Below are 115,343 nucleotides of genomic sequence, written 5' to 3'. Positions count from 1 at the left end.
TAATCTTCTTTTCGGAAGACGGATTGCAAATGTTTCTTCTGCAAAAATTAAGAAGATTTATCTTGTTGCGGGTATTTTTACTAATCTGACAGTTCTTTTTTATTTCAAATATTTATTTTGGGTTCTTAGTCAATTTTTAGTGTTATTTGACTTACTTGGTTTAGGTTGGGGCTCGGCATTTCCCAATCTAGACAGTCCACACTTACCTCTAGGGATTAGTTTTTTTGTATTTCATGGCATCAGCTATCTTATTGATCTGTATAACAGGAAGGTTGGCGACTACAAAACAACGGATTTCTTAACGTATTTCTTTATGTTCCCTCATCTTGTTGCAGGTCCTATTGTTCGTTTTGAGTCAGTTAGACAGGATATTCAGAACAGAAAACGCGATTGGGATCTGTTTACATGGGGAGTCTTTCGATTTATTTTAGGAATCAATAAAAAAGTATTGATTGCAAATTCAGTAGCGCCGATTGCCGATATTTGTTTTTATTCAAATGGTCAGTTGTCAATGGCCGACGCTTGGTTGGGAGCTCTTGCCTATACAGTTCAAATTTATTTCGATTTTTCTGGATATTCTGACATGGCTATTGGTTTGGCTGCGATGATGGGTATTCGTTTTCAGGAAAACTTTCTTGCACCCTACAGAAGTCAAAGCATTAAAGAATTTTGGAGACGTTGGCACGTTTCGCTTTCAACGTGGTTTAGAGACTACTTGTATTTCCCACTTGGGGGTAGTCGCTGCTCGAAGTTATTGACCTATAGAAATTTAGTCATTGTATTTGTCTTATGCGGACTTTGGCATGGAGCCCAGTGGACGTTTTTGATCTGGGGTCTTTTTCATGGCTGTCTTTTAATCTTGGAAAGAACTTCGTTTGCAACTTTTTTAACTTCACTGCCTGTGTTAGCCCAAAGATGCTACTGCATGTTAATGGTTGTGTTCGGATGGGTATTTTTTAGAGCCAATGATTTGTCTCAGGCAACCAGTTATTTCCAATCTATGTTTGGCTTCAATGGATTTGAATATCAAAATTCTTTCGGTACAGTGAACCTTGCTGTTTTATTTGTTGGATTGGCTATTTCATTGTGCTCAAAACAGTTATTTAATAACAGTGAGACTGAGGTTAAATCGTTTAATGTTTGCCTTTTTGGTGTAAATGTCGCTTTGGTAATGTTGTCTATGGCTATCCTCTATACAGGAGCGAGGAATCCGTTTATTTATTTCAATTTCTAAGACATCATGAAAAGAATTCTTGCTATTTTTACTGTCATTCTTTTTGCAGTACCGTTTTTTGGTAGCCTGCTCATTTTTGGAGAACAAAGCGGGGTATTTTTGCCTTCAGAGAATAGACAAGTAGTATCAATGACTGGAATAGATCGTTTTACATCTCATGGACTAAAGCGCTTTTTTGGTAATAAAAATCAATATATAGATGATCGTCTGATGGGCAAGGAAGAGTTAGTTCCCGTGTTAAACGAGCTACTTTTAGATCCTGAAAAGGTCTCTCGATTCGATTTAAGCAAGGGGCTTATCGGCAAGAATGAATGGATCTTTTTGGGAAATGACTATTCAAGAGTGATTGATAAACATTGCCAGGAAAACTTTCCCTTAGATAATTATGAATTCCAATCTTCAATTAATAAAATTGACTTACTAAAAAACACAACAGAGGGGTTGGGAGGCACTTATGTACTATTCATCGCTCCCGATAAGCACAATATCTATTGCGATGAATTGCCGCAGTGGCTTGGAGCTACTTGTAAGAATTCAGAAATTTATACAAGAAAATTAATTCACAAAATTGAAGATGAAACCTCGGTGGATGTTGTATACCCAGCGTTGGAATTAAAGTCACAGATTTCAAAAGGTCAATTATTTTATAAGTCGGATACGCACTGGAATTTGTTGGGTGGAAAAGTTGGTTTTGTTGCTCTCATGAGAAACATGGAACGTCTCGGACTTATTCGAGATTTTCAAGAAATACCATTAATGGATTTAAAACAGATCCGGAATGAGAAGCTCGGAGATTTGGCACATATACTCGCTTTACCGAGTGGTTACAAGATCTCAAAAGATTTTGATTACCTTTTCCAACGTCCCGATCAGTTATTGGTTAGATGGAAAGAAGTGAATAAGAAAGAGGAACTGAAGCCTTTTACAGTTTCTTCAGGAAGTGCTCCCTCTAAGTTTTATGCTTACATGAAAAATGAATCGGCAATGTATAGAACAAAACTCTTGGTACTTTGTGATTCATTCAATAATGCCATGAGTCCGTATTTCAACCTATATTTTTCTGATGTTATGTACGTATCTAGACGTAGCTCAATGGATGAAAAGATCCGAGCGATTCAGAAATTTAAACCAACGATTGTGATTAATGAAATTGTTGAGAGAGATCTAGATAACTTTTAGGTTTATTTTACTTTTTAACAAAAAAATCATTAGTGGAATTTATTGAAAAATGAGCATTACAACCTCCCCCCAATCCTTTTCTCGTCCCAGGTATCGCCCTGATATAGATGGTATGAGAGCCTTGGCAATTTTGTCAGTTCTTATTTTTCACGCTTATCCAAACACTCTTCTAGGTGGTTTTGTAGGTGTTGATATTTTCTTCGTAATTTCAGGATATTTAATTTCAAACATTATTTTTCGTGGGTTGGCGTTAGGGTCATTTAGTTTTTTTGATTTTTATGCTAGGCGTGTTAGAAGAATTTTTCCTGCCGTAACCATCGTTTTATTAGGTAGCTTTCTACTTGGTTTTTTCTTTTTGAGACCAGAAGAATTTAAGGATTTAATTGCAGAGTCTCCCTATGCTGCTTTTTTTGTTGAAAATTGGCGATTGTATGTTACAACAGGGGGTTATTGGGAAGTTGCAACTGAACTTCAGCCTTTTATGCACTTTTGGTCCTTAGGTGTTGAGGAACAGTATTACATCTTTTACCCATTAATTTGCTTTTTGTTATGGAGAGTTAGTGCTAGAAAATTTTTAGCTAGTTTGGTTTTAATGTTTGTAATCTCTTGGGGGCTATGTCTTTACGATACCTCTTATGAGTCAGTTAGAGCCTTTTATTCTTTACACACGAGATTTTGGGAGTTACTTATTGGGGGAATTTTGGCCTATGTTGAGTTGATATGGCCGGACTATAAAAATTATTTATTGATGCCTACCAATGAAGGGGGCTCATACATAATCGACAATTTTTTGTCTTGTATTGGCTTTAGTCTTATCGTTTTTTCAATTTTTTTTATCGAGGAGGTGGACAGTTTCCCTGGTTGGAAAGCCTGTCTGCCAACCATTGGTGCAGTTCTGATTATTGCAGCAGGTTCAGAAGCTTTTCTTAATAAATATATTTTTGCCAATAAACTAGCTGTTTTCATAGGTTTAATAAGTTATCCACTATATTTGTGGCACTGGCCAATCATTTGTATTTTTAGAAATAATCTTGCAGGAGAAATTCCGAGCGGTTGGCTGATGTGCTTGTTGATTCTGTCTAGTTTTCTCCTAGCATACTTAACATACAATTTCGTCGAACGGCCCATGAGAAGTAAAAAAGCAACATGGAGTTTAGTGTTGGTACTTTTTGTTGTACTTCTTATCGTTTCACTGGGGTCAAAACAATTAATTCGACACAGCCAATCAATTGAAAAGGTTATTGATAACGGTATCCCCGACTCATTGCTTCAATTAAGAGAAGACTTAGATGAAAAGGAAAAGTCGGACGCTGTTTGTAAAGCTAAATTTGGAGAGGGTTTTGATGTTTGCCGTGCCACATCCCATAATCCATCAGTACTAATTTTGGGTGATTCCCACACTCATGTAATGTGGAAATATCTGAAAACGGTGAATGAGTTACCCGACTTTTATCTTCTAGGTAAAGATGCTTTTTTTACGTTTAAGGATGCCTATCTTATTAAAAGACAGGGCAAGAATAATGATTTAGCACGTCATTTTTGGAGTGTAATTGAAAATAGTCCAGAAATCGATAGTATCGTTTTACGTAGCTATTGGGGAAATTATCTGGCTCAATCACTTCATTCTGATCTTAACTCCGCCTGGAATTCTGAAGAGATTTTCCAATATCATTGGCGTGAAACTTTTAAGACATTGAAAGCCTTGAATAAAAAAGTTTTTGTGGTACTAGATAACCCTGTCTTACCGCCTACTTTGTTAAAGCGTTGCATTAGAACACAAAGGGTGAGCTTGTTGCCAGATAATGTGGAATGCAACGTAAACATCAATGAGATGAGATACACCTATAAATTTACACGGGAATTCTTAATTAAAGAAGCTGCCCATTGGGATAACGTTACTTTAATTGATCTGGAGAAAGAACTGTGTCAAAACGGAAAATGCCCAGTCTGGTTAAATGGTGAACTTTTATATGTTGATGATAACCATCTGTCGTTTTATGGCAACAAAAAAATATGGCCCTTAATTCAGAAGGCCGTTTGGGGTAAGTAAATAAAAAACCTCTAGTGGCACAGAGATTTTAAGTATTTGCCATATCTTGTTTTAATCAGCTCACTTGCTAACCGATCAAGCTCGTTTGAGGAAATCCATTGATTTTCAAATGCGATTTCCTCAGGGCTTCCGATTAAGATGCCTTGACGATTTTGAATTGTTGCAATGTAGCCTCCTGCATCCATTAAACTATCGTGTGTCCCGGTATCGAGCCAAGTGAAACCCCTGTGCATAATCTCAACCGTTAATTTTCCTTGTTTTAAGTAAGTTTCATTAACTGTTGTGATTTCAAGTTCTCCTCGGGCACTTGGTTTCACTTCCTTCGCAATATCGCAGACCGTGTTGTCATAAAAATAAAGGCCGGTCACAGCATATTGGGACTTGGGTTTTTGAGGTTTTTCTTCAATGGATATTGCTTTGAAATTCTTATCAAATTCAACAACACCATAGCGCTCAGGATCATTGACTTGATAGGCAAACACCGTTGCTCCGTCTTGTCGTTGATTGGCCCGAGATAGTAATTGATTTAAATACGCTCCGTGGAAAATATTGTCTCCAAGAATAAGAGCAGATGGATCATTTCCGATAAAGTCTTTCCCTAAAATAAAAGCTTGAGCAAGACCATCTGGACTGGGCTGAACGCAATATGAAATATTGATACCCCATTGGGAACCGTCTTTTAATAATTCTTCAAATCGGCCGATATCCCTCGGAGTGCTGATCACTAAAATATCTCGAATCTTGGCTTGCATTAAAGTGCTCAGCGGATAATAGATCATCGGTTTATCATAAATTGGCAACAACTGCTTACTGACCGTCAACGTAACCGGATAAAGTCTCGTTCCCGATCCACCGGCCAAAATAATGCCCTTACGACTCATTGTGTTACTCCTTTAAACTCCCGCTAGTTCTGTCAACACTCGTTTAGCATAAGTATCCCATGAATGAATACTTTGTTTTGGGAAAAGCCCCTTCAGTTTATTGTTATCTAAACGAGAGTTAAGCGGTCTTTTAGCAGGTGTCGGGTATTCTTCGCTAGGAATACCTTTAATATTTTGCACTGACAGAGTCAGTGGATAATTAAGTGCTCTAGCGTTAGAAATAATCCATTTGGCAAAATCGCACCAATTCGTTTCTCCATTGGGGACTAAATGATAGGTTCCCAATAGTGATTTTTCTCCACTTAAAACTCGCATGGCCAAAGCTGTGGAAACGTCAGCAATGAATTCAGCTGAGGTTGGCGTTCCAACCTGATCATTAACAACATTGAGTGATTCTTTTGTTTGACCTAATCTTAAAATGGTCTTTATGAAATTTTTCCCGTGAACCCCGTACACCCAACTTGTCCGAAAAATTAGAGAAGAGCAACCGGAATCCCGAATAACCTTTTCTCCTGCCAGTTTAGAGGCTCCGTAAACATTAACTGGAGATGGTATCGCATCTTCTGTTCGAGGAGTTAGCCCCGATCCATCAAATACGTAATCAGTACTGTAATGAATCAACAGAGCACCGACTTTTTTACAAGCACACGCCACAGGTTGGAGTGCTTGGGCATTAATTAAGTACGCTTCTTCGTTGTCCGTTTCAGCTTTGTCGACAGCCGTATAAGCAGCTGCATTGAAAACAGCATCGGGAGAGAAGTTTGATATAGCGATGGCTACTTTCTCTGGGCATGACAGATCTCCTCCCTCATCATGGCGTCCAAGGCAGAGAACCTCACCGTGAAGAGCGAGTGCTCTTTGCAATTCCCAACCTACTTGTCCGTTTTTTCCTAAGATGAGAAATCTTGCCATCGTATCTCTACCAGTTACCGTATTGTTTAGCTGTCCACTCGCGATATGCACCGCTTTGGACATTTTTGACCCAGTCTTGATGATCCAAGTACCACTGCACCGTTTTGTGAATGCCTGTCTCAAAACACTCTTTAGGTTTCCAACCCAACTGTGTTTGAAGTTTGGTTGAGTCAATTGCATAACGTCTGTCATGCCCCGGGCGGTCTTTCACATAAGTGATCAAGTTTGCGTAAGAACCATCCCGATGCGGTCTCATTTCATCCAAAATAGCGCAAATGGTCTTAACGATCGTGATGTTGTTTCTTTCGTTATGGCCACCTACATTATAGGTTTCGCCTATCTTTCCATTTTCAAGTACACAGCGAATAGCGGAACAATGGTCGCCAACGTATAGCCAGTCTCTAATATTAAGACCATCTCCGTAGATCGGCAGCGGTTTACGAGCTAAGGCATTTGAAATAACTAAGGGGATTAACTTTTCCGGGAATTGGTATGGTCCGTAATTATTGGAACAATTGGTAGTTAAAACCGGAAAGCCGTAGGTATGAAACCAGGCGCGTACCGCATGATCACTGGAAGCTTTAGACGCAGAGTAGGGAGAATTTGGACGATAGGGAGTCTCTTCAGTAAAGGCCGGCTCGTCAAATGTAAGGCTTCCATAAACTTCGTCCGTACTAACATGTAAAAATCTGAAAGCTGAGCGCTCATTTTCAGAAAGCTCTTGATCGTAATAGGCCTTGGCACATTCTAAAAGGTTTAGCGTCCCCATCACATTCGTTTCAAAGAAAAGATCGGGGCCACAGATTGAGCGATCCACGTGGCTTTCAGCTGCAAAGTGAACGATTGCACGAGGTTTATATTTCGTAAGCAATGACGAAACCAATTCCTTATCACAGATATTGCCTTTCACAAAGATATGACGGGGATCATCTGTTAAGGATTGAAGATTTTCGAGGTTGCCAGCGTAAGTCAAGGCATCTAAATTAACAACAGGTTCATTGCTTTCTTTGAGCCAATCTAATACAAAGTTAGAACCAATAAATCCAGCTCCACCGGTAACAAGAATCATCTTAGTGTCCCCAATTAATCGAAAAGAATAGCATCCTTAAAGAAAGGAGCGGCTGCATCTTTTTCAGAAAGGCAAGGATTAACATCTAATGGCCATTGGATATTGAGCGTCGGATCGTCCCAACGAATAGAACCTTCAGACTCTTTATGCCAGTACTCGTTGGTTTTGTAGAAAACTTCTGCATAATCCGTCAGGGCTACAAAACCATGGGCAAAGCCCTCGGGTATCCAAAGTTGTTTTTTATTTTCTGCGCTTAGTTCAACTCCAACCCATTGACCAAATGTTGGAGAGGAGCGTCGAATGTCAACAGCGACGTCGAAAATGCTACCAACGACACAACGAACGAGTTTTGCTTGTGCATGGGGAGGAAGCTGAAAATGAAGTCCTCTCACCACTCCTTTTTTGCTTCTTGATTGATTGTCTTGAACAAAGATGATATCCGTTATTCGAGAGAAATCTCTTTTATTCCAAGACTCCATGAAAAAACCTCGAGCATCACCAAAGACTTTCGGTTCAATAATTTTTATCTCGTTTAATTTTGTCTCAGAGATTGAAATTGCCATAAAACTAATCCTTTAAACAAGGGCTATATGTAATCTTTTCGATTGTACCCTGATCAACCTTTTCGAAATTATCCCACAAACTGTATTTATCGCTATTTACAATCCGAGGGAGTTCATTCCAAGAGATAATTTGCGTGTATGCTATATTTGGTATAAAAGCTATGCCAGAGCATAGAATAGGATGATCAATATGTTGGCTAAGAAAGTATTTGGATAGCTGCTTCAAATACTCTTTTGAGCACTTTCCGTCAAAATCCACTGTTAGATAAGGTAAATCATTTTGTTTTGCTAGTAGACAAAGAAATTTTGTATTCAACTCGTTTTCTATCCACTTTGAGTGGTGACGCAATGTGCAGAAGGTAAAGTTTTCAGTAAAGTTAATTTGTTTCTCATTTCGTATCGATACATAACCTTCTTTGGGAGGGGGCAGGCATTTGGTTATCCATGTTTTACAGAAAGTATCAAACGAAATATATCCCAATGCGAGAAGCATTCTTGAGAAACCGAACCCAAAACGATCAAATTGTTTTTCTAGTTGGTCCCGGATAAAGATTCTTTGAGTTTTGTAGTTGTCATTGCTCAACCTTTCAGAAATCTTTGACCTTAGTTGGTCGTAATTGTTGGATTTCACAAAATCCACGAAGTCCGATAAATAATCGTATTCATTTTGATCATTCCCGTCCTCAGAAACGATGACAGCTCCAGCAGACAAACATTCAAAAATGCGAGTAGACTCCAACAAGGCGTTGTCGTAATTGTGCAAATTAACAATAACTTTAGAGTTGTGAATAGCCTCAATTGTTTGTTCTCCAGAAATACTTTTAGCAATGTGGATGTTGAAGTCCTTTTTTAATTTGTTCAGAAACTCTTGTCGGTGTTCACTACTTGTAGAACCGTAAAACAAAACATCATGAAGTGGTTCTTGATTAGGCAAATGGTGTACTTTTGAAAAAATCGGAACGTAGAAGCAATTCTTTATTCCATAAGATTGAAGATACTCAAAATTTTTTTGTGAGTATTCCATAACAGCAATGGCATTTTTTAATAGTGATAGATAAGACTCTCTTCTAAAACGGTCACTGATTGCCAGTTGTTCCAGTTGAAAGACAAGGTAATATGGAGGTAACACTTTAAAATGCTGAGGAAAAAGAACAATATAGACTTGGTTATTTGAAAAGCCAGTTTTGGGCTCACTGCCAATGATATTCGAGAGAATTCCCAGCTCAGATAAATGATTTTGAATAAGTTTGCCAAGGAACTGGAGGTACTTGGGACAAAGAATAGTAAATCTCTGAACGTAAAAATTGTTTGTTGTCTGGGCTTTTCCTGTTTTAAAAAAAACGTTTATCATGAGCCTGATTAGCTCAGCACTATACTTTCGGCTAAAAATATAATTAGACAAATTTTCAAATGTTGATGAACTGATGAGAGCTCGAGAATGCAAATTCTTTCTTATGTATCTCAAAGAAAAACTATTCATTTCTGTTCCCTACTGATTAAATAAAATCAGACTTTACTAATTTTTACAGATATGGATTTTAGCTAATGAATTGATTTATAACATTGAGGTATTTATGGGGTTTCTACACAAGTTTAAAAAAATTTATTTTTGGGTTTACCTTGTATGGCCGATTATCAAAAATTTCTTCCCAAAAATTAAAGTGTTAAGTTCTATTGAAACGCTTGAAAAAATAAGAAAAACAAATTGTTCCTGTGTCAGATTGGGTGATGGTGAGTTCGGTATTCTCAAAGGAGTTGGGGGGCCAGGATATCAAAAAATGTCTGTTCACCTGAGAAAGGCATTGTTGGAAGTTCTGACAAATACAGACCAAAATGTTTTGTTATGTGTACCAGAGCCTTTCGACATAGAAAAAATGACAGCGTATACGAAACGCGCGCGTTATCACTGGATAGCCATCATCTGTAAGTTTTTTCCGTATCTAAGGCAGAACTTACGTCAGGACTATGAGTATGGGAACACGCAAATGACGCGCCCTTATATTGATCAACATGAAAAGTCTATCGCTGGTCAAATTTTCAACGACTTTAAAAAGATTTTTTTCGCAAGAGATATTGTCATTGTCGAAGGAGAAAAAACAAGATTCGGTGTTGGGAATGATTTATTGAGCGGAGCTAAAACAATTAGAAGAATTGAAGCCCCTGCAAAGAATGCCTTTGAAAAATATGATCTTATTCTTCAAGCGTCAAACAAAATACCCAAAGATGCGTTGATTTTGGTTGCGTTAGGGCCCGCAGCGAAACCTTTGATCCTAGATTTAAGTAGAAAAGGGTATCAGGCTTTAGATGTAGGCCATCTTGATATTGAATATGAGTGGTTTTTACGCGGTGCTACCAAAAAAATTCCTATACCAGGTAAGTATGTTAATGAACTAAAGAAGGGTAGGGAAGTAAGAGATGAAATAAATTTGTCTCAGTACAATGTCGAGATCATGGAAAGAATTGAATAATTTTTAAGAGTTTTAAATTGACACAGCCTCAATTTGTCCATCTCCGTATGCACTCTGAGTATTCCGTTACTGATAGTACGGTGAGACTCGATTCAGCCATTAAAAAAGTAAAAGAACAGGGCGTAGGCGCCTTAGGCTTAACTGATTTAAATAATATCTTTGGTGGCCTTATTTTTTATACCCATGCGCGCAAGGCAGGTGTGAAAGCGCTGATGGGTTGCGATTTGGTTATCCAAAATGAGACAGATCGAGATAAGCCGTTCAGGATGGCAGTCCTTTGTCAAAATCATGAAGGTTACAAAAATCTCTGCGAAATCCTTACCCATGCATGGCTAAAAAATCAGTACATGGGGCATGGAGAAACAAAACTAGAGTGGCTTTTTAAGCATCATGAAGGTCTGATTTTTCTCTCTGGCGGCCCGGAAGGACAAATTGCTCAACTGTGTTTGTCTGGAAAGAAAGCTGAGGCTATTGTTTTAGCAAAGAAAATGAAGTCTCTTTGGGGAGATCGGTTTTTTCTGGAATTGCAAAGAGCAGGGCGTCCTTCTGATGAGGCTGTTGTTCGCTATCACTTAAGTATTGCTGACGAGTGCGACATTCCGGTCGTGGCTACGCATCCTATCCAATTTTTGGAGCCTGAAGATTTTGATGCCCATGATATTCGTGTTTGTATTGCCAGAGGCGATGTTCTAGCCGATAAATCTCGTCCAAAACTCTACTCCAAGGAGCAGTACTTAAAGAGCCCGGAAGAGATGATCAGTCTTTTTGCTGATGTACCTTCCGCTATAGCCAATACTGTAGAAATAGCCAAGCGTTGTAACTTAGAAGGAGTTTTAAGTAAACCGCAATTGCCGCTTTTCCCAACGCCGGATGGCATGAGTTTGGATGACTACATCGATCAGCTTTCTCATGAGGGGTTGGAGCAACGTTTGGAGTTTTTGTACCCTGATAAGGAAAAGCGGGAAAAAGAACGTCCCCGTTACGAAGAACGCTTGCAGTTTGAATTGGGAATCATCAAGAAAATGGGGTTCCCAGGCTACTTCCTTATTGTGCAGGACTTCATTAACTGGTCTAAACAAAATGGGGTGGCTGTAGGTCCGGGGCGTGGATCGGGTGCCGGTTCGCTGGTGGCTTATTCTTTGCGAATTACCGACATGGATCCGTTGCGGTACGACTTGCTCTTTGAACGTTTCTTAAATCCGGAACGTGTGTCCATGCCTGACTTTGACGTGGACTTCTGTCAGTATAACCGTCAACGCACGATTAATTACGTTAAATCCCGCTACGGTGAAGATGCCGTGAGCCAAATTGCCACGTTTGGCACGATGGGTGCAAAGGGCGTGATTCGTGATGTCGGCCGGGTGTTGGGTATCAGCTACAGCCTTTGTGACAAGGTCTCGCGCCTTATTCCGGCTCAACCGGGAAAAAACGTGACGTTGGCAGAAGCCATCAAGACGGTACCGGATTTAAAAGACCTGATAGAAAAAGATGAATCTGTTGCGCAGCTTGTTGATAAGGCGCTCCCTTTAGAAGGCTTGGTGCGTAACTTAGGTATGCACGCAGGGGGCGTGCTGATTGCACCGGGTAAACTAACCGATTTCTGTCCGTTGTATTCGCAGGATGAAAACCCGGATAACGTGATCAGTCAATTTGACAAAAAAGACGTTGAAAACGTTGGGTTGGTGAAGTTCGACTTTTTGGGATTAACAACGCTGACGATTTTGGAATTTGCCATGCGCTTTATCCGTCAGTTGGATCCTAATACAACGTTGCGTTTGGAAGCGATCCCGATTGACGATCCGGAAACTTATCACCTTTTCCAAGTGGGCAATACAAGTGCCGTGTTTCAATTTGAAAGTGACGGCATGAGAAAGCTTTTGCGTGATGCAAGGCCCGATTGCCTAGAAGATTTGATTGCTTTAAATGCCCTTTATCGTCCAGGGCCGATGGATCTTATTCCTGAATATATCGCTTGTAAGCACGGTGAAAAAGAAGTTCATTATCCGGATCCGCGCTTAGAGCCTGTTTTGAAAGAAACCTACGGCATCATGGTGTATCAGGAACAGGTGATGCGTGTGGCGCAGATAATCGGTGGCTACTCACTGGGCGGCGCAGACCTTTTGCGTCGTGCCATGGGTAAAAAGCAAGTCGATGAAATGAAGCGTCAACGCGCGGTGTTCGTAAAAGGTGCAGTTGAGCGCGGAATGGCCGAGGATAAAGCGGGCGACCTCTTTGATTTGATGGAAAAGTTTGCTGGATACGGTTTTAATAAATCCCACGCCTGTGCTTACTCTTACGTTGCTTACCAAACGGCTTACCTGAAAGTACATTATCCTGCTCCCTTTATGGCAGCCAATATGTGCTTGGTGATGGATTCGGGTGAAAAGTTAAAGCACCTTATCGATGACTGCTTCTTAAACGATATCTCTGTATTGCCGCCCGACATCAATAAGAGTGAATGGGAATTTGTGCCGACTTCAATGCATGAAATTCGTTACGGCTTAGGCGGCATTAAGGGCATTCCCAAAGATGCGGCAGAGGCAATTGTTAGGGAGCGTGAGCAAAACGGCCCCTATAAAGACCTTTTTGACTTAGTGAGCCGCGTTGATCGGACGAATTTCTCTAAACGAACACTGTTGTCCTTTGTTCAGGCCGGCGTATTTGACAGTTTAGAGCCTAATCGTGCAAAGCTTGCGGCCAATATTGATAACGCGATCGCATTAAGTGAAAGTGAATCATCCAACGCCGGACAGGAAAGTTTATTTGCCGATGTGATGGATGAAGTGCAACCTGAATACATTGATGCAAAACCCTGGAGCGCGTACAAAGAGCTGATTGGAGAGCGCGATGTGATGGGATGTGTTTTCCGTGGGCATTTCTATGGGGCTGTTCAAGAAGAGGCTGCCCAATTGCACCCGACACCAATCATCAATGTCAAACCTGCTCAACGAAGTGCTAATCGTCGGTCACCTTCTGTGCAAGTGGCTGGCATTGCTTCCAACATTAAGCAGAGCTTTAACAAAGAAGGTCGTTTAATGGGTAGTTTTGTTCTGGATGATGGAACATCGACGATTTCTGTGACCTGCTTTGGTGATGATTGGATGATTTATCGAAATATTGTTAAAAGCGATGAGTTGGTGTTTGTGCGAGGTAATGCTAGGGAGGATAAATTCTCAGCAACAGGGGTCAGTATCACGGCGCGTTCTGTTGAGGTACCGGCAACGCTTCGAGCCAAAAACAGTACGGTTTTACAAATCGAATTAAAGGATCCTAATTTTGACTTTGATCTCTTAAAGACATTTTTAGAGGATCATCGACCCGATGTAGATGATGCGGGTTGCAGAGTTTCCGTCAAAGTAATGGATCATGGAAAAGAGGCTTCTTTTGTTTTTTCAAAAGACTGGGAAGTTTATCTAAACCAAACTTTGCTAGACGAGTTGGAAGAAATTCCGGGACTTGACTATCATCTCGCCTCCAAAGGTGACGCTTAGTTAAAAAAGAGCTTAAAAATGATTGAATTACCCAAAGATCATTCGAATCCATTGGTTGTCGGTGTTGGCAGACATAGAGCCTGCTACATCCATCCGGAAGATGCCGGTAAGTGTATTAAAGTTGTTCACAATCCCGGAGAACACGCTTTCCAGGAAATTAAGCGCGAGCTTGCCTATTACAAACATCTTGAAAGTTACCTAAAGGACTGGGGTGGATTACCGAGATTTTACGGTGAAGTTGAAACAAGCCTTGGGAGAGGCTTTGTATACGACCGTATCGTTGACTTTGATGGAAGACCCTCACAAAGTATTGAACAACGTTATAACCAGAATAATTTAAATCAATTGCACGAAGAACTTTCGAGGCTCATTGATAGACTTCGGCGTTATCTATGGGATAACCGCATTGTTACTATGTCTATCAAACCCTATAACGTACTCTGTCATCGAATTAGTGAATCGGAAATTATCCCTGTTGTATGTGACAATATTGGTAGTGCCTCTTTTTTGCCCGTTGAGTATTATTGCCCTTGGCTTTGTCATCAAAAACAAAAGCGATTATTTAGTAGATTTATGCAGTTACCGTTATTAAAACAATTAAGAGAATATAAGAATTAACGTTCCAATATTTAATTTGAGTTAAAGTAGAGAAAATTATTACAATTAGGAAATCGTTACTTTTGTTGAAAAGTCTCGATTTCACTCAAAGATTCATTAAGACGTTAGGATTTTTAAAATGATTCAACTATCAAAAGATCATTCCGATATTTCAGTGATTGGTGTTGGAGCACACAGGGCTTGTTATATTCATCCCGATGATCCTCAGAAATGTATCAAAATTATTTATAACCCTTCAGATATTGCATTAAAAGAAATAAAAAGAGAATTATCTTATTACAGACACCTAAACACGTACTTGAAAGATTGGCGTGGCATATCTAGATTTTATGGTGTTGTGCAAACAAACTTAGGTAACGGTTACGTGTATGACCGCATCATGGACTTCGATGGTCAGAGTTCAAAGACTTTAGGGGACTATTATAAAAACGGTGAGTTAAGCGACCAAGAGTTATCGCTTCTGATTGAGAAACTCAAAAAGTATCTATGGGATAACCTCATCGTGACTATGGCGCTGAAGCCTCACAACATACTCTGTCACCGAGTAAGCCAAACAGAAATTTTTCCGGTTGTTTGTGACAACATTGGTTTCGCTCAACGTGTTCCGTTGGTTCTCTATTGGCCTTGGTTTTGCCATCAGAAACAAAAGCGTTTATTTCAACGCTTTGACCGTTATATGGAAAAATATTTGGCTAATTTAAAGTAACTACATCCAGGAACGCTTCGTTTGTTCAGTAAACGCCAAATGTGGCGTTGGATTATTCAAAAGCTCTGCGTTTCTTCGTATGAGATCATAAGTGTAGTCACGCGCCTTTTCTGGCAAGTAATGTCTAAGAGCTTCCAAGACAGTTCCATTATTTGCCAGTAAGGAGTTATCTGGATTGATAGCTTCATATTCGATAGTTCTGACAGTAACTTTATCGGAAAGCTTAATTTGTTTGCCGATGACTTCATAGAATGAGTCGAAAGAAATGATATCGAGCGCTAATAACGCTCGGCAAAAATATAGGGTGAACCAATCAAGTTGTCTATCAAGACCCTGTTTGATATTTTTGATCTGTTGTTCCAGCTTATCGTTATTGAGTAGGTTATTTAATAGTTGTTTTAATTCTGGATAGTTTCCAGCCGGGAAAAATTCAACAATCCCATTTAAATGTTGGTATGTCACTTGATCCAAAGATTCTTCGGAAACAACGACCTTTCCCATTTCTAAGCATTCAAACAGTCGTGTGGACTCTAGTAATGCGTCCTCATAAAAATGTAGATTGACAATTACCTTCGCTTTTTTTAATTCTTCAATTTTTTGTTCTCCCCAAACTTTAAAGGCGATTTTCAAATTAAAGTCTTTTTTAAGCTTATTTAATAAGTTTTGTCTTCTCTCGCTATGGATATCGCCATAGAACAATACGTCATAGACAAGATTTTGATTGAAATCGTTACGAACCTTAGAAAAAATAGGTAAGTAAAAAATGCGTTCTTTGGGAACACCGTGTTTGATCATATACTCAATATTCATTAAAGAATAATCAAACACGGCTAATGCATTGCATAAAATATCCAAGTATCTTTTATTGCGATAACGATCAGAAATAGCCAGCTGTTCCATTTGAAAAGCAATATAGTTCCTTGGCAAAGCTCGGAATGCTTGAGGGCAAAGGACAATGTGGACAGCATCACTGAAGCCACCTTCTGGCGGCTTATCAATGACTTCTGAACTGATACCGACAAGTTTTAACTTTTCCTGGATTAAACGTATAACGATAGCCACGTGCTCATGCCCCATAATGACAATATGTCGCTGATGAAGGTTGAGCATCCTTTGAACATATTCCTCATGATTTTGATTCAAAGGCAAGCGATTTTTAGCCTGAAGAGAAAAAAGGACGTTGCAGATAGTTCTGAAAAATGAAGCCCCAAATGCATAACTACGAAGGTAATTCTCCACTTGCTGTGTGGCTTGTGGGTGCTGATAAGACAGGAGCTTTAGTTTTTTTCTTGTTTTCTTAAACATGATGAAAAATATACTGAACGACAATGAAACTAACCGTGTTGTTTTTCATTGTAGTAATAACGACAAAATTTTTTCCACTGTCTTTCAATCTTCTTTTTTCCAAAATAAGGGCAGTAGATTGGTAAAGGGATAAATTCCGGGGATCCGAAACCGTCTAAAAAAACAATTCTTTTAAGACCCTCATTAGATTTTTCCAAAACCATCATATTGGCAGGACGAATATCCGAAATGATGATGTTTTTTTGAATCATTTCGTTTTTGATTTCTTTTAGTTTTAGCTCAAGTTGAGCAATTTCTGCCTCAGAAGCTTGTTTTACATAATCTCCTAATAGCATCGCACGCGTTGAGTCATCAGAGACAAAAAGTTCTTGTTCAATAATCAAGAATTCATTTGTTTTTTTGAAGCCATAATAGGTAGGTAAGAAATCGGCAGAAATGTTTCTTTTTTTCAGAAAATTAAAATAATGAATCTCTCTTCTGCTTTGAACATCATGCCCTAATCGGCTCACTTTAAAGCAAGTTTTAGGATTATTAGGGTTGGCATAACATATCCGTTCCATACCTCTACCGATAACTTTCCCAAACAAGACATCAGACATGTTTACAACCCTTTTCTAGTGGAGCGCTCTTTAATTTTTTCAGCTCGTGTTCGAGCTTGCGAGATAAGACTGGCCTCTTCTTTAAAAATACTTTTTAAGGGTTTTTGAAAATATATTTTGAGAAACCGTAAGTAATCTCTGTTGCTTAATCCAATACCCATGCAAGAATAGTAAAGACCAATTAAATCTTTGTTCCTCCAGCGAATTGGAACTGCCTTCCTAAATTGAGCCCGATGGAGATCAATAATCGAAATTTTCAATTCATCACTGTTTCCGTTAAACGGTAAATGCAGGAGAAAATGGCATATATAGCAGTCACGATGATTAATGCCGATAGAGTGCATTTTCCTAACCATCTCTGCCACTCTGGTAATCAGCATTCTCTTTATTGAATAGGGAGGAGGCTCATTAATCCAGTTTTTACAATAATCTTCCAAACTAATTGTAGGGGCTAAATCTTCCGTAATAATGAAAGATGTTCTTTTAACAGGATTCCATCCCTTTTGACCAAACGCGACTCCCTTCATGGTATCTACACCAATTGCCGATAATTCGTGTATGGCTCTCCATTCACGATCTGCTCCAAGGACAGGGAGACGAGCAGTCAAGAGGTTTTTTAAAACTTCGCCATAAGTTGTTCCATGGTGTAATTTAAGGTAGTAACTCTTACCTGCGAAGTCAAAACGCAGAGTTCTTCTGGTTTTTACTCTGCGGGAGATATCTCCTGAAATTTTTTCGACCTCTTCAAAAGGATCTTTTCCTTTCCAAGCTTCAAGAAAGGGCGGTTTTAGAATGAACATAGTTATTGCAAAATAATATCGGCAGCGCGTTTGGCTAAACCGTAAAGATCGTGTGTATCGGCGAAGCGTTTAGCATTTGCATGCCATGTTTGTCGTAGTGAGCTATTTTCAAGCACTGTTTCAATAGTTTGATTGTAGCTATTTTGATCAAAAGGTTCTGCTAAAACAACTCCGGCACCAGCCGTATTCACATATGACGAATAACCACAATTACCACTGACGATAATGGGTAAGCAGGATACGATGGACTCGAGAATAACTATACCTGCAGCTTCTTGTCGCGCGGGGTGCAGCATGAGGTCTGCTCCAAGCATGAAACGGCTGATGTCATTTCTTCCCCGGAAAAAACGCACATGATTTGAGATATTTAAATTTTGTGCCAAAGCCGACATTTTTTCTGGATTATCTTCGCCAACAACGAAAAGGAAGGTGTTTTCTCTCGTAGTTGTGGGAAGAGAGGCTAAGGCTTTAATACTTCGATCAACTCCTTTTAGCTCGTAATTTGAACAGACTTGCAATAAAAGTTTTTGTTCATTCTTTAAAGCAAATTCTTCGCGGAATTTTTCTCGACAATCTTGAGGTTGCCTATCGTATTTTCGATCAATATCAATACCTGGAGGCAATAAATAAAAGCGATCATCTTCCGTGTGGTAGTGTTTTTGGATTTCTGATTTACGGTTTTCCGTAAGAACTAAAATCTTGGTCGCAAGTCCTTTGTTAAAAACAGCCTGTTCAAAACTGATGAAATGACGATAACGGGAGGTTAGCTTGTATAAGAAATTCTTATTTTTTGTTTTTTCTGCGTAACATACGTCACCGGTGAAATACACGTCCAAACCCGGCATCCGATTAAAACCAACGACCCTATCTACAGGATTACTATTTAAGTGATTACTTACCCAATTGAAGTACTCAGAATTTTTACCGTGATTGCTAATTGAATGAGTGGGAACTTCAATAATTTCAAAATCGGTAGGTTTTTCGCCAACCCACTCCCTGACATAAACTCGAACTGTGTGTCCTCGGAGGACAATTTCTTTAGCTACACGGAAAAAGTCTCGTTGTAGTCCTCCAAAAGGAAAATATTTATATAAACAAAAAGCAATTTTCACAATAACATTCCCTTTTATCTTAAGCCCAATACTTCAAGTTTTTATTTTTTTCTGAGGCCTTTTTTAATCGGCGTTTCGAATAAAATGTCGCGAACACTGGGCCTGTTAAATATGGTAGCAAAGTACGTAATGGAATATCTTTTCTGGATAATAGAATTTTCCTGAATAGAGAAAAAGCACCACTGTAGCCAGATAACAAGGATATTTGCATTAATTTGATTAAACAAACTAAACGAGCGTGATCGATAGTACGATACTCTTCAGTATTTGGGTTATGTTGTCTCAGAATGCTTTTGCGGCAAGAATATTGTGCAAAAAGTCTTCTTATTCGATTAGCTCTTATTGCGCTAGAGGCTCTTTGGCGGTAAAAGTAAAGGGGATAATCTAAATATACAGTTCTGAAATTTGAATCTAATTTGTTGTAAATCTGATTGCTATACACTTCATCTTCGTAGTAAGAAAGTTTATCATCAAAAAAACAATCAGTTAGCAGTTCTTTCTTATATAACTTTGTGTAAACATACCCCCCTTTGCAATATTTTGAATGATGCTGTTCATTAAACATTAAAGAAAAGAAATCGATTTTCCCAATGTCACGGAAGGCACTTTGATCTAGTTCAACTTTCGATTGTGCAACTTTCGTATTACGATAAAACTTCTGGGCTCCGAAAACGATTAATGGAGTGTTGTGTTTTTTTAGGTTCGATAAGGCGATCTCTATTAATTGTGGATGAATAAAATCATCTGGATCCAAAAAGAGAACATAATCTCCGGTTAATTTCCTTAAAGCTGTATTCCTAGCGCTTGAAACACCGGAATTTTCCTGACGTATAACGACTATTCGCTGATCTTGATTAGCGTACTCAGACAAAATTTTTGGAGAAGAATCTGTAGAGCCATCATCGACCACTATGGCTTCCCAGTTACTGTAAGTTTGGTTTAATAAACTATCCAAAGATTCACGGATATAGTTCTCAACGTTAAAAACCGGAATGATTACACTAATTTTTTCAGACATTTTTTATCCTATTCTCTTCACTATCCCCTGACAGATAGAGTAAAACCCAAAGAGAAACAAAAGGGTAAAACGTAATCCAATGAGACCAATACCTATCGGTTAGTCCCATGGCTAAAATGCTGGCTAGTAGAGCTAATTTTGTAAAATCTTTCCAAGATTGCCTTACTAGTAAGATAAGGGTGCTGATCCATCCTATAACACCGATTAATCCTCCACCTACAAGTGTTTGGAAAAAATCGCTGTGAAAATGAGTCCTGAAGTAATCCTGCACTCCAAAGACATATCCATTGTCTACAAGGGCATCAAACGCTTTACTTCCCCATCCGTATACAGGGGAGTCGCAGAAACCGATTAGAGCAAATTTCCATAATTCCAAGCGAATGCCCCAAGATGTACGATTATTTCCATCTTGGAAGTTTTGCAAATCAGAAATACCCTGTTGAATTCTGCCTGTAGCAGAAAAAAGTGCCACCATAATGCAGCTAATTATCAACACTACCAAGGCGACTTTAAATTTTTTCCCTAAACAAACGACTAAGACTAAAGCAAAATAAGCTAATAATGCTGTTCTAGCTTCCAAAAGAACAATACACAATAAAGAGGTTAGGACACTTAAAGCGATAAAAATTTGTTCTTTAAAGGCAAAAATATCTTTCTCAAAGATCAAGCTACTAAAACAACAAATAGATAAAAAAGTGACAACCCCTGCGACTTTGTTCTTATTAACAGAGTAAACACCATTATCGATGAAGCCTATCGTTAAAACATGAATAATAATTGCGATAGACATAAAAAATAGGAATAAAGCGATCACTCTAATAAGTAAATTCCTCGAAAGAGAAATTGACTGTAGGGATAGAAACACCAATACCATTATTAGCAAGGCATTGTATCCATATGAGTATCCATCAGCCCCGTGAATCGCACTAAGTACAAGTAAACTGAGTAACCAAAATAACCAGGGAGTCAAAAATATTGAAATTTGTTTGATAGACTCTTTGAAAGTTTCTTTGTCGAAAATCAATACAATGCTGAGAATTGAAAAAGCAAAAATCAAATACTTTGCAAAATGAATACCTAATAAAAATAACAAACAAGCACTAGATATAGTGACAAAAAAAACTACCCAGGGAAGAAAGGATTTAATCCGTTGGGTATCGTTAAGCATATAGCCTGGCATAGTAATTTTCGTTTCAGTCAGGTTAAGAGTTAAGGTGAAAATTCATTTTTAATGAACTAGTTCTTTAATTTTGGTAATGACCTCATCTTCTGTAGGCCAACAGTTTTCTTTACCCAACACAACGGCATTGGGATTCCACGGACCAGTACGCTTCGGATCAGTAACGCCAATTAAAGTAATTTGTCGAGCACCAACGGCAGCAGCAACGTGGCTAATACCGGAATCATTAGCGATAACCAATTGAGCTTCCTTACATAAAGCAGCATAGGTTCCCAAGTTGGTGGGCGGCAAGTGCGTGGCATCAGGACATGCCACCTTAGCGTCCGCAGCTTCGTCAGGCGAAGGTAAAACGATCGGTTCAATTCCCAGTTCACGTAAGGGCTTAACAACGCAATTAATGTGCGTCCAATGCTTAATTTTCCCGTGATGAACGCCTCGGGCAATCGGGGCGATCAAAGCAAACTTTTCGGGAATATGGAATTTTTCAATGAGGTTCTTGGCACCCGCGGTGTGGCGAGTTATCAATTTGAGACCAAGGTCTTTTGTGGGTTCAGTCCACGCGGGTTCCTTCCCCCAAGCTTTAATTGCACCAAGCGTTGCGGCAAAGAAGCGCTCCACTTCGTGGATATTTTTTTCAGGTTCCGGCACTTTTTGATCCAAAAGTAGGAATCGACCGTCAGTGGGGAAACCCGCGGCTCTGATGCCGGCTAAGCGGAATTGAAGGGCAGAGCCAAAAGAATTCGGGAACAGTAGTCCCAAAGGCTTGTTTAATTGTTCCGAGAGGTAATGAAGTCTTTGCAAGTCTTCGCTTACATGACCTTCGATCGGGTCAAAGCGCCATCCCATTCCCAACATCAAGTCTTCGGCAAAGCGTTTGCCGACCAAATAGGGGGTAAAGCCACTGGCTTCTAATAAACGCAATGAGGGAAGGGTCATACAGCAGTCGCCGACATGGTTCGGTAAGCGGCAAACAACAATCGGATTCATAACAGTCTCGTTTTAAAAAGCTGATACAGAAAAGAAAATAATGTCACATTTTACTCGAGTTAAACTCCTAAAATAAGACTAACCGATCAATTTTATTTATGGAGATAAATAGATGAATAAAATCCTCCAAGTGGCTGCTGCGGGTGCTTTAATGGCGACAATAGGTGTAGCTATAGCTTCAAACTCTATGAATGGTATTCAGTTGTCAGAAAAAGGGCTGACCTTAAGTATTAATGGGACTGCCTCTTTAACCGTTCCTAATGATGAAGCGTTGATGAATTGGTCGGCTATGGCTCAGGCCTCCACCCTTCAGGAAGCAACGTCTCAGGCCGTCAAAGCGATGAATAAAGGCTTATCTCAAATTAAGGCAGTAAGCGATCAATTACAGCTTAAAACGCAATACATCAATTCTTATCCGGTTTACGGCGAGACAAAAGGCAATCAAACACCAAAAATTGTTGCTTGGCGTGTGACGCAGTCTTTGCAAGTGATTGCCCCTGATGTGACATTAGTGCCTAAGGTTATTGAAAGCGTCAATGGTGAGTTGGCTTTAGATGGTTTGAATTTCAGAGTATCAGATACAGCTAAAGCAAAATACGATGAATCACTTCATAAATTGGCTGTAGCCGATGCTACGCAGAGAGCTGTTTGGATTGCTCAATCTGTCGGAAGTGAAGCCTCTAAGGTGCAGTTGCAGTCTTTGCGGTTTAGCGGCAGCGCTAATCCAAGGCCTTTAAATGTGATGATGTCAGCCTCGGCAAAGTCAGCACGAGACGCAGCAGTGATTGCTCCGCAATTGGAGGCCGGAACCAGCGACTTGAATTTAACGGTCAGTGCGGAGGTTCTCATTAAGCGCTAGGCTAAGTGGGTTTTTGGTAATGAGGCTCGTTTGTATTAGACAGACGGGCCATTTTTTCAGACAACGGAAAAGTGTTACATTCCTTTAACAACGTGCCAATAAAAATCATTTGCGGTTAACATGAGCAAAAAGCAGAAACTCTTTGCCAATAGCGTACAATTGGCAGTTTGAATTTAGTCACGGAGATCAGACTCATGAATCAAAAGTACCCACACCCCATTTTGGCCCGTGAAGGTTGGCCTTACATCGGTGGTACTTTTCTTTTAGCTCTTTTGTGGACGGCACTGGCCGGATTTGGTTTTGTAGCCGCGCTGTTGTGGATATTTTTCATTATTGTCACGCAGTTTTTCCGTGATCCGCCCCGCACCGTTCCTGCTATGCCCGAAGCTGTTTTGTCTCCCGCAGACGGGCAAATTGTGAAGGTTGAAAAAACGATCGATCCCTTTACCAATGAAGAAGCGATTTTGATCAGCGTCTTCATGAATATCTTTAATGTTCACTGCCAACGTTTCCCCGTTAATGGAACGGTGGAAGATGTCCAGTACTATCCTGGCAAATTCTTAAATGCCGATTTAGATAAGGCCAGTACTGAAAATGAACGCAACGCGGTGATCGTTCGTGTTAATGACGGCAACCGTATCACAGTGGTTCAAGTGGCTGGCCTTGTGGCACGCCGTATCCTTTGTTATATCCAAAAGGGCGATCAATTATCTAAGGGTGAACGTTACGGCTTTATCCGTTTTGGCAGTCGCCTGGATGTGTATCTGCCCACGGATGCAACGCCTTGCGTCACCATCGGTGAAAAGGTACTTGGAACCGAAACTATTTTGGCCAAATTGGCTCCTAAGGCTTAATTGAGCGAGTAAAGAGAGAAAGGTTTTATCATGCGAAAAATTCGTCGTTCTCCTCGAGCAAATATTAAGGAACGTATTAAAGAGGCCCGTGCCCGCAGTATTTATCTTTTGCCTAACTCCTTTACGATGGCATCGATGATTTGTGCTTTCTGGGGGGTTACTCAGGCAATGGCAGGGAAATTTGGCATTGCGGCGGCCACCATTTTCCTTTCCATGCTTTTAGACGGAATGGACGGACGCGTGGCTCGCTTAACGCACACGCAAAGCAGTTTCGGCGAACAGTTTGACTCCATCGCGGACATGACCGCTTTCGGTGTTTGCCCGGCTTTGATTGCATTTGAGTTCGCACTCAAAGATTTTGGCGGATTGGGTTGGGCCGCGGCCTTTATCTTCTGTGCTGGCGCCGGTGTCCGTTTGGCTCGTTTCAATGCCAATATTGGTTTCATTGACAAGGGCTTTTTCCAAGGATTGGCAAGCCCCGCAGGCGCCGCTTTAGTGATGGGTTTTGTCTGGCTAGCGGTTTCCGGTCACCTGACACCCACCTTGACCCAATATATCCCCCATATCACCGCTGTTCTCTGTATCTACGCCGGCGTGACGATGGTTTCCAACGCTCCGTTTTTCAGCGGCAAAAACATGGGTTTTGTTCGTACGATTCCTTTCTGGGTTGTGCTTGTGGCAGCGCTTGCTTTTATTTGCTTCTCCAGCAACCCGTCGTTATCGGCCTTTATCGTTTTCTGCTGCTATGCGGTAAGCGGTTACGTCTATCAGTTCTATCTCTGGGTTCGTGGGTTACCCAATCCGGTGCGTCCGGTCAGAGACGAAAACTAATCGTTTTGTGCTAAACAGGGGATGGCTTTTATTAATGAGCTGTCCCCTTTTTCAATAGGGTATTGAAAATGTCTTTTTTATTTGCTCCTACTCCCATGCCGGTTTTGCCAATTGACGGCGAAACAAACCTCTACTTCCCTATTCATCGTATCTACGGTGTGGCTCGTAACTATGCAGCAGTTAATGCCGCGCTCGGAGAAAAAACACCTCCCAGTATTTTTCTAAAGCCGGCTGATGCGGCCGTTTATGCAGCGGCTGATAAAACACTGGAATTGGATTTCCCTGTGGCTACAGAAGATCTTCAGCACGAAATTGAATTAGTGGTTGCGATCGGTAAAGCCGGCCGCAATATCCCTGTTGAAAATGCGATGGACTACGTTTGGGGCTATGCGGCCGGTCTTGATATGACGCGCCGAGACCTCCAGAGAAAAAGTAGCGCCAAAGGGCAACCGTGGGATACCGCAAAGGCCTTTGATGAATCGGCTCCGATGACGGCTGTAAAGCCTGCTTCCCGAACCCCCGATAATGAACCGATGAAAGTATGGCTTTATGTCAATAACGAAAAGCGCCAAGAGGGAACGACCGCAGAGATGATTTTGACAGTCCCTGAAATCATTAGCTATTTGTCTACTCTTTATGAATTAAAACCCGGCGACTTGATCATGACGGGGACGCCTGCCGGCATTGGTACGGTTCATCCCGGTGATGTTTTAGAGGGCGGCGTGCAGGGCGTCGGCGTTTTGAAAGTGAAATTTAAAGGGGAGTAACCGGTATGGCCATCACGGCTCAAGAAGGCAAAAAGATGATGCAAGAATTGGGCGATAAGCTCCTCATTCTTGATGTCAGACACGCTCACGAATACGAGTGGGGGCATATCCCTGGAGCGGTATTGCTTGATAACGATGATATTGAAGAAGGAGTGAGACCGGAATCTTTACCGGAGGATTTGGATCACCCGATTATCATCTATTGTCGATCCGGCGTTCGCAGTCACTATGCCATGCTGAAACTTCAGGCGGCTGGCTACACCCACGTTTATGATATGGGCGGCATCATTGACTGGCCCTACGAAATTGAAAAGTGATCGGTAAGAGAAGATCGTTTTCGAATAATTCTTGAAGATACAAAAACGGGGTTGTCTAAGAAGTCAACCCCGTTGGTGTTTTAAGCTTTCAAACTTAAAGAATTAAGCCATTGCCTTGATAGCAGCGGCCAAGCGGCTCTTATGACGAGCAGCGGCGTTCTTGTGCAAAACGTTCTTACCGGCCATCGTGTCGATGATCTTTTGAGCCTTCACGAAAGCTTCAGAAGCGGCGGCCTTGTCGCCAGCCACAACCAATTTACGCACGGCCTTGATGGCGGTGCGGTATTGAGAACGTTGAGCAGAAAGGTGCTGGTTGCGCGCAACAGCTTGACGGGCGCGCTTACGAGCTTGTTTGGTATTAGCCATTGTTAGTTCCTTGCCTTATATAAAAAGTTACGGCTGTTAATTACAGCCGCTTTCAAAGGCATTGAGCATTGAAATACGCTTGCAGCACAGAGTCGGAAGCGGCTGGTGAATCAGTTCATTTCCAACGGATTTTTACGGTTCTTTCGGGCATGCGCACACGTCCACGAAGAACACTCCCTTGGAAAAGTCCCAAAGTTTAGCAAAAACTTTTAAACCTCTCAAGCGGTTAATGAAGTTTTTGCTCAAGATCGAATACAATGCACAGGATATTTGGGGAATTTGAACAATGAGTTTAATCAAAGCAGCCGCCACCGTCTCCTCCTTGACGCTTTTATCTCGTATAACAGGTGTTGTACGCGATATGCTGATTGCACGTTATTTTGGTTCAAGTGCCGCTACTGACGCTTTCTATGTGGCTTTCCGCCTGCCCAATATGCTTAGGCGTTTGTTTGCTGAAGGCGCGTTTCAGCAAGCCTTCGTCCCAATGCTCTCCGATGTTAAGGCAACAAAAACAGAGACGGAAGTCCGAAGTTTTATCGATAAGGTTTTTAGTCTTCTTGCGAGTGTCCTTGTTCTCACCAGTATCCTTGGTGTCCTAATCGCTCCGGTTTTGGTTTGGTTAATTGCGGGCGGCTTGGCAGAAAATCCCCAAGGCTTTGATCTTGCCACCCAAATGACCCGGTGGATGTTCCCGTATATCTTCTTTATGAGCTTGGTGGCGATGAGCGCGGGTGTACTCAATACCTGGAAGCACTTTGCCATTCCTGCTTTTACCCCGGTTTTGTTGAACCTTTCTTTCATCGCGTTTACCTTGCTTTTGACGCCGCACCTGGATGAGCCGATTTTTGCACTAGCCGCGGCAGTGATTGTCGGGGGAGTACTGCAGTTGGGAATTCAGATTCCGTCTTTAATGAAACTGGGAGTTTTGCCTCGCCCCGTCAATCCGTTTAAGGCAGCAAAGGACGCCTCCGTCATCCGGGTGATGAAGTTAATGATTCCTGCGCTTTTTGGCGTTGGCGTTGCCCAGCTTTCTCTTTTGATTAACACCAATATTGCTTCTCGCTTGGGGACGGGTTCTGTGACATGGCTTTCCTTTGCAGACCGTCTGATGGAATTTCCGACGGCTCTTCTCGGAGTCGCGTTAGGATCAGTGTTGCTGCCGAGTCTTTCGGCTGCGTTTGCCAAAAATGATCTCACTCGTTACAACGCCTTGCTTGATAACGGCTTAAGACTCGTTGTCCTTTTGGCCATTCCCGCTGCGGTGGGTTTAGGTTTGATGGCCGAAGCATTGGTTGCCTTTTTGTATCAAGGGAAAAATTTTTTGGTCTTTGACGTACACCAGACAAGCCTTGCCGTGATGGGTTACTCGTTTGGTTTATTGGGGCTTATTGCTATCAAAATTTTGGCTCCTGCCTTTTATGCTCGAAAAGACATTCGCACGCCCGTTAAGGTGGCGGCGGTGAGTCTTGTGTGTGTGCAGCTTTGCAACATCGCGTTTGTTCCCGTTTTCGCTCATGCGGGACTGGCGCTTTCTGTCGGTGTGGGCAGCTGCATCAACGCGTTGACTCTTTTGGTTATTCTGATTTGCCGAGGACAATACCAGCCGATTTCTGGTTGGCTGATGTGGAGCGTGAGAATCGTTGTGGCAACCGTGGCAATGGGAGCCACTATTGCGTTTTTGCAACAGGGAGTGGATTGGGCCGGTATGCAAAGTGAATGGGTAAAACGTGCCGGTCTCGTCTTTCTGTACATAGCCGCGGCCCTTGTCGTTTATTTCGGATTACTTATTGTGATGGGCTTGCGCCCTCGTCACTTAAAACCCCGTTATGACATTTGAGGAGAATCTTCATCTCTATCAAAGGGCATACATTCGGGCCACTGAATAAGCTCATCGTGGTCCGTTGTATCGATGGCGGCGGGGCCGGTTTCTGCGGTGTTGACGGCAAAATTGAGTTTAGCGTAGACATTGGCTAAATCATCAAGGAGTATCTCCTCAGGATCGAGTCTCTCATCTTCTAAGCGTTCTACCGTTTCAGACAACGCTTCGAGCGCGTCACTTAAGGCATCAATGAGCCATTGGCGATCAACAGACATTTTTTTGTTCCTAGTCGTTAAAAATCCCCAAAAAACAATGGGATCTCTTTAAAATGCGACAAGTATACGTGAATCATTATTGACAATGATTCCAGATAGTGATGGTTTTATATATCAGGCCCATTGTGATTGACTCAAAAGACTTCAAACAATGGGTTTAGGAGCCGGCAAATGAAGAGTTTTTCTAAAAAAGCATTGGTGTTAGGTGTGATGCTTGCGGTAGGTGCCACAGCTCAGGCAGCCTATTTGGGACAATTGCAAGTAACAAGCCAAGCCAGTCAGAATTTTCAGGCTACTTTTTTAGTTCATGATGTATCGCCTACAGGATCGTCGCTTACGGCTCGATTGGCTCCCGCGGAAACTTATTCTAAATACGGTATTACGATGCCTGAAACGGCCAAGGGTCTTAACTTGGCTTTAATCAATAAGTCTCCTTTAACGCTTCGAATTTCTTCTAATCGCCCGGCAGTTGAGCGCGCGTTCCCGTTATTAGTTGAATTAAACGAAGGCGGGCATGTTACGGTTCGTCAATACAATATTCATATTGGCGCGACAGGCAGTGTTGAACCGGTTGAAGTGGTGTCGATGGCGGCTGCGCCCATTACCACTGCCGCCCCTGTGGCAAAGAGAGATCCTGAGTCTAAACCCGCAGTAAAGACTGCTTCTTCGGCTAAGGCTTCTGTTCCGGCTCCTGCAACCAAGACTGAAATGACACCACTAGAGCGCATGCAGGCGAAAAATTATGACTTAAGTAAACCTGTTCTTGTCGAAGCCGGTTACACCCCGTGGTCGTTGGGAGTCCTCTATCAAAAGCGTTACCCCAACGCCAGCGTCAATCAAGTGTTGGTTGCTTTGGCCATTCACAATCCGGAAGCCTTCCCTGCCGGCAATGTCAGACAATTAAAAGCGGGCGCCAAAGTGACGGCACCGTCAGCGTCTTTGGTTGAATCCATTAATGCTCAGACGGCTCGAGAAATCGTTCAAAAGGGTTTGAGTATTGAAGAAGTCGCCCAACGTCCGGCTCCCATTAAAGAGGTCAAACAAGAGGCTCCAAAACACAAGAAACCGTTGCCCTCTATCCAAACAGCACCGGTTAAGCATTTGCCGGTGACCAAAGAAGAGATTCAAAGTGATGTGAAGGCGGCCGAACCCGCACCGGCAACGCCTGCTCCTCAAAATGGTGATTTGACGGCTACGGATAAGGCTCAGCAGCCGGCGGAAAATGTCTCTGCTACTTCTGAGGCTCCTGTAGAGGCTATCCCTGAAAATCCGCCTTCCGTTTCAGAATCGGTTGAAGCTCAAGAAAGCACTTCGCCTCAAGAAGCCATGCCGACATTAGAAATCATGACTGAAGAAGAGGAGCCTGTTGAGGAAGAGTCGACCTCTTGGTTCTGGTACCTGTTGATTGTCTTGATGTTGGGCGCCGCGGGCTTTATCTATTGGCGCACGAAGCAAGGCCGCTATGTGGATTTCCAATCCTTCAAGCGAGTGATGAATAAGGGTAAGGCTCCTGTTCATGAAGAGCCGACGATCCGTCAGGCTCCCCAGGCACCGCGTGCCGCTAAGCCGTCCGCGCCCACCAGTTCCTTTGAAAGTGTGAGCCATGCGCCTGTGCGTGAAGAGCCCCGTGTTGAAGCGCGTCCAGCAGTGCAGTCAGCTCCTGTAGCGCCGACTGCAACAGTTGCCACGGCACAAAAACCGGCAAGCCAACAAGCGGCAAGCGCCAATGTGTTTGATTTGGTTGCTGATGACGAACCGGTGCAAGTCCAGCCGGCGCCGACTCAAGCAGAGCACAAAGCTGCCGCTGCTGACGATCACGGCATGAAGGATTCGCTTGACATGGCTCGTTCATTTATCTCCATTGGAGCGAAGAATGAAGCCATTGCCTTGTTGCAAGAAGTGCTTCAAAAAGGCAGTCCTGCCGATAAGGCACAAGCTGAGGCCCTTTTAAAGCAAGTTCATGAGCGCGTCTGATGCGAATTGCTTTAGGCGTTCAATATAACGGTTCGGCATTTTGCGGTTGGCAAACCCAACCCGATATGCCGAACGTTCAAGACACATTGGAATCGGCACTGAAAGCTTTTGCGACAGTGCCGATTTCTACTATCTGCGCGGGGCGCACCGATACTGGAGTGCATGCTACGCATCAAGTGGTGGATTTTGAAGCTCCTGTCGCAAGACCCCTTAATGCATGGGTGCGGGGCGTAAACACCTTTTTGCCTCCGACCGTAGCTGTGCGCTGGGCTTGCGAAGTGCCTGATGACTTTTCGGCTCGCTTTAGTGCAACCGAGCGCACCTATGAATATTGGCTTTTAAATGATCCAGTGAGATCCCCTTTGATGGAGGGGGCCGTCGGTTGGGTTTTTAGACCTTGTGACGAAACGAAAATGCAGGAGGCGGCTCAGTGTCTTTTGGGTGAGCACGATTTCACGAGTTTTAGAGCATCAGAGTGTCAGGCAAAAAGCCCCATCAGAACAATCCACGAAGTAACAGTTAAGCGTTGCGGCAACATGATCGGCATTCGACTGCGAGCCAATGCTTTTTTGCACCATATGGTTCGAAATATCGTTGGCAGTTTGGTTTATGTTGGTACGGGAAAGCAAAGCGTACAGTGGTTCAACGATGTTTTAGAAGCCTGTGACCGTACGGTCGCCGCCCCTACGTTTGCCGCAGGAGGCCTTTATCTTGTTGGGGTGAAATATCCTAATGCCCCTCAGCTGCCCAGTTATAGTCCGACACTTTGGTCACAGCTGATGAAATAATAAAAATCATTTAAAATCAATGTGATAATATAGATAATAGACAAAAAATAGATAATTAAATAAGCCAAATATTCATAGTGCAATAGACAAAATCAAATTGCTCCTGAAATAGATCTGCATTGAGGATGGCCTTTGTATCATTGGCGTAATCAGGAAAATCAAAAAATTGACTTTTTAATTGAAAATGAAAAAGAGAGACTTGTCGTGAAATCGGTTGACAGTTCTGAACGATTTCCTGGTTTAGTTGACAGTTTTTAGATTCTTGCCTAATTCTCTTGACAGCTAAAGCTGTGTGGAGTTAATTGATAGACAGGGGCAAGGTGCACGTTGTTGGTCTTGAGAAAATAACCAAAATATGGCATTCGTTAACAGCTTTAGATTTGATAAAATCCCAAATCGTATTATTTGTACAGAATTGTATTGAAGGACTTCTTCTATGAGTTGGATTGATCGGCTATTGCCTCGCATTCATAAGTCGGATTCAGAACACCCCGAAAAGAAGGAAAGTGTTATTCCTGAAGGGCTTTGGACAAAATGCCCGAGTTGCGAGCAAGTGCTTTATACCGAAGAGTTGAGAGATTCTTTGATGGTTTGCCCGAAGTGTGGCCATCATATGCGCATTAGAGCTCGTGAGCGCGTAGAAAACTTTTTGGATGCGCAAAATCAGGTGGAAATCACTCAAGAAGTGCAACCGACAGACCCGTTGAAGTTTGTGGACAGCAAACCCTATCCTGCACGTTTAGCGCAAGCTCAGCAAAAAACAGGTGAAACGGACGCTTTGGTTGTCAAGCGTGGTACGCTTCGCGGTTTGCCCGTCGTTGTGGCCGCCTTTGAATTTAACTTTATGGGTGGCTCAATGGGTTCGGTTGTCGGTGAACGTTTCGTGCGCGGTGTGGCAGAAGCCACGCGCATGAAGTGCCCCTTCATCTGTTTTGCGGCTTCGGGCGGCGCTCGTATGCAAGAAGGTTTGATGTCCTTGATGCAAATGGCTAAAACCACGGCTGCCATTGCCGGTCTTGCCCGTGAAAAATTGCCCTTTATTTCGGTTTTAACCGATCCGACAATGGGTGGCGTTTCCGCAAGCTTTGCCTTTATGGGCGATGTGGTGATTGCAGAACCCCGAGCTTTGATTGGTTTTGCTGGTCCCCGTGTGATTGAGCAAACGGTTCGTGAAAAGTTGCCCGATGGCTTCCAACGCTCGGAATTCTTGCTCAAGAAGGGCGCTATTGATATGATCGTGGATCGTCGTGAAATGCGTGCTAACATTGCAGAAATCATGGCGATGCTCATGAGAAAGCGTATTACGGACGCCGAATGATTTGTTTGAGAACGATCTAAAATTTAAAGACGCACTAGAGACCACGCTTGCGGCGTGGTCGCGTTGTTTTTGGACACAGAAATGTCTCAAGGTAAAGATACTTTAAATGGATGGTTGGACTACATTCTTTCGTCACATCCTGAAAATGTGATTGAGTTGGGTCTTACGCGCATGAAAAAGATGCTCGATCGCCTGGATATCCATTTTGATTGTCCGGTGATCACTGTTGCCGGAACCAATGGTAAAGGCAGCACTTGCGCCATGCTTGAGGCTATTTATCGTGCGGCTGGCTACAAAACCGCCATGCATACCTCTCCGCATATGCTTTCTTTTAACGAACGTGCTCAAATTAACGGAGAAATTGTTGAAGATGCTCCGTTGGTGGAAGCTTTTCGAGAGGTAGAAGAAGCTCGAGCGGGGATGCCTCTGACTTATTTTGAATTCACGGCCTTGGGTATCCTGAGAGTCTTTCAAAAAGCCAAACCCGATGTGGTGATTTTGGAAATCGGTTTGGGCGGAAGGCTTGACGCGATTAATGCTCTTCAATCAACGGCAAGCATTGTCACGAGCATCGGCATTGATCATGAGGCCTATTTGGGTAATACGCGAGATGCCATTGGTTGGGAAAAGGCTCATGTTTATCGTCAAGGACACCCGGCTGTTTGCGCGGATAAAAATCCCCCGGTCAAACTTTTACAGTACGCAAAGGCGCTAAAGACAAATCTTGAGGTCGCGGGTAAAGATTTTTCCGTTACCGAAGAAGACGGCGGTCGTATGCGTTTTAGGATGGGTGTCAATGACTGGGTTTTGCCCCGACCGGCCCTTCGCGGTCGAAATCAAATGGACAATGCGGCTGGTGTCCTTGCTCTAGTTGTTTCCTTGATGGATAAGTTGCCGGTTACGCTTGCTGATATTGAAAAGGGGTTGACAACAGTTCGCATAACCGCACGATTTGAAAAGGTGCAATCGGATCCGACCGTTATTTTGGATGTCGGTCATAATCCCCATGCGGCTAGCGTTTTGGCTCAGAATATTCGAGACGTGAAAACGCAAGGCAAGGTCATTGCTGTTTTTGGAATGCTTGCGGATAAGGACATGATTGACGTGGTGAAAATCATGTCTGAAGTGATTGACGAGTGGTTTATCACTGGTTTGCCGGGACCCCGTGGGGCAAGCGTGGATGTGTTGCATAAGGTCATGCTTGAGGCGGGTGTTGAAGATGGCAAAATCACGCAATGCGAAGGTGTTGAAGAGGCTTTTAAGCAGGCAAAGCGTCAGGCATCGATCATTGATACAATCATTATCTTCGGTTCCTTTGTGACAGTAACCGCGGCCCTGCCGCTTGTTCGAACAAATGCAAGAGTCCAATAAACCAACCAACGAAGAAGCGTTCTGGAAGTCACCTCAAGAAAGCGTTGAGGTGGGTCTTGAGCACCTTGCCGAAGATAAGGAGCTTGAGGTGAGCCAAGTGAAGGCAAAGTTTCGCCATCGCTTGGTGGGAGCTGTCGTGTTGGTTGCCGCTTTGGCAACGGTGTTGCCGATTTTCTTTGAAGAGCCTGCTATTCAAAGTGACCGGCACGCTGAGACGAAGATTCCTCCCATCACTAAAGAGCCTTTCTACAAAATGGAACTTCCGGTTAATAATCGGCCGGCAGTGTCCATGCCGGCTGACCAAAGCGCATTGAAGGATCTTTCAAAACCCAATGTTGTCAAGGACGCTCCGGAGGCTCGTCCCACGCCGGAATTGGATCAAAAACAAAATGAGGCGCAAACTTACGCCCCCTCAACGGAAGGCTCACTTTACATTCAAGTGCTTGCCACCTCAAGTGAAGCCGGAGCGATGCGTGAGATGGCGCGCTATCAAGCAATGGGCTTACCGGTCTATTCTGTGAAAGTTCAAAAGAAGTCGGCAACACTTTGGCGAGTGCGCTTGGGTCTTTTTAAAACAAAAGAGGAAGCCGAACGGGTGGCCAAGGTTTTGGATAGCCGAAAAATTTCACACATGCCTGTTCAGGTGGAAGAAAGCGCCAAGCGTGATATGAACCGAATTGCGCCCACGAGAACGTTAAAGAGTGCGGCTCAGGAAGCCCACAGTCGTTCTCAAGAGCAAAAGGCGAAGACGCCTGCGGCGCAGCCTGCGAAGGCTAAATCGCAGCCGATAAAAAACGCCACGCCGGCTCAGCCAAAGGCTGTCAAACCGGCCACGGCAGCAAAAACAAGCCAGCCGGTAAAGAAAGAAACTGCACCGAAGGCTACTCAAAAGGTTTCATCTAAGAAGAGTGCCAGTGACGATCCCTTGGCGGATTTGTTGAAATCAACCCGTGAAGACGTGATAGCGCAAAAGCTTCGCGAAAGCGGACACAAGTGATAAGGACTGTTAATCGTGAATGAATTGGATTGGGCAATCATTATCGTGTTAGTTCTCTCCACGGTGGTTGGGGTGACACGGGGTGTTGTGCGTGAAATTTTATCGATTGTGGGCTGGGTGATCGGGATTGTTTTTGCGATCCGATTCTCGCCTGAGTTGGCGGGGCTCATTCCGCTTGAAAGCTTAGGCCCTGCTATTCGGACAATTATTGCGGCGGTCTTAATCTGCGTGGCCTGCGTCTTTGCTATCGGACTCTTAGGAACGATTTTGCGCAAGATGCTTGAAGTGGCTCGTATTAGCGCCGAGGATCGCGTACTGGGAAGTGTGTTCGGATTTTTGCGCGGTGTGGTTTTTGTCTGTGCGGTGGTGTTTTTGGCCGGCATGACGAGCGCAACCTCCACTCAAATGTGGAGACACTCTGTTTGTATTCCTTTGGCTGAAAATGTGATTGACTGGATGATGCCGATGATGCCGGATTCCATCGCCAAGCTTCGCAAGTAAAGCTATTGAGAAGGGACAATTTTTAAATTTTTAACCGATGAGGCTATCAAATGTGTGGGATTGTAGGTCTTTTTTCTCATGAGCCGGTCAACCAACGGCTTTATGACTCGTTGCTTTTGTTGCAACACCGCGGTCAGGATGCGGCTGGTATTGCCACGCTTGACGGATTGACCTTTCACATTCATAAAGCAATGGGCTTGGTGCGGGATGTCTTCAGAACGCGCAACATGCGAGATTTGTTAGGCAATAGCGGCTTGGGTCAAGTTCGCTATCCCACACAGGGTAATGCTGACAGCAATGAAGAAAGCCAACCGTTTTATGTCAACGCCCCTTACGGCATCATGTTTGTGCATAACGGCAACCTCACCAATGCCGAAGCCCTCAAGCAAGAGCTCTACGACTCTGACCGCCGCCATATCAATACGACGAGTGACTCGGAAGTGCTGCTTAATGTTTTGGCGGATGAATTATCCCGCCTGACGCTCAATAGCAAGATTTCCCCAGAAATCGTTTTTGAAGCCGTTAAAGGTGTTCATAAACGCGTCAAAGGTTCATACGCTTGTATCGCTTTAATTGCCGGTAAAGGCATGCTTGCCTTCCGTGATCCCTTCGGTATCCGTCCGTTATGTTACGGTACAAAAGAAACGTCAACGGGAAGAGATGTTATTTTTGCTTCCGAGTCTGATGTTCTTGAGGCTCAAGAATACGAAACGCTTCAAAACGTTGCACCGGGCGAAGCCATTTGGGTTGACATGAAGGGTGACATCCATCAGGCCCAATGCGCAGAACACGCCCAACTTGTTCCCTGTGCATTTGAATACGTTTATCTCGCCCGTCCCGATAGCGTCATTGATGGTATCTCGGTTTACGGTGCCCGTTTGCGTTTGGGTGAATACTTGGCTCACGAAGTGGCCCGCAGGATTCCTGTGGATGAAATTGATGTTGTGATGCCGATTCCCGATAGCTCGCGCCCCGCGGCTCAGCAGCTTGCCCAACGGTTGCGCTTACCTTATCGCGAAGGTTTCATTAAAAACCGCTATGTGGGTCGTACCTTCATCATGCCGGGCCAGGCCATTCGTAAAAAGACCGTTCGTCAGAAATTAAATGCCATGGCTGTGGAATTTAAAGACAAGAACGTGCTCTTGGTGGATGACTCCATCGTTCGTGGCACAACGATGCATGAAATTGTTCGCATGACAAAACAAGCCGGTGCGAAGAAAGTGTTTGTGGCGAGCGCTGCTCCTCGCGTGTGCTTCCCGAATGTTTACGGTATCGATATGCCGACTCGCTCGGAACTCATTTGCGGAGACGGCAAGACCGATGATGAAGTCTGCAAGATTCTTGAAGCTGACGCCGTGGTTTACCAACGTTTGGAAGACTTAAAGTCTGCCCTTCATGATATGAATCCTGCCATCGAGCGTTTTGAATGCTCGTGCTTTGACGGTGAGTACATTACGGGTGACATTACGGAAGAGTACTTGGCTAAACTTGAAGCACAAGCAAAAGCTGCTAAAGCTCAACCGAAAAAAGTTGACGAAGACTGATCGATTAGACGATTAGGTCTTTAATTGGGGAGTTCTTTGAATGAGGAACTCTCCATTTTTTGTTTATAAGGAGTCAAAAATTCTAAAAACGTAGCATTTTAATTCTTAAAAAATCTAAAAAACGTTACAAAATCCCATTAAAAATATTTAAAAAACGTTACAATACTCATTATTAGATGACCAGATTAGCGTTGGGAGATGAGATGTTAGAGCGAAAACTTTATGCAAGGTTGCTTCAATGGAAATCACAAAAAAGAAGAAAGGCACTTTGTATATCGGGGGCAAGACAAGTCGGGAAGACAACACTCATTCGGCAATTCGGTAAAGAGCAGTACAAGCATTTCGTTGAGATAAATTTTCTAAATGACCCTTTGTCTAAAACGATATTTTCCGGTTCATTGCGCCCTCAGGAGTTACTGGCCAACTTAACAGCCTATGTCAGACAACCGCTTGAAATTGGCAATACATTAATTTTTTTGGATGAAATTCAAGAGTGTCCACAAGCTCGGGTGGCTATTAAGTTTTTAGTCGAAGACGGTCGTTTTGACTACATTGAATCCGGTTCTTTATTGGGTGTTAGTACAAAATCCGTTCCCTCTTTGCCGGTTGGGTTTGAAGAACCGGTCACCATGTATCCTTTGGATTTTGAGGAATTTTGTTGGGCCAATGGCGTTCAGAAAAAGACAATTGAATTGTTACATGACGCGTACTTGAATAAACGTCCTGTCAGCGAATTGATTCACGAGACGATGAAAAAATTATTTTATTCATATCTCGTGGTCGGGGGAATGCCGGAAGCGGTGAATATTTTCGTGTCTACGAACGATATCGTGCAAGTGATCTCTTTTCAGCGAGAGATTCTGGCTCTTTATCGACAGGACATAGTCAAATACTCTACTCAAAATAGCAATAAGATTCATCGTATTTTTGATGCCATCCCCGGGCAGTTGGATGAAAAGAACAGGCGCTTTACTTTGTCGTCTTTGGAAAAAAATGCCAGACAAAATCGGTATGAAAGCTCTTTTTTATGGCTCAATGATGCGGGCGTCGCGCTTGCCTGCTACAACGTCACGCAGCCAACCATTCCGCTTAAATTAAACGAAAAACACAATTTATTTAAACTTTATCTCTGTGATACCGGTTTATTGACTGCTGCCTGCGCGCAAAACATTCAATTCGCATTGCTTAATGGTGATGTTTCTGTCAATTGGGGCAGTATTCTTGAAAACGCGGTGGCTCAACAACTTCTGGCGAATGGTTTCCCATTAAGGTATTTCAATTCAATTCGACACGGAGAGGTTGACTTTGTTGTGGAGAAGAATGGAAAAGTTTTGCCGGTTGAGGTGAAGTCCGGGAAAAGTTTTAAGTTACATGCGGCATTAAATAATGTTTTGGATGTAAAAGATTGGGGAATATCCGAGGCCGTTGTTTTGTGTCAAGGTAATGTGGACAGCGATGAACGCATTCTTTATTTACCTTGGTACATGGTGATGTTTTTGAAGGCAGACCAATTGCCTAGACAATGGCTCCACCGAGTAGACATTGGAGCTCTGGCTGTTTAGTGAATGGAGAAAAAGCGATCAACTAATGAACAATGTCATCCTGCTTGATGACTTTCCAGATCGTCAACAGAATGATTTTGATATCAAATAAGAGAGAGCGCTTTTTCATATATTCGATGTCTAAGCTAGCCTTGTCATCGCCGCTTATGCATGTGCGCCCGTTAATCTGAGCCCAACCGGAAATTCCGGGTAAAAGCTTATCAACGCCCGCCGCTTTTCTCAGTTCCAAAACATGGGTTTCAATCGGCAAAAGCGGTCTGGGGCCAATAAGACTCATGTCACCTTTTAAAACCGACCAGAACTGAGGAATTTCGTCTAGGCTGGTTTTTCTAATAAATTCTCCAACCTTGGTGATGTAGCTGCCGGCATTGGTGAATTTTTCAGCTTCTACAATGGGTGCACCAACACTCATGGAACGAAATTTCGGCATGATAAATGGCCTTCCATTTCGACCAATACGTTCAGACCAGTATAAGACAGGGCCGGGAGAATCAAGCTTAATAGCAATGGCAACGATTAACGCTACAGGTAACATGATTGGTAGCGAAAGCAAAATCAACACAATGTCAAGTAAGCGTTTCATCAATGAGCGAGAAAAGAGTAGAACAATTCAGTTCTGAATTCTAAAACAAAATACGACTTTTTTAGAGTGTTCTACCATTCCGATAAAAGCCATTGCCGAAGATCTTGGTGTTCAATGCCTTTTTGCGGTCTCAAGATCGGGTCCAAGCTAAGTACAACCTTCGGGAAGTTATCCGGTATTGATAAAAGTGCCCCGAATTCACGTTCTTCGGTTTCCTTATTGGCTAGTAAATAGGCCACTTGAACATAGAGGGTTTGATTGTTTTTTCTCGCTATGAAGTCAACCTCAAGTTCTTTCGACGGTTTTTGAGCGCAAGCAATTCTTCCAATGCTTACTTTCCAACCACGTCTGCGTAACTCAATCGCGACAATGTTTTCTAATATCTGATCAATATTTATTTGGTTAGATAAAAACAAAGCCTGACGCAAGCCATGATCATTGATGTAAAACTTATGGTTGAAGGCTAGCATACGTTTACCTTCGGCCGTTTCAAAATTCATTTTTTCGAAAATAAAAGCTTCGCAGGCAGCCTCAATAAAATTGGCCAAGGTTTCCTTGCTGGGTGCTCGCCCTTCAGATTTCAAATATCTGGCCAGGGAAGCGATTGATATTGGATGCCCGGTTTGGTCAAAGAGGTAACGGAGAACTTTTTTGAATAGTTCAACATCACGGATTTGACGTCGCGAGATGATGTCCTTAATAAAAATGGTGTCAAAAAGGTCGCTTAAGTACTGTTGCCAAGCTTCAAAGGGGCGCTTGGAAAATCCATGAGCCCAGGCGGGCATTCCTCCGACTGTGAGGTAGGTATTAAAAATTTCATTTATTGATAAATCAGAGTTTCCTTTATTACAAAGGACGAATTCTTTAAATGAAAAAGGGAAAACTTCAAAAGAAACGTAACGACCGCTTAAATGAGTGGCGAGTTCTCCGGATAATAATTTTGAATTGGAACCGGTTATGAAAATACTGGCAATGGCGTGCTGACGAAGGGAATTCACCATGATTTCCCAGCGATCAACATTCTGTACTTCATCTAAAAAAACAAAAGATGGGGTTTGTTGTTGAGCAAAGTGCAATATTTTTTCATGAATCTCTTCAAGGGGAAGCGAGCGCCAACGGATATCTTCAAAATTAATACTCAAGAAATGGTTGTCTTTAAGGTGTAAAGAATTGGAAATATCTGCCTTGATAAGTTCAAAAAGGGTGGATTTGCCGGTACGTCGCATACCGGTTAAAACTTTGATCAAATCTAAATCGTTGTAAAACGGTTTGATCTTTTCCAATAGATCAGATCGAGGTACTAAGAGTTCGCTCATTTTTGTTCCCCTTTTTTTATTATTAGCTATTATATCGAACAATTTTGATTAATTTTAAATTTTTGTTCGATATGTCGAACAGAATGACAAGAAAGTAAAATTTTGTTCGATATAGATTGACGAATTAATTGTGGGTAACGGTTAAAATCAAAGAAAAAACAAGGATTATTTGTGTCAACAGGTCTATTTACCCACGAATCGTGTTATCGCCACATCACAGGATTCTCGAGTCCGGATTCGCCTGAGCGAATTCGAGCGATAGAGGAGCGATTGGTTGCTTCGGGTTTGGAAAGTGCTTTTTGTCGGAAACAGACCGAGCGCCAGGCTTCTTTAGAGGATCTTTTACGTGCCCATGATCAACAATACGTCGACCACGTTCGCTCTTTGATTCCCCAAAAAGAAGGTGAATTGATTTATATCAGTGAGGATACGATTGTGAGCCGTGATTCGTGGACGGCCGCATTAGAAAGCGCGGGTTGTGTACTTGAAGCGCTTGATGAAGTCCACTCTGGCAAACTCACCAATGCGTTTTGTTGTGTGCGCCCACCGGGTCATCATGCTCATCGAGATAAAGCGGAAGGTTTTTGTATTTTCAACAATGTGGCGATTGCGGCGCTTTACGCAAGAGATGTTTTGGGCATTGAGCGAATGGCAGTCTTAGATATTGACGCGCACCATGGTGATGGGACCGAGGATATTCTGGCTGGGCTTGAGGGTATTCATTTCTTCTCTTTTTTTGAAAAAGAGATTTTCCCGTATCCGAAGCTTGAGAGTTTAGCATCTAATATTCACAAGTTCGCGCTTGCGGCCGGTGACAGAGGAGAGGCGGCCTGTGAAGTGATTCGTTCCAAGTGGGAGCCTTTAATTCGCGACTGTCATCCACAGCTTATCTTAATTTCGGCTGGTTTTGACGCTCATATGGCCGATATTATGTCGGGGCTGGATTTCTCTGATTTGGACTATGCCCATATCACACGAATCATTGATGATATCGCGCGTAGCGTTTGTGATGAAAAAATCGTCAGCGTGCTCGAAGGCGGCTATGAGCCTCGGAGTCTTTCAAGAGCGGTTGTTGCCCACATCAGAACATTAGCCCATGTGTAAAGGATCCAAGAGTGTCGCTATTTTCACTTAAGCATTTAAAAGAAGGCGTTTCAGGCCGTGAGGTGCTCTCTTGGGCGGCCTTTGATTTTGCGAATTCCGGCTATACGACCGTTGTCCTCACAACGGTTTTTAATGCTTATTTTGTCAGCGTGATTTGTGAAGAAGCTTCTTGGGCGACACTTCTTTGGACAACGGTTATCGCGGCAAGCAATATTTTGGCTATTGTTTCCATGCCCCTCATTGGTGCGGCCAGTGACCTTAAAGCCAATAAAAAATTTTGGACGGTGTTGATGAGTTTGATTTGTATCGGGGGCACCGTCGGTTTGGCTTTTACCGGCACCGGTACGATTGTCTGGGCCGTTCTCATGGTCATTGTCAGCAATTTCGCCTATAACGTTGGAGAGACGCTTAATTCTGCTTTCTTGCCCGAAATCGCCGACGACCGCTCCATTGGGAAAGTCTCCGGTTGGGGATGGAGTTTTGGGTATTGCGGTGGTCTTTTGACTTTGGGGTTAAGCTTGGCTGTCGTTTTGGCTATGCAGTCAAAGGGATTTACTGCTGAGGATTATGTCCCCTACACTATGCTCATCACGGCGGTTATCTTTTTTATCGCAGCCCTACCTCTTGCTTTATGGCTAAAAGAAAGAGCCGTGCCTAGAACCCAATCATCATTTTGGTCTTTGGTTAAAGAATCCCAAACCAGCCTTATTAAAACATTCAAAAGTCTGCCCGCTCACCGAAATTTTGCCTGGTTGGTTGCTAGCGGTCTCTTCTTCCAAGGTGGAATCGCCGTTGTGGTGACACTGGCCGCGGTTTACGCCGATCAAGCCATGGGATTTTCGCCGGACGAAACGATTCTCCTTGTGTTGCTCGTCAACATCACCGCGGCAATCGGAGCCTTTGCTTTTGGCTATGTGGAGGATCGTATTGGTCACAAAAATGCCTTAATCGTGACGCTTTTTATTTGGATAGCCATGGTGGGCGTGGCTTATTTTGCTCAAACCAAAGCGTTTTTTTGGGTGGCTGCGAACTTGGCTGGTATTGCAATGGGATCAAGCCAGTCAGCAGGTCGTGCTTTGGTTGGTGTTCTGGCTCCTGAAAAAGACCGCGCGGCATTTTATTCATTTTGGAATATGGCGCTGTGGGTAGCCAATATCATTGGTCCGATGACTTATGGACTGATCACTTGGGTGACAGGCAACGATCAACGCTTGGCTCTTTTGTGTACGGGGATGTTCTTTGTTGTGGGTTTGATTTTTCTGCTTCCGATGAAATTATCAAAAACGAAAGAAAATTTTCAGAAAATCTAAAAAATATTTTTAGAAAATATGTACTCCATTTCGATAAAAAATACTTTATGCTTTTTTCACTTTCGGGTTTTTCTCCAGAAATGAAACGGCTCGTGCAAGACCCGCAGGAAAGACTCTGTTTGGTTGAAGCTAGCGAACTTGTTCCTATACATAAGGAATCAAACGATGAATAAAGAATATTTCTCTCAAGAATTTGAAAACTGTGTCAACGCCATGGACGAAGATGAGCTTCGAGCGGCCATTTTTGAAAAAGCTCGCACGACCGACAGTGGCAAAAAGATATTGTGCGGCAGTACACGCAAAACTGGTTGAGTGAAAGTGTGGACGCGGAATATCTTAAAAATCGCATCCAATCAATGATTGATCAGACACCGTGGATAGAACGCGATGTCGAATGGTCTTTCGGTTTGATTAATTTTGTGGACGAGGGCGTGCAAGACGCTCTGGAGTGCGATGAGTGTCAGAAAGCGTTCGAGTGGGTGGAGTATCTTTATCGGCTTTGTCGGGGCGTAGCGTTAATGGAGAAAGCGTTAGCCTACAAGGTCGAGGAGTATTGTTGGGATCGCTTTGAGAGTCTCGCAGAAGATGCCGATTGGGAATGGGTTGATGGACGTTTTTTAAAATTATTGAAGAAAGACTTGCTTAGTTCTGAAGATATCATCGGACGACCGGCACTGCTTGAATATTTAGTGGATCAGTCTGTGGGTGAAGAATTGACAAGGCGACTTCAGAATAAATGGCAGAACCATGTGAGGCGTTCTAAAGAGGGCAAGGCAGACTTGGAACTTTTTGAAGATCTTGAAAATCTTTTGTCATTACTCTCAATGTACCGGATGAGTGGGGAAGAAATACGGCTTAACGAATTGGTTGATGAGTTCTCTGATTCCTACAACGTTTTGGATTGGGCCATTGAAGATGCGATTGAAGCCAGAAATTTTGATCGGGTGGATGAGCTGGTAAGAAGAGGACTTTCTCGATTTAGTGGCGACAATAAAGCGTTCTTGTTCGCAAGGCGTTTTCGTTCGCTAAAAAGACGCAATGAAGGATTGCATTTGGCTCGAAAAGCATTTGATGGCGTCGAGCCTTCGTACGTCTTTTCAAAAAAGGACCATTCCCATTTGTTAAAGCAGATGGGAGCAGACGATTTAGTCTATGCTCAGCATCTGGCTAAAGAATTTTGTTTTGATAAACAATGAGTTGAGTATCTTAATTGTTAAAAACGCTAGGTAAAAATTTGTAGTTTCGCTTAAAAATTGTCATTAGATTTGACACAAGTTCGCAGAGAGACAGTCGCTTTCGGAAAAAAACGATCAATGGAAAGCGGCGCCGATTAAGCGACTTGTGGAAAAATCGCACGAGCAGCTCAATATAAGCTTAATAGAAGAGTTTATTAATCGATCGGTATGCCCTTGTGCTTGGGCATACCGATTAAAGTACTAGCTATTGGGCAACATCCGTGTTAAAGCAATGGATGTTAAAACAGCCGCTCCGGTCGCAATGGCTTTATCGTTGAAATTGAAGCGCTCATTGTGAACAGGCGCTGTGTGATCTGCGTCTTTCATGCCAAGACGAAAAAGACAGCCGGGGCGCTTTTGTAGCATGAACGAGAAATCCTCACCGCCAGTCGTCCTGGAGATTTCTTTGACATTGTTTTCTCCTAACACTTGTGTGGCAATTGCACGAGCCACCGCAACATTTTCTGGCGTGTTGTACATAGCGGGATAAAGCCGAGTGTATTTAACTTCTGCTTCAATATCATAGGTTTTTGCGATGCCGTGAGCGACTTCATTAATACGTCTTTCAATCGTGTCTTGGACTTCAGGCTCATATGACCGGGTTGTGCCGCTGAGCATTGCTTTTTGGGGAATGACGCTTACACCATTGGGATCACCGGCTTGTGCGCAGCAAACAGAAACCACTGCGGCTAATTGGGGAGAAATGTTGCGCGAAACAAGCGTTTGTAAAGCCAAAATAGCCTCGCCCATTGCAATTACCGGATCTTTAGCAAACTGAGGGCGAGAACCGTGTCCGCCTTTTCCCTCAAAAGTCACCTCAAAGACATCCGCATTGGCAGTGGCGTATCCGGAAATAAAACCGACGGTCCCCACATCAAGCGAAGGCTCGGCATGAAGCGCATAAAATTCATCGATGCCGAATCGCTCCACGAGACCGTCTTTAATCATGTATTTAGCGCCGGCAAAACCCTCTTCGCCCGGCTGGAAAATAGCCACTAGTGTTCCGGCAAAATGCGGATGTTTCATAAAATAGTTCACAACGGCCAAAAGAGTGGCCACGTGACCGTCGTGACCGCAGGCATGCATATGTTTTGGGCGTTCACTTGAATAGGGCGCTCCCGTGTTTTCATTGAGAGGTAGTGCATCGCTGTCGGCTCGAATACCGATTGTTCGTCCCGGGCATTCTCCCTTGACAACACAGACTACGCCGGCAACGTCTGATCCGCCGACACGAGTGTGAATATCCTCACACCCAAAGCTTTTCAGTGCTTCAACGATTGTTTGCTCAGTGCGTGTTAAATTGAGTCCAATTTCCGGATATTGGTGAATAGCGTGGCGAATTTGCGCTGCCACGGCGGCGCAATCAATCAGATCTTCCGGTTTAACCATTAAAGAGTCACTCATGATAATTTCCTTTTCAATTTGTTCGTTCGACCGTGTTAAGCCTGTATTAAATAAGAACGCTCATGACCGCTAATGTCGCGAAAGCCAAAACAATGGGGATGAGCATGATGACATAGAGCATATGATCCTTAATGCCGATAACGCCCAGGCATCGTCCCATATACTGGAGTTGTCCGCCCATGATGAAAATGGAGGGCAAAATGATCGCGGCTTGTTCACCATTCATGACACCGTCGCTTAAAAAGGCCAAAAGCACACCGATAGCACCGCCGCTTGACATCCAGGCACTCACGAGGATCATGGCGCTTTCTCCCGGTAAACCGAAGATAGACATGATCGGTTCAAACGCCATGCCGATGTAGTTTAGAAGGCCTGAAACAGTCAATACTTTGATGAGTACGAAAGCCATAACCAAGTTTGGCAACATGGACTTTGTAGCCAAGTCCCAACCGCGCCTTGCGCCATCGATGAACACTTCCGTAATCAGAGGTTTTTGAGTGCTGAGTTCAGTCATGATTAATTCCTTTCAATGGTTAAAGCAACAGGACTTGTCTGCAAAGAAGTTGTGGAGATCTTTTCACGCTGAGCGATCCTCAATTGAATCAAACGCATGATGTTGGCGCCGATTACCTTGGCGATTAACAAAACGGCTAAACCGGTGCCCATGGAAAGGGGAACAGTGCCTGAGCCATCGGCGTTGCTGAAAGCCAAGACGGCAGCGCTAAATGTCACGAAGTTGGTGATGGGCGCGCAGGCAACCATTTGGAAAGCTGAGAAATTATTGATTTCGGTATAGCTTAAGGCGCCCGAGTCTTTAAGTTGACGAGTAAGCGCGGCACCGCCATCAGTTGATTGAAGGCAAGCAATTAAAGCTAAAGTAGCCGTGCCGGGAACACCGATCAAAAATTGAAGAATCGGGGTCAAGAGCTTTCGGGCGGCTTTGAGAGCGCCATAGTGTTCAAAAACGGTAATCATGCCCATGGCCAACATGACGCCCGGAATGATGAGGGAGATGGCGAGCATGAACCCATCAATGGCTCCGGATCCGCCAAGACCTCTTAGGGTTGTCATGGTGGTGCTGACACCATCGGCAGTCTCTGTCACCTTCCCCACCACTTTGCCGGCGCTACCCATGAGGGTTGTGAAGTCTAAGAAACTCCAAAAATAACTGCTGCCGGCAGCAATTCCAGAGAAAAATACAATGGCCAATGCCAATGAGATGTAACAGCCTATGGTGACGTTTTCTTTATCAATTTGAGTTTGCTTATCAGACATTTTGTTTTCCTAAAAGTTATGAAAGCACTGAAAAAGAGTTGGTTTCAAACCTAAATCGATAAATAGGGGGACCAATCTGACGCATGGAGCGCATCAGTCGAGCGCAACCGAAGATGACAGAGAGAGTTCGTTTATTGAGACGAATATTGATATTTGCATTAGCCTTGCCACGGATAGACGGATACATAGCAACTTCCGAATTTTCAAAATTTTGAAAATGTCCGAATACACGTGGTGAGTTTTAGGCTTTTCAGTAACGGTATTCAGACCGTTTGGGGTGGCTCCCGAAGGAACCTGTCATTTAGCAGCGCCAGCTGAAAACGACAAACGATGGAAGCGGGAAACGACTAAATCGTTCCCCGATGCTAAAGCTGAAAAAAACAGCCTTACGAGATGTGCTCGAAAGGCCGATGGGTTTGACTGATGAGATCGCACAGCAAGACTTACAGGAATTGTCCTGCAAGACTTTCTGTAATGTGTCTAAACGGTTGCTCGAAAGCATTTTAGAGACGATCTCATAAGTTATGAAAAGGATGAGAACATTTTGATTTAAATTTAGAAATGGAACAATCAGGAGAATTACGTATTTTTGAGGAAATCTACATTTTATTACCTATGCTGTTTCGGTGGATTCGTGGGTTGCATCACAAGAATTAGATACAAAAAAACAGACCATACATATTTGGCTATCCGAATTTTGATGGCTCAACGTTAAGATATTCTCGGCGGTACGCCAAGCAACCAATCAGCCGCGTTCAGTTGAATGATTCCATTGAAATTTCTTCCAGCACCGATTCTGTAAGTGGTGATAAGGTATCCTGGGTAAGCGTCTCGTATTGGATTAAAAGCAGAAAGTTCTCGCTCTAGAGTGTTTGGATCCATGACAGACATCACGAGCTGAAAATAAGTGAAGCCTTCTGATGATTCCGCAACGAAGTCAATCTCACGTTCGCCGATCCGTCCAACGGAGACCTTTTTGTAACGACGTTGGAGCTCTAAATAAACGATGTTTTCTAAAATGTGACCATAATCCCTAACAGGAGAAGACGTCATCGCATAGCAAAATCCCACATCGGACAAATAAAATTTCTCTTCACTTTTTAAGGCTCTTTTTCCTCGAATATCAAATCAAGGTACTCTGTGGAAAAAATAGTTGCCTTCTAAAGCTTGCAAGTACCCATACACCGCAGGTAATGAGACGTCAAAGCCTTCGTGTTTAAAAACATTCATAATGTTTTTGGTGGAAACAACACTTCCAATGCTTGTCGATGACAAGTTGCCAACCGATCCAACAACGTAGCATCCCGAATTTTGAGTCTGTAACAAATATCCTTAAGAATAATAGAAGACACAAGACCTTCATAATAGGATTGAATCAATCGGTCATCGTTTCGGTAGGGGATAATCACCGGAAATCCTCCAATACGCATATATCGAAAAAGCTCATCGACTGAGTTTAGGCTGTCTTCTGCTCATGCGGAATGGGATAGTATGGATAAGTGAATTTCTGAATAATGACCGGTAAAAGTGTCGCCAGCTCACCGGAAAGCAAAAAGGCATTTGAGCCTGTAACGTAGATATCTAAATTTTTGTGCCTTAAAAAACTGGTCAACACTTCGTAGAAGTTCTTGCACATTTGAACTTCATCGATGAAGATATAGTATGTATCGGTGTCATTGCATCGATTCAGTACAAATTGATGAAGTGTTTCAGGATTTCTTAATGCTTTATTTTCAAAGTCATCTAGATTAACAGTAACTATTCTTTCTTTGGAAACGCCTTATTGTCTTAATAGGTCTTGAAACATTTCCAATAAGAAAGATTTCCCACAAGGTCTAGGGCCTAAAATAACCTTAATAAGACCATTATTTTGGTAATCGTGCAATAAGTTCAAATTTGAGAATTTCAGTGGGAGGGACATTGATGACGTTTGAGACTTCATCGATAAAAAGGCTGATTCTTTGCGAGTTCAGCGCAGAAAGTCCAAGGTTGTAGCGCCGACCGGCAATGTTGGCCAGGTCCGCGAGCCAAATACCGGCAAGGGTTGAGGTCACTGTTGGGTTAGGCATGGAATCTAAGTCAATGTACGAAACATGACCGCCATTGATCACTTTTTCAAGACTCATCACAGGACGCGTGTCATGAGGGTCTGTGATGGAAGGTGAGAGACTGTTGGCTAACTTACCCGTTGTCAACATTGAAAGAATTGGTAAAAGAGAGGCCGTGATTTTTGAGTAGTGTTCCCGATTGTGGCGAAACACTTCAATGAGTCCGTCAATAGCGGGGTCAGGTGCAAGGTGATGAAGCTCTGTTTCATAAAGTGCCACAAGCACCATGAGCTTATCGGAAACGGAGGGCATCGGCGGTCGATCGGCCTTTTCACGTAATTCGGAGTAGTTTTTTTGCCAATCGTGAGCAGCATGGTTTCTCGCATGTCGTTCCAATAAAGGCTCAAGCAAGTCGTGGATGCCGAGTTTTACGTATTTGGCAATTAAGGGCAAAGTTGGACGAATTTCCAATGCAATTAACCCTTGAGCAATGGCGTTTACCGCCATCCAGGCAAAATTGGCGATGCTTTCATCCATGTTGGGCGGAAAGGCTTGACGGATGCGCGAAGCAATTTCAGTGGCATTGGTGAAACTGTGCATGGGATCAAGTCTTACTCCGGTGTCAGGAAAAGCCGGGTGAAAAGTGAGGGGATCATCGCGTCCGCAAGCCCTGCAAGCATGCAAGATGTTGTCTTTTAAGTGTGAGGAATGTTTGGGATCAATCACAATGACAACATCGCCTCGGGCAATCGCTTGAGCAACCAGGTGACTCAAATAAACCCCCTTGCCCGCCTGAGTGGTTCCGCAAAGACAAAGTCCCCCTTCAAAGTTTTTCAAAGGCCGAAAGAGCGAGTCATCTATGTCGCTCACACCATGAATGATGGGTAATCCCGCTGCTTCATCAGGCAAAATTTGGTTGGGTAAAAGAAGGCTGCTAAGCCACTTGGGTAATAAGAGCTTGGTCCAGGCCAGTTTCATCAACTCATAGAGCTTTTGCGAGTGCTCAGGCCACCACCGAAAACCAATCCCAAGCCATAGATCATGCGGATGACCTTTCATGATTTTGTCCAGTTCTTTAAATGTCATAAAGGTGACTTTGGAACCGGATAAAGATGCCCTTGCCGTGAGCACTTTAAGTGCTTCATAGGAACGCTTCATCAGAAAAGCCACGGTAAGTGTCCACAAAATCGAGCACCAAGACAAAGGCAAACGGTGCGTAAAATAAAGCCATGTGACATAACCAAAGCCAATCGTCCAAGCGGCCACGGCATAACCTTCAAAAGCAAAGTGCCAGCAGTCATAGCGCTCGAAGGTTTGAGAGGTTCTTTCGCTATGAGTCATGAATTTTCCTCCTCGCAAAAGTTAAAGCTCAGTTGATCAGACGATTGGACTTCATGACGGAAAAAAGCGAAATGGGGGGATGGTTTTCTATGGTGAAGCGCCGTAAAAATTTCCTTAAACGATAAATCGTTACCTTCGAGCCTAGCTCCAAGACAGTCAGCTTTTAAAATTACTCCGCGCTGAAGCGATCCGTGAATATCGGTATGAGTCACCCAGAGCGGTTCACCTCGATCATTTTCATAGATGAGGTTATTGCTCAATAATGATGTCACCAATCGTTCGAATGTAAGGTCTGCACTGAGGAAGTTAAGATGGTCGGAGAGAAAAAGCCCTTCATCAATTAATCGTTCAGAAACTTTTTGGGGTTCTCTATTTAATAAATCAAAAATCGCGGAAAGTGCGGGATTTGAACTTTCATATTTTTCATTTATATGCCAAGTAATAGTGTTTTGTTGAGTAACCATCTGTTCAGAAGGAATGTATTGTGTAAAGACTTTATCCGTGGACTCTAAAATTTCACGGGTGAGCTGAGAAAGCGCGCAGGATTGCTCTTCATTAAGTTCAGTCTCAAAATTTCTCTTGATCGTTTTGGCGTATAAGTTCTTGTTACCGGTAAAGAAATGAGCATCAGATAGTTTGATCGCTTCTCGGGGCTTGGCGTTAGGGGTAACCGTAATCCAGCAGGTTGCAAGTCCCTTCTTTGAAGGAATTGTTAAACCGCTTTCCAGAAGGCAGCCAGCCCAAATATCCGGATCCGAGGGTAAGTCGGTTAAGCCGAAATTTTTGAAGTCATCAATGAGAATCGGGCAAATGTCAGGCCAATATAAAAAGAGGCCGTCAGCTCCTTTTCTTAACGGACTGTCTTTAGCATTAATTGCCCAATCATTCAGAATCCTTGCTCGAAGAATTCGAATAAGCGTGTTTTGCCAACCGTGTGGCGCTAAAACCTTTCCAAGTTTAGCTCCCATTTGTTCACGTTCAAGTTGACAGGCTCTGAATACACCAAGATCCCGCGCTTTGATAACGGACGATGGCACCTCTTCAAGATCAGAATCAGTGGTCAGGCATTTCATCAGTTCAATGAGGGGTAAAGAGCCGGCTTCTCCCAACCAAGCCATCGTTTCAGAAGCCAAAATGTGTCTGGCGTAGAAAAGACGTAAGTTTTGCCTGGATTGAGTAACGGGAGGAGCGCTCTTCCAATGAAGCACTAACTTGATTGAAGTGTTCTTTTCAAGTTTCTCTCTGACCCAAGTGTCATAAGGCATCGCCAAAGGATTAAAAGCCAAATGGCTTACATGATTGTTTTCACTGATATGAAAAAAGGCGTTTTCATGGATGATTGCACTTTCTGTGATCAAAATTTTCTCAAACGTATCCAGAAAAGAACATAATCCTGCTAAAAGTGACCTTGCCTGAAATTGGTTGACAGTTTTTAAAACTATGACTGACTTGGTTGACAGGTTTTTGATTCTTGCCTAATTTTCTTTACAGCTAAAAAACTAAAACCTGAACATGTTGACACCTTGGAGATATTTCCCATGGTGTCTTTTTATTTTAATCCTTTTTAAATCTCCTCCTTATTGTTGGCCCAAACATGGCTTGATAGGCCGTCGGCCTATCAAACGTGGCGGGAGCCCTTTATAACGTTTGTTCTTGGTTTGCCTGTTTTCTTTCACTGTACGTTTTCCAATGGCGTACAGGGACAGCTCCAAAATCATGCACCTCCGTCGGGGTTTGATAATCCAAACTCATATGAGGTCGGAGGTTGTTGTATGTCTCAATCGCCTGTGATACTCGCTCATAGCAGTCGGCATAATCTTTGATTTCCACCCCGTAAAGCCATTCACTTTTGATGATCCCGTTAACTCTCTCAGCGACCGCGTTTTCCAAAGGATCGCCACTTTCAGTCATCGAAATTTGTATCCCTCGTGACTTTAACCTGTCGACGTAACTGTAACTACAGTACTGACACCCGCGATCCGAGTGATGAATCAAGCCTTTTGAGTCTTCCGGATATCGTAGTGTTTCCAGGGCCATTTCTAAGGCTCTTTGGCAATGAACAGTTTGTAGTGTTTCTCCTAGAGCCCAACCAACAATTTTCCTGGAATAAAGATCTGTTATTAACGAAAGGTAGCAAACACCATCGGCTGTCTCTACATAGGTTATGTCACTAGCCCATGCCTGATTGGGAGCTCCGAAAACCTTATCACGGATAAGATTGGGATAACGCTTAAAGGGATGATTGGAGTCGGTGGTTTTGTAATGCTTGCGGCGTTTAATTCTCAGCAGTAATCCTTGACCTGAGAGCAGGTCAAGGAACTTATCTCTGCCAGGAAATCCCTGTTGAGAACCGAATTCACGTTTAACGAGAATGTAAAGCTTACGTGAACCAATGCGAGGCATCTGTTGCCTGTATGTGCGGACAGACTGAACAATCAACTCGTTAAGAGCCTGTCCTGCAAAGCCGTTTTCCTCAACGTGCTTGTAATAAGACTGTCGGCTATAACCAAACAGCGCACAGCATTTACCCAGACCAAAATGGGGATAAACGCTATGCAGCCAGCTTACTGTTTGGTGCCAGATTTTTTTCGGATCGGGATGTTGAATTGTTGCTCGGCCAACTCAATCATATGGTTGTAGGCCTCGCTGCGAATCTTTTCCAGCTCAAGAGCTTTTTTCAAGCGTTTAAGCTCTTGGAGCTGCTCTTGGGGAGTCATCGCCTTGAACTCTTCATCCGTAAGCTCTTTCGTTTTACGCATGATTTGAGTCTCCTCGATGTAGCGCCCAACCCATTGATACAAAACTTGCGCACCACTGAGACCATAGTGATGGGCAACTTCTTTGGCGTTGAGCCCTTCAGAGAGGAATTCTCTCACAATTCGATCACGGTCATGCTGAGAAAATCGATTTTGAAGACCAACAATTTTTGCACAATACTCTCGATAGGCCGGATCTGTCGAGTCTCTGAAATATGTCATTTGGCACTCCTTTTCTAATCAAAAGGTGTCAACTTTTTTCAGGACAAGTCAAAGTGCGGCGGCCTTTAATCGTCCTTGCAAAAGGTGCTGCGCCATGATGTTCTTTTCAAGCTGTACCGTGCTTTCCATAATTTCCACAGCGTAGGTAGCTGCTTGAATACTTCCTTTGAATAGCCCATCTTGACCGCTAAAAACACCGTTGGCGCTATAAGGTAAGTGTCCGCACAAAAGAGCTAATTGGCGAATGCAAGGTAAAATTTTTGAGTCCCAACTCCCGGTGTCCGAATAAGCTAATTTGAGTCTTTTGATCAGAGTATCGTGTTTGGTTAAAAATTCATTTATTTCAATGGGTTGCAAAAATGGGAGGAGGTGTTTCCCCTTTTTGTTTTTAGGGTGACGCTTATTAAAAAAGAGAAAAGACATTATGCGTACACTCCATGAAAGTAGTTGTACACGACAGTCTTTAAGCACGTACGGTTTGTAATCCCATTGTTAATGGCTTCGAGCATTCGTCGATGTTCATCATCTAACATGGGACTAACTGGAAATATCCCCATTTGTCGGATGGTGGGTAAGGGAGCTTGGGTTCCATTTCCAAAATAATCCAAAAAGCTATCAGGGAAGTGATTCTCTTTGACAGGGTGGGTGAATTGTGGGGCAGGGAGTTGGCCTTTAAGACTGAGCCAATAAAAAAGATTGACGCCTAAGTGAAAATCATCAGACTTGTTGGCGATAAAGGTCGGGGCGCAGCCGACAATATCGATTGCTTTGATGAAGGCATGGATGGGATTTAACCCAAAACGTAGCTGTAGATTAAAAAAACGGTCTGCTAAAAAAAGGGTAAACCGGTGAATGCAGTTTCGCTCAAGACTTCGTTTCTGAACAAAAGTATTGGGTATAAATTCACCCTCGGGGACAAATTGTTCACGGATATTTTTGATTAAATAAGGAGTTTTTCCGGTTAGTTCCGCAACAATCTTATGTGGAAGTTTAGAAGTAATAAGCTTTTCAAGTGGCACTTCAAGAGTGTTTAAATTCCAGCTCGGGGGAGGGGTAATTTGTTGATTTCTAATAAATTTCTTTTCATTCGGGTATCGATGAAAGATAGAAATGTCAGATCTAGACTTTGCTTTTAAAATATCCCAGTGAGTATGCGTTAATACTAGTTGATCGTGCAAAAACTGACCAACAGGAACCTTAGCCGTTGCCGTCAATGTGCGATGCACATCATGCAGTTGGTGTGAAAAGTGAAGACTTTGCCACAGACTCTTAATCCATTTGGATGTCTTATGGTTTGTGGGTCGCTGCGCGATTTTGAGAGAAAAGAAAGGAATAGGGTAGAGCCCCACTCTTTTGATGACGTCTTCTATTTTAAGTTCCTCTAATTCTTCAAAAGGGACATCGTAAAAATGGGTATCCTCCATGAGTGAGTAGCGGTGCGCTTTAATTTTGGCGCAGTTTAAAAGTGTTATGAAGTTGTAGGCGTAGATATTTTGCATTTTCCTAATACAAGCAAAAGTGTAAAAACTACGTGGGAGCTTCGTAAGGGAGCGCAGAATTGTAATGATTCACTTAAAAATTTAAAGAGTAAATGTAGAAAAAAGAGCCTTTATAACCGCTTTGCCTTACAATGGAGACTGTCGTCTTGTGGATCAAACAAAGGAAATCAAGTGTCGGTTAACAGTATGACGGGCTTTGCCCATTTTCAGATTGAAACGCTTTTAGGGGTGCTCGCCATTGATGTGAAAAGCGTTAATTCTCGCTATCAGGAAATTGCAATGCGTTTACCTGAAGAATTGCGTTTTTTAGAAGGTGACGTTCGTACCCTGTTAGCGAAAAGTGTTGCTCGCGGCAAGATTGAATGCCGGATGCAGTGGGTTGGGGAAGCGGTTTGTGAGCAGACTTTAAATCAAACAGCAGTGACTAATCTTCTATCTCTACAAAAAGAAGTTGAGGCGATTCAACCTGATGTCCGACCTTTGACTGTTTCTCAAATTTTGAGTTTCCCGGGAATTCTAGAACCTAAAAGCGTTGACTTTGATGTGTTAAAGACTCAGGTTTTAGAGGGACTAAATAAGACATTGGAAGTTTTCTTGGAAGCGAGAAGACGAGAAGGTGAGGCGTTGGCCGTTGTCTTAAATGGCTATTGTGATCGAATAGAAGAGACGGTCAATGAATTAGCACCTAAGATTTCTGAGATTATTACCAGCATCCAAAAGAAGCTTGAAGAACGTTTGGAAGATGCTTTATCTAAGACGTTGGTTGATCGCTCAACATTGACTCGTGAAGAGGTTAGTGACCGCATTCGTCAGGAAGTGATTCTCTACGCTATTAAATTAGATGTTGATGAAGAGATGAAGCGGTTGTTAACGCATGTTAAGGAAGTAAGACGCTTACTGAGTCATGGAGGTGAAGTAGGTAAAAGATTGGATTTCATGATGCAGGAGCTAAATCGTGAAGCCAATACGCTGGGTAGTAAAGCGGCTGCTATCGAAATGACTCAAACGTCTTTGACTTTGAAAGTCAATATTGAAAAAATGCGTGAGCAGGTTCAGAACTTGGAATAATTAAAAAGAGAATATAAATGAAAATTGCAGTTGTTGGTATCGGTTATGTTGGCTTGAGTAATGCCATTCTTTTGGCTCAACATAATGAAGTTGTACTAGTTGATGTTATAAAAGAAAAAGTTGAATTAATTAATAATAAGAAGAGTCCAATTGTTGATGCATTAATCTCAAATTATCTTAAAAATAAGCCTCTTAATTTAAGAGCAACCCTTAATTTAGATGAAGCTTGTAAAGGTGCAGAATTTATCTTAATTGCGACACCTACTGATTACGATGATAAAACCAATCGATTTAATACTTTGTCAGTTGAAAGTGTTTTGCAACAGGCTAGTGTAGTGAATCCTTCTGCAACAATCATTATCAAATCAACAATTCCGGTTGGCTTTACCGAGGGAATACGGTTGAAAGGGTTTAAAAATGTAATTTTTGTCCCTGAGTTCTTAAGGGAGGGACAAGCGCTCTACGATAATTTATATCCATCGAGGATTGTTATCGGGGATAAATCAGAAAAGGCAAAGCATTTTGGAGAATTAATGCTTCAAGGAGCGATTAAAAAAGACACTCCAGTGCTTTACACAAACTCTACCGAGGCGGAAGCGATTAAGTTGTTTGCCAATACTTATTTGGCAATGAGGGTGGCTTTTTTTAATGAATTAGACAGCTATGCCTGGAAAAAAGGTTTGAATAGTCAAGAAATAATTGAAGGCATTGGCTTGGATCCCAGAATTGGAAGTCATTATTGCAATCCGTCTTTTGGGTACGGAGGGTACTGTTTACCCAAAGACACTAAACAATTGTTAGCTAACTATAAAGATGTCCCTCAAGAACTCATTTCCGCCATTGTTCGCTCTAACAAAACGAGAAAACATTTGGTAGCGTCCCAAGTATTAGCAAAGTCACCAAAGGTGGTTGGTGTTTATAAGCTTGCTATGAAAACCGGATCTGACAATTGCAGGGCTTCTGCGATTTTTGACATCATTAATGAAATTAAATCAAAAGGAATCCAGGTTATTGTTTACGATCCCGCTTACAGTCAGAACAACTCATTAAGTTTTCTGCAATTTGAAGATGATCTTGCAAAATTCAAAGAAATTAGTGATGTGATTATTACTAATCGTTATTCCCAAGATCTTAAGGATGTCGAGACAAAGGTTTTTTCGCGAGACCTTTTTAGGAACAATTAGGATATGTTATGAGGCCGGAACTTGTTTCTATTGTGATGCCAGCATACAACTGTGCCCTATATATTGGAGAAACTATTGAGTCTGTTTTAAAGCAATCTTATCCGTACTGGGAACTTATTGTTGTTGATGACTGTTCGTCTGATAATACTAGAGATATCGTTGCACAGTATATGAAAAAGGATTCGCGCATTCGATATTTTTTACTGGAAAAGAGATCGGGTGTGGTTGCTGCCCGCACTAAAGCAACAGATGAGGCACGCGGAAAATATATAGCCTTTTTGGATTCAGATGATCTTTGGTATCCGGAAAAGTTAAAGAAACAAATCAGTTTCATGCAGGAGAATGGTTACGCTTTCACTTGCACTTCATATGAAAAAGTGAATGAAAAGGGTGAACCATTGAGAAAAATAATTCGTAGCGTTCCTAGAGCTGATTACGATAGAGTCCTTCTAGATTGTCCTATCGGAAATTCAACGGTCATCTATGACACAGAAAAGTTAGGAAAATGTAGAGGGCCTAACATAAAGCGCCGCAATGACTATGCATTGTGGTTGCGTATATTACACCGTGAGCCTTTTGTTTATGGCTTGCCTAATATTCTTATGCAGTACCGTGTTAGAGCAGGTTCTATATCTTCCAATAAAATACCATTGATTCGATATCATTGGATTTTATATAGGGATATTGAAAAATTAAGTGTATTTAGAAGTATTTTTCATATAGCTTATTGGTGTTTAATCAAAATTTTAAAAATAAAATAAGGATGATCGTGATGCGACGTGATAGTTTGCTCTATATGATTAGGCGAAAGCTGCAGGTTGTGGCTTCTTATGTTTTTCCTGATTGGTTTTTGTCAAAAGTATATTCAAAAGTCATTTTGGGGAGGGGGGTGGATTTGAATAATCCCCAAACTTTTAATGAAAAAATCCAATGGCTTAAAATTTACAAGTTCCCGAAGAATCCTCTAGTTATTCAGTGTGCCGACAAGTATAGAGTGAAGGAATATCTAGATGAAAAATCTTTACGAGATAGGGAGGTACCATTATTAGGTGTTTGGGAGAAAACTGAAGATATTCCTTGGGAGGCACTACCAAATTCTTTTGTTTTGAAGTGTAATCATGGGTGTGCTTATAACATTGTGGTAAGAAATAAAAAACTAGTTAATAGAGCAGAAATTTATACACAGTTGGAAGAATGGTTAGAAGAAGACTTTGGACGTTATAACGTTGAACCGCATTATTCTCAGATAAAAAAACATCTCATTCTTTGTGAAGAATTTCTTGGAGACAAGATTACAGACTACAAATTTTTCTGTTTTAATGGTTCGCCTAAATTTATGTATGTGTCGATCGACTTGATTCATGATAGAGAGGCAGAAATTGGCTTTTTTAACTTAGATGGATCAAAAATGCCAATGAAGAGAGATGACTACAAAGATTTGGAATCGATAAGACTACCACCTCTTTATGATCGAATGTTGTCCGATGCAAAAAGGTTGTGCGAGGGTTTCGAGTTTGTGAGAGTAGACTTTTTCGTTTTACCGCGAGGTTATTATTTTGCCGAAATGACATTTACTCCGGGGGGGGGCATGATTCCTTTTAATCCTCCGGAATATGATTATAAAGTGGGTCATTTACTCGAAATTTTGAAATAACTGTACTTATAGTCTTTTGCTATTACACGATGAGAGCTCGAATTATGATGTCAATAAACAGTAAGAATGGCATATAGGTATGGCTGTTGTTTCACGTACCGCAAGAGTTATACAAAATGCAAAGATAGCATTGATTTTCTATTGCATTAACCTGATTTTGCAATTTTTCTCCCGAAAGATTTTTTTGGATTATTTGGGAGCTGAATTACTTGGGCTAAATACGACCGCCCAAAATCTCCTACAGTTTTTAAATCTCGCTGAATCAGGTATCGGTGCGGCAGTGGCTTTCGCGCTATATAAACCTTTAAGTCAAAATAATAGGCAAGAAATTATTGATATTGTTTCGTTGCAAGGGTGGTTTTATCGCTGGGTTGGATTGTTTGTTATTGCAGGTTCGATCGTTTTAATGGCATTTTTCCCTTGGATTTTTGATAAGACGGAAGTGCCTTTGATTTATGCCTATGGGACGTTTATAGCCTTTTTATTTAGCGCGATATTAGGCTATTTTGTCAATTACAAGATGATTGTTTTGTCGGCAGATCAGAAAGAGTACAAGATTACTATTGAAACTCAGAGAGTAAAAGTTATAAAAGTTTTTATTCAGATGTGGGCTATATGGCAACTTCCTGATGGATATTTGTGGTGGATGGTTTTAGAGGTTTTTGCTTCTATATTAACTTCTATTAACCTAAATCGTTGCATTAAAAACGAGTATCCTTGGCTAACCTCACGTATAAATGAGGGTAGAAGTTTAAATTGCCAATATCCCTTTATTTTGAACAAAACGAAGCAGCTATTTTTTCATAAATTAGGTGGATTTGTTCTAAATCAAACAACGCCATTGGTTATTTATTTTTTTTATTCATTAACAGTAGTCGCAATTTATGGGAATTATCTATTTGTTATGAGTGCTTGTCTACTATTTGTTGATGCTTTAGCTCGAGGTTTTTATGCTGGGGTTGGAAATTTAGTTTCCAAATCCGATTGTAGTACCATAAAGAAAGTTTTTTGGGAATTGTATACGTTTAAATTGTGTGTAGCGGGAGTTATTACTCATGGGATTTGGTATTTATCAGATTCTTTTATAACACTTTGGATTGGAAAAGAGTATGTTATGCCGCCAGTCCCATTGCTCTTATTAACAATGACTTGCTTTATCCAAATGAGCCGAACATGTGATGTTTTCTTGGGAGCAATGGGTTTGTATAGAGATGTATGGGCTCCTATCATTGAGTCGGCTCTAAATTTAACTCTTTCAATCCTGTTGGGTTACTACTGGGGACTATCTGGAGTTTTTCTGGGCGTTCTCCTTAGCCAGATAGTAGTAGTAGTTGGTTGGAAGGGATATTTCTTATATATGTCAGGTTTTAAGAAAAGTGCGCGTGAATATTTTGAGAGTTATTTGAAAAAGATAGTGTTACTAACGATCGCTAGTATCTTAACAACTTTTTTTGTTGATAAAGTCATATTATTCAACATTACTAGCTTTATAGATTGGGTAGTTGTTGCTTTTCTTACTGTAGTTACAAATTGGATTCTTACAGGAGTTTTGTTCCTTTTGTTTGATGACTCCTTTAAATTACTGATACTAAGGGTTAAACAAATTCTCAGAAAGCGTTAGTATTTGGAGTAAAACTTTTTACTTAGATAATCAAGAACTCTTCTGAAAGTTGTTGTTACGCCATCATGTTTCAAAAAAACATAAAACGAAGATAGCATTAGTGGAATGCGCAATTTTCTGGAAAGTTCTTTAGCTTTTCTTTTTTTGTCCCTATTGAGCAATATCTTTGCTCGTTGAGATTCATCAAGCCAAGAGCCCAAATAATGGTGGATGGAATATGTATTTGAAGTCAAAATCAATTCATTAGATGAGTTGTCGAATGGACAAAAAAAATCAGAGGGATAAATATAAGTATTACAAATGATTTGAAATTTATTATTTGGAACTAATCCATATTTGCATAAAATTCTAGTTTCTCTTAAACAAACTGTTTCTAAATTTAAATTCCCACTAGGTAAAATGAATGAATCGCTATGAAAAGACTCAAGAAGCTCTTTACAAATCTTGTCGTTTTTAGGAGCAGCCCTAATCAGGCCACTAGCAACGTATCGACCTCCAGTTTCAAAACCCACAAACGCCTCAGGTAAATCATTCAAGGATTTAATTAGCTCTACATCCGTATCCAAGTAAATGCCACCAAAATGATACAATACATAATATCGGTAGTAGTCTGAAACGAATGCATACTTTTTCTTAGAATATGCTTCTTGGACATAGTTGCATATGGATAAATCTAAATTATTTTCATTCCATTCTATAATCTCAGCTTCAGGATGAAACCTTTTCCAACTTTGAATGCATGAAATAATCTTTGAATTTTTAGGTGAATTACCAAACCAACAATAATGAATTTTCATAAAAATTATATCCTGTCCTTATCTTTGCCCCTCCACTGGTTCTTTATATACCGACCTGGATTTCTATAGTTCAGAACCCTGGCGTAATTTCCAGCAGCCGTAGCATTTGAAGGGATATCTTTGGTAACAACAGAACCTGCACCAATCGTAACGTTATTCCCAATTTTCACGTCTTCAACAATACAAACTCCAGGCCCAATATAAACGTTATCACCAATTTGGGCAGAGTGTTCTTCGTTAGAACCGATTGTAACCCATTGGGACAAGTTGCAATTAGACCCAATAATAGCAGTTGGATTACAGACAACCCCGCATGTTCCATGTCCAATATACAGACCATAGCCTACTTTTGTTCGACGAGGGATCTGAATTGTGTCTTTAGACAAGTTGAATCTCCAAAGAAGTATTCCCAAATACTTTTCTATCCCCATACTATTGACTAGTCTGAACGCCACCTGCCACCTGAAAACACTACTAGAAATGTATAGTTTAAGAAAAGATAACATATCAGTTTTGCCAGTATATCGGTATAAATCTGATTTTACGAATTCATTCATTGTTGGTACCCTCATATTAACTTTAATAATTCCACGTTTTAACAAAGGAAATGTACCGTACAACCTACACTTTTTTTTGTTTAAATTTTTTTAATATCTGATGCGGTAAAATTCTTTTCAAGACTTTACGTCTAAAGCTACCCATTGGGCAGGTAAAAAGTGAAAGTCTACGAATAAATAATACAGATCTATCTTTTATCGGAAAAGATTTTACATAGTGCCATTTACTACCAAAGCAAGCTTCGTAGTAGGAAATCCACTCAGCTTTTAATGGACAGGAGTTCCCCTTTACCCACGGCTTATGAAAAGCAATAAAATGAACTAGGGTTGAAGCCATGGCATCACTTTTGGAGTTATAGTTTTCACCTAGAAGTTGATAGTTATAAGAATATGGCAGGATCAATATCTTATCTTTAAAGCAGAGGTTTAGAACATCCTGATCATGCAACTTTATTATAAGGCGATTTTCTCTTATAAAATTCAAAAATAAATGTGTTGCATTGATCTCACGCCAGTATGACAAATTTATCAACAACACACCTGAATTAATGTATTGTTTTAAATTTAGGCGCAATTTATTTACTTCTGATGAAATGTCTTCAACTGCAGCGAGCGCATAATTAGTTATATCCGTTTCCCATAATTTCTCCAGGGAATTTAGGCAAATAACATCAGCATCAAGATACAAAATTTTGAAGACGTCACTAGGCAGGTACTCAAGTATGAACAATCTTATGTAAGTTGCAAAAGTTAATCTCCCGTTTCCTTCATGTTCTAAAGACCACACTAAAAATCTCTTTATGTCTGATTCAAATGAATCAGTTGTATCAATCACTCTTACAGTTAGATTCGCCGATTTCTTTTCAAGACGTCTTAGAATTTCTTTATCTGAATCAGTCAAGCCAATACCTAAGACGTAATAAAAAATATTGCTGTTGATATTATTGCTAGCAACAGAATGGATTGTAACGCATAAAGGTAATAAAAAATTTGAATCAATACAACTGACAACAGATATTTGACGCATCATTACAAGGAATTGGAGTTTTACACGGCGGGATTTTACCTTAAATTTCCACGGGAAGGTATCAGAAAATGTTAGGGCAAAATAGAAATGTCCTATTGCCCAGCAAAATGGAAATGTCCGCTTTTAGATTTTTTTACAGGAATCGGCTAAAGAGGTGATCTTTAACCGATTATTCCAATCTCTTCGTTATTTCTTTTCAAAAGTATTCTTCAAGCCAATTCTTTTTGATAAAGCTTTAGCATTACGAATATCTTCGTCGCGTTCATGGGAAAAACTGAAGTACTGAAGTACTGACCGAATTGCTTCTGATTAATCACGACATTGCGAGACAGTTGATGGAAGAAATTGTTTAGATCCTTTCCACTCAACTGAGTTGATGTCGTTCTTTGGTCATTGAAAACTTTAAAAGGCAATGGCTCACCGGTTTTGCTCAGTAATACCGAGATCTTTCCTCTGTGATCGACCACAGTGACTTCTTGGTTAACCAAACCGCGACGAAGACTGGCTTTTCGAGTTTCTGTTTGAATGATGTAAAGCTGAGAGCGATAGCTAAAGGTTAAATTTTTACTCAAAAGTCTTTTCTGCCATTCACTACAAACCATTCTCAGCCATTGTTCCCCACCTTTGTAAGGGACATGGGCATTTTCCGGATGACTGGGAATAACGCCGAATTTTCGGTTATGAGCTTTAATCAACTGAGGAACTAAAGCATTGGCCTGCTCCAAACAATGGACTTTATGAAACTCAAAGGCCTTTACCCAACGATTCTGTAGCGTTTTATTCAGTCTTTCGACTCGCCCTTTTGCTTGAGGAGTACTAGCCAAGATTCCTTGTATGCCCAATATTTCCAGAGCTCTTTGAAATTGTGTGGGCACGTAATCCTCTTTGTCGTGTTTGGTGAATATTGAGTGCCGATCACTGTACATGGCCATGGGTAAACCATGCTCCAAAACATAATCGTGAATCATGTCTAAATAGTTTTGAGTTGTCTCAGCCTCGTAGAAGCGAGCCATCATAATTTGACTGGTCGCATCATCTATGAAAACGATTAAACAGTGTCTTCTGTTACGACTAAACCAATGATGAGGACTGCCATCAATTTGAATCAGTTCACCATATTGGTTCCGTCTTGGTCGAGGCGGGTGAACTTTTTGAGATTTATTCTTTTTCGTTTTCCTTTGACCCATTTCAAATTGAAGCCGACGAATGGTTTCTTTTGAAACCTTAATCGAATAGTGCTCTTTGAGATATTCAGTGATAAGTGATGGCCCCCAATTAAGAAAGCGCTCGGACAACAGCTCTATTATCTTGGCTTTTAAGTCCGGTTTTAAAGCCGCAATGGAAGGTCTGTTTTTTGAACGATGCAACAGTCCGCAAGCGCCTTGCTGTTGGTAGTGCTGAAGTAATCGGCGGATTTTTCTTTCCGATACTTCTAAAGTTTCGGCCGCTTTTTTTGGGAGCACACGCTACAGAACTTTTACACGTGTTTCTACGTCTTTGATCTTTTGGGGTGGAGATTGCATTGTTGCTCCTTACTTGAAAGGAGCAACAGTATGCACAGAATATTTTTTACTTAATTTTTCGCTTATCCTAATAGGACATTTCTATTTTGCTAAAAGCGGGCATTTTCACGTTGCTCTAACACGGGAAGGTATTCGAAAGGGTTCTTTTTGTTACGCCACGGCGATTATGTCACGGGATTGACACGGCGAAAATGTCACATCGCGGTTGCTCATACGTGTCAGGATGTTTAACATTTTCCGTTAAAGAGAATTAGTAACCAGTTTTGGTCCGTAAACAAATCCTTGGCAGGATCCCCAGGAGAGCCGCCTTGATCTTCAAGAAGAAATACTCCATATCCTTATAACCGAAGGCCACTCGTTTAATCACTTTGATCTTGTTGTTGGCTCCTTCCAATCACGCTGTATTAAACCCTAACCGTCCAGCGTGCATAATCCCCTCCATTCGCCTGGCTAGCATCATGGCAAAGCTCTTGGCAGACTTAAAGCGGTGCGCACGAGCAATTTGCAACAACAGCAAACGAGTGGTTTTGATCAAGTGCTTGCTGTCTTCTAGCATTCTCCTGTTCCAGATCTTTCTAATCATGTCTGCGATAGGGTATAGATCGGCCAATAATTGGTTGTCCTCCCGGAGCATCTGCAAGCGCCGCTTGGAATTGTCTCTCAGGCTACTTTGTTGACGCACCATCAACCACTCAGCCCCATTAAGGTGTTTGGCTTTGCTATTTAATCCATCCAACTGTCTTTGTAAATCCTCACATTCCCTTTGAGCTTGATCGCTTAGAACGCCTTTTTTCTTAGTCTTGAGTTCCTTTTGCCGTTTAGAAATTCGATCTTTACAGTCCTGCAGACTCTTGGTTTTAGCCGCTTTGAGCACATCCTGAGTAAAGTTTTTCATGACATGCACAAGGTCGTAAACAGTGGCGGCGTTGGGCAAATACTTTCTCACCATGGATGGGTAGGCGGCGTTCATGTCACAGCTCAGCGACTTGATCTGTGTGGCTCTGTTCTAGACCAGCAGTAAATCAAAAAATGGTCGAACAATTCTTTGTGTTTTCCCCATGCCAATCCAAAGAACCTTTCGTTCGACGGCATCCATGATGACAGTAGCATATCGATGGCCTTTGTGCACAGCGAATTCGTCAATCATGAGATGCTCAACACCACTTTAATCGAATTGACCGAACAGAGCTTGAAGTTGAATTTTGTCGTCAGTTTTAGCGGTATCCCAGGATACATTGCAATAGCGAACAACATCGGCAATGGGAAGTCGCAGTCGTAGTAAGGCTTGTATCCATTCCACCATGGCATTGGTTAATCGAGCTTTGGTTCCAACCAGGAGAGTTTCTCACATTGGTGACAACCACAATCACAGCGAACACGACGAATACGAAACCTCAGAAAAAGTTGCTCTCCAGCGTGACTCATCGGCATATCGCGGACTTCTCTGAGTGTACGGTCATGAATTTTGAGACAGGGTTTACCACAACGAGGGCAAATGGCTTGTCCTAAAGGTTCTAGATGAAAAATGGTTTTACCGAAGCTATGCTCGAAGCGAGCTAATTGATAACCGGGATAACGAGAAGCGAAAAAATCTTTTGCGGCGTCAACGACTGTGTGTACGATTCGTGCCATGGCTTGTTTTTCAATTGTTTAGGTCGGATTAAACAATCCTAAGGAAGGCACGCCATTTTTGTTGCCCGTGCCAAGGAGCCCAACGGGGCAAGCTCATGCGGCTTGACGCGCCGAAAATCGTATAATCCGCGGTACAGCTGAGGCAGAGAATCTAACCCGGCCTGCCTAGCGGCGAGCATTCAAAAACTTTTCCCCCTTACTTCTAAGTAGCCTGACCACCATATTTATTGAATTTTCCCTACTTTCCCGTGAAAACTTGAAGAACCTGATTGAAGGAATCTTTTTGTTTAATTTTAATCTCGTTTAAAATGTTCAATTGAGTTTTCCATCAAAATTCATAGAAGCCACCTAAAAGTAACGGACAAAAAATGCAATTAAATTCCGAAATTCAATCTTTAGCTATTCAACCAGAAATATGGAGCAAATTTTCTTACAAAGATCGTTTGGTAATATCTAAAAGAATAGTTGATTTAGAATTAGATGATGTTGCAACATTGATAATAAAGGCAATGCCTGCAAAACTTTCAAAGGTTCAGAGTATAACATTTGTCATAAACAGTTTATCTTCGGGAGGGGCTGAGAGAAATGGTATCAATGTTGCCAATCTTTTGGCGTCGGAGGGATATCAGGTTCAAATCATTTATTTTAAGAAATCGAAAGCGTCCTTCAATATTTCACCGACAATTCCGTTACTCTATGTTAGTAGTGTAGATAGTTCAAGATACGAAAAAATATACAATTTTTGCTCTAAACATAAAACAGATACAGTAGTGCTACTTAATCACTGGATATATCAGAATTTTAAAGATATTTTTTGGTTTAAGCTTCATAATTACCGGGTAATAGCACAAGAACACAGTAACTTTTACTACCCAATTTATAACGGCTTTAATTTGTCTTTGATAAATAAAAGATTAAGAGCCTATAAAGTCGTGGATTGTTTAACGTGCTTATCTACTATGGATGTTTATCTGTGGAAACTCTCTGGGATAAACAAAGTTTGTTACGTCCCTAATTTAACACAAACTCAACTAGAAGATATTGATTTTAATACTCGTGAAGCAGCAATTTTAATCCTATCAAGAATGACTAAAGTTAAAGGCCTTGATAGACTTCCTTCGATTATCTTTGGTATTTTATCAAAGCATCCCGAAATTAAGTTTTATTTAGTTGGGGGATTTGAGTCAATACGTTCGAAGTTGCTTTTTAAACTGGTATTAAGACTGAAATTAGGAAGGTTGTACAAATCTGTTATTTTTTTTGATTTTTCAAATAACCCAGAGGTCTATTTGAAAAAATCAAGATGTTTGCTTATTCCAAGCCATATTGAAGGTTCGCCAATGGTGATTTGTGAAGCAAGGTCAAAAGGGACCCCAATTGTTCTTTATGGAATGAACTATATTGACAATGCTCAAAATGGTGTAATTCATATAAAAAAAGATTGTGTAAAGAACTGGGTGGATGCCCTTTCTCGTCTTACATTAGATGAAAAAATATGGAAGATATATTCAAAAGATTGTTTCAATGGTATTGACCGTTGGTTTAGTGATTCAGTAAAAAAACATTGGAATGAAATATTTAACCGTATTTCTATGAGATCTTGTGAATCTGGACTTTATTCTATACCTACTCAAGATGCGAGAAATGCGATAGATGAGTTCTATTCAATGCTAAATTTCCTAAACACCCGCAAATTAGATATTTGGATAAGACTGAGTCGGAATTTTTTTAAAACTTTTTGAATGAAAAAATTAATTAGTGATTTAATGTAGTGGCAATAATTTTATGATGAAAGAGAATATTGAAATTATAATGTCATGCTTATTTTTTGAAGAAGATAAATTATTATCGGATTTATTATTAAAAAATATCCAGACTGATATTTTAATAATAAATCAGTGTAATGAAACTTTTTACAAGGAAACGCCGTTCCGAGATAAAAAAGGACTTCAACATAAGGCTCGCATTCTTTCCATCAAGCAAAGAGGCCTTTCTCAAAGTCGAAATTTAGCTATAGATTATGCTGAGGGGGACATTTTATTATTGGCTGATGATGATGAGGTTTTCGAAGATTCTTATCCGGAAACTATCTCAAAAGCATATGAACGTGACACAAAGGCTGATGTAATTTTATTTGATGTCAAGTCGAATCGTTCCGAACGACATTTATCTGATAAAGAGATGACATTAGGTTACATTGATGCAATGAGGGCGAGCAGCCACCAAATATCATTTCGACGTCTTTCGATTAAAAGGAAGGGCCTGCGTTTTGATGTAACGATGGGTGCAGGGACTGGAATGGGTGGGGGAGAAGAAAATAAATTTCTGTTTGACTGTTTGAGAAAAAAATTAAGAGTTGAATATTTTCCAAAACTTATTGCTTTTGTTGAACATTCTAGTTCCACTTGGTTCAAAGGATATACTAAAGAGTATTTTATAAATCGCGGATACTCGTCAAAAAAATTATTGGGAACATTTTTGGGGATGTTTTACATCGTTGAATGGTCAATAGCGAAGTATCATTTCTACAAAAATGATATGACCTTAATAAGATCCATCATTTACCAAATGAAAGGCTTATTATTTAAACACTGATTTTTTAGGTGTCAATTGAACTTTAAATTGATTCTGGTCATTATAAAGTTCGATTGACAGACTTGACTAAAGCAAGTGTTGTAAAACTGTCAAATAAACTTAATTTTCAATAAAGGGGCTCTCTCTAATCTCCCAATTTTCTTTTTTAAATAAACTACCTTGAATGCAAATTTTTTTTGTTCCTAAAAAATAGTTTGATGCATGTTTAGATCTCATCCACGAATTGGCCAAGACGGAGCAACGAGGTTTCATTTCATTCGATGCAATGGCATTTGTTACACCAATATTATTTTTAATAAGTTTTTGTACATCGTAGTTTGCAATAGGAGAATCATCTATTACTAACTTGGCGCGTTGCTTAAATCCTTTAAAAAGCATCAGCGCATGAAAACTAACTTTGGGAGGATTTCCATGCCAAGTTTTATAAATTTGTTCAGTCCTGTCCAAAATAATTTGAATTTTTAAAGTCCCATTAGTCATTTCAACGTTCAGCTGTCCAAAAGGGCTGAGTTTCACTTTCAACCCCCTCAGTTCAAAATAACCATGCCTGAGGGGGACTTTCCGGAGGTTTTATAGGAACAATGTCCGGTTCGTCAAGCCAGTCATTAAGGTCTTTGTAGGTCATTAGATCCAGTCTTATGTAATTTCTTAAGCGACTAAACGACCAAGGGTATTTTGATCGTCTTTTCAGTATCTCCAGTAGCAAAGTCACCACCAAAGCTGTCCATCTGTACCATTACAGCATTGAGTGTCGTTCCGACAAAAGTCTTGATTTTCAGGTTCTGTTTGAGCTTTTAAAAAAAAACAGATTTTCCATTAGCCGGATTGGACAATAATTTTGTTAGGATCAAAGAGCTCAGAAAGCCATTTTCGCTTTCTACCTTTGACGTAGAGAATCAACCTATCCGGCTCTTCATTTTTATTCGATAAGTATCTTGAAGGCACCACCAAAACATGCTGCAAAATGTATTGCATGCGTGTTTTTTCCTCAAATGTAAACAGCTTCTGCGAAACAAGCTTGCCAGGTTTGCTGTCAACATCGCCAAGGTTAATGCCACTTCCGTGGCCCAATAATCCTTCATCACAAAGCTGTTTAATCCGAAATCTTCCTTTAGTGCCTTAATCTGATTTTCGCAATTGGCTCTTAATCGATAGACGCGCCAAATCGTTGCCGCATCGTATTTCATGTTGGTGACTAAAGCGCTATAACGATAATGCTCAAAATCCCAGTCATCTTCAAACAGGCTCAAACTTTTTCCGATGGCTTGTTCTCGGATATCTTTGTCTTGACGAATAAAAATCACCCGATAACTTTTATCCCAAGACGACGCCTTGTAGCTCGCTTCTGAAATCGCAATGCCATCGGTCACGTCACACCAGTCATGAACTTGACCAATCGTGCGTTGTATCACCTGAGTCATTTTGGCGGCAATGATGAAATCGGCTTGCTGTTTCTCACACCAGTCAATGACTTTAGGTGAGAGAAAACCACTATCAGCACGCAATAGGCCAATACGTCTGGCACCCAAATGTGACTTTGTTTGCTCCAGGAAGCCTTCGATATTATTGGCTGTGTGAGAGTTTCCCGGACGTAGCCAAAAGTTGACGATCAAATTAGGTTCGGTGAGAAAGGCCAATAAGGGATGGTGGCTTTTTCGACCGTGATAACGTGGGTTATAACCGACCTCTGCGCCTTGCTGATGGCCAAAGCGGGTTATGGCTGTGGAGTCCACATCCAGCGTGACACAGTCTGAGACTCGGGCTTGGTCAGCACACCAACTGTAAACCTCAGTCATCAATACGGCACTTTGATTGGATGTAGTAAACCGTTGAAAAAAACGACTGAAAGCCTTTTGCTCCGGCATCTTAGACCAATCGCAAATCTGAGGGATCGCCTTATCAGTGCGTAAAGTATTCATGTGACAGAATCGATTGGCACCACAAAGAACGTTGGTGACAAATTGTTCGACAAGCAAACAGGGATCGTAGCCGCGATTGGATTGAGGGTGAGGCAAGGACCATCGAGCCAGCTGACTTCTAAAGCGAAGCGCTTTCAAAAATTGTGCCCAAAGAGCCAAACCACCCCATGCCGAAACGTTGTCGGCGTTGGAAAAGCTAATTTGGTAGCCCGGCTTGGTCATACTTGGTCATAGTCAGCCTCCGTAGGCACTTTTAACAAAAATTTCTATCGTAATATCAATGAATTACAACTTTTATTTCTAATGGAATCCCATTAGAAAAATGATACTTTAAAAGTCCCCTTCAGGTCTAATGGAAAATTCGGGTTTATTAACCGGGAGACTGGGTTGAAAATGAGGAAGGTTTGGCAGGCGGTTTGTGCGGCAGGAGTTTTTAATAGCATTTCTTCCTTGTGAATAATTTAGGGCTATTGTGGCAGGCGCTAGATATTCATTCATAGCGGAAATCTCAAGCGCCAGAGTCACAACAGTTCTTATTCATAACGCAAAGAAGATGCGATGATCTCAATCAGGTAGCTTACTTTGTAAGGACTGATTGAGGGTATTCAAATCAAAATTTTCAACCCTAACCCAAAGCTCGTTTAAGTAGCTATCAACGTTTTCAACACTTAATGAATATTTCTTTGCCTTCATCAAATGTAAAAGTTGGCTATTAATATCTTCTCGGTAGTGAGTTGTATCTTTGTAATAGGAAATATCGTTCGTAAAGGTCAAATTATCAAAACCGAACAGATGTACGTTTGAAAAAGTGTCTGACTTTTTTACAGCTTGTTGTACGAAATAAGAATATTGGGAAACAGATAAAAGGTTTCTAAAAGTCAGAGCCTTACCCAATATAGAGTCTGGATTGAAGTAAAGCAAAAATTCAGTATCGGGGTATTGTCTAGCGAAATCAAACACAGTCTGATCTAGAGATTGGCTAATTTCATCCATTTCCTTGTCGGATAACGGAGTACCAATAGATAGTGCTTTATTAGTAGCATCTGGTATCTCGTGAGTAATTAAATTTTCCAATTGAGGATTCTTATAAAAACGTGCCCAATTTTGTAATCCTCCAAAGCGACTAGCGTGATCAGGAACTTCAAACCAAGCGTATGGCCTATCTAAGCTTTTCTTTTTGCCTAAGCAAGATGATTTCTTAGAAAGTGTCCACATGCAAACCATGTCATGTGTATTTAAGTAGTATTTGAAATCATTGAAACGATTGGAGTCATACAGAATTTCCCAAGTTTCAATGGGGTAACTACCGTGTCCCTGAGTGGAATAAGATGGAGTTAGCAATAAGATTACCCGTTTAATATCGTGGGTTTCAAGTGCTCGCTTTAATACAATGGAGCGTTCGTAGTTGTTGCTACCGCTCATACTGAGATTGAAAAATTTGCCTCCAAAAATTTCTGACGCTTCTTTTGCCGAGGTATTTTCCATATGACTATTACCTAAAATGATGGAGTCAAAATTGAGATGATTAATGAAAGCCGCATTTTGAATTCGTACATTGGAACTATATCTGGCATTCAGAGGATCATTTAAAGACCAAAAATGATAAGCGTCGTATGTATAAATACGAATAACAAAAGGAGTAAACAAAACCAATAAGGTCGCGAAAAAGACTTTCAATAATTTGACTGACATTTTTCGCTCCTAGAAATTAAAGTAGATGAATTCAGAATATGGAACGATGACCATTTTTACCAATGAAATAAAAAGCAAAAAGGCGCTTAAGATAATCAAGCCGTAGGCTTTCCAAGTATTTCTTCTATTGATGATTCTGTCGTAAATAACCTGGCAGCGTGGAACTAAAAAGACAATCAAGAAAGCAAAAATTAGGGTAATGGTGAATACTTTGAAGTCATTACGTTCCATTTCTAAGATTTTGACGAACGACAATGTCTCTTGCTCTGCTTCAATGGGAAGAAGGCGGTAAATAAAAGAGGGGACGGGCACTCCTTCAAGATTAAAGAGTCCACTGATTACTTTCTTGGTTTTCTCCCAACTTTCCGCTCTAAATGGAATCCAAGCTAGAGAAATGAACAAGAAAGTGACGAAAACGCTTAACCTTCTGGGCAATGTCTTCAGCTTTAAAAATCTACCGGCTCGATGAATAACCATTGCTAGACCATGGAGTGCGCCCCAAATGATGAAACCCACGCCGGCTCCATGCCAAATACCAGATAAGAACATAACGATAAAGAGGTTTGCTAGTGTTCTTGTATTTCCTTTTCGACTACCGCCTAATGGGATATAGAGATACCTTGCAAAGAAATCCCCTAAAGTGATATGCCACTTTTGCCAAAACTCTCGAATATTTCTGGACTTGTATGGAAGATCAAAGTTCAGGGGAAGTGTAATTCCCAACAAAAGTGCAGAGCCAATGGCAATATCACAATAGCCACTAAAATCAAAGTAAAGCTGCATGGTATAAGCGAAAGTGCCCAACCAAGCTTGATAGGCGTTCAACACTTCGGTTTTATCGAAAAATTGGGTAACCGTAGGGGCTAAAGTATCTGCAATAACAATCTTTTTGAAAACACCGAAAGAAATTAAAAATAGCCCGTTTAATGTTTGTTCTGCAGAAGCTTGAAAAGCATTTTTTGCTTGGAATTGAGGCAGTAAATCGTGATAGTGAACGATAGGTCCAGCGATTAAGTGAGGGAAAAATGTCACAGCGCTGGAGTAGGCAATAAAGGTACACTTGGGAGCATCGTTTCTATATTGATCAACAAGCCAAGCGATTTGTTGGAAAGTAAAGAAGCTGATAGCAAGGGGTAAAACAATTTTTTCAATAAAGAAATTCGTACCGGCTAAATAGTTGATAGAGTCGACGACAAAGTTCGTGTATTTGAAATAGCCTAGTGCCCCTAAGTTAACAGCAACCGCAAAACTTAAAATTAATTTCTGAGTCTTTCCTTTATTTTGGTGTATGAGCCAACCGAAAGAGAAATTAAAAATGATGGAACCTAATAAAATCCAAAGGTAGTTGATTTTCCATGTGGCATAAAAGATTAGGCTAAGAACAATGATTAAAGCCTGTCGTGCCCCCCCCCAAGTTTCTGGGGTGAAACGAGTTAGGCCTGCCATTAATAGGCAAGCTATGGGAAGAAAGAGGAGGAGGTACTCGAAGGAGGTGAAGACCATTTATGTAACTTCATTTGTTTTTAGTTTTCGCAATCATAAAGGCTGAAAGCTGAAGAAGCAAAAGGAAACCATTGTTTTTTCGTGTCTGCACAAAAACGAAAATCATTTCTTCTTCTCCACATAATAATTCAAAGTAAGCTCGTGGACGAACATATAACTTTTAACTTTCATGAGAGGATTGAATTGATTCAATTTATTAAGAGATTTTTACATTGAAGAAATACAGCTTTGATAAGATTCTATGGTTTTTGAGCTTTTCTGTTTTAGACAAAACAGTTGATTTGATTTTTAGATTTTTTCTTGAATAATGGTTACTGATTATCCATTAAATAGGTGGTGCATATGACAATAAGAAAGTGTGGAGACTTACCTAATGAAGGTTATTGGCATGTTACTGTCTTTGTAAGAGGTAGTTGGGGTTGGATTCAAAAATATAACATGAATAAAGAAGAACTTCTTGTTGCTATCGTTAATCCTTATCGGCGATGGGAAGAAATTTCTGTTCATGGTAATCGTATTAATCGACAGGATATTTTGCAAATTAAAATTTCTCATACAAACGCTCCTGCTGATTCTTTTAACGATGTTATGAATGGCAATTTTCGACTATACAAAAATCTTTTTGATGGTGTTCCAAATTCTGATGACTACAATACTTTAGTGACACGTGATGGATTGGATACTTTTTTCGTCTCGCCTATTGAATATGAAGAGAGGTTGGCTATAGCCAAGACAAAGGCAAAAATTAGTGTAATACAAAATCAAATACAAGATCAGAAACAAGAACAAAGTCAAACAACAAATATTGTATTAGATAATTACGAAAGTCTAAATCAGTTTACAGAGCTATATGCAAATTTTATAAAACAAATAAAACAGAAAAAACTTTCACCCGATTTATTGTTAGAAGCCAAAGAGGCTCAAGATTCATTGGACTCCATATCTAAAAATTCAGATAAATCTAGTGTTATTCGCGCACTTCGTAGAGTCAAACGCGTTATAGGTAATTTGAAGGATATATCTGTTGATGTCAAAGAAATTATTTCATCGTTAAAAGTTCTATCCCATTTGTTTGGTCTGTAACTTGTTGGAAGACGTAGTAATTAATATCCCCCTTGATGAACCGACCTCTTAAATTGCAACAGTTTGATGATAATTTTTAAGGCAAAATCCCACGGGGGAAGGATAGTTTAATTTTGTCTGAATTCTTTCATTGTTGTACTAGATAATATAATTATCAATAATCTTTTTAAGTTCCTCCCTTCTTAAGCAATAACGTTGAGTTATAGGCAACTGATAGATTGTCTCTGATTTAATGTGTCCGTAAAAATTTTCCATGCAAACAATGTCGTAGTAATTCCCTTATAATGGTGTCATGATCAATGTGAAGTAGCGAAACAACTAATGAGTTATAAACAGAATTCCTATATAACCGATTGTAAGAAAATAGAGAAAGAGCTCACATCCTATGCAGAAAAGTTGAAGGACGACAAAATAAGCTGGAATTTCGTAAGGTAGTACACCTTTTTTTAACATTGAAAATGTTTTGTTAAATTAAAATTTGAGAAGAACCTTAATCGCCTAGGAAAAATACGTTGAAGAATTTCGTTTTTTATATCTTTACTAAAAAATTGAATAAACTCATCTTCTGAGCAAAGAGGAAGATAGCGTGGATAGGAAGGATCAGAAAAGTTTTTAGTGCTTTTATAACCAACTTGTGCTAGATGCGCTATCAATTTAGAAAACATTCCCATAAATCCCGCTATAGCAAATCCAAGGAATGTGCTACCGATAACAAAAAGATCAAAATACGAATTCAGAGTGACAACTTGGTAAATTAAAATGCTTACCGTTGCCCCTATTATGGCTAAAAACCAATTATTAAATTTTTCTGCGGGTATACTGAACTCGCTGATTAGTTTGAAATAATCAATCAAAAAAGAGTTCTTAAATTCGGAAAAACTTTCTTTGGGCGGCATTTTAAGTTTAAAGTCTAAGTTAATGCGGATCTATTAATTTGCTTTACCTAACTCTTTGGTTAATTTAATTAAATTAGTTGTTGAGGTGCTGTTTTTTAATACTTCCAGCAATTCAGGTGTAAGCATTTTTTGAAATGCAATATTTTCTTGATTTACAGATAACTTTGATAGTAGAAATTCTTTGGTTACTTGTGTCAAAGGCTCTCCAATGGCTGTTTTGTAATTGAAACCTATTAACTGCATTGTTTTTAGAGTATCAATACTGACAAATTCTTTAATCTGTTCAAAAAATTGAAATTGCTTTTCTAAAGCGGCACTTTGTTCTTCAGAGTATATGTTGTCAGCTTGATTCGATTGAATAGTTTGAATTGTTTTTAACGTAGTTAATATTCGACTGATCGTTTCGTGCAGATGCTCAATGTCTTTGTCTGAGATCTCAATTTTTTCTAACTCATTTCGATAGGCTTGCGCTATTCGTATGGCTTCTTCTCTTTCTTCAAGAAGCCCATTAATGATTTCTTCATAAGTGGCTTTTGACTTTTCAAAGTCATTGGCAGCATTAGCTGTTTTAATTTTATCTAAAACGAAAGAAGCAGTATTTTTGAGCGCTAGTTCACTTAGCTTTAAACCAAACTCTTGTAAGAAATCCATCTGAATCACTCCATCTTTGATTAAAACTATTCGCTTAAGTGTATATGATTATTCGTTTAGATCCCCGTGTTAGGGCTACATATAAATTGTTTAGATCTAAATCATTGTAATTTGTCACCACGGATACATCTGCTTCTAATCCCTTTAGTAATAAAGTACTTCCTATCGCTACTGGAGGGATGTACTTTTCTTGGTGACGTAGCTTTTCTCTCTCCAATATAGCAGAATCATAGAGAGAACATTGATTATCTTCGCTTCTTTGTATTGCTCTTATTAGGCAAAGATACGTGGTGGGTCTAATAACTCTTATTCCCGTGGTGTTTTTAAATTCTTCCAAAATGAGTTTCATTAGGTGAAAGTTTGGTTGCTCTTTAAATCTCATACATAACACTTCAAGTCTATTTGGTGGATTTCGGTTTCTTTTATTCTCAATGGAGTTAATTCTTTTTTCCAGTTCTCTAATGTTGGTATTGGTCATTGTTTCACTAGCTATCTTAAGGATAGATTTAAGTGATTCAGTTGAGTCACCTTGGATATCAAAATTGGCTACGAGATCAATGAGAGCTTTTAGTTCTACAGGTTCTACTGGTGTGACTCTTGGATTGCGCTTAGCTATTAAAAGCCGTAGCTTTTCGTTGTAACTTGGACCAATTATTAAATAAGAATCCTTGGTGTTATAGAGATAATCAAGGTTAAAATTTTTATACTCTCTAGGGATAAATCGAACGTAATTTCTAGGTGCGGTATATAAGTCTGGTTTCTTATGGTTTATTAAATCTTTTCTAATTGATAACAACCAATCCCCCAAAGGTTTGGTGCCTGAATTAATCCACCTCCATGGCGTCATTAATTTATGAATTGGAGGAAAATCTTTTAAGACTGTTTCCCAAGATACAACTTTGGAATTACGGAAATTAAAGATTGATTGTAATGGGTCTCCAAAAACATAGGTTGGAATACTGGAAGATAATTTAACAACGCAATGATGCTGTAGCTCAGAGCAGTCCTGATATTCATCAACAAAAATATATGAATAAGTATTGGAAATTAATGTGTTAATAAATTCTTTTCCTAAAAGGCTTAAGGCTAGTTTTCTGATGTATGTGTAATCAATATCTTTATTTAAAAAATAGTCTTTCGGTAATGCGCTACGTTGTGGAAATGTGCGAACGAGTCGTATCAAAAAACTATCAATAGTTGTTATTTTGACTTTAAGATGGGGAATTCCTTTTTTTCTGAATCTTTGTTTAAGGGCGGCAACTCCTGCATTAGTGTGAGTCAGAATTAAGGCAGTATTTTGGTTATTATTTTTTTCTATTGAGTCAACAATTAATTGTGTTTTACCACATCCGGCAGGGGCCTCAATACACCCTTTGGGATATTCAAAAATGTTAAAACTATCATTCATTTTGTTTACTGATTAAAAATCGTTGAGAGAATATCCATTAATTCACCAGATCGCTCCTGAGCCAAAGCTGGTCCTAAGATTTTTCTTCCAAGGAATTCAAAGTGACTAATAGTAGGAGTCCGTTTAAATAATTCAAGCACTTTTACACGCGCTTCTTTTTTATGGTATAAAGACAAACCTTCTTTATCTATAAGAGATCTGAGTTCAGACTCGAATCCCGGAATTTCTTGTTTTCCGTATTCAATGATCGTATTCCAATCTTCTTCGATTACAGTCTCCGAGATGGCAGATTCCAAGCAGTATTCTGAGGAATATGTTAAAACTTCCACCCCTTCATGCTGTACCCCTTGCTCTTTTTGTAACTTTTTGTTTTCCCTCAGTTTATTAATTACATCATTGTCCCTAAAAATAGAAGTTTTATAGCCCAGTTTATTGAAAACACCCGCATAGTCAATAAAATTAGTTCCACCTCTACAATCTATAAAAACTGTTCCGCGGCTATGAATAGATAATCTAGAATTTGTTTCAAAATAATAACTATTTACCCCTCTAAGTAAGCCATATTCGGAAGCACCTTCACAACAAATGACGTTTTTAGCAAGAAATGCTTGAGGATACCGGCGTGCAATTCCTTGAAGTGATGCTTGAATTCCATTTATGTAGTGTTTTTCTCCTTTTTTTTGAAGTATAAATAAACGGTCGCAATCTAGTTCCATAATTGGAACAGGGGAATGAGTGGTAATAAATACTTGAGTTGTAGCTGTTTTACTGCCTAATTCCTCAAGGAATTGGACTAGTCTGTGAGGCTCTAGTCCCTGCTCAACCTCATCAACCAACAATATTTGATGCGGCCCAGAACATCGTTTTAAGAGAGCAGCAATTAATAAGCGTTTTGAGCCAGTCCCTAGGTTTTGTAGTGGAATATTGCGAGAATCCTTTAGGCAAAGATTGCTATCCTTCAATGAAACCACATTTGGATCTAAACCAATCATGGCTTTTTCACCTATTTCAACCCCTACCGACCTCGCACTATCAGCTACTACATCTAACATATCATCGATATCCAACTCGCAGTTTTTGTCAAAATTTTCCCCAAGTTGACGAGTTAAATCTACAAAAACGGGCCTTGTTTCAACAGTTCCTTCATGTAAATCATTAAGAATAGATCCTTGTTGTAATTTGAAATGCAACTGATTACTTGAAGATAGGTTAAGAGGAGAAAGTCGAGATCGTTCAGCCCAACCAATTTTTCTTTCAGATCTATTAGAGACAAAAGACCATTTGGCTTCTAAATCACTATCAACGAACAGTTGGATAGTGAGAACTGGTTCCAAATGATCATCAGGTTCATCCACAATTTGTTTCTTTGTAGCATCAAACCCTTTTAAGAATTCTCCATACTTATCAAAATGTAAAAATTCTTGAGTTAAGGCTCCGATGGTAATTTCAATGATGATCGGTTTCTGGGTATCCAAGTTATGAAAATCAGCATCTGAGAAATAAATATAACGATGTGCTGTTAGGCACTTATCAATAGCATCTAAAATTGTTGACTTTCCCGTATCTCCAGGGCCGATTAAACAATTTATCCCTGACGATGGGAACCAATCGAAAGTATCAATTACTCTGTAATGTTCAATATGGATATGGCGAATTTCAGGCATGTTAAAGCTAGTCCCTTGTATCATTTACATAGTCTAAATTTTATATTCTTTGTTGTTCGTATCACTTTTGATAATCCATTTTTCCAAATCCCACATTTCAATTCTCCCTGCTGCATACAACAATAAAAGCATAGGGATGGATTGACCAATCCATCTGCTCAATCCATCTCCGAAGCATTCGAGTCAGTTTCAATAGGAGGTCTATGATGACGATTTCCACATGGCTTGCTTTGGTTGTTGTCGTTCTGACAGTGGTGGCGTTGGTCAAACGCTATGAATCTCGTTTAGTGCTGCTTTGCGCGGGCTTCTTGATGGCTTTTATTTCACTAAAGCCTATGATGGCCTTCCAGCAGTTTGATAAATCGATGACAAACGGCGGACTGATTGTGGCTATCTGTTCAGCAATCGGTTTTGCCGCCGTGATTTCTTATACGAAGTGCGATGTTCACTTGGTGACACTTCTGACGAGACCGCTTAAAAAATTAGGCTTTTCGTTGTTGCCTGCCAGTATGTTGGTGACGGGCTTTATTTCCGTATCTATTCCCACATTGTCTGGGCTTGGAGCGGCTGTGGGCCCCACCATGATCCCGATTTTACTTCGAGCCGGCTTTAAACCGGGGTGCGCCGCAGCGGCTATTGTGGCGGCCACGTATCCTGCATACCTAAATCCAGGGCTTTCACACAACGTCTTCGTTTCAAAATTGGCGGGTTGGGAAGTCATGGACTTCATCGGCACGCATGCATTAATGACGTTAAGCGTTACGCTTATCAGTATTGTGGTTGTTTCAATCACGGCTTGGTTTTTGCATGACTATGACAAAGACGCGTTAAGTAAAAATACGCTTCAAGCTGAAGAAGGCTCTGAGGCTCCTGTTAAACCAAATCTGCTTTATGCATTGGCTCCGTTACTTCCCGTCATCATTTTGGTATTGGCTTCCATGTACTTAAAAGGCATGAAAGTGTCAGTCGCAACAGCCATGATCATCGGTTCGGCCTATGCGCTTGTCGTTACCCGTAAGGATCCCCAATTAGCCGTTAAAGAGTTCTTCAAAGGAATGGGCAATGGATACGGCAAGATTTTGGGCATCATCATTGCGGCCGGTGTCTTCGCGGCGGGCCTGCGTGCAGCCGGTGTCGTTGATGTTTTTGTGAAATACCTCACCGAAGCTCAAGACATCGCCAAGATCGGCGGTTTGGTAGGCCCCTACGTTTTAGGTGTTCTTACTGGTTCTGGTGATGCAGCCGCCTTTGCCTTTAACGAAGCGGTCACGCCTCATGCTCCTCAGTTTGGCATGACGATTGACGGATTGGGATACCTCGTCAATATGGCCGCCGCTGCTGGACGTAAATCGAGTCCCTTGGCTGGCGGCGTGATTCTGCTGGCCGGAATCGCTGCGGCATCCCCCTTTGAGGTGGTTAAACGCACGATTCCTTCTGCGGTTGTTATTTTGATTGCTCTTTATATCGCCGGATAACACGTGATCGGATTGACTGGAGAGAAAAAATGCTGAAAAACGAAAATCGTCGTGGAAAGATGAAGACGCCTCCCGCTCCCGAAGTGGTGAAAAATATCATTACCCCTAATATTCTTGATGGGACGAAGCGGACTTTCTGGGCATACGTTGATCTTAATCGAGCGCATGTTTTGATGCTCAGAAAACAAAATATCATCTCGGAAGAAACGTGTGTGAAAATTTTAAAAGTCAACGAAGAGTTGGCAGCAATGGGGGATACGCCCACCTTTGAAATCGATCCAAAGCGAGAGGATTTGTACTTTAATTTAGAGCATTACCTCATTGACCGTGTCGGCTTGCAAGTGGGTGGCCAACAGCACACAGCCCGTTCCAGAAATGACATGACATCAACGGTTACCCGAATGGTGGCAAGACGTGCCTATTTTGAACTCTGTCAAAAATTTATTGAGTTACGTAAAACGATTCATGCGCTCGCCGAAAGAACACAAGATGCGGTGATGGCGGGCAACACCCATTTGCAGCCTTCAGAGCCCATCACTTTTGCTCATTACTGCACAGCTATTCTTTATGGATTGCAAAGGGATTTCGAGCGATTAAATCATTTGTATGAGCATATTAATGAGTGTCCGTTGGGCGGAACTTCCATGGGATCCAGTACGTGGAATATTGATCGGCAAATGACGAGTGACTTATTGGGATTTGATCGCCCGGTGAGAAACTCTATCGATTGCGTGGCGTCTCGCGACTATGTATTGGAATTTCTCTCCGCCTTAACCATTGCCGGCAATACGCTTTGCCGTCTCAGTAATGATCTATATGTATGGTCAACGCCTGATTTTAGTTATGTGGAAGTAGATGACTCGGTGGCGGTTTGCTCTTCCATCATGCCGCAAAAGAAAAACCCCTGGACACTTGAATTTATCAAAGGTAAAACGGCGAGCCTCGAAGGAGATTTGGTAGCAGCACTCAGTACGATGCGAACAACGCCGTATACCTATTGCCTGGACTTAAGCGGTGTGGCCGTGTCCAATTTGTGGATGGCGTTGGATCAAATGAATGCGGCGTTGGAATTGATGATTGCGACATTAAAAGATATCAAAGTCAATAAAGAAAGAATGCTTGCGGCGGCTCGCACGAACTACTGCACAGTTACTGAACTAGCCAACACACTAGTGCGCATTGAGGAGATTTCATTTAGAGAAGCTCATGAAATCACGGCGATGGTAGTGGATTGGATGCTCAAGCACAACAAGAAAGCGGATGCCATCACCACAGACGTGATCAATGAAATGGCCAATGAACTCTTTAACGTTCGTTTTGAAAAGCTAACCCAACACGATGTGGATTTGGCTTTGGATCCGGTTCTTAATGTGAAATCCAAAGATATCATCGGTGGGACATCAGATAGGCAGGAAGGGTTGCAATTAGAGGAAATTGCCGAGCATATCGCTTCGGATGAGGCCCTAATGGCAACGCGTCAAAGCGCTCTTTGCGCTGCCAAAGCCAAGATGGAAGCTTTAATAAAAGAAACGTTAGCTCACTAAAAAGAGGAAAGGGACATGAGAAAACTTTTATCAGTTATTGCCTTAACCGCAGTGATCGGTACTGCATGGGCCTCTGATTTGCCTAATGTGAGAATTCTTGCTGTTGGTGGAACGATTGCGGGAACCGCGGCCTCTTCCACTCAAGCAAGCTACAAAGCCGGCCAATTAGGGGTAGAAACATTAATTGCCGCGGTGCCCGAAATCAAAAATGTAGCTGATGTAAAAGGCGAACAGTTTCTCAATATCGGGTCCGGTAATTTAACGGATGACAATATTTTGGCATTGGCAAAACGGGTCAACGAGGTGGCAGCTGATGCTTCAACAGATGCCATTGTGATTACCCATGGAACCGATACGTTAGAAGAAACGGCATGGTTTCTTAACTTAACGGCGAAAACGACTAAACCTATCGTAATGGTAGGGGCCATGCGTCCGGCTACGGCTATCAGTGCGGACGGGCCGGCCAATCTTTTGGATGCTGTGCGTTGCGCGGCTGATTCACAAAGTGTTGGCAAGGGTGTCATGATCGTCATGAATAACGAAATTCATAACGCCCGTGATGTAACCAAAATGGATGTGACAGAAGTATCCGCTTTCCAGGCACCGACCGCCGGAGCGATTGGTCGAATCGCTGCAGGGAAGGTGGTCTATTTTAAATCCTCCACGCGCCCTCATACTGCTCAAAGTGAATTTGACGTCAGTAAAATCGAGAAATTGCCTAGGGTTGACATTATTTATAGTCACTTGGGTGATGATGGTGTGTTGGCTCAGGCCGCTATTGAATCCGGAGCCAAGGGGATTGTGAATGCCGGAACCGGAAACGGAACGGTTTCTAAGCACCTTTTCCCAACACTTGAGAAAGCCGTTAAGGACGGAATCGTTGTTGTCCGTGCTTCTCGTGTACCCTCTGGGGTCGTTACAACGAGTAAGCCTGATTGGGATAAGGCGGGATTCATTAGTTCCGGTAGTCTTAATCCGCAAAAGTCACGCATACTTCTTCAGTTGGCACTGACTAAGACGCAGGACAAAAAAGTGATAGAAAAGATGTTTGAAAAATATTAATGCGAATTGGGAGCGGGCATTTAATCGTGCCCGCTTTTTACGCATGTAATAATTCAGTTGAAAGCTTTTGAATCGGGAGGTTGAGGTATGTTGCGACACAATGACTTAAAAGCCTGGCGCATATTTCTCGATGTTATTCAGGTGGGCTCTATTTCAGCGGCCTCTGAACTCTGTCAAATGGAGCCTTCCAATATCTCCCGAACGTTGACAGCACTGGAAAAATCTTTGGGCCAAAAACTTTTTTTGAGACAAAATCCCATTAAATTGACAACGTACGGAACGCGTGCCGTGAGATTGGCTCAAAACATCATTGATGCGCACGATCAATTGGTTATCTTAGGAGGAACACAGAATCAAACTTTACAAGGACCGATTCGTTGCGGTTTACCTCCATCATTTTTTGATCGCTTGCTTTTGCGTCACTACTTGGATTTCAACAAAAAATACCCGGGCATCCAAATTCAGACACAGGATTTTAGAAAACCGGCACCCATAGAGTTCTATCAAAAAGGGAATATGCTTGATTTGGTAATCGGTTATGGCCCTGATCCGGAAATGGATAGAGCATTTCAGTATCGCTTAGGGGAGTGTCTTCGTATGCCTGTTGCTTCACCGGCCTATCTTGAGAAATATGGAACACCAAAAAAATTAAGCGATTTAAAAAATCATATTTTGCTCGATAGAGATAATGCCTTGATTTATACAGGGGACTATTTTGTGGATACCGGTGAGCACGATATTGTTTTACGCTTTGCCAAAAAAATTTCATTTTCTTCACCAACGAGTCTTAAAGAGGCGGCTCTTTTAGGGGGAGGAATTCATCATGGGATTCCCGTTATCTATTGCTATAAAGAGCTTGAAAGAGGGGAATTGGTTGCTCTTCCAGGGCTTTGGAAATTTCAACCGTTGGATTATTACCTCTTTATCAGGAAGGAATCCGCCGAATTACAAAGAGTGCAAGTATTTAAACAGTTTTTACTGGATTCTTTAAAAGAAGAGTTCCAGCTATGCGGTGAACTTTGTGAAAAGTTAGGTTTGAAGTAGAAACGACCGTAATGCTCTGACGCTTCTTACTTAAAGCGAATCTGAGATAAACATCAGACTTGTTCTTGGTCGCTCCGAAGGTTTGTCAAATAAAGTTGGTTAAATTTATGAAAGGTTTTCATCGCCTTATAGACATAAAACAGCCCTAGACAGAAGTTTTGATCACTTAAAAATAAATAAAAGTGTGATTTATTTCACGAAATTATGAATGATTGTGTGATTTCAATTAATATTACAGATCATTGCTTCTAGTTATGCATGTTAAAAAGGAATAAATCCATGAAACGACTCATTTTGGATAAATTACTCGTTTGGAAAAAGTCTCCATATCGCAAGCCGTTGATCCTAAAAGGCGTTCGCCAAGTTGGAAAGACTTGGATTCTGAAAGAATTCGGACGTCTTTATTACGATAGTGTCGCTTATTTCAATTTTGATGAAAATCCTGAATTTAAGCAGTTTTTTCAACTCACCAAGGACGTAAATCGGATTTTGCAAAATCTGATGCTTGTAAGCAGTCAGAAAATTGAACCTGATAAAACTTTAATTATTTTCGATGAAGTACAGGATTGCCCTGAAGTTATTAATTCTTTGAAGTATTTTTGTGAGAACGCACCGCACTATCACATCGCTTGCGCGGGTTCTCTCTTAGGAATCGCCTTGGCAAAACCATCATCTTTTCCAGTGGGAAAGGTCAACTTTATGCAAATTGACCCGATGAGCTTCACAGAATTTTTACTCGCCAATGGTGACGAGAATCTCGTTCATTATTTGGAAAGTGTTGAAAGCATTGAGCCGATTCCAGAAGCCTTTTTTAATCCCCTAGGTGAGAAACTCAAGATGTATTACGTCACGGGTGGCATGCCGGAGTCGGTTTTAATGTGGACCGAAGCTCGGGACGTCAATGCTATGCAAGAAGCGCTCTCAGCGATTATTGAAGCGTATGAGAGAGATTTTGGAAAACATCCCAATGCGAGTGAACTTCCCAAGATATCGATGATTTGGAAATCGATTTCCTCTCAGCTTGCAAGAGAAAATAAAAAGTTCCTTTATAAGGCTGTGAAGGAAGGTGCACGGGCGCGCGAATATGAGGACGCCCTTCAGTGGTTAGTCGATGCCAGATTGGTTCATAAAGTTTATCGTTGCACAGCGCCTGGTTTGCCCTTGTCAGCTTACGATGATCTTTCCGCTTTCAAAATTTATCTTGTAGATGTTGGTTTACTGAGGCGTTTGTCTCAGTTGGCTCCCAGCGCTTTTGGTGAAGGCAATCGACTTTTTACGGAATTTAAGGGCGCTCTCACCGAGAATTATGTTTTGCAGACACTTGTGACTCAATTTGAAGTAGAGCCTCGCTATTGGAGTCAGACGAATCCTCCTTACGAGGTGGATTTCTTGATTCAACGAGAAAACGACATTTTCCCGGTCGAAGTGAAGGCTGAAACCAATACAAAGAGTAGGAGCTTGAAGAAATATAAAGAGCTCTTTGCCGATCAAGTCAAACTAAGGATTCGATTTTCACTGGATAACTTAAAGCTTGACGGTGATGTCTTAAATATTCCCTTGTTTATGGCTGATCATACGGATCGTTTGATTGGTATGGCGTTAGGTAACCAAGTTGCCCATTAAGGACAGAGTTCAGAATTTTTTAGAGTTCTCGTCACGATCAAAAAGCGGTACCATCAGGTTACTACGCCTGATGACGGTGCAATATGTCGTTAACCGAAAAGATTCGTGCAATTGTTGCTGAGCTTCGATCGATTGAACAGAGAAAGAAGCTTCTATTACAGCAACTCTATGAATTGAAGGTCGCTGAGTCTCAAAGTGAGGTGCCAAGTTCCTTTTCTACCCTAGAAAAGCTTCAACTTTTTAATGATCTTTTTGTCGGCAGACGTGATGTTTACGCAAGGGGTTTTCAACCAAAAAAAATACAACAGAATTAGCTATACGCCGGCTTGCGCCAACGCAGATAACAGCGATTTGTGTCAGAGGGGAAGAATTCGCTGTTTAGATTGCCCCAATCGAGTCTTCGCTAAATTGGATCTGAAAGCCATCAAAATGCATCTGCAAGGTCAAGACGAAAAGGGCAGACACTTTATCGCCGGACTATATCCTTTAATGGTTGATGACACCTGTAAGCTCCTCGTGGTGGATTTTGACTCAGATAATTACCAAACAGAGTCACTAAGTTTTTTGTCGGTTTGTGATCGTTATCATGTTCCGGCCTATTTGGAACGAAGCCGATCGGGTAATGGTGCCCATGTTTGGTTCTTTTTTAAAGATTTTGTGAAAGCCTCTGTAGCTAGAAAAATGGCCACGTTATTGCTTGAAACCACGATGGCGGAAAATTCAGGCATCATATTGGCTTCGTTTGATCGCTTGATTCCAAATCAGGATACGTTGCCTGAGGGAGGCTTCGGGAATTTAATTGCGTTGCCCCTGCAAAGGCAACCTCGTTATCAAGGCAATAGTGTTTTTGTGGACCGTCAGTTTTGCCCCATTGATGATCAGTGGCAGTATTTGGCTTCGATTCAGAAACTTCCAGCCTCAGACATTCATCGAGTGATTGACGAATTGGCGCAGACCGAAAGCCATTCGATCACCCCAACATCGCCCATTGATGATTTAGATGGAAGTCTGCCCTTTGAAATAAAGCCGTGGGAGCCAGAAACCCCCAATGATCAGTTCAAGCGCTTTGCCGAGTCTCAAAAGCAAGTTTTGAAGATTGTTTTAGCCAATGGCCTTTATTTTGATAAGCGAGAACTCTCTCCAAAGTTTAAGTCCGTACTAACCCAATTAGCCTCATTTCCCAACCCGGTCTTTTTTGAGCGTCAGGCTAAGCGTTTTTCAACACGCAATATCCCACGGTTTATCACGTGCTATGAAGAAAAGGGGAACTACCTTTTTATTCCCAGAGGGCTCTCAGAGAAAATCATTAGTCTCTTAGATGATCATTGCATCGCCTATGAACTTCTTGATAAACGCAGTCTCGGTACCCGTTTAAACGTGAGTTTTCAAGGAACATTAAGACCAAAGCAAAGGTTGGTTGCCAATCAACTGTTAAAAAATGAGATGGGCGTGTTATGCGCCTCCACGGGTTTCGGTAAGACCGTAATTGGTCTTTATGCTTTGGCCCAAAGAGGAGTGTCGACTTTGATTATCACCAATCGCAAAGAGCTGGCTAATCAGTGGCGTGTGAGCGCTGAAATATTTTTGGATTTACCTCGTGACTTAATCGGCACCATTTCTGCTGGCAGAATAAAACCGACCGGTATTGTCGATATTGCCATGGTTCAAACACTAGCCAATCAAAAAGACTGGCAAAAAGAGGTGGGTCGCTACGGGATGATCATTGTCGATGAGTGTCATCACGCCGCAGCCAGACAGTTTGAATCCGTCTTAAAACGATATTCAGCTCGATTTGTTTTGGGGTTGTCCGCAACGCCCCGACGCCGAGACGGGCATCAACCGATTGTCTATATGCAATGTGGAGCGGTGCGTTATCGGGTAAATAACAAAAAAGAGAATCAAAGCCAACCGATTATGCATAGGCTTTGTGTTCGGTCAACAACTTTTAAATCCGCTTTGGTTTCGAGTGAGCAAAGAAAGACAAGAATTCAAGACGTTTTTATAGAGTTAATCCTGGATCAAAACCGAAACGCGTTCATTATTAATGATGTCTTGGAAGCTTATCGTGAGGGACGCTTTTGCGTGGTCATTACCGAGCGTCGTGAGCATTTGGAAATACTTCAACAGGGCCTTTCAAAAATAAAGCAATTAGCCGTTTTGCACGGATCGATGAAAGCCAAGGAACGAGTAAGGGAAATGGCAAAGTTCAAAGCCTTTTCCAAAGATCTTGGCGGAGCGGTTTTATTGGCAACGGGGAAATTAATCGGAGAAGGGTTCGACGAAGCGAAATTGGATACGCTCTTTTTAACAATGCCCGTTTCTGACCGTTCCGTTCTGATCCAATATGTGGGGCGTTTGCACCGTTTATGTGATCAAAAAACAGAGGCTCGCGTGGTGGATTATCGTGATAGAGAGGATCCAAGGTTGGAAAAAATGTTTTTAAAGCGTGAAAAAGTTTATAGGGCGATTGGCTATCAGTCCCTTAAAGAGGATGGGAGTCGATTAATTTAACTTTTATACGTTATCGGATAGCTCCCTTTGATCACAAAAAAAATATAGAAAAGTGTGATAGATATCACATTAATTTGATTAATTATGTGATTTGAGCCGAAATGAAGCTATGCCCAGAGAGCTGAAAATGGCACTGCGTAAAGTTGAGAGCCAAAACTCAAAATGTCTTTCCCTGCATAAAGAACGATTCCTCTAAAGTCATCAACCCGTTTGGAAAACCACTTAAGATGTTTAAAGTCGTCTGTGTTGATGGATTCGGCGGCTTTGATTTCAATCCCTAATTTTCGGTTTTTCTCATCGGTAATCAAAAAGTCGATTTCCTGATTATTCTTATTTCGGAAGTGATGCATTCTCCACAATGGATGAAGTTCAACTTCAGGGATCAATTGGGTGTAGGCCCATGTTTCAACCAGTTTTCCCCCTTCATTGGCCATTTTTTCTTGGCTGCATAATAAGTCATCCGTTGTGTGGATGTTGAGCAAATGAGCCATCAGCGCGCTGTCGGTTAGGAAAATTTTAGGCGTTTTACTGCCAATTTTGTAGTCTTTAGATTCCCAAGCAGGCAGTTCATCAATAAGATACATAGCTTCAAGTGCATTCAGATACGAGGAAACCGTTAATGCATTTCCGGATATTTTTCTGCAGATTTCTTGAATGTTCAGAGGCTTGCTCGAATAGACAGCAAAGATTTGTAAGAGGCTGGCTAAATCTTTGTAGCGTCTCAGATCCCATTGACGGGTTAAGTCATAGAGTAGTTGTGATTGGATATAACTTTGGAAGTACAAAGCACGTTGTTCACAATCGAGCAGAATCGTTTGGGGGTATCCTCCACGGATTGCGAGATCGTAGACACGTTCTCGGCTGCGTGGTTCAATATCTTGGCTTATGGGAAATTCTTCATTAAAGGCCTTTTCTAAGAAATGGGGCTTTTTACCCAATATTTCCCCTTGAGTCATAGTGCGAAGGCGCAAAACGAAAATCCTTCCGGTTAAAGAGTCAGCGTGATCACCGGAAGGTAATTTTCTGTAATCGGCCGAACCTGTCAAAATAAATTGTCCCGGTTGATTATTGCCATCGACTCGGCGTTTTACCTCGGCTATTAAGGTCGGAGCTTTCTGAATTTCGTCAATGATTAAACAATTTTCTTGTGCTTGCCGAAGGAAAAAATGAGGATCGGCTTTAGCTGCAGAAAGCGTTGCTTCGTCATCCAGTGTTGTGTACTCAGCCTCAATAGGGCAGAGGTCGCGAACGAGAGTTGTTTTACCACATTGCCTGGCACCAACAACAAGTGCGGTACGTTGAAAAGACAGACCTTTGAGCAATAATGTGGAGGACCAGCGTGGAATAGATTTCATAATGATTTAAATTTAGAAAATATTAATACTGGAATTGAGAAAAATTATATATTAATAATTAGAAAATATTTATATTAATAATAGGAAAATTTTGATATTTTTAGGATTGATGACGTTTAGTCACAAGTCAATAGTTAAGTGACGGCCTCCTGTCAGGTATTTGATAGGAGGCCGTTGCAAAAAGATTATTTATCAATACTAAATTGTTGAATGGTTCATCACCATTTTGGCGATGTAGCCTGATCGTGTATCGCCGGAACTTTTCGCCAAAAAGTCAAGTCGTCTCAAGACTCTGGTCGATAAAGTGATATTTACCCGTTGAGCTTTATCAGATAAGAGTTCTTCAGGGACATCAACAATACCAAAAATCCAACCTTTAAATTCCGCCTGTTTTGCTATGTCTTCAATTTTTGATGGTAACGGGATAGGATGGCCTTCGTCGAGTTCCATTTCAACCCAACCTGCAATGGCTTCTTTTGCATTTTCATATGCTAGTTCTATAGTATCGCCTGCAGAAAAACATCCGGGTAAATCAGGCACAACAACTCCGTAGGCGTGAGACTTGTCACCAGGTTCAATAGCAATCGGGTATTTCATCAATGACCTCCAATGTTGGGCGGAGGTTAACACCTCCAGCCCAACTCAACATTACTTGAATTTAATACCTGTTTGTCTTTCAATGGCTTTCACAGTTCCAATCGGAAGGTCTTTTTTAGGATGAGGGACACAAGTCGGTCTCTGAAATCCTTCCTTACGATAGTACCAATGATCACCCTTTGCTCTGACAAATTTCCAGCCATTAGCCTCAAGCTTGTTGATAATTGAGGAACTATTCATTATTCGCTCCGTTTATTATCAACAAGCTTAATTATACACATTGATACACATTTTCAAAATGGAAGTAATGGAAACTAGTTCGTGAGTTGACGATAATCGATACAAAAATGTTTTGACTATACCCGTAAGGAAACTGGTTGTTAACCGCTTTGGGCGTAAAATCCTTTATGTTAATCGGTGTATTGTAGGCTCTTTCTAAGGGCCTCAATACCTATTTCCTGACACGTTTAACTGGCACAGTTTGTACTTTATGAGCGCCACTAGAAAAATCAACATGCTTGAAGGCAGTTTATGGGACAAGCTGATTGTCTTTGCCTTGCCTTTGGCTTTTACCGGTTTGCTGCAGCAACTCTATAACGCAGCAGACGTGGCCGTTTTGGGGCGTTTTGTCTCCGATCTCGCGGTGGCGGCGGTTGGCAATAACGTGCCGGTTTTTGGCCTCATCATCAGCTTTTGCATGGGGTTGTCCATCGGCGTTAACGTGGTTGTCGCCCGCGCTTTAGGGATGAAAAATGACCAAAAAGCCAGTGACGCGGTAAGAACTTCTTTCATTACTGCGATTGTTTTTGGCACTTTTGCGTTATTGATCGGTCAAGCCTTTGCGAACTCTGCCATGGACTGGCTTGATGTGCCCGAGGAAGTGCGGGACTATGCGCTCATTTATTTGCGTGTCTATTTATTAGGCATGCCATTTATCGCCGTCTATAACTTTTTGGCAGCGGTCTTTCGTAGTCAAGGGGATACTCAGACACCACTTTGGGCATTACTCATTGCAAGCCTTTTTAATATCGGCGGAAACTTATTTGCTGTTCTTGTTCTCGATTGGGGCGTCGCGGGGGTGGCCTTGGCAACGGCATTAGCCAATTTACTGTCTGCTGTGATTTTGTTTGTGAAGCTCACCCATTTGGATGGTCCGCTGAAGCTCGACGTGTCACAGTTATTGAAGGTGGACGGCGCATCACTAAAAAGTATTGTGCGAATTGGACTGCCCGCTGGTGTTCAGGGAGCCGTGTACGCTCTTTCTAATTTAGTCATTCAATCGGCAATAAACAGTTTGGGACCTGAGGCTATGGCAGGTTCTGTGGCAGCTTTTACGATAGAAAATAGCGTTTATTGCTTTATCAATGCTTTTGCCCTGTCGGCGACAACCTTTGTGAGCCAAAACTATGGCGCAAGAAATTTAGAGCGCTGTTCACGCGTCATGTGGGTGACGATGGGACTGAACATGTGCGCGACTGTTTTGTTGACGGCAGGGGTTTTACTCTTTTGTCGGGATTTGCTGGGGATATTCTCGAGTAATGAAGAAGTTCTTGCTCTCGGCATGATTCGTATCTTATGGGTGCTGGTGCCGCAACCGTTGAGTGTTGTGATGGATACACTTTCAGGTAGCATGCGCGGTTACGGTTATTCAATGCCGCCCGCCATGGTCACTTTGGTGGTGGTTTGTTCTGTGCGCTTGATTTGGGTGTACACCGTTTTTCCATTGACTCCGACCTATGAAACCCTCATGATGGTTTATCCCTTAAGTTGGGTGATCACCATGGCTGGCCTTATTATTCTTTACGTCCGTCTGCTGCGCAGAATCCGCAATCGCAGGCAGATGGTGGAGGAAGCGATTTAGGCGACTGTTAAACGATTGCGTTTTTTAAAGTAAGCATTGATAACTCTAAAATTTGATTGAGTTTTTTTGAAAATACTACAAATGAATTAATTTTTTGACGGTTGGAGGTTTCTATTTTGCTAAATACTCGGAAGTCTCTAAATTTAATGCAGCAATCGCATTCCTAGCCAAAAAGGTTGCACATGAAAATCGCGGTTATTGGTATTGGATACGTAGGCTTAAGTAACGCAATCGTTTTAGCTCAACACAATGAAGTGGTGCTGGTTGATGTTATTGAAGAAAAGGTCAACAAGATCAATTTAAAAAAGAGCCCTATTGCTGAACCACTGATAGCGGACTATCTCGAGCACCATGAGCTCAATCTTTCTGCGACTTTAAATCTCCCTTCAGCTTGTATAGAGGCAGACTTTGTTTTGGTTGCAACGCCCACGGATTACAACGATCAAACGAATAGTTTTGATACATCGTCAGTAGAGGATGTTGTCAAAAAAGTTTCAGTTATCGCTCCTCAAGCGACCATTATTATCAAATCCACCATTCCCTTAGGCTTTACAGAAAAGTTAATTGCCCAAGGTTATAAAAACATTGTTTTTGTACCGGAATTTCTAAGAGAAGGCAGTGCACTATATGACAGCTTGTACCCCTCAAGACTCGTCATTGGGGATTTGTCTGAAAAAGGTCGGGCCTTTGCTCAATTAATGCTGCAAGGCGCTAATAAAAAGGAAATTCCAGTTTTGTATACTAAACCGACAGAAGCCGAAGCTATCAAATTATTTGCCAATACTTATTTAGCGATGCGAGTAGCCTTTTTTAATGAATTGGATAGTTACGCATGGGAAAATAGGTTAGATAGTCAAAAGATTATCGAAGGGGTTGGACTTGATCCCCGCATTGGCAGTTATTACTGTAATCCGTCCTTTGGTTATGGAGGTTATTGTTTACCAAAAGACACCAAGCAACTGCTCGCTAATTACGAGAATATTCCGCAAGAGTTGATTTCTGCCATTGTTCAGTCCAATAAGACCAGAAAGCATTTCGTTGTCACGGAGATTCTGAAGTTCTCCCCGAAAACTGTTGGCGTGTTCAAATTAGCCATGAAGCGTGGGTCTGATAATTGTCGTTCGTCAGCGATTTTTGACATTATTGATGAACTTCAATCGGCCGGTATAAAAGTTATCGTGTACGATCCTAACTATTATGAAAATACTGCCTTAGATTTTTTAGACTTTGAAAATAGCCTTGAGAAATTTAAAGCGGAGAGTGATCTTATTGTTGCCAATCGTTTTGCCCCTGAATTAAAGGATGTAATATCCAAGGTGCTGACTCGAGATCTTTGCGTCAATGATTAATTTTTAAATGTTTGGCAGTTAAACTATCATGGATAACGATCATTCTCAGTCCGTCATTTTATCGGTGATCTCACCGGTATATAACGGGGCAAAGTATTTAGAGCCATTTCTAATATCGGTTTTACAGCAGTCATTTCCGCATTTTGAATTGATCATGGTCGATGATGGATCAACTGATTCATCTATTGAAATTATTAAGAGCTATCAAAAGAAAGATTCACGGATTCACTTAATTGAGCAAAATCACAAGGGGGCGGGGAGCGCTCGAAATTTTGGTTTATCGCAGGCAAAAGGGCAGTACATAATTTTTTTAGATTGTGATGATTGGTTCAGTGATGACTTTTTCAAAACGATGATTGATCGTATTGAAGTGGATCAATCTGACATCGCTATTTGTGAATTTTTTATCTATAACCAACAAACCGGAGAAATGGAAAAGTCAGCGATTCCTGAGACAGGGAATCAGAAAATTGAAAGGACAAATCTTGTTTTTGATATCTTTGCGCCCAATCCATGGACAAAGCTTTATAGGGTTTCTTTTTTAAAGCGAAATCAACTGTTATTTCAAGAGATCCCGTCATGCAATGATTGGAGTTTCGCCTATACGTCACTGGCTTGCGCGGAAAAGATATCGGTTATTCGGGAGCCTTTGGTTTACTACCGCACCAAAACAAATACTTCGATTTCTTCTCAACGATATAAACGTACAAAGGACATTGTAAGAGCTGTGCAGGACTTAAAAAGGCAGTTGCAGCTCAGGGGACTTTATGGATGCTTTAAGAATGGATTTGCTAGAAGAAGTGTGAGAGATTTGGCCAGGGAGGCGTTTTCAAAAAGAAGGCTAATGGGCTTTTATATTCTCTCTCGCAATTTATTGATTGTTAATGATTTGGCTGTCTATAAGGCGTTTATTCAAAAAGTCATTCAGTTTTTAGGGAAGCGATTGAATAAATTAATAGCACGGTAATTTATATTTCGAGCTCTTCTAAAATGAAGTAGCTCTCAACAAAAATTATGCACATTAGCGTATCGATTTGTATCACAATAAAGGCATTTTAAAAACTCATATATTTCAAATAGATAGACCATCTGCTGATAGATTTGTTAAGAGTCTACTATGTAATTTGTGCAAATCCTACTATGTAATTTGTTAAAGCTAATATTTATGAAACGCTTGAAAAAAGAGAGATGAAATTGGTTGCTGAACAAAGATGAGTGGGCTAACTATTTTTGACTAAATGCATTTTCTTATTATGAAAGTAATTTTCTCTTGATAACTCTAGAACGATCGAATCTTTGTCGCTAAAATCCACCTGTTCAAAACAAAAGGAGCCTCGCAAATGGCCAGCATTGATAAAGTCCTGCAAATGATTCAGGACAATGATGTTAAATTCGTCGATCTTCGCTTTACGGACATGAAAGGTAAGGAGCAGCACGTGAGTATTCCTGCTCGCGCGGTGGATGAAGACTGGTTCGAAGAAGGCCAGCCCTTTGACGGCTCCTCCATGGCAGGCTGGAAAGGTATTGAAGCAAGCGACATGATTTTGATCGCTGATCCTGATAGCGCCCGCTTGGATCCCTTCCGTGAAGAAAGCACCTTGATTTTGACGTGTGACGCAACCGATCCGGCTACGGGTAAAGGTTATAACCGCGACCCGCGCTCGATTGCCAAACGCGCAGAAGCCTACTTGAAGTCAACCGGTATCGGTGACATGGCTTTCTTCGGTCCGGAACCGGAATTTCATATTTTTGATTCCATCGTTTGGGGCACTGATCCCGAACATGCCTTCTTTAAGATCGGTTCGGATGAAGCCGGCTGGGCCTCAAAGATCGATTACGAACAGGGTAATCTCGGTCACCGTCCGGGGCATCAAGGCGGCTACTTCCCGGTGCCTCCGATTGACTCTTTCCAAGACATGCGCTCTGAGATGTGCCTTTTGATGGAACAACAAGGGGTTCCCATTGAAGTGCAGCACCACGAAGTGGGCGCCGGTCAGTGCGAAATCGGTACTCGTTTTAACACGCTCGTGAAGCGCGCTGACTGGACTCAAATCGTGAAGTACACGATTTGGAATGTGGCTGCCGCTTACGGCAAGACCGCAACCTTTATGCCCAAGCCCGTTGTGGGCAGCGCCGGTTCCGGCATGCACGTCCACCAATCTATCTGGAAAGACGGCAAGAACCTTTTTGCCGGCAATGGCTATGCGGGTTTAAGCGACATAGCGCTTTACTACATCGGCGGCGTTATCAAGCACGCGAAGGCCTTAAACGCCATTACTAACCCGTCAACCAACTCCTACAAGCGTCTGGTTCCGGGTTTTGAAGCTCCGGTGAAACTGGCCTATTCCGCCCGTAACCGTTCGGCTTCGATCCGTATCCCGCACACGGCAAGCGACAAGGCCCGCCGTATTGAAGTGCGTTTCCCGGATCCGATGGCTAATCCCTACTTGTGCTTTGCCGCGCTTCTTATGGCAGGCCTTGACGGCATTATGAATAAGATTCATCCGGGTGAAGCCGCCGATAAGAATCTCTACGATTTGCCGCCTGAAGAAAATGCCAAGATCCCGACCGTTTGCGCTTCGCTTGATGAAGCTTTGAACGCGCTCGCTAACGATCACGAGTTCTTAACCCGTGGCGGTGTCTTCTCCGAAGACATGATTGAGGCTTATATCGGGCTCAAAGCGAAGGAAGTGGAACGTTTCCGCTTGGCCACCGCTCCGATTGAATTCGAAATGTACTACAAGCTCTAATTTCTGAAGCTTGCGGCAATTCCTATAAAATGGGCGTTGAAATAATTCAACGCCCATTTTTCACATGACGCTAGAGACACTGCATCAAGAGCTTATAGGGCTCGGTGCCAAACCTGTTCATTACGGACATCTTTACCGCGCCCTTTTCGGTGTGGTGCCTTGGCCTGCCGGGGAGGATCCGAAGTTTCCTAAAGAATTGCGTAAAGCATTGCCGGCAATCAGATCCAAGTTAGACAGTATTCTCACGGTTGTTGAAAGCCATCAGGCCCAAGAAGAGCAATCGCTGAAACTTCTTTTCCGTCTTCAGGATGGGCAGACGATTGAAAGTGTTCTTTTACCCAGAGAAGGGCTTTGCGTGTCTTCTCAAGTAGGCTGCGCTGTGGGATGCGTGTTTTGCATGACAGGGCAGTCAGGCCTTATCCGGCAACTTTCAGACTTGGAAATTGTCGCTCAGGTGATGGTTGCCAGACGGATGCGTCCTGATTTGCGCAAAGTGGTTTTTATGGGAATGGGTGAGCCTTCACACAATTTAAAAAATGTGCTCTCTGCCATTTACTTCTTGGGAACGTACAGTCAAATTCCACACAAAAATTTGGTTCTTTCCACTGTTGGTGACCAGCGTGTGTTTGACGCGTTAAAAGATTTTCCGGTTAAACCCGCTTTGGCTATTTCGCTGCACACGACTTTTGAGGATAAACGCAAAAAGTTGTTGCCGCGCGCAGGAAAAATTACGATTGAAGCGCTTGTTAATCAGGCAGAAGATTATGCGCGTGCAACGGGCTATCCTATTCAGTATCAATGGACTTTAATGAAAGGCGTCAATGATGGGGACGATGAGCTGGAGAATATCGCGAGGCTTTTGCTGGGAAAATATGCGCTGATGAATTTCATTCCGGTCAATGCCGTCAAAAACAGTCCTTTTCAAAGACCCGAGTGGTCCCGTTGCCAAGAGATGGCTCGGTATCTGAAAACGTCCCGTATTCTTGCGAAATTCAGGCACTCAGCCGCGCAAGACGTTGAAGGGGGATGTGGGCAGTTGCGAAGCCGGTACTTGAAAGGCGAGGAATTGCGCCATGAATAAGTTTATTGAATTGGGGTTGTCGGCTCTTTTAGCCAAAAAGGCCCACATACACGGTTGGCACGAGCCGACGATGATTCAGCAGAAAACGCTGCCGGCAATACTTCAAGGCCGAGATCTTCTGGCCATTGCCCAAACCGGAAGCGGGAAAACCGGAGCTTTTTTACTGCCTATTTTGGATTCGATCGGGAAAAAGCCTGCTTTGCAAAATCCTGCCGCCTTAATTTTGGCGCCGACGCGAGAGCTGGCCTTGCAGCTATTCCAAAATGTTGAGATTTTCGCCCCGAGCCTTTCTTTATCTGGCGCGCTTTTAATCGGTGGCGTCAGTATCCTCAGTCAAAAAGAAAAACTCATGGATCGACCCGAAATCATCGTGGCAACGCCGGGCAGGCTTTTAGACCACGTCAAACAAAAGTCCGTTGATTTGTCAGGTATCCGTTACCTCGTTTTGGATGAAGCTGACCGAATGCTTGACATGGGATTTTTACCCGATATCAAGAAGATTCTCTCATTATGTCCCACAAACCGTCAGTCTTTACTGTTTTCCGCAACGCTTTCTGACGAGATTCATCTTCTTGCGCAGAAACTTTTATCAAAACCGGTGTTGGTGGAAATTAATGCCAATCGGGATGTGGCCAGTATCCGTCAGGTTGTCTACCGGGTGCCGGAGTCTGAAAAACCGCGCTTTCTTCGTGATTTGATTGTTGATAATGCGCTTGAACAAGTGCTTGTCTTTACCCGTCAAAAGCGAACAGCTGCTTTTTTAGCCGATAGTCTGAAAAAGGACGGATTTACGGTTGATGCGTTGCACGGCGATAAAACACAGGCGGCCAGGCTTAAAATTTTCCAGTCCTTTAAAGACAGGCGATTAAGAGTGTTGGTGGCGACGGATCTGGCTTCACGCGGGCTTGATATAAAGGAGCTGCCAGTGGTGGTGAATTATGATCTGCCGCTTGATCCCCATGACTATATTCACCGCATTGGCCGCACGGGACGAGCGGGAGCCGATGGTTTAGCCTATTCGTTTGCAAGTGAAAAAGACGGCTACCGGTTAGGCGCCATCGAAAAACTTTTAAAAAAGAAATTGGAAGTGGTAACGCCTGAGACGTTTGAAGTTTTTTTTGAATCAATGGATGAAAAGAAAAAGTTAAAAGAGCGTTCCGCGCAACCGTTAAAAGTTAAAAAGCCTGCTTTGAAGTCAAGACGCGCGCCTATTAAACCTTTTGACAAAACCCACGATAAAGTTAAAGAAAAAAGAGGCCCCATGAAGTCAACGGACAAGGATTCGTTTGATTACATATTGCCTGAGTTTTAATGATTAAAAACTCTTTACAATAATCACGTTATTGAATTGAGTCTTTTTATGCGTAAAACACTTTCCATCATTGCATTATCACTGGCGTTAACCGGTTGCACGAACGGTCCTTCGGATCCGCTTTTGGATGCTCCCCTCGGAAATCGCACAGTCTGCACGGCCGTCAACCCTGTGCAGGGCAGTGATGTATTAAGTGTTGTTCCTTTTAACTGTCCCGATCTTGAGATCTCAGCCACGCTCAACGAACTGCGTGATGCGGGTTGGCGCCTGGAAAGTGTCCACATGGGTGAAGAGGTGAGAATCAACGACATGTTTGCCTCTGAAGTATCCATCACCGTCCGAAAGGCTTACTGATGTCTGAAATCAAAAGTCGATTGTTATCTCTGCGCTCTGCGATTAAAGCAATGGGCGCAGACGCTTTTTACTGCACGCTCTCTGATGCGCATCTATCCGAATATATTCAAAAAGCCGATCAGTTTTTGTCTTTTCTGTCCGGTTTTACGGGATCCAATGCCGAGCTTCTCGTTACCGCGGATAAAGCCTTTTTGTGGACGGATTCTCGTTATTGGGAGCAGGCCGAGCGTCAGCTTTTAAATTCCGGTATCGCCTTAATGCGAGACGGAGAAAAAGATGTTCCAAGCGTTGCCGAGTGGCTTTCTGAAGTTAATGCTAAAAAGTCCACGGTATTGGCATTGCCCCTTGAGACATTGCCGTTGGAGCGCTATAAAAAAATACGGGAAAGTGTCTCCAAAGTGATTGATTTTCCCGATGAAGCGATCACAAAAGAGTGGCCGGACAGACCTAAGCGCGAAATATCCTCGCTTTACATACATCGCGCGAGTTCTGTTTCTGCCGCCGATAAGCTCAAACGGCTTCAAAAGTATATCGAGTCAATAAATACTCAAGCTTCGCCTTCTGCCCTTCTTTTAACCAAGCTCGATGACATCGCCTGGTTAACCAACTTACGGGGAGCGGATATCGCCTTTAATCCTGTGTTTTTAAGTTGGGCTTGGGTTTTGCCCGACAGCGCAACACTCTTTTTGCATGATGAGATCCTTGATGACCAAGTAGCCCAATACTTAAAAAAAGCCGGTTGGATGATCGCGCCTTATGCGTTGCTCGAAAAAACGATTGAGGCTTTTCTCAGTCAAGGCGGCAAGGTTCTTGCCCGAGAAAACGATCTCAATGCCAAGCTCTATAGCCAAATTAATGACGCATGGGTGGCTGTTAAACATCCCGTTGCGTTATGGAAGTCTGTAAAGACCCAGGAAGAGATAGCGGGGCTAAAGGAAGTTATGAAGGCTGACGGTGAGGCTCTTCAAGCTTTTATTGATGAACTTAAAGCACGATTGGCTAAAGGGGAAAAACTTACCGAAAATGATGCCGTGGACATTTTGCATCAAAAGCGCTCGGCCATCGAGGGCTTTATCGGTGAGAGTTTTGGAACGATCGCCGCGGTCGATGCCAATGCGGCGCTTCCTCACTATGAACCCGAAGAGGGCAAAGGAGCGCAGATCGCGCTGCCCTGCATACTGTTGGTGGATTCCGGAGCACACTACGATCGCGGGACAACGGATACGACGCGTGTTTGGTTTTTAGGCGATCCTAAAGACTACCCCCAAGAAAAACTGCAACGCTTAAAGAGAGACTACACCGCCGTCTTTTTAGCGATGAAAACCCTTTCAGAAGCAACGTTCAAACCCGGAACAAACGGCGTTGAATTGGATCGAGTAGCTCGTGCTCCGATACAGGCAATCGGTGCTGATTTCGGTCACGGAACCGGTCATGGTATTGGGTTGACTTTGAATGTTCATGAAACACCTCCCAGCATTTCACCCAGAGAGCGGGAAGGAACACTGACGCCTTTTGAACCCGGTATGGTCACTAGCGATGAACCCGGTATTTATCGTCCCGGTGAGTGGGGCATTCGTATCGAAAACATGCTCGTTTGCGTAGAAAAAGAAGACGGTATGCTGGGTTTTGAAACGTTAACGCAGTGCGAGATTGATCGGACGCTTTTAATGGAAAATAGCCTGGTTGGTTTGTGATTTTTAGAGCAATTCGAATTTGTTTTCTGACACAGTCGGATTGAGTCATTTTTTGCCGGTAAGTTAGCAAATTACTTTCTATCTTATTGTTAATCAAGGGGAAATTTAATCCTAACAGCGCTAACAGTGTTAGGATTATGTTAACACTGTGTTAATAACGACATTGCCATGTTTGTGCTAAAAATCTAATAATCTAATATCAGATTATGAGATTTCGGTGTTTTTTTATTAGATTTTTTATTAGATTTTTTTTTGTAGATTTGGTTTCAAACCGTTTCGGTTCGATTCTGATTTTTCTTAAAAGGTTAAGATAACAATAAGTGCTTAACTGCATGAACCGAGATGTCAATATTTTGAAATTTCAAGACTGTGGTCAAAGAAGTACCAGCTCCCACAACCAATGATGCTAATCGTACCTATCGGAAAATGACCGAAGAGGCGGTGGCGCCATTGGTTTTGAAGTTGGGTGTTCCAACGATGCTATCAATGCTCGTGACAGCACTCTACATGACGGCTTCCACTTACTATGTTTCTTATTTAGGAACGTCTGCCGTGGGGGCCATGGGGGTTATTTTTGCCCTTCAGACGATTATTCAAGCCATTGGTATCATGATCGGTCAAGGGTGTGCGGCGCAAACTTCTCGCCTTTTGGGCGCTAAGGCTTACGTTCATGCCAATACGCTTGCCTCTTCCGGTCTTTTTCTCTCCCTTCTTTTTTCTTCGCTTTTTGCGTTGACCGCTTGGGCGGTATTGGAGCGGCTTTTATCCTGGATGGGGGCGACCGCCACCATTTTGCCTTACGCGAGCACCTACGCTCAGATCATTTTGTTGGCCTGCCCCTTTATGGCCGCTTCCTACACACTCAATAACCTCTTGCGCTCTGAAGGCTTGGCTATCGTTGGCATGATGGGGTTGGGTGCCGGGGGAGTGCTCAATATCGGTGTTGCCCCCATTTTCATTTTTGTTTTTGATTGGGGGATTGCAGGCGCCGCCTGGGCCAATGCTTTGTGTCAAATCATTTCGTTTACGATCCTTCTGTCGCATTACCTGAGGGGAAATGGGTCGCTTCAGATTCATTGCTCTTTTATTTCTAAAGAGGCGGCTATTTACTTTTCTATTTTTAAAAACGGTTTGCCTTCTCTTACTCGAAATTCGTTGGGAGCCGTGGCCGCTTCCGTTTTAAATCTGATGGCCGGCCGCTATGGAGATGCCGGTGTTGCCGCAATGAGTATTGTGGGTCAGGTCATGATGATGACGAACGCCTTTTTGATTGGGTTAGGGCAGGGCTTTCAGCCCGTATTAGGTTACAACTGGGGAGCAAAGCTTTTTGATCGTGTGAAAACGGCGTTGGATGTCACCATTGCGATGGGAACGGTGCTGATGGTGGCGCTTGGCCTTTTGGGTTTCATTTTTGCCCAAGAGGTGGTTGGCTTTTTTGAGGTAAACGACCCGGATGTGATGAATGTGGGGGTCTTGGCTTTGCGACTTCAGTGTTCGGTGGCGATTATTGTTCCGGTGAATGTGATCGGCAACATGGCTTTTCAGGTGATAGGCCGAACGGCCGTTGGTACGTTATTGGCAGCCACCAGACAAGGTCTTTTTTTCCTGCCGCTTATTTTGATATTGCCCGGTCAGATCGGTTTGCTGGGTGTTCAATCAGCGCAACCCATTGCTGAAGTATTGTCCTTCTTTGTGTGCGGGTATTTCCTTTGGCATTTCAGAACGGAAGTGCAAAATCGGATAAAAATTCAAAAAGGCGGAGAGTTGAATTGAAAATAGCAGGTCTGTTTCGCTTTGAAATCAAGATCGTTAACCGTTAAAATATTAGTAGTAAACAATGATAACTAACGTTAACTACTAAAATGAGCTTAGTTAATAATCTCATTTCTCCTCTGGATATTCGTGTCAGCATTGCAGATCGATTCAAAAGAATTCGTCTGGACCAGAATGTGTCCCAAGAACAATTGGCAGAGCGCTCAGGCGTTTCGTTGGGATCACTCCGGCGTTTTGAGTCCAAAGGAGAAATTTCCTTAAAGAGTCTAGTGCGTTTAGCCATTAGTTTGAATCGTGCACAGGATTTTGATTTGTTGTTTCAGATTGAAGAAGAAATAGATTTTTTTAAACCAGAATCCAAGCCCAGACAAAGAGCGAGCAGGGGTACAAAATGAGAGAGAACGTATTCCTTAATTTGGAAGGAAATCGACAACTGACAGCTCCTAACGGCGTGAAAGAAATTTAACAAGCTTAGGAAGAAAAAATCTGTATTTAAGATATTTATTAATTATCTCTTTTTGCGATAATGTTAAAATATCGCAAATGGAGATATTTTTTCAATGCTAGAAACTCGGATCTATCTCACGAATCAATTAGGAAGTCTTTTAAAGGATTACCGGAAATCTCAAAACATTTCCCAGAAAGAGCTGGCTGAACGAACTCAAATTTGTCAGTCTAGGATTTCGTTTTTGGAAAACCATCCGGAAAATATCAGTATCGGACAGCTGATGCGTTGGCTCAGTGTTTTGGGTTTGGAAATTAAAATAGCAGTTAAAAAAGATGAGCCAATGACAACAGAGTGGTGATCTGAACAGAAGATTGTCCACGCCTCATCAGGATTTCTTCTAAGAGAAAGAATAATCAACGCTTAAGCCCGTTATACTTAGAAATTGATATTTCTTTTTCACCCCCGGAGGATCTCCATTATGCAAACCGCTGTTAAAGCCATGTTTGTCGCGGGCGCTTGCCTTATCGCAGCAAGTTTTTCCGCACAAGCCGCTCAAACCATTCGCCTGGCGCATACAGCTGCCACCAGTCACGCCCACCACGCAGCCGCTCTTCAGTTTGCACAAAATGTGGAAAGCCGAACAAAAGGGGAATTAAAGGTTGAGGTTTATCCTTCTGGAGAACTGGGTGATCAACCGGCTCTTGCCGAGCAGGTAACAATGAGCGCCTTGGATATGGCAGTGGTTTCGTTGGGCAACATGGCTATGTACGATAAAAAGCTCAACGCCATGACGGCTCCTTTCTTATTTAAGAGCTACGATCAGGCTCATCAGGTCATTGACAATTTTGTGATGCCCTGGATGAATAAAGGTTTGGCTTCCTACGATGCCATGGGTTTATCCATGTTTGATTATGGGTTCCGCCAGACAACCACCCAAAACGTTGTTGTCAATAAAGCCGAAGACCTAAAAGGCGTGAAAATCCGCGTGCCGCCTGCCACCGGTCTATTGGCCGCCTTTGACGCGATCGGCGCCAACACGCAAAGCATCGCCTACTCAGAACTCTACACGTCGCTCAAGCAAGGCGTGGTGGTCGGAGAAGAAAACCCGGTTTTCACCATTTTGGCCGACAGCCTTTATGAGACACAAAACCAATTAGCCATGACCAATCACTACTTTGACTGCCAAGTGCTTTTAATTAACAAGACGGTCTATGATGGCTTGTCCGGCGAGCAACAAGCCATTTTGAAGGAAGAAGCGGTCAATGCCCAAAACCTCACGCGCAAGATGATTAGCGAAGGGGAAAGCGCCGTGGTTGAAGAGCTGAAGAAAAAAGGGATGAATGTCACCTATCCTGATCGCCAATCGTTTATTGAAAAGATGGCGCCTGCGTATGAAAAAGTGGCAGAACTGGCTGGTAAAGACGCCATGCAGGAAGTCTTAAACGCCGTTAAAGCGACGGAATAAGAAGGGTGTTTAGACCATGGTGATGTTTGCGATTTTTGCGGGCGTGCTGGTTCTTCTTTTACTGGGGGTGACAACAGCCGTCACAATGGGTTTTGCTTCCATTGCTACTTTTTTAATGGCAGGAGGCGACATGACAAGGCTCTTTCTTGTGCCTCAGCGCATGTTCTCCCAAGTCTCGGGCATCACCTTGATGTCTATTCCGTTTTTCCTGCTCATGGGTAACCTCATGAGTGTGGGCGGTATCTCCAAAAGCCTTTTCGGTTTCGGTCGTGTCTGTTTGGGTCATAAAGCGGGCGGTTTGTCCAATGCCGCCATTGTGGCCTGTATCGTGATGGCGGCGATGTCAGGTTCTGCCGCTGCTTGCGCGGCAGGCATTGGCATGATCGCCATCGCCGAAATGACTAAATCAGGTTACGACCGCGCCTTTAGCTGCGCCACCATTGCCGCAGGCGGCGCCCTGGGTCCGATTATTCCGCCATCTATTACACTCATCTTATTTGCGGGCCTTACGCAAACCAGTGTCAACGCGCTTTTTGCCGCGGGCGCTGTTCCGGGCGTTCTCTTAGGGTTGGCTTTTATGCTCTGGTCTTCCTATGTGTGTAAAAAGGAAGGCTATACGGTCACCCCCAAAGCCTCTTGGAGTGAGCGCTGGACGGGTTTTAAGGATGCTTTTTGGTCACTTCTGACACCAGTCATTGTGATTGGCGGTATGTTTGCCGGTCTTTTTACCGCCACCGAAGCTGCCGCTGTCGCTTCCTTTTATGTCTTTATCCTCGGGCTTTTTGTTTTTAAGACATTAAAGCTTTCAGACCTGCCTTCCATTCTTTGGAATACCGTTGAGCAAACCGCGAAGGTGATGTTTGTGATCGCAACAGCCGGATTTTTCCAGTATGTGCTCTTGTATACCCGTATTCCTCAGCAAACCATCGCTTTTGTCTCATCCACGTTTTCTTCATTTGCCATAATCCTTTTGATCATTATTCTGATTTTGGTGATCATGGGCTGCTTTATGGAAGGCACGGCCATTTTGCTCATCACGGTGCCAATTTTTGTGCCGATTGCCAAGAGCTTTAATTATGATCTCATTCAATTGGGCATTGTGATGTGCATTGCGTTGGCCGTTGGAGTGCTCACGCCACCCGTGGGACTTAACCTATACGTCATGGCCTCGATTACTGGCGAGAAGGTCATGGAGATTGCCAAGAAGTCTGTGGGCTATGTGGTGATTATGATTTTGATGGCGATGGCTGTGGCCTTTATTCCGGGATTGTCTTTAGGCTTGGCCGGTATTGTGGGGTGATGAGATGCTGAGAATTTTAAAAACCATTGATCATTGGGTAAGCCGTATCACGCGTCTCATTTGCGTCGTTGCCCTGGGGGCAATCGTTGTCATGTTCTTGGCAAACGTTTTTGTGCGCTTTGTCCCCATCTACAACTTTACTCAGACAGATGATTGGATTCAGATTTGCCTGATTTGGATGATTTTTTTGGGTGCCCAGGAATTGGTGCGCACGAGAAACCACTTTGTGGTCGAAGTGATGACAGAGCGTCTGGAAGGCAAAGTCGGAAAAATCTGCAGAGCCATTGTCTGTGTGATTGAACTTCTTACGTACGTTCTGATTTGTTACTACGGTTGGGTATGGGTAATGCGTGCTCATGCTTACATGCAGTCCATTCCCTGGATGCAGGTGAAAGTGGCTTACGCCGCCATTCCCATCAGCGCGTTTTTCATGTCGTGCTATGCGTTAAGAGACTTCATTTTGGCTATTCAGGGGCGTTACGACGATTTTGAATCAATTTGATTTGCAGAGGCTATCAATCGCTAATATTGATCGTGCTGCTTTTAAAACGAGTCAGCATACTCAACGCTACATCCGTGTAACGAAATTTATGTCGATAAAGTTGCTTAGATTCATTGTCTTGCATAGTTTGATTCTAAGAGTTTCCTTGCACGCTTTGAATTTCTTAACCGTTAGAAAAAATCAAGGGATGGGTTCAAAAGCGACTGCTCTTAATTTTTCTTTTAGCTCAATAAGTTGCGTACAATAACTCCGTGGATGTCTAAAAGGTAGTAGTGACATGTCGGAGAGTTATTCCTTGATTTCGGCTCGAGAGCATTATTTGATGCAGCCTGTTGTGGATGCCTTTACAGATTATTTGGCGGAGTATATTGCCGGCCGCGTTTTTGACCCGCCTTACCTTACTCAAACCTATCGCCCAAAGGCTCAGTACTGTTTTACGAGTCTGGAGGATGCATGGGAGCAGTATATTCAGGAAGCGCCAAACCGAGAATTTCAAAATCGGCTTATTCACTATGAAAAGCCGCTCAAAGAGGTCATAGATAAGCGCGATGATGAGGCTTTTATTCAAATCGTGATTGATATGTTCGGTGAGGACAGCCTGGTTTTAAACAGCAATCTCGAAACATTGCAGGCATCAAAAAATCTGTGTGAGTGCACAGCCTATGCGTGTAGCCAACTTGCGGACGATTCGCCTGAATACACGATATTCGGAAAAGATTTCGGTCCGCGTATGTCCTCATTTCATTCGCGCATTTACGCGACGCTTTTGCCTGACTTTATAACGTATGAGAGCCGTGTTTGCGCAGCTCTTTGCTACTTTATCCGTGAATATTGCATCAGCCAAGACATTAAGCTTCCGAAGGAGCTTCAATTGGGCAGTCTTCAAGGATGGGGAAAAACAAAAAAGGACAAAGGCCGTGATGCTTCCTGGAATGGCAATGTGTTTCAAAGACTCGATACGATGAAAAAGCGTCCTATGCGTGAGAGGACCTTTGCCAACAGCAATGTGCTTGCCTCATGGGCGGTGGCCGAGGCAATCAGAAAGGCCAAAGCAAACAAAAAGGGGAGTGCCTGGCTGGAAGGTCCCTATCCCATCCGTAAGGTTGAGGCCGCGCTTTTCATGTTGGGGGCTGAGTTGCCGCCAATAGAGTAAGGTTTTGATTTTGTCTCAAATAAAAAAAAGTGAAACCGGACGAGTTTTTGCTCGTCCGGTTTGTCTTGGAAGGTCTAATGAACTAGAACATTAGAAACTAGCGATTTGACCATCAGTGCGCTTTTCAGTACCGGCGCAGAGAATACCGGTCTTTTCATCGCGCAAAATCACTTGGCCGCGCCCCATGTGATAGGGGTCAGGTTGGACAACAATGTCGTGGCCCATGCGTTGTAACAAGCGAACCAAGTGGTTGGGCATGTCATGTTCCACTTCAACCTTCTTGCCGCCGATCCACTGCCAACGCGGAGCGTCCAAGGCTTGTTGCGGGTTCAGGTGGAAGTCGATCATATTCATGATCACTTGCAAGTGAGCTTGGGGTTGCATCCAGCCGCCCATGATGCCCATGGCTGAGATCGGTTGATCACCCTTGGAGATGAAAGCCGGAATAATCGTGTGATACGGACGCTTGCCGCCTTCGTAAGCATTCGGGTGCTTTTCATCGAAGCGGAAGTTTTGAGCACGGTCATTTAACGAAATACCTGTACCCGGAACCACGATACCGGAGCCGAAACCTCTGAAGTTACTTTGAATCATGCTCACCATGTTGCCTTCGGCGTCAGCCGTGGCAAAGTACACCGTGGAGCTGTAGCGGGGATCGCCCACTTCAGGCATCAAAGCAGAATCCGGTTTAATCAGTTTTCTGCGGTCATCGGCATACTTCTGGCTCAAGAGCTGTTCAGAAGTCACAATCATGTGAGAGGGTTCTGCCACGTATTCCATCGTATCCACGAAGGCAAGCTTCATGGCTTCGATTTGCTTGTGCAGCGTATCGATCGTGTCGCGTTCGCCGAACGTGAAGCCCTTCAGGATGTTAAGAGCCATCAAAACCGTGATGCCGTGGCTGTTGGGCGGAATTTCCCAAACATCATAGCCGCGGTAGTCGGTCTTCAAAGGTTCAACCCATTCGGGATGGTAGGCGGCCAAGTCTTCGGCCGACAGGAAGCCGTTATGTTCCTTCATGAAGGCATCGATCTTTTGAGCCAAAGCGCCGCGGTAGAAAGATTCACCCTTGGTGCGGGCGATTTCGCGAAGCGTTTCGGCCATATCATGGCTCTTAAACACATCGCCCGGGCGCAACCATGTGTCGTTCGGCGCAAAGGTGTCAAACCAGCCCTTAAATTCCGGACGATCACGATACTTGCTGTAATTCTTATAGGCTTCTTCCCACAAGCGGCTGATGTTGGGAGAAACGGGGTAACCGTTTTCAGCATAATCAATAGCCGGTTGCATCACTTCTTCCAAGGGCAAACGGCCGAAACGCTCATGCATGGCCATCCAGCCGCCGACAGCACCGGGGACATCGATCGGCTCGACCCCATAGGGCGGGATGCTTTCAAAGCCGCGTTCTTTTAGTTTGGCAATGGAGGCGGCTTTGGGCAAAGGACCTGAACCATTGATACCGTAGAGTTTGCCCTTGTACCAGATAAGGGCGAAGCAGTCAGCGCCCAAACCGTTGCCGGTGGGTTCGACGACAGGCTGAGCAGCGGCTACGGCCACGGCCGCGTCAATGGCGTTGCCGCCTTTGAGCAAAACCTTAAGGCCGGCTGCGGCGCCCGATGGGTTGCCCACGCAGGACATGCCGTTTTTAGCGTAGACCACGTGGCGCTTGGAGGCGTAAGGATAGTCTTGAGCGTCAAATTTAAACATGATACTTTCCTTTCTCTTGGTTCAGAATTCGTTACGCAACAATAAAGGTTTCGAAGATACCTGCGATGATGACGGAAACCGAGGTCACGGTTGTGAAACCGGCCACAAGGTACTTCGACATGATGGCATCCAAAACAACTTGTTTTTCTTCTTCGTTTTCAGCCGCAGCCGTTGCCACTTCGTTGGCAATCAGGTAGGTAGCCGGGAAGCCCAAAAGCTGAGCGGCGGCCACACCCAAGGCGACGTTTTTGTGACCTTGAACTTTCCAAAGCGGCAAAATACCGAAGCAGACATAAAGCAGAACAAAGACAACGATAAAGACGATGACCGTGCTGTAGCCCAACACGATGAGATCGCCCAATTCAATCTTGGCCAAACTCGGGATGATGGAAGCGAACACGGCAACGTTAAAGATACCGCCCGACTTGGCTTGAGCAAGAATATTTTTCGGCACAAGACCCGTCGTTGCCATGATGGCGCCCAAAATCAAGCACCAAATCGTGTAGCTTAAACCGGTGAATTGACCGATGCACCAAGCCACCCAAGAGAAGAAGGCCGTGATGCCCAAGCAGACAAACTGACCGTAGTACTTCTTGTGCTTATCAAAGAAAGTGAGCTTGGGTTCTTCGCCGGCTTTGGGTTGAGCCTTATTGGGGTTCACGCCGGTTTGACGGTACACGGCCAACACTTCGCGGGCTTCGCGCAAACCGAAGTAAGAGGCAAAAGGCGTGCCGAAGAATTTTTGCACAGCGTAGAGAATGGTACCCAAAGCGGCAGCCATTTCGAGGCCATTTTCCATGGCTGCGGAGGTCATGATCTGCGTGGCCACGATACCGCCATTGATAATCGGAATAGCAACAATGGTTTCGTTTTTGCCGATCAAGGGAACGAGCACAATCATGCCGATCCAAATGACAGCCATGGATAAGCAGGCGGTTGCCACCGTGCGCCATTCAGCCATCAATTCACGCATATTGATCGTGGTACCCATGCCAAAGACCACAAAGCCCACGGCCCATTTTCCGATCTGCGTTAAACCGGCCTGATTAATGACGTCATCCGGAATCCAGTCGGCCATAAAGAAGATTAAGAACAAAAGCAGACTCACGAACACGGAGGAGACTTTTGCCTTAGTGGCCACCCCTAAGAAGTCGCCGATGGCGAAAAACGCCAAGCAGACGAATATGTAAAAAAGCATGCCCTCAAACATGGGTATTTCCTTTCACGTTCAGTTAATTAATTTTTTGGGATACAAACCCATATTTTGCCCATCGTATAGAGGCGTAACACAATCGAAAATAGGGAGTTCACCTAGGCATAAGCGTATTGCTTTAAGGGTATTTACTAATCTTGAAAGAGTTTTTAAAAAGCGTCAAAAAATAACCCACCGTCTGGCGTGACGATGGGTTAATAAAAAATGGTTTAATCAACTGCTCATTTATCAGCGTTTTCAGACGGTTGAGGTGTTGCAACCGGAGCCTGAGAGGTCAGAGCAGGAGCGGCTTTTGCTTTAGGCTTTCTGGGCCTACGCGCTGTCGTTTTGGTCGGGCTTTTGGTTTTTTCAGCCGTGCGGTTGGTTTTTCTCGGCGCACGCGGTTTTCTCGGTTTTTTGACTTCTTTTGTTGTCGTTGTGTTATCAAGGCCCACGGCAGTCACGGTGGCAACGGGTTCTTTTTCTGTTTGAGCAGAGGATTCCGGTGTGACTGTTGCTTTCATTTCAGGCGCGCTCTTTGAAGTCTGTACTTTGCGAGTGCGGGTTGTGCGTTTTGTTTTCTTGGGCTTGCTGCTTTGAGTTGCAGTGGGTTTGGCTGCTTCTTGAGCCTCAGAGGCTACCGCCTCAGTTGTCTCTGCAGGACGAGAGATGGGGGCACTTTGACGCGTACGTGGTTTGCGTGTGCCGGATGCCCGTTGGGCTTTAGCGGCTTCGCGGCGTTTATGCGCTTCTTTTTGAGCCGGCGTGCGATTGTCCGTTAAAAGCAATACTTGCTCTTCAACCGCTTCGGTACTGCGGGCAAAATAGATGATGACAGCCGCAGCAATCGCCACCAACAAAATCCAAGCCGAATCCGTCGGGATCAGAAAACCCAACATGAAAAATAAAAGCGCTCCCCACAGAGCCCATTGCCAGGGGATGCGCTTTTTATCACGGCGGCCCTTTTTGTCATGCCAGGCTTTTAGCCCAAAAATGTCATCAAACAGGGAAGACCATTGGGTGCCGCCGGCGGCTTTCTTTGTTTGGGATTTTTTCATTTTCAGTCCTTTTTTCAGGAAAATCCAACCTTTTCACTATATCACAGAGCAGTAAGAATGGATCGTGGGAAGAGTTTGTTAATGGAAATATCGCTACAATTCCGATCGTTTTTAAACGGTTTGATGTTGCCTTTGCCATGCTTTCATACGCTTTTGTGATTTTGCACCTTTCCATATTATTAGCCGGCTTCACCGGCGTGTTGGGCCGCTTGATTACACTCAATGAAGGCCTATTGGTGTGGTACCGTGTGATGTTTGCAAGCGGTTTCTTTCTGCTTTACCTGCTTGTCAAGCATGGGCAAATCCGCCTGCCTTTGAAAGATATCCTGCGTATTGCTTGGGTTGGGCTCTTGCTTTGCGTGCATTGGCTTCTTTTTTACGGCTCCATCAAATATTCCAATGTGTCCATCGGTGTTGTCTGCTTTGCTTCTCTCGGATTCTTTACCGCCATTATTGATCCCGTTTGGAGTAAGAGGGCTTTTTCTTTAAGAGAAATTGCTTTTAGTCTTCTTACGATTATCGGTATCGCGCTCATTTTCCACTTCGATACGCGCTATCAGGTGGGCATTGTTCTGGGGGTGCTCTCGGCTGTCGCCGCCGCGTTCCTGACGATCGAAAACCGCAGGGTGGGCTCCGACTATCCGCTCATGACGTTTCTTTTTTATGAGATTGCGGCCAGTTTTGTCATCATGAGCGCTTTTTTGCCACTTTATTTGTCGTTTTTCCCGGTTGAGACAATTGTGCCCTCAATGTCCGATTTGATTTATCTTCTGATTTTGTCTTCTTTTTGCACGGTTGGCATGTTCTCGCTTCAAGTCGAGGCACTCAAACGACTTTCTGCCTTTACCGTCAACTTAAGCTACAACCTTGAACCCGTTTACAGCATTATTTTGGCCATGATTATTTTCAATGAAGCCAAGGATCTTAACTTTGCTTTCTACATTGGCTTGGCTTTAATCTGCATCTCGGTTTTGCTTCAAAGTTATTTTCATTGGAAGACCTATCAAAAGGTTCAAAAGGCAGTCGCCAACCGCGCCCGTTAAACTAAAACGCCTGTCTAAGGACTTTCCCAGACAGGCGTTTGTCACTTCAGGCTAATGACAAATTAGCGTGCGCGTTTTTTCAAAAAGCCCTTCGTGACACCGTCAACACCGCTCATGGCGCAAGCCATTAAGAACGCGAGTTGCGGGCCTTGATAGGCATCCACGTGTTCATAGACTTCATCGAGCGTATGCATCTTCCAGTTGCGGCCGCCCGCGCCCATCGCCAAGCTCGGGATACCCATGCTCAGCGAGACGTTGTGGTCGCCTGAGGTGGAGGCATACATATGAAGGGGAAGACCCAAGGCGAGAAGACCCGCTCGGATCGCTTGGCAAACCGGACTTTCATGGGGTTGTTGGCCAGCGGGACGGTTGCCGATTGGGGTAACCGTAACTTTCACCTTGTTGGCTTCATCGGTGATGCCCCAGTGGGCGTTTTCTTCTTCACAGGCTTTTTCAAAGCAGGGAAGAATCTTGTCGCGCAAAGCTAAAAGCGAGGCGTTTTCCGTGCTGCGCATGTCGATATCCATTGAAGCGTGCGCGGCGATGGAATTGACCGTTGTGCCGCCTTTGACAACACCCACGGTGTAAGTGGTCTTGGGGTCTTTGGGCACTTCTAAATCACAAAGAACCTTGCCGGTACGCATCAAGGCGTGGATGGCGGAGGGCTGTCCGAAGCCCAAATAGCTGTGTCCGCCGGGGCCGTCAAAGCTCACGCGATAGCGCAAACTTCCCGTTGCGCCCACAATGGCTTCGCTCGGATCACACCAGTCAAGCGACATAAAGGCGTCCACATCCACGTTGGGATCACGGAAAAGATGCTTCACACCGCGCAAGTCACCTTCGCCTTCTTCACCGACCGTGGCGACAAAAATAATGTCGCCCAAGGTTTGGATGTTGAGCTCTTGGAACATGCGGATGACTTGCAAAAGACCGGCTAAGCCACGGGAGTCGTCACCAATGGAAGGCGCGTAGAAGCGGTTTCCTTCTTGGCGAACCTTGAAATTAGTGTCCTTGGCAAACACCGTATCCAAGTGAGCTGAAATGATGAGTTTGGTACGGGGTTCGGGACCCACACCCGGACGACGGCCGATCACATTGCCCACTTCATCCATGTGAACATCTAAAAGACCGAGTTTGGTGAAGCGTTCAACAAAATCTTTTCCGCGGATTTCTTCACCGAAGGGGGAGGAGGGAGTTTCGGTGATGGCAATTTGTTCTTGTAAGCAAAGATCGTCCTGATCCACAGCCAATTGAAGAGCCTTTTTGATTAGATCAGCGGCCATCAATGTATCCATTACCGTTTTGGTTTCCGGTAAAAGGGGCGGCAAGCCCGGTTCCAGATTTTTCTTTTCTGTGCTCATGGGAGTTTCCTTTAAGCAGTTAGTCAATCCACTCATTTTAACTCAGTCGGCTTTTTGAAATAGCGGAAAATGATCGGGATGCATTCGTATCACAGATAAAACTAATGCCAACTTGATATTGTTTTGGACAAAATGTTCTTTTTGAGCTCTAAAATTTTGTGCTAGATTCTTCAGAGAAATTTCATTGTAGGTGTCTTTATGCTGAACTTTAATTACTGCAATCCCACCCGTATTCTTTTCGGTCGTGATGAACATAAGAAATTGGGTGAGGCACTCAAAAAAGAAAATATCGGCAAGGTGCTGATTGTCTACGGTGGCGGCAGCGCTTTGAAAAACGGAACTGTTTCCGCTGTCCAGACCTCTTTGGAAGAAGTCGGCATTGAGTATTTCACAATCGGTGGCGTGCGTGCCAATCCCACGTTGGATTTTGCGGCCAAGGTTAAAAAGATTGCGGTGGACTCTCAAGTGGATGCCCTTTTGGCGATCGGCGGCGGAAGCGTTATTGATACCTGCAAAGTAGCGGCGGCCTGGGCAAAGTACGATGGTGATGCTTGGGACTTTTTCACCAAAGGCGTGGCAATCACCGATGCTATCCCGGTGGCCTGTGTGCTGACCATTCCTGCCGCCGGCAGTGAGCAGTCCATCCGCATGGTGATTAACCACAATGGACTTAAGCTTGGAACCGCGAGCGAAAAGATTCGTCCGTTGATCTCAGTGGTTAATCCGGAACTTTTCTTTACGTTACCTGAGAACCAGATTGCGGCCGGTGTCGTTGACATGATTAGCCACATCTTTGAGCGCTATTTCACCAATACGGAGCATGTGGAGTTTGTGAGCGGTCAGGCTGAAGCTGCCATTCGCACGGCCATGGAAATGGGATCGAAGTTGCTTGAAAACCACAGTGACTACGACGCCTGGTGTCAGGTCGCCATGGTGGGCAGCTGGGCTCATAACGGCTACTACGGTTTGGGGCAGGTTGAAGATTGGGCCTGTCACGCGATGGAGCACGAACTGTCGGCTTTTGATCCCGCTATTACCCATGGAGCAGGACTTGCGGTGATTACGCCTGCCTGGCTTCGTTATGTGGCGGAGGTGAATCCCGCCCGTATGCAGCGTTTTGCGAAGAACGTGATGGGTGTTGAGACGCTTGAAGAGGGGATTGCCAAACTGCAGGCCTTCTATGCGGCGATGAAGATGCCTACAAAACTCTCTGACTTCGGGTTAACTCAAGAGGCGCTTGAAGCCTGCGCGGCGAGTGCTTGTGCCCGAACGGGTACGATCGGACAATTTAAAAAATTGACCTCTGAAGACGTTTTAGCCATATACAAAAGTGTGTTTTAAGCAAAACTGCTCATTGCAGTGCTTTACAAAGCGCTTTTGCGAGGGCTAAAATAACCCCGTCAGTTTAATAGGAATTTTCAAGTGATTCTGAGTCGCAATACTCTCCGAACTACAACAACTCGTTAACAATTTGCTAACGAGCCCGCTTGTGTTGCTTGAAAATCATTCAAAATTAAAAGTGTGGCTTTTCGGTAAGCCACACTTTTTTTATAGATTTATACCGAAGAATAAGGAATGGAAAAATGCTATTCGTAACGCTTCCAGACGGTTCCAAACGAGAATTTGAATCGGCTGTGTCAGTCGCCGATGTAGCCAAGAGCATCAGCACGAGCCTTGGCAAAGCCGCAATTGCCGCACGTCTTGATGATAAGTTGGTGGATACCTCCACAGTCATTGACCATGACGCCACATTGGCCATCATCACAGAAAAGGATCCTGAAGCGCTCGAAATCGTTCGTCACTCTACCGCTCACTTGATGGCTCAGGCTGTCAAAGAACTCTATCCC

At 42.6% G+C, this 115,343-nt stretch carries 107 protein-coding genes and 2 pseudogenes (2 of these 109 running past the window's edge); 58 read left to right on the top strand and 51 right to left on the bottom strand.

The features are described 5' to 3' along the window. The 3 genes in view from M3080_RS03760 to M3080_RS03750 are tightly spaced (at most 49 nt apart) and all read left to right on the top strand, a layout consistent with a single transcriptional unit that may run on beyond the window. Positions 1–1,234, top strand: the 3' portion of a protein-coding gene (locus M3080_RS03760; RefSeq protein ID WP_249091958.1) for an MBOAT family O-acyltransferase. Its footprint begins 230 nt before the window's first position; the window shows 1,234 of its 1,464 coding nt (coding positions 231–1,464); its start codon lies off the left edge, out of view; its stop codon occupies positions 1,232–1,234. Between the two features lie 6 nt (positions 1,235–1,240). Next, positions 1,241–2,413: an alginate O-acetyltransferase AlgX-related protein gene (locus tag M3080_RS03755; protein ID WP_249091957.1), complete on the top strand. Its 1,173-nt coding sequence runs from the start codon at positions 1,241–1,243 to the stop codon at positions 2,411–2,413. 49 nt (positions 2,414–2,462) lie between these two features. Beyond that, positions 2,463–4,463 carry an acyltransferase family protein gene (locus tag M3080_RS03750; protein WP_249091956.1) on the top strand — a complete coding sequence of 667 codons (2,001 nt, stop codon included), beginning with the start codon at positions 2,463–2,465 and terminating at the stop codon, positions 4,461–4,463. An 11-nt stretch (positions 4,464–4,474) separates the two neighbouring features. On the opposite strand, the gene rfbA is transcribed toward M3080_RS03750, so the two are convergent. From rfbA to M3080_RS03725, 5 genes are read right to left on the bottom strand one after another with little or no spacing between them, the layout of a single operon-like run. Continuing rightward, the gene (gene rfbA / locus M3080_RS03745; RefSeq protein ID WP_249091955.1) at positions 4,475–5,344 is read right to left on the bottom strand and encodes a glucose-1-phosphate thymidylyltransferase RfbA; all 870 of its coding nucleotides are present in this window, start codon (positions 5,342–5,344) and stop codon (positions 4,475–4,477) included. Between the two features lie 12 nt (positions 5,345–5,356). Continuing rightward, complete coding sequence (gene rfbD, locus M3080_RS03740; protein WP_249091954.1) at positions 5,357–6,256, bottom strand: dTDP-4-dehydrorhamnose reductase; 900 nt, start codon at positions 6,254–6,256, stop codon at positions 5,357–5,359. Positions 6,257–6,263: 7 nt separating this feature from the next. After that, entirely contained in the window at positions 6,264–7,325 is a 1,062-nt protein-coding gene (gene rfbB, locus M3080_RS03735; protein WP_249091953.1) for a dTDP-glucose 4,6-dehydratase, read from the bottom strand. Between the two features lie 14 nt (positions 7,326–7,339). Continuing rightward, positions 7,340–7,888, bottom strand: a complete 549-nt coding sequence (gene rfbC, locus M3080_RS03730; protein ID WP_249091952.1) for a dTDP-4-dehydrorhamnose 3,5-epimerase — start codon at positions 7,886–7,888, stop codon at positions 7,340–7,342. 4 nt (positions 7,889–7,892) lie between these two features. Then, a complete protein-coding gene (locus M3080_RS03725) occupies positions 7,893–9,368 on the bottom strand; it encodes a glycosyltransferase family protein (protein ID WP_249091951.1) in 1,476 nt (491 codons plus the stop codon). Between the two features lie 94 nt (positions 9,369–9,462). On the opposite strand from M3080_RS03725, the gene M3080_RS03720 reads away from it, so the two are divergent. From M3080_RS03720 to yrbL (M3080_RS03705), 4 genes are all read left to right on the top strand, one after another. Next, on the top strand, positions 9,463–10,356 hold the full coding sequence (locus tag M3080_RS03720; protein ID WP_022473746.1) for a GT-D fold domain-containing glycosyltransferase: 894 nt from the start codon (positions 9,463–9,465) through the stop codon (positions 10,354–10,356). Positions 10,357–10,373: 17 nt separating this feature from the next. Continuing rightward, the gene (gene dnaE, locus M3080_RS03715; RefSeq protein WP_249091950.1) at positions 10,374–13,847 is read left to right on the top strand and encodes a DNA polymerase III subunit alpha; all 3,474 of its coding nucleotides are present in this window, start codon (positions 10,374–10,376) and stop codon (positions 13,845–13,847) included. A gap of 18 nt (positions 13,848–13,865) precedes the next feature. Then, positions 13,866–14,465: a PhoP regulatory network protein YrbL gene (gene yrbL / locus M3080_RS03710; RefSeq protein WP_249091949.1), complete on the top strand. Its 600-nt coding sequence runs from the start codon at positions 13,866–13,868 to the stop codon at positions 14,463–14,465. A gap of 118 nt (positions 14,466–14,583) precedes the next feature. Then, a complete protein-coding gene (gene yrbL, locus M3080_RS03705) occupies positions 14,584–15,171 on the top strand; it encodes a PhoP regulatory network protein YrbL (protein WP_249091948.1) in 588 nt (195 codons plus the stop codon). Here yrbL (M3080_RS03705) and M3080_RS03700 read toward each other — a convergent pair whose 3' ends face one another. The 7 genes from M3080_RS03700 to M3080_RS03670 are packed head-to-tail and all read right to left on the bottom strand — an operon-like array spanning position 15,172 to position 22,172. Beyond that, positions 15,172–16,476, bottom strand: a complete 1,305-nt coding sequence (locus M3080_RS03700) for a hypothetical protein (protein WP_249091947.1) — start codon at positions 16,474–16,476, stop codon at positions 15,172–15,174. Positions 16,477–16,505: 29 nt separating this feature from the next. Further along, on the bottom strand, positions 16,506–17,075 hold the full coding sequence (locus M3080_RS03695; RefSeq protein ID WP_249091946.1) for a YrbL family protein: 570 nt from the start codon (positions 17,073–17,075) through the stop codon (positions 16,506–16,508). 2 nt (positions 17,076–17,077) lie between these two features. Continuing rightward, a complete protein-coding gene (gene rfaP, locus M3080_RS03690) occupies positions 17,078–17,875 on the bottom strand; it encodes a lipopolysaccharide core heptose(I) kinase RfaP (protein WP_249091945.1) in 798 nt (265 codons plus the stop codon). A 2-nt stretch (positions 17,876–17,877) separates the two neighbouring features. Continuing rightward, positions 17,878–18,987 (bottom strand): glycosyltransferase family 4 protein, encoded by a 1,110-nt coding sequence (locus M3080_RS03685; protein WP_249091944.1) that lies wholly within the window; start codon positions 18,985–18,987, stop codon positions 17,878–17,880. Positions 18,988–19,006: 19 nt separating this feature from the next. Continuing rightward, on the bottom strand, positions 19,007–20,005 hold the full coding sequence (locus M3080_RS03680; RefSeq protein ID WP_249091943.1) for a glycosyltransferase family 2 protein: 999 nt from the start codon (positions 20,003–20,005) through the stop codon (positions 19,007–19,009). After that, positions 19,998–21,185: an O-antigen ligase family protein gene (locus M3080_RS03675; RefSeq protein WP_249091942.1), complete on the bottom strand. Its 1,188-nt coding sequence runs from the start codon at positions 21,183–21,185 to the stop codon at positions 19,998–20,000. The genes M3080_RS03680 and M3080_RS03675 overlap by 8 nt, the downstream gene beginning before the upstream one ends. A gap of 48 nt (positions 21,186–21,233) precedes the next feature. After that, complete coding sequence (locus M3080_RS03670; RefSeq protein ID WP_022473736.1) at positions 21,234–22,172, bottom strand: glycosyltransferase family 9 protein; 939 nt, start codon at positions 22,170–22,172, stop codon at positions 21,234–21,236. Positions 22,173–22,284: 112 nt separating this feature from the next. Here M3080_RS03670 and M3080_RS03665 point away from each other — a divergent pair, with 112 nt between their 5' ends. The 5 genes from M3080_RS03665 to M3080_RS03645 all read left to right on the top strand — a co-directional run bounded on the left by M3080_RS03665 (position 22,285) and on the right by M3080_RS03645 (position 25,800). Beyond that, on the top strand, positions 22,285–23,031 hold the full coding sequence (locus tag M3080_RS03665; RefSeq protein WP_249091941.1) for an SIMPL domain-containing protein: 747 nt from the start codon (positions 22,285–22,287) through the stop codon (positions 23,029–23,031). Between the two features lie 194 nt (positions 23,032–23,225). Then, a complete protein-coding gene (locus tag M3080_RS03660) occupies positions 23,226–23,885 on the top strand; it encodes a phosphatidylserine decarboxylase (protein ID WP_022473734.1) in 660 nt (219 codons plus the stop codon). A 30-nt stretch (positions 23,886–23,915) separates the two neighbouring features. Then, complete coding sequence (locus M3080_RS03655; protein WP_249091940.1) at positions 23,916–24,716, top strand: CDP-alcohol phosphatidyltransferase family protein; 801 nt, start codon at positions 23,916–23,918, stop codon at positions 24,714–24,716. Positions 24,717–24,784: 68 nt separating this feature from the next. Further along, entirely contained in the window at positions 24,785–25,483 is a 699-nt protein-coding gene (locus M3080_RS03650; RefSeq protein WP_022473732.1) for a fumarylacetoacetate hydrolase family protein, read from the top strand. 5 nt (positions 25,484–25,488) lie between these two features. Further along, entirely contained in the window at positions 25,489–25,800 is a 312-nt protein-coding gene (locus tag M3080_RS03645) for a rhodanese-like domain-containing protein (protein WP_249091939.1), read from the top strand. Between the two features lie 102 nt (positions 25,801–25,902). Here the strand turns inward: M3080_RS03645 and rpsT are convergent, their stop codons facing one another. Then, positions 25,903–26,166 (bottom strand): 30S ribosomal protein S20, encoded by a 264-nt coding sequence (gene rpsT, locus M3080_RS03640; protein ID WP_022473730.1) that lies wholly within the window; start codon positions 26,164–26,166, stop codon positions 25,903–25,905. A 286-nt stretch (positions 26,167–26,452) separates the two neighbouring features. On the opposite strand from rpsT, the gene murJ reads away from it, so the two are divergent. Next, positions 26,453–28,003 carry a murein biosynthesis integral membrane protein MurJ gene (gene murJ, locus M3080_RS03635; RefSeq protein WP_249091938.1) on the top strand — a complete coding sequence of 517 codons (1,551 nt, stop codon included), beginning with the start codon at positions 26,453–26,455 and terminating at the stop codon, positions 28,001–28,003. Here murJ and M3080_RS03630 read toward each other — a convergent pair. Continuing rightward, positions 27,991–28,260: a hypothetical protein gene (locus M3080_RS03630; RefSeq protein ID WP_249091937.1), complete on the bottom strand. Its 270-nt coding sequence runs from the start codon at positions 28,258–28,260 to the stop codon at positions 27,991–27,993. The genes murJ and M3080_RS03630 overlap by 13 nt on opposite strands. Before the next feature lie 171 nt (positions 28,261–28,431). Here M3080_RS03630 and M3080_RS03625 point away from each other — a divergent pair, with 171 nt between their 5' ends. The 8 genes from M3080_RS03625 to M3080_RS03590 all read left to right on the top strand — a co-directional run bounded on the left by M3080_RS03625 (position 28,432) and on the right by M3080_RS03590 (position 38,315). After that, positions 28,432–30,234 (top strand): FimV/HubP family polar landmark protein, encoded by a 1,803-nt coding sequence (locus M3080_RS03625; protein WP_249091936.1) that lies wholly within the window; start codon positions 28,432–28,434, stop codon positions 30,232–30,234. Beyond that, the gene (gene truA / locus M3080_RS03620; RefSeq protein WP_249091935.1) at positions 30,234–31,022 is read left to right on the top strand and encodes a tRNA pseudouridine(38-40) synthase TruA; all 789 of its coding nucleotides are present in this window, start codon (positions 30,234–30,236) and stop codon (positions 31,020–31,022) included. The genes M3080_RS03625 and truA overlap by 1 nt, the downstream gene beginning before the upstream one ends. A 436-nt stretch (positions 31,023–31,458) precedes the next feature. Then, entirely contained in the window at positions 31,459–32,340 is an 882-nt protein-coding gene (gene accD / locus M3080_RS03615) for an acetyl-CoA carboxylase, carboxyltransferase subunit beta (protein WP_249091934.1), read from the top strand. 81 nt (positions 32,341–32,421) lie between these two features. Further along, on the top strand, positions 32,422–33,711 hold the full coding sequence (locus M3080_RS03610; RefSeq protein ID WP_249091933.1) for a bifunctional folylpolyglutamate synthase/dihydrofolate synthase: 1,290 nt from the start codon (positions 32,422–32,424) through the stop codon (positions 33,709–33,711). Next, positions 33,683–34,708 carry an SPOR domain-containing protein gene (locus M3080_RS03605; protein WP_249091932.1) on the top strand — a complete coding sequence of 342 codons (1,026 nt, stop codon included), beginning with the start codon at positions 33,683–33,685 and terminating at the stop codon, positions 34,706–34,708. Before M3080_RS03610 ends, M3080_RS03605 begins: the two co-directional genes overlap by 29 nt. Before the next feature lie 15 nt (positions 34,709–34,723). Further along, positions 34,724–35,209, top strand: a complete 486-nt coding sequence (locus tag M3080_RS03600; protein WP_022473722.1) for a CvpA family protein — start codon at positions 34,724–34,726, stop codon at positions 35,207–35,209. A gap of 50 nt (positions 35,210–35,259) precedes the next feature. After that, positions 35,260–36,753: an amidophosphoribosyltransferase gene (purF, locus tag M3080_RS03595; protein WP_022473721.1), complete on the top strand. Its 1,494-nt coding sequence runs from the start codon at positions 35,260–35,262 to the stop codon at positions 36,751–36,753. A gap of 203 nt (positions 36,754–36,956) precedes the next feature. Further along, positions 36,957–38,315 carry an ATP-binding protein gene (locus tag M3080_RS03590; RefSeq protein ID WP_249091931.1) on the top strand — a complete coding sequence of 453 codons (1,359 nt, stop codon included), beginning with the start codon at positions 36,957–36,959 and terminating at the stop codon, positions 38,313–38,315. A gap of 22 nt (positions 38,316–38,337) precedes the next feature. On the opposite strand, the gene M3080_RS03585 is transcribed toward M3080_RS03590, so the two are convergent. Next, positions 38,338–38,898, bottom strand: a complete 561-nt coding sequence (locus tag M3080_RS03585) for a sugar transferase (RefSeq protein ID WP_022473719.1) — start codon at positions 38,896–38,898, stop codon at positions 38,338–38,340. Between the two features lie 71 nt (positions 38,899–38,969). Further along, on the bottom strand, positions 38,970–40,214 hold the full coding sequence (locus M3080_RS03580; protein WP_249091930.1) for an ATP-binding protein: 1,245 nt from the start codon (positions 40,212–40,214) through the stop codon (positions 38,970–38,972). A 171-nt stretch (positions 40,215–40,385) separates the two neighbouring features. Between M3080_RS03580 and M3080_RS03575 the strand changes: the two genes are divergently transcribed. The 4 genes from M3080_RS03575 to M3080_RS03560 all read left to right on the top strand — a co-directional run bounded on the left by M3080_RS03575 (position 40,386) and on the right by M3080_RS03560 (position 43,824). Continuing rightward, positions 40,386–41,318 carry a histone deacetylase family protein gene (locus M3080_RS03575; RefSeq protein ID WP_249091929.1) on the top strand — a complete coding sequence of 311 codons (933 nt, stop codon included), beginning with the start codon at positions 40,386–40,388 and terminating at the stop codon, positions 41,316–41,318. 11 nt (positions 41,319–41,329) lie between these two features. Beyond that, positions 41,330–42,628 (top strand): MFS transporter, encoded by a 1,299-nt coding sequence (locus M3080_RS03570; RefSeq protein ID WP_249091928.1) that lies wholly within the window; start codon positions 41,330–41,332, stop codon positions 42,626–42,628. Between the two features lie 165 nt (positions 42,629–42,793). Further along, positions 42,794–42,940 (top strand): hypothetical protein, encoded by a 147-nt coding sequence (locus tag M3080_RS03565; RefSeq protein ID WP_249091927.1) that lies wholly within the window; start codon positions 42,794–42,796, stop codon positions 42,938–42,940. Between the two features lie 8 nt (positions 42,941–42,948). Then, entirely contained in the window at positions 42,949–43,824 is an 876-nt protein-coding gene (locus M3080_RS03560; protein ID WP_249091926.1) for a hypothetical protein, read from the top strand. Positions 43,825–44,064: 240 nt separating this feature from the next. Here the strand turns inward: M3080_RS03560 and M3080_RS03555 are convergent, their stop codons facing one another. From M3080_RS03555 to M3080_RS03500, 12 genes are all read right to left on the bottom strand, one after another. Beyond that, positions 44,065–45,267, bottom strand: a complete 1,203-nt coding sequence (locus tag M3080_RS03555; RefSeq protein ID WP_249091925.1) for a M20 metallopeptidase family protein — start codon at positions 45,265–45,267, stop codon at positions 44,065–44,067. Positions 45,268–45,313: 46 nt separating this feature from the next. Continuing rightward, positions 45,314–45,781 (bottom strand): nucleoside recognition domain-containing protein, encoded by a 468-nt coding sequence (locus M3080_RS03550; RefSeq protein ID WP_022473708.1) that lies wholly within the window; start codon positions 45,779–45,781, stop codon positions 45,314–45,316. A gap of 2 nt (positions 45,782–45,783) precedes the next feature. Beyond that, positions 45,784–46,542, bottom strand: a complete 759-nt coding sequence (locus M3080_RS03545) for a nucleoside recognition domain-containing protein (RefSeq protein WP_249091924.1) — start codon at positions 46,540–46,542, stop codon at positions 45,784–45,786. Positions 46,543–46,558: 16 nt separating this feature from the next. Continuing rightward, positions 46,559–46,729 (bottom strand): hypothetical protein, encoded by a 171-nt coding sequence (locus M3080_RS03540; protein ID WP_249091923.1) that lies wholly within the window; start codon positions 46,727–46,729, stop codon positions 46,559–46,561. Between the two features lie 524 nt (positions 46,730–47,253). Then, complete coding sequence (locus M3080_RS03535) at positions 47,254–47,595, bottom strand: hypothetical protein (protein ID WP_487369337.1); 342 nt, start codon at positions 47,593–47,595, stop codon at positions 47,254–47,256. A gap of 403 nt (positions 47,596–47,998) precedes the next feature. Then, entirely contained in the window at positions 47,999–48,304 is a 306-nt protein-coding gene (locus M3080_RS03530) for an ATP-binding protein (protein ID WP_249092005.1), read from the bottom strand. A gap of 103 nt (positions 48,305–48,407) precedes the next feature. Next, positions 48,408–49,931, bottom strand: coding sequence for a conjugative transfer system coupling protein TraD (gene traD / locus M3080_RS03525; protein ID WP_249091922.1), 1,524 nt, complete (start codon positions 49,929–49,931; stop codon positions 48,408–48,410). Beyond that, complete coding sequence (locus tag M3080_RS03520; RefSeq protein ID WP_249091921.1) at positions 49,928–51,289, bottom strand: hypothetical protein; 1,362 nt, start codon at positions 51,287–51,289, stop codon at positions 49,928–49,930. Before M3080_RS03520 ends, traD begins: the two co-directional genes overlap by 4 nt. Positions 51,290–51,569: 280 nt before the next feature. Then, a complete protein-coding gene (locus tag M3080_RS03515; RefSeq protein WP_249092004.1) occupies positions 51,570–52,445 on the bottom strand; it encodes an IS3 family transposase in 876 nt (291 codons plus the stop codon). A gap of 50 nt (positions 52,446–52,495) precedes the next feature. Continuing rightward, positions 52,496–52,909, bottom strand: coding sequence for a transposase (locus tag M3080_RS03510; protein ID WP_249091920.1), 414 nt, complete (start codon positions 52,907–52,909; stop codon positions 52,496–52,498). Between the two features lie 48 nt (positions 52,910–52,957). Continuing rightward, positions 52,958–53,332 (bottom strand): hypothetical protein, encoded by a 375-nt coding sequence (locus M3080_RS03505; protein ID WP_249091919.1) that lies wholly within the window; start codon positions 53,330–53,332, stop codon positions 52,958–52,960. Beyond that, positions 53,332–54,408: a hypothetical protein gene (locus M3080_RS03500; protein ID WP_249091918.1), complete on the bottom strand. Its 1,077-nt coding sequence runs from the start codon at positions 54,406–54,408 to the stop codon at positions 53,332–53,334. The genes M3080_RS03505 and M3080_RS03500 overlap by 1 nt, the downstream gene beginning before the upstream one ends. Positions 54,409–54,579: 171 nt before the next feature. Here M3080_RS03500 and M3080_RS03495 point away from each other — a divergent pair, with 171 nt between their 5' ends. The 5 genes from M3080_RS03495 (at position 54,580) to M3080_RS03475 (ending at position 59,935) form a co-directional block, all read left to right on the top strand. Next, positions 54,580–55,476 (top strand): YicC/YloC family endoribonuclease, encoded by an 897-nt coding sequence (locus M3080_RS03495; RefSeq protein WP_249091917.1) that lies wholly within the window; start codon positions 54,580–54,582, stop codon positions 55,474–55,476. Between the two features lie 17 nt (positions 55,477–55,493). Continuing rightward, a complete protein-coding gene (locus M3080_RS03490; protein WP_249091916.1) occupies positions 55,494–56,660 on the top strand; it encodes a nucleotide sugar dehydrogenase in 1,167 nt (388 codons plus the stop codon). An 8-nt stretch (positions 56,661–56,668) separates the two neighbouring features. Then, positions 56,669–57,421, top strand: coding sequence for a glycosyltransferase family 2 protein (locus tag M3080_RS03485; protein ID WP_249091915.1), 753 nt, complete (start codon positions 56,669–56,671; stop codon positions 57,419–57,421). A gap of 11 nt (positions 57,422–57,432) precedes the next feature. After that, entirely contained in the window at positions 57,433–58,314 is an 882-nt protein-coding gene (locus M3080_RS03480) for an ATP-grasp fold amidoligase family protein (protein WP_249091914.1), read from the top strand. Between the two features lie 79 nt (positions 58,315–58,393). After that, positions 58,394–59,935 carry a lipopolysaccharide biosynthesis protein gene (locus M3080_RS03475; protein ID WP_249091913.1) on the top strand — a complete coding sequence of 514 codons (1,542 nt, stop codon included), beginning with the start codon at positions 58,394–58,396 and terminating at the stop codon, positions 59,933–59,935. Here the strand turns inward: M3080_RS03475 and M3080_RS03470 are convergent. The 7 genes and pseudogenes from M3080_RS03470 to M3080_RS03440 all read right to left on the bottom strand — a co-directional run bounded on the left by M3080_RS03470 (position 59,932) and on the right by M3080_RS03440 (position 65,471). Continuing rightward, complete coding sequence (locus M3080_RS03470) at positions 59,932–60,732, bottom strand: glycosyltransferase family 32 protein (RefSeq protein ID WP_249091912.1); 801 nt, start codon at positions 60,730–60,732, stop codon at positions 59,932–59,934. The genes M3080_RS03475 and M3080_RS03470 overlap by 4 nt on opposite strands. Before the next feature lie 5 nt (positions 60,733–60,737). Continuing rightward, positions 60,738–61,289, bottom strand: coding sequence for a serine acetyltransferase (locus tag M3080_RS03465; protein WP_249091911.1), 552 nt, complete (start codon positions 61,287–61,289; stop codon positions 60,738–60,740). A 64-nt stretch (positions 61,290–61,353) separates the two neighbouring features. After that, entirely contained in the window at positions 61,354–62,319 is a 966-nt protein-coding gene (locus M3080_RS03460; protein WP_249091910.1) for a glycosyltransferase family 8 protein, read from the bottom strand. 206 nt (positions 62,320–62,525) lie between these two features. Continuing rightward, positions 62,526–63,779, bottom strand: coding sequence for an ISNCY family transposase (locus tag M3080_RS03455; RefSeq protein ID WP_249091909.1), 1,254 nt, complete (start codon positions 63,777–63,779; stop codon positions 62,526–62,528). A gap of 310 nt (positions 63,780–64,089) precedes the next feature. Then, positions 64,090–64,986 (bottom strand): annotated as a pseudogene (locus tag M3080_RS03450) (transposase). Between the two features lie 18 nt (positions 64,987–65,004). Next, positions 65,005–65,142, bottom strand: coding sequence for a hypothetical protein (locus M3080_RS03445; RefSeq protein WP_249091908.1), 138 nt, complete (start codon positions 65,140–65,142; stop codon positions 65,005–65,007). A gap of 8 nt (positions 65,143–65,150) precedes the next feature. Next, positions 65,151–65,471 (bottom strand): transposase family protein, encoded by a 321-nt coding sequence (locus tag M3080_RS03440; protein ID WP_249091907.1) that lies wholly within the window; start codon positions 65,469–65,471, stop codon positions 65,151–65,153. 368 nt (positions 65,472–65,839) lie between these two features. Here M3080_RS03440 and M3080_RS03435 point away from each other — a divergent pair, with 368 nt between their 5' ends. After that, positions 65,840–67,213: a glycosyltransferase gene (locus tag M3080_RS03435; RefSeq protein ID WP_249091906.1), complete on the top strand. Its 1,374-nt coding sequence runs from the start codon at positions 65,840–65,842 to the stop codon at positions 67,211–67,213. 43 nt (positions 67,214–67,256) lie between these two features. Further along, positions 67,257–68,066 carry a glycosyltransferase family A protein gene (locus M3080_RS03430; protein WP_249091905.1) on the top strand — a complete coding sequence of 270 codons (810 nt, stop codon included), beginning with the start codon at positions 67,257–67,259 and terminating at the stop codon, positions 68,064–68,066. Positions 68,067–68,165: 99 nt separating this feature from the next. Here M3080_RS03430 and M3080_RS03425 read toward each other — a convergent pair whose 3' ends face one another. The 4 genes from M3080_RS03425 to M3080_RS03410 all read right to left on the bottom strand — a co-directional run bounded on the left by M3080_RS03425 (position 68,166) and on the right by M3080_RS03410 (position 73,123). Next, a complete protein-coding gene (locus M3080_RS03425; RefSeq protein WP_249091904.1) occupies positions 68,166–68,582 on the bottom strand; it encodes a hypothetical protein in 417 nt (138 codons plus the stop codon). Positions 68,583–68,962: 380 nt separating this feature from the next. Then, a complete protein-coding gene (locus M3080_RS03420) occupies positions 68,963–70,207 on the bottom strand; it encodes an IS1380 family transposase (protein WP_249091903.1) in 1,245 nt (414 codons plus the stop codon). A 342-nt stretch (positions 70,208–70,549) separates the two neighbouring features. Next, a complete protein-coding gene (locus M3080_RS03415) occupies positions 70,550–71,677 on the bottom strand; it encodes a hypothetical protein (RefSeq protein ID WP_249091902.1) in 1,128 nt (375 codons plus the stop codon). 9 nt (positions 71,678–71,686) lie between these two features. Next, entirely contained in the window at positions 71,687–73,123 is a 1,437-nt protein-coding gene (locus M3080_RS03410; RefSeq protein ID WP_249091901.1) for an MBOAT family O-acyltransferase, read from the bottom strand. 399 nt (positions 73,124–73,522) lie between these two features. Between M3080_RS03410 and M3080_RS03405 the strand changes: the two genes are divergently transcribed. After that, entirely contained in the window at positions 73,523–74,263 is a 741-nt protein-coding gene (locus tag M3080_RS03405) for a hypothetical protein (RefSeq protein WP_249091900.1), read from the top strand. A gap of 138 nt (positions 74,264–74,401) precedes the next feature. On the opposite strand, the gene M3080_RS09400 is transcribed toward M3080_RS03405, so the two are convergent. From M3080_RS09400 to M3080_RS03385, 5 genes are all read right to left on the bottom strand, one after another. Beyond that, complete coding sequence (locus M3080_RS09400; RefSeq protein ID WP_428982290.1) at positions 74,402–74,518, bottom strand: IS3 family transposase; 117 nt, start codon at positions 74,516–74,518, stop codon at positions 74,402–74,404. 191 nt (positions 74,519–74,709) lie between these two features. Next, positions 74,710–75,159 (bottom strand): hypothetical protein, encoded by a 450-nt coding sequence (locus tag M3080_RS03400; protein WP_249091899.1) that lies wholly within the window; start codon positions 75,157–75,159, stop codon positions 74,710–74,712. A 33-nt stretch (positions 75,160–75,192) separates the two neighbouring features. Further along, entirely contained in the window at positions 75,193–75,810 is a 618-nt protein-coding gene (locus M3080_RS03395; protein WP_249091898.1) for a hypothetical protein, read from the bottom strand. 34 nt (positions 75,811–75,844) lie between these two features. Next, the gene (locus tag M3080_RS03390; protein WP_249091897.1) at positions 75,845–77,218 is read right to left on the bottom strand and encodes a UvrD-helicase domain-containing protein; all 1,374 of its coding nucleotides are present in this window, start codon (positions 77,216–77,218) and stop codon (positions 75,845–75,847) included. A 5-nt stretch (positions 77,219–77,223) separates the two neighbouring features. Continuing rightward, entirely contained in the window at positions 77,224–78,882 is a 1,659-nt protein-coding gene (locus M3080_RS03385) for an ATP-dependent nuclease (RefSeq protein WP_249091896.1), read from the bottom strand. Positions 78,883–79,088: 206 nt separating this feature from the next. Between M3080_RS03385 and dcuC the strand changes: the two genes are divergently transcribed. From dcuC to M3080_RS03355, 7 genes and pseudogenes are all read left to right on the top strand, one after another. After that, the gene (dcuC, locus tag M3080_RS03380) at positions 79,089–80,357 is read left to right on the top strand and encodes a C4-dicarboxylate transporter DcuC (RefSeq protein ID WP_249092003.1); all 1,269 of its coding nucleotides are present in this window, start codon (positions 79,089–79,091) and stop codon (positions 80,355–80,357) included. A 29-nt stretch (positions 80,358–80,386) separates the two neighbouring features. Continuing rightward, positions 80,387–81,901, top strand: a complete 1,515-nt coding sequence (argH, locus tag M3080_RS03375; RefSeq protein ID WP_249091895.1) for an argininosuccinate lyase — start codon at positions 80,387–80,389, stop codon at positions 81,899–81,901. A 15-nt stretch (positions 81,902–81,916) separates the two neighbouring features. Continuing rightward, positions 81,917–82,963, top strand: coding sequence for a type II asparaginase (locus tag M3080_RS03370; protein WP_249091894.1), 1,047 nt, complete (start codon positions 81,917–81,919; stop codon positions 82,961–82,963). A gap of 87 nt (positions 82,964–83,050) precedes the next feature. Beyond that, positions 83,051–83,230 (top strand): annotated as a pseudogene (locus tag M3080_RS09395) (LysR family transcriptional regulator); the annotation flags it as partial. A gap of 21 nt (positions 83,231–83,251) precedes the next feature. Then, positions 83,252–84,007, top strand: a complete 756-nt coding sequence (locus M3080_RS03365) for a LysR substrate-binding domain-containing protein (RefSeq protein WP_249091893.1) — start codon at positions 83,252–83,254, stop codon at positions 84,005–84,007. Positions 84,008–84,286: 279 nt separating this feature from the next. Further along, positions 84,287–85,630, top strand: coding sequence for an ATP-binding protein (locus M3080_RS03360; protein ID WP_249091892.1), 1,344 nt, complete (start codon positions 84,287–84,289; stop codon positions 85,628–85,630). A 267-nt stretch (positions 85,631–85,897) separates the two neighbouring features. Next, positions 85,898–88,141: a DEAD/DEAH box helicase gene (locus M3080_RS03355; protein WP_249091891.1), complete on the top strand. Its 2,244-nt coding sequence runs from the start codon at positions 85,898–85,900 to the stop codon at positions 88,139–88,141. Positions 88,142–88,248: 107 nt separating this feature from the next. Here the strand turns inward: M3080_RS03355 and M3080_RS03350 are convergent, their stop codons facing one another. The 3 genes from M3080_RS03350 to M3080_RS03340 all read right to left on the bottom strand — a co-directional run bounded on the left by M3080_RS03350 (position 88,249) and on the right by M3080_RS03340 (position 90,333). Beyond that, complete coding sequence (locus tag M3080_RS03350; RefSeq protein WP_249091890.1) at positions 88,249–89,496, bottom strand: ATP-binding protein; 1,248 nt, start codon at positions 89,494–89,496, stop codon at positions 88,249–88,251. Between the two features lie 198 nt (positions 89,497–89,694). After that, on the bottom strand, positions 89,695–90,093 hold the full coding sequence (locus M3080_RS03345) for a type II toxin-antitoxin system HicB family antitoxin (protein WP_249091889.1): 399 nt from the start codon (positions 90,091–90,093) through the stop codon (positions 89,695–89,697). 51 nt (positions 90,094–90,144) lie between these two features. Then, positions 90,145–90,333, bottom strand: a complete 189-nt coding sequence (locus M3080_RS03340) for a type II toxin-antitoxin system HicA family toxin (protein ID WP_249091888.1) — start codon at positions 90,331–90,333, stop codon at positions 90,145–90,147. Positions 90,334–90,607: 274 nt separating this feature from the next. Between M3080_RS03340 and M3080_RS03335 the strand changes: the two genes are divergently transcribed. From M3080_RS03335 to M3080_RS03270, 15 genes are all read left to right on the top strand, one after another. After that, on the top strand, positions 90,608–91,954 hold the full coding sequence (locus M3080_RS03335) for an MATE family efflux transporter (RefSeq protein ID WP_249091887.1): 1,347 nt from the start codon (positions 90,608–90,610) through the stop codon (positions 91,952–91,954). Between the two features lie 182 nt (positions 91,955–92,136). Next, positions 92,137–93,303, top strand: coding sequence for a nucleotide sugar dehydrogenase (locus tag M3080_RS03330; RefSeq protein WP_249091886.1), 1,167 nt, complete (start codon positions 92,137–92,139; stop codon positions 93,301–93,303). Positions 93,304–93,331: 28 nt separating this feature from the next. Next, the gene (locus M3080_RS03325) at positions 93,332–94,270 is read left to right on the top strand and encodes a glycosyltransferase family 2 protein (protein ID WP_249091885.1); all 939 of its coding nucleotides are present in this window, start codon (positions 93,332–93,334) and stop codon (positions 94,268–94,270) included. Between the two features lie 373 nt (positions 94,271–94,643). Then, entirely contained in the window at positions 94,644–96,053 is a 1,410-nt protein-coding gene (glnA, locus tag M3080_RS03320) for a type I glutamate--ammonia ligase (RefSeq protein WP_249091884.1), read from the top strand. Between the two features lie 64 nt (positions 96,054–96,117). Further along, on the top strand, positions 96,118–97,134 hold the full coding sequence (locus tag M3080_RS03315; protein ID WP_249091883.1) for an RNA methyltransferase: 1,017 nt from the start codon (positions 96,118–96,120) through the stop codon (positions 97,132–97,134). Then, on the top strand, positions 97,127–98,446 hold the full coding sequence (locus tag M3080_RS03310) for a DEAD/DEAH box helicase (RefSeq protein WP_249091882.1): 1,320 nt from the start codon (positions 97,127–97,129) through the stop codon (positions 98,444–98,446). Before M3080_RS03315 ends, M3080_RS03310 begins: the two co-directional genes overlap by 8 nt. Before the next feature lie 48 nt (positions 98,447–98,494). Further along, a complete protein-coding gene (locus M3080_RS03305; RefSeq protein ID WP_249091881.1) occupies positions 98,495–98,800 on the top strand; it encodes a hypothetical protein in 306 nt (101 codons plus the stop codon). After that, the gene (locus tag M3080_RS03300; protein WP_249091880.1) at positions 98,800–100,494 is read left to right on the top strand and encodes a M24 family metallopeptidase; all 1,695 of its coding nucleotides are present in this window, start codon (positions 98,800–98,802) and stop codon (positions 100,492–100,494) included. Before M3080_RS03305 ends, M3080_RS03300 begins: the two co-directional genes overlap by 1 nt. A 369-nt stretch (positions 100,495–100,863) precedes the next feature. Then, complete coding sequence (locus M3080_RS03295) at positions 100,864–102,267, top strand: MATE family efflux transporter (protein WP_249091879.1); 1,404 nt, start codon at positions 100,864–100,866, stop codon at positions 102,265–102,267. Between the two features lie 89 nt (positions 102,268–102,356). After that, complete coding sequence (locus M3080_RS03290; RefSeq protein WP_249091878.1) at positions 102,357–102,662, top strand: helix-turn-helix domain-containing protein; 306 nt, start codon at positions 102,357–102,359, stop codon at positions 102,660–102,662. Between the two features lie 165 nt (positions 102,663–102,827). Next, the gene (locus M3080_RS09390; RefSeq protein WP_022473640.1) at positions 102,828–103,073 is read left to right on the top strand and encodes a helix-turn-helix domain-containing protein; all 246 of its coding nucleotides are present in this window, start codon (positions 102,828–102,830) and stop codon (positions 103,071–103,073) included. 120 nt (positions 103,074–103,193) lie between these two features. Continuing rightward, positions 103,194–104,180, top strand: a complete 987-nt coding sequence (locus M3080_RS03285; protein ID WP_249091877.1) for a TRAP transporter substrate-binding protein — start codon at positions 103,194–103,196, stop codon at positions 104,178–104,180. Positions 104,181–104,196: 16 nt separating this feature from the next. Continuing rightward, on the top strand, positions 104,197–105,480 hold the full coding sequence (locus M3080_RS03280) for a TRAP transporter large permease (RefSeq protein WP_249091876.1): 1,284 nt from the start codon (positions 104,197–104,199) through the stop codon (positions 105,478–105,480). A gap of 4 nt (positions 105,481–105,484) precedes the next feature. After that, a complete protein-coding gene (locus M3080_RS03275) occupies positions 105,485–105,982 on the top strand; it encodes a TRAP transporter small permease (protein WP_249091875.1) in 498 nt (165 codons plus the stop codon). Positions 105,983–106,259: 277 nt separating this feature from the next. Further along, positions 106,260–107,135: a hypothetical protein gene (locus tag M3080_RS03270; protein ID WP_249091874.1), complete on the top strand. Its 876-nt coding sequence runs from the start codon at positions 106,260–106,262 to the stop codon at positions 107,133–107,135. Positions 107,136–107,225: 90 nt separating this feature from the next. Here M3080_RS03270 and M3080_RS03265 read toward each other — a convergent pair whose 3' ends face one another. The 3 genes from M3080_RS03265 to M3080_RS03255 all read right to left on the bottom strand — a co-directional run bounded on the left by M3080_RS03265 (position 107,226) and on the right by M3080_RS03255 (position 111,092). Then, complete coding sequence (locus tag M3080_RS03265; protein ID WP_022473635.1) at positions 107,226–108,842, bottom strand: gamma-glutamyltransferase family protein; 1,617 nt, start codon at positions 108,840–108,842, stop codon at positions 107,226–107,228. Between the two features lie 31 nt (positions 108,843–108,873). Further along, entirely contained in the window at positions 108,874–110,052 is a 1,179-nt protein-coding gene (locus M3080_RS03260) for a hypothetical protein (protein ID WP_249091873.1), read from the bottom strand. 224 nt (positions 110,053–110,276) lie between these two features. Then, the gene (locus tag M3080_RS03255) at positions 110,277–111,092 is read right to left on the bottom strand and encodes a hypothetical protein (RefSeq protein ID WP_249091872.1); all 816 of its coding nucleotides are present in this window, start codon (positions 111,090–111,092) and stop codon (positions 110,277–110,279) included. A gap of 137 nt (positions 111,093–111,229) precedes the next feature. Here M3080_RS03255 and M3080_RS03250 point away from each other — a divergent pair, with 137 nt between their 5' ends. Beyond that, positions 111,230–112,135 (top strand): DMT family transporter, encoded by a 906-nt coding sequence (locus M3080_RS03250; protein ID WP_249091871.1) that lies wholly within the window; start codon positions 111,230–111,232, stop codon positions 112,133–112,135. A gap of 62 nt (positions 112,136–112,197) precedes the next feature. Here M3080_RS03250 and M3080_RS03245 read toward each other — a convergent pair whose 3' ends face one another. Continuing rightward, positions 112,198–113,496: a M20/M25/M40 family metallo-hydrolase gene (locus M3080_RS03245; protein WP_249091870.1), complete on the bottom strand. Its 1,299-nt coding sequence runs from the start codon at positions 113,494–113,496 to the stop codon at positions 112,198–112,200. Between the two features lie 198 nt (positions 113,497–113,694). Here M3080_RS03245 and M3080_RS03240 point away from each other — a divergent pair, with 198 nt between their 5' ends. Beyond that, complete coding sequence (locus M3080_RS03240; protein ID WP_249091869.1) at positions 113,695–114,837, top strand: iron-containing alcohol dehydrogenase; 1,143 nt, start codon at positions 113,695–113,697, stop codon at positions 114,835–114,837. Positions 114,838–115,079: 242 nt separating this feature from the next. Next, positions 115,080–115,343, top strand: the 5' end (the start) of a protein-coding gene (thrS, locus tag M3080_RS03235; RefSeq protein WP_249091868.1) for a threonine--tRNA ligase. 1,650 nt of this gene lie beyond the right edge of the window; the window shows 264 of its 1,914 coding nt (coding positions 1–264); it begins with the start codon at positions 115,080–115,082; its stop codon lies beyond the right edge, outside the window.

The organism is Parasutterella secunda, assembly GCF_023336895.1.
Lineage (GTDB): Bacteria > Pseudomonadota > Gammaproteobacteria > Burkholderiales > Burkholderiaceae_F > Aphodousia > Aphodousia faecalis.
Note: the sequence above shows the minus strand (reverse complement) of the source record. Positions and strands in the feature narration are given on the sequence as shown.

Bases quoted from the DNA above. Each gene is read 5' to 3' on its own strand.
- M3080_RS03755 (WP_249091957.1), top strand. From the start codon at position 1,241: ATGAAAAGAATTCTTGCTATTTTTACTGTCATTCTTTTTGCAGTACCG.
- M3080_RS03750 (WP_249091956.1), top strand. From the start codon at position 2,463: ATGAGCATTACAACCTCCCCCCAATCCTTTTCTCGTCCCAGGTATCGC.
- rfbA (WP_249091955.1), bottom strand. From the start codon at position 5,344: ATGAGTCGTAAGGGCATTATTTTGGCCGGTGGATCGGGAACGAGACTT.
- rfbD (WP_249091954.1), bottom strand. From the start codon at position 6,256: ATGGCAAGATTTCTCATCTTAGGAAAAAACGGACAAGTAGGTTGGGAA.
- rfbB (WP_249091953.1), bottom strand. From the start codon at position 7,325: ATGATTCTTGTTACCGGTGGAGCTGGATTTATTGGTTCTAACTTTGTA.
- rfbC (WP_249091952.1), bottom strand. From the start codon at position 7,888: ATGGCAATTTCAATCTCTGAGACAAAATTAAACGAGATAAAAATTATT.
- M3080_RS03725 (WP_249091951.1), bottom strand. From the start codon at position 9,368: ATGAATAGTTTTTCTTTGAGATACATAAGAAAGAATTTGCATTCTCGA.
- M3080_RS03720 (WP_022473746.1), top strand. From the start codon at position 9,463: ATGGGGTTTCTACACAAGTTTAAAAAAATTTATTTTTGGGTTTACCTT.
- yrbL (WP_249091949.1), top strand. From the start codon at position 13,866: ATGATTGAATTACCCAAAGATCATTCGAATCCATTGGTTGTCGGTGTT.
- yrbL (WP_249091948.1), top strand. From the start codon at position 14,584: ATGATTCAACTATCAAAAGATCATTCCGATATTTCAGTGATTGGTGTT.
- M3080_RS03700 (WP_249091947.1), bottom strand. From the start codon at position 16,476: ATGTTTAAGAAAACAAGAAAAAAACTAAAGCTCCTGTCTTATCAGCAC.
- M3080_RS03695 (WP_249091946.1), bottom strand. From the start codon at position 17,075: ATGTCTGATGTCTTGTTTGGGAAAGTTATCGGTAGAGGTATGGAACGG.
- rfaP (WP_249091945.1), bottom strand. From the start codon at position 17,875: ATGTTCATTCTAAAACCGCCCTTTCTTGAAGCTTGGAAAGGAAAAGAT.
- M3080_RS03680 (WP_249091943.1), bottom strand. From the start codon at position 20,005: ATGTCTGAAAAAATTAGTGTAATCATTCCGGTTTTTAACGTTGAGAAC.
- M3080_RS03675 (WP_249091942.1), bottom strand. From the start codon at position 21,185: ATGCCAGGCTATATGCTTAACGATACCCAACGGATTAAATCCTTTCTT.
- M3080_RS03670 (WP_022473736.1), bottom strand. From the start codon at position 22,172: ATGAATCCGATTGTTGTTTGCCGCTTACCGAACCATGTCGGCGACTGC.
- M3080_RS03665 (WP_249091941.1), top strand. From the start codon at position 22,285: ATGAATAAAATCCTCCAAGTGGCTGCTGCGGGTGCTTTAATGGCGACA.
- M3080_RS03660 (WP_022473734.1), top strand. From the start codon at position 23,226: ATGAATCAAAAGTACCCACACCCCATTTTGGCCCGTGAAGGTTGGCCT.
- M3080_RS03655 (WP_249091940.1), top strand. From the start codon at position 23,916: ATGCGAAAAATTCGTCGTTCTCCTCGAGCAAATATTAAGGAACGTATT.
- M3080_RS03650 (WP_022473732.1), top strand. From the start codon at position 24,785: ATGTCTTTTTTATTTGCTCCTACTCCCATGCCGGTTTTGCCAATTGAC.
- M3080_RS03645 (WP_249091939.1), top strand. From the start codon at position 25,489: ATGGCCATCACGGCTCAAGAAGGCAAAAAGATGATGCAAGAATTGGGC.
- rpsT (WP_022473730.1), bottom strand. From the start codon at position 26,166: ATGGCTAATACCAAACAAGCTCGTAAGCGCGCCCGTCAAGCTGTTGCG.
- murJ (WP_249091938.1), top strand. From the start codon at position 26,453: ATGAGTTTAATCAAAGCAGCCGCCACCGTCTCCTCCTTGACGCTTTTA.
- M3080_RS03630 (WP_249091937.1), bottom strand. From the start codon at position 28,260: ATGTCTGTTGATCGCCAATGGCTCATTGATGCCTTAAGTGACGCGCTC.
- M3080_RS03625 (WP_249091936.1), top strand. From the start codon at position 28,432: ATGAAGAGTTTTTCTAAAAAAGCATTGGTGTTAGGTGTGATGCTTGCG.
- truA (WP_249091935.1), top strand. From the start codon at position 30,234: ATGCGAATTGCTTTAGGCGTTCAATATAACGGTTCGGCATTTTGCGGT.
- accD (WP_249091934.1), top strand. From the start codon at position 31,459: ATGAGTTGGATTGATCGGCTATTGCCTCGCATTCATAAGTCGGATTCA.
- M3080_RS03610 (WP_249091933.1), top strand. From the start codon at position 32,422: ATGTCTCAAGGTAAAGATACTTTAAATGGATGGTTGGACTACATTCTT.
- purF (WP_022473721.1), top strand. From the start codon at position 35,260: ATGTGTGGGATTGTAGGTCTTTTTTCTCATGAGCCGGTCAACCAACGG.
- M3080_RS03590 (WP_249091931.1), top strand. From the start codon at position 36,957: ATGTTAGAGCGAAAACTTTATGCAAGGTTGCTTCAATGGAAATCACAA.
- M3080_RS03585 (WP_022473719.1), bottom strand. From the start codon at position 38,898: ATGAAACGCTTACTTGACATTGTGTTGATTTTGCTTTCGCTACCAATC.
- M3080_RS03580 (WP_249091930.1), bottom strand. From the start codon at position 40,214: ATGAGCGAACTCTTAGTACCTCGATCTGATCTATTGGAAAAGATCAAA.
- M3080_RS03565 (WP_249091927.1), top strand. From the start codon at position 42,794: ATGAATAAAGAATATTTCTCTCAAGAATTTGAAAACTGTGTCAACGCC.
- M3080_RS03555 (WP_249091925.1), bottom strand. From the start codon at position 45,267: ATGAGTGACTCTTTAATGGTTAAACCGGAAGATCTGATTGATTGCGCC.
- M3080_RS03550 (WP_022473708.1), bottom strand. From the start codon at position 45,781: ATGACTGAACTCAGCACTCAAAAACCTCTGATTACGGAAGTGTTCATC.
- M3080_RS03545 (WP_249091924.1), bottom strand. From the start codon at position 46,542: ATGTCTGATAAGCAAACTCAAATTGATAAAGAAAACGTCACCATAGGC.
- M3080_RS03540 (WP_249091923.1), bottom strand. From the start codon at position 46,729: ATGTATCCGTCTATCCGTGGCAAGGCTAATGCAAATATCAATATTCGT.
- M3080_RS03535 (WP_487369337.1), bottom strand. From the start codon at position 47,595: ATGACGTCTTCTCCTGTTAGGGATTATGGTCACATTTTAGAAAACATC.
- traD (WP_249091922.1), bottom strand. From the start codon at position 49,931: ATGACTCATAGCGAAAGAACCTCTCAAACCTTCGAGCGCTATGACTGC.
- M3080_RS03510 (WP_249091920.1), bottom strand. From the start codon at position 52,909: ATGACATATTTCAGAGACTCGACAGATCCGGCCTATCGAGAGTATTGT.
- M3080_RS03505 (WP_249091919.1), bottom strand. From the start codon at position 53,332: ATGTCTTTTCTCTTTTTTAATAAGCGTCACCCTAAAAACAAAAAGGGG.
- M3080_RS03500 (WP_249091918.1), bottom strand. From the start codon at position 54,408: ATGCAAAATATCTACGCCTACAACTTCATAACACTTTTAAACTGCGCC.
- M3080_RS03490 (WP_249091916.1), top strand. From the start codon at position 55,494: ATGAAAATTGCAGTTGTTGGTATCGGTTATGTTGGCTTGAGTAATGCC.
- M3080_RS03485 (WP_249091915.1), top strand. From the start codon at position 56,669: ATGAGGCCGGAACTTGTTTCTATTGTGATGCCAGCATACAACTGTGCC.
- M3080_RS03480 (WP_249091914.1), top strand. From the start codon at position 57,433: ATGCGACGTGATAGTTTGCTCTATATGATTAGGCGAAAGCTGCAGGTT.
- M3080_RS03475 (WP_249091913.1), top strand. From the start codon at position 58,394: ATGGCTGTTGTTTCACGTACCGCAAGAGTTATACAAAATGCAAAGATA.
- M3080_RS03470 (WP_249091912.1), bottom strand. From the start codon at position 60,732: ATGAAAATTCATTATTGTTGGTTTGGTAATTCACCTAAAAATTCAAAG.
- M3080_RS03465 (WP_249091911.1), bottom strand. From the start codon at position 61,289: ATGAATGAATTCGTAAAATCAGATTTATACCGATATACTGGCAAAACT.
- M3080_RS03460 (WP_249091910.1), bottom strand. From the start codon at position 62,319: ATGATGCGTCAAATATCTGTTGTCAGTTGTATTGATTCAAATTTTTTA.
- M3080_RS03445 (WP_249091908.1), bottom strand. From the start codon at position 65,142: ATGGTGGAATGGATACAAGCCTTACTACGACTGCGACTTCCCATTGCC.
- M3080_RS03440 (WP_249091907.1), bottom strand. From the start codon at position 65,471: ATGGCACGAATCGTACACACAGTCGTTGACGCCGCAAAAGATTTTTTC.
- M3080_RS03435 (WP_249091906.1), top strand. From the start codon at position 65,840: ATGCAATTAAATTCCGAAATTCAATCTTTAGCTATTCAACCAGAAATA.
- M3080_RS03430 (WP_249091905.1), top strand. From the start codon at position 67,257: ATGATGAAAGAGAATATTGAAATTATAATGTCATGCTTATTTTTTGAA.
- M3080_RS03420 (WP_249091903.1), bottom strand. From the start codon at position 70,207: ATGACCAAGCCGGGCTACCAAATTAGCTTTTCCAACGCCGACAACGTT.
- M3080_RS03415 (WP_249091902.1), bottom strand. From the start codon at position 71,677: ATGTCAGTCAAATTATTGAAAGTCTTTTTCGCGACCTTATTGGTTTTG.
- M3080_RS03410 (WP_249091901.1), bottom strand. From the start codon at position 73,123: ATGGCAGGCCTAACTCGTTTCACCCCAGAAACTTGGGGGGGGGCACGA.
- M3080_RS03405 (WP_249091900.1), top strand. From the start codon at position 73,523: ATGACAATAAGAAAGTGTGGAGACTTACCTAATGAAGGTTATTGGCAT.
- M3080_RS09400 (WP_428982290.1), bottom strand. From the start codon at position 74,518: ATGGAAAATTTTTACGGACACATTAAATCAGAGACAATCTATCAGTTG.
- M3080_RS03400 (WP_249091899.1), bottom strand. From the start codon at position 75,159: ATGCCGCCCAAAGAAAGTTTTTCCGAATTTAAGAACTCTTTTTTGATT.
- M3080_RS03395 (WP_249091898.1), bottom strand. From the start codon at position 75,810: ATGGATTTCTTACAAGAGTTTGGTTTAAAGCTAAGTGAACTAGCGCTC.
- M3080_RS03390 (WP_249091897.1), bottom strand. From the start codon at position 77,218: ATGAATGATAGTTTTAACATTTTTGAATATCCCAAAGGGTGTATTGAG.
- M3080_RS03385 (WP_249091896.1), bottom strand. From the start codon at position 78,882: ATGCCTGAAATTCGCCATATCCATATTGAACATTACAGAGTAATTGAT.
- dcuC (WP_249092003.1), top strand. From the start codon at position 79,089: ATGACGATTTCCACATGGCTTGCTTTGGTTGTTGTCGTTCTGACAGTG.
- argH (WP_249091895.1), top strand. From the start codon at position 80,387: ATGCTGAAAAACGAAAATCGTCGTGGAAAGATGAAGACGCCTCCCGCT.
- M3080_RS03370 (WP_249091894.1), top strand. From the start codon at position 81,917: ATGAGAAAACTTTTATCAGTTATTGCCTTAACCGCAGTGATCGGTACT.
- M3080_RS03360 (WP_249091892.1), top strand. From the start codon at position 84,287: ATGAAACGACTCATTTTGGATAAATTACTCGTTTGGAAAAAGTCTCCA.
- M3080_RS03355 (WP_249091891.1), top strand. From the start codon at position 85,898: ATGTTTACGCAAGGGGTTTTCAACCAAAAAAAATACAACAGAATTAGC.
- M3080_RS03350 (WP_249091890.1), bottom strand. From the start codon at position 89,496: ATGAAATCTATTCCACGCTGGTCCTCCACATTATTGCTCAAAGGTCTG.
- M3080_RS03345 (WP_249091889.1), bottom strand. From the start codon at position 90,093: ATGAAATACCCGATTGCTATTGAACCTGGTGACAAGTCTCACGCCTAC.
- M3080_RS03340 (WP_249091888.1), bottom strand. From the start codon at position 90,333: ATGAATAGTTCCTCAATTATCAACAAGCTTGAGGCTAATGGCTGGAAA.
- M3080_RS03335 (WP_249091887.1), top strand. From the start codon at position 90,608: ATGCTTGAAGGCAGTTTATGGGACAAGCTGATTGTCTTTGCCTTGCCT.
- M3080_RS03330 (WP_249091886.1), top strand. From the start codon at position 92,137: ATGAAAATCGCGGTTATTGGTATTGGATACGTAGGCTTAAGTAACGCA.
- M3080_RS03325 (WP_249091885.1), top strand. From the start codon at position 93,332: ATGGATAACGATCATTCTCAGTCCGTCATTTTATCGGTGATCTCACCG.
- glnA (WP_249091884.1), top strand. From the start codon at position 94,644: ATGGCCAGCATTGATAAAGTCCTGCAAATGATTCAGGACAATGATGTT.
- M3080_RS03315 (WP_249091883.1), top strand. From the start codon at position 96,118: ATGACGCTAGAGACACTGCATCAAGAGCTTATAGGGCTCGGTGCCAAA.
- M3080_RS03310 (WP_249091882.1), top strand. From the start codon at position 97,127: ATGAATAAGTTTATTGAATTGGGGTTGTCGGCTCTTTTAGCCAAAAAG.
- M3080_RS03305 (WP_249091881.1), top strand. From the start codon at position 98,495: ATGCGTAAAACACTTTCCATCATTGCATTATCACTGGCGTTAACCGGT.
- M3080_RS03300 (WP_249091880.1), top strand. From the start codon at position 98,800: ATGTCTGAAATCAAAAGTCGATTGTTATCTCTGCGCTCTGCGATTAAA.
- M3080_RS03290 (WP_249091878.1), top strand. From the start codon at position 102,357: ATGAGCTTAGTTAATAATCTCATTTCTCCTCTGGATATTCGTGTCAGC.
- M3080_RS09390 (WP_022473640.1), top strand. From the start codon at position 102,828: ATGCTAGAAACTCGGATCTATCTCACGAATCAATTAGGAAGTCTTTTA.
- M3080_RS03285 (WP_249091877.1), top strand. From the start codon at position 103,194: ATGCAAACCGCTGTTAAAGCCATGTTTGTCGCGGGCGCTTGCCTTATC.
- M3080_RS03280 (WP_249091876.1), top strand. From the start codon at position 104,197: ATGGTGATGTTTGCGATTTTTGCGGGCGTGCTGGTTCTTCTTTTACTG.
- M3080_RS03275 (WP_249091875.1), top strand. From the start codon at position 105,485: ATGCTGAGAATTTTAAAAACCATTGATCATTGGGTAAGCCGTATCACG.
- M3080_RS03270 (WP_249091874.1), top strand. From the start codon at position 106,260: ATGTCGGAGAGTTATTCCTTGATTTCGGCTCGAGAGCATTATTTGATG.
- M3080_RS03265 (WP_022473635.1), bottom strand. From the start codon at position 108,842: ATGTTTAAATTTGACGCTCAAGACTATCCTTACGCCTCCAAGCGCCAC.
- M3080_RS03260 (WP_249091873.1), bottom strand. From the start codon at position 110,052: ATGTTTGAGGGCATGCTTTTTTACATATTCGTCTGCTTGGCGTTTTTC.
- M3080_RS03255 (WP_249091872.1), bottom strand. From the start codon at position 111,092: ATGAAAAAATCCCAAACAAAGAAAGCCGCCGGCGGCACCCAATGGTCT.
- M3080_RS03250 (WP_249091871.1), top strand. From the start codon at position 111,230: ATGCTTTCATACGCTTTTGTGATTTTGCACCTTTCCATATTATTAGCC.
- M3080_RS03245 (WP_249091870.1), bottom strand. From the start codon at position 113,496: ATGAGCACAGAAAAGAAAAATCTGGAACCGGGCTTGCCGCCCCTTTTA.
- M3080_RS03240 (WP_249091869.1), top strand. From the start codon at position 113,695: ATGCTGAACTTTAATTACTGCAATCCCACCCGTATTCTTTTCGGTCGT.